Consider the following 113366-nt stretch of genomic DNA (forward strand, 5'->3'; position numbering starts at 1 on the left):
CGGGAGCACCAAGGACACCGCGGCCGGCGGCGGCGGGAAGGGCGACGGCAGCGGCAAGGTCGGGGTGATCCTGCCCCTGCTGACCTCGCCGTTCTGGCAGTCGTACAACGACTACGTGCCGAAGATGGCGAAGTCCGAGGGCGTGGACGCGCTGAAGACGGTCAACTCCAACAGCGATCCCTCGCAGCAGATCACCGACATCAACAACCAGCTGAACCAGGGCGTGAAGGGCCTGGTCGTGGCCCCGCTGGACAGTGCCGCGATCGCCGCCGGGCTGGACCAGGCCGAGCGCAAGGGCGTCCCCGTGGTCGCCGTCGACGTCGCCCCCGAGAAGGGCAAGGTGGCCATGGTCGTACGCGCGAACAACGTCGCCTACGGCGAGAAGGCCTGCGACTACCTGGGCAAGCAGATCACCTCGGGCAAGGTCGTGCAGATCATGGGCGACCTTGCGTCCGTCAACGGCCGGGAGCGCTCCGAGGCGTTCCGCACCTGCGTGAAGAAGAAGCACCCGAAACTGAAGGTCCTGGAGATCCCGGCGAAGTGGGAGTCCGACACCGCCGCCTCGAAGCTGGACACCCTCCTGAACGCCAACCCCGACATCAAGGGCATCTACCTCCAGGCGGGCGGTGTCTACCTCGCCCCGACCCTGCAGACGCTCAAGTCCAAGGGCATGCTCAGGACGACGGGTGCCAAGGGCCACATCACGATCGTCTCGAACGACGGCATCCCGCAGGAGTTCGACGCCATCCGCAAGGGCCAGATCGACGCCACCGTCTCGCAGCCCGCCGACTCGTACGCCAAGTACGGCATGTACTACATCAAGGCGGCGATGCGCGGGAAGACGTTCGAGCCCGGTCCCACCGACCACGACTCGGAGATCGTCAGGCTGCCCGGCGGAATCCTGGAGGACCAGCTGCCCGCGCCGCTGGTGACCAAGGACAACGTCGACGACGCCGAGCTGTGGGGCAACACGGTCGGATGAGCACACCACTTGTGGAGGCGCGGGGGATAGCCAAGCGGTACGGTCCCACCGTCGCGCTCCGGGACGGCCGGCTCACCGTCATGCCGGGGGAGTCGCACGCGCTCGTCGGACGCAACGGCGCCGGCAAGTCCACCCTGGTCGCCGTCCTCACCGGCCTCCAGGCGCCCGACGAGGGGACCGTCCGCTTCGACGGCGAGAGCGCGCCGCCGCTCGCCGACCGCGACGCCTGGCGCCGCAGAGTGGCGTGCGTCTACCAGAAACCCACCGTGGTACCGGAGTTGTCGGTCGCCGAGAACCTCTTCGTCAACCGGCAGCCGGTGGGCCGCGGCGGGTTCATCAGCTGGCGCAGGCTCAGAGCACAGGCGGCCGAGGTGCTGGAGACCTGGGACGTGCGTGTCGACCCGGACGCCCGGACCGCGGACCTCAAGGTCGAGGACCGCCAAATGGTCGAGATCGCGCGGGCGTTGAGCTTCGGCGCTCGGTTCATCGTCCTGGACGAGCCGACCGCGCAGCTCGACAACCGGGAGATCGACCGCCTCTTCACCCGCATGCGCGCGCTCCAGGACTCCGGCGTCACCTTCCTGTTCATCTCGCACCACCTCCAGGAGGTCTACGAGGTCTGCCAGACCGTGACCGTGCTGCGCGACGCCCGATGGATCACCACCGCACCGGTCGCCGAACTCCCGCGCCCGGCACTGGTGGAGGCGATGGCCGGGGAGTCCCTCGCCGTCGCCGAACGGGCCGCGGTCCGCACGGCCGCGGTGGACGAGGACGCGCCCGTCGTGCTCGACGCCCGGGGGCTCTCGTCCGAGGCGTACGCGGAGGTCGACCTGAGCGTCCGCCAGGGGGAGGTCGTCGGCCTCGCCGGGTCCAGCGGCAGCGGCAAGATCCAGCTCGCCGAGTCGTTCGCGGGACTGCACACGCCGACCGCCGGCACCGCCCGACTGGACGGCGAACCGCTGCCGTTCGGCGACGTGCGGGCGGCGCTGCGGGCCGGGGTCGGCTGCGTCCCCCGTGACCGGCACGAGCAGGGCCTCGTCCCCGCGATGAGCGTCGGCGACAACGCCACCATGACCGTCCCGGACCGTCTCGGCCGCCACGGCTTCATCGGCACCGACCGCAGACGCGGCCTCGCCGGCGAGCTGATCCGGCGCCTCGGCATCCACACCGAGGGCCCGGAACAGCCAGTCTCCGACCTCTCCGGCGGCAACGCGCAGAAGGTCGTCATGGCCCGCGCCCTCGCCTCCGACCCCCGGCTCCTCGTCCTGATCAACCCCACAGCGGGCGTCGACGTGAAGTCCAAGGAGTCCTTGCTCGCCCGCATGGACAGCGCCCGCGAGGACGGCACCGCCGTGCTCGTCGTCTCCGACGAACTCGACGACCTGCGCCGCTGCGACCGGGTGCTCGTCCTCTTCCACGGCCGCGTCGTCGCCGAGCACCCGGCCGGCTGGCGCGACCACGAGCTGATCGCCTCCATCGAAGGAGTGGACCATGGCTGACACGAAGGCCCCGTCGGCCTCGACCCCCGCCTCCGTCCGCGCGCCCGCGGGCCGCGCCGGGCAGTCCGTCCTGCTGCGCCGCGCCCGCGAACTCGCCCTCGTCCCCGCGCTGTTGCTGCTGCTCGTCCTCGGCGCCGTGCTCAACGACTCCTTCCTCACCGAGCGCAACCTGATCTCCGTCCTGGGCGCCTCCGCCGCCCTCGCCATGGTGGTGCTCGCCGAGTCTCTGGTCCTCATCACCGGCAAGTTCGACCTGTCCCTCGAATCCGTCGTCGGCATCGCGCCGGCGGTCGGGGCGCTCCTGGTCCTGCCCGCCGCCCAGTCCGGCTGGGGCGCGGAGCTCCCCGCCGCGCTGGCCCTGCTCGCGATCCTCGTCGTGGGCGCCGCCATCGGCGCCTTCAACGGCATCCTCGTCGTGAAGTTCAAACTCAACGCGTTCATCGTGACGCTGGCGATGCTGATCATCCTGCGCGGCCTGCTGGTCGGCGCCACCAAGGGCAAGACGCTGTTCGGGATGCCCGACGCGTTCTTCTCCCTGGCCACCACCACCTTCCTGCGCGTCCCGCTGTCCGTGTGGCTGGCCGCCGTCGCGTTCGGCGTCGCCGGGCTGGTCCTCAAGTACCACCGGGTCGGGCGCGCGCTGTACGCGATCGGGGGCAACGCGGACGCGGCCAGGGCGGCCGGCATCCGCGTCGAGCGCGTGATGCTCGGGGTGTTCGTCGTCGCGGGAGTCCTCGCCTCGGTCGGCGGGATCATGCAGACCGGTTACGTGGGGGCGATCAGCGCCAACCAGGGCAACAACATGATCTTCACCGTGTTCGCGGCGGCGGTCATCGGCGGCATCAGCCTCGACGGCGGCAAGGGCACCATGTTCGGCGCCCTCACCGGCGTCCTGCTCCTCGGTGTCGTGCAGAACCTGCTCACCCTCGCCCAGGTGCCGTCCTTCTGGATCCAGGCCATCTACGGCGGGATCATCCTCGTCGCCCTGATGATCGCCCGCCTGACGACGGGACGCGCCCAGGACTGACCCCCGGCCGACGCCCGCACGCCCCGAGTCCCGGACCGAAAGGCCTCCCGTGTCCCCAACCGCCGCCCGCGTCACCGCGGTCGACACCTACGACATCCGCTTCCCGACCTCGCGCGAACTCGACGGGTCCGACGCGATGAACCCCGACCCCGACTACTCGGCGGCGTACGTCGTGCTGCGCACCGACGCGGCCGACGGCCACGAGGGCCACGGCTTCACGTTCACCATCGGGCGGGGCAACGAGGTCCAGGTCGCCGCGATCGAGGCCCTGCGGGCACACGTGACCGGACGCCCCGTCGACGAACTGTGCGCCGACCCGGGTTCGCTGAGCCGGGACCTGGTCGGCGACAGCCAACTGCGCTGGCTCGGGCCCGAGAAGGGCGTGATGCACATGGCGATCGGCGCCGTCGTCAACGCCGTCTGGGACCTGGCCGCCAAGCGCGCGGGCAAGCCGCTGTGGCAGCTCCTCGCGGACGCCGAACCGCGGTGGCTGGTCGGGCAGATCGACTTCCGCTACCTCACGGACGCCCTCACCCCCGAGGAGGCGCTGGCGCTGCTGCGCCACGGCCGGGAGGGGGCAGCGGAACGCGCCGCGACCCTGCGGGAGAAGGGCTTCCCCGCCTACACCACCTCACCCGGCTGGCTCGGCTACAGCGACGAGAAACTGACCCGCCTGGCCGCCCAGGCCGTCGCTGACGGCTTCACCCAGATCAAGCTGAAGGTCGGCGCGGACCGCGCGGACGACGTACGCCGGCTGCGGGTGGCGCGCTCGGTGGTCGGTCCCGGCATCCGCGTCGCGATCGACGCCAACCAGCGCTGGAACGTCGACGAGGCGATCACCTGGGTCGACTCCCTCGCCGAGTTCGAGCCCTACTGGATCGAGGAACCGACCAGCCCCGACGACGTCCTCGGCCACGCCGCGGTCCGCAGGGCCGTCGCCCCGGTCAAGGTCGCCACCGGCGAACACGTGCAGAACCGCGTCGTCTTCAAGCAGCTGCTCCAGGCCGGCGCCGTCGACATCCTGCAGATCGACGCGGCCCGCGTCGGCGGCGTCAACGAGAACCTCGCCATCCTGCTGCTCGCGGCCAAGTACGGCGTACCCGTCTGCCCGCACGCCGGCGGGGTGGGGCTGTGCGAACTCGTCCAGCACCTGTCGATGTTCGACTACGTGTCCCTCGCCGGCACCACCGACGACCGGGTCATCGAGTACGTCGACCACCTGCACGACCACTTCGTCGACCCCGTGGTGATCCGCGGGGGTCACTACGCGGCGCCCACCGCACCCGGCTTCTCCGCCACCATGCGGCCCGAGTCCATCGCGGAGTACACCTTCCCCGGAGGTACCTTCTGGGCAGCCGACCTCGCACAGCAGTCACGCACCGACCCGAAGGAGAAAGCGGCATGACGGCCTCTCAGGAACGCGGGGACTTCACGGGTCTCAGGGCGCTCGTGACGGGCGGGGCCTCCGGCATCGGCCGGGCCGCGGCCGAACTCCTCGCCGCCCGCGGCGCCCGCGTCGCCGTGCTCGACCTCGAACCGGGCGGGGTGGCCGCCCCGCTGCTCGGGTACCGGGCCGACGTCTCCGACGACGCGTCCGTGCGGTCGGCGGTGGCCGCCGCGCTGACGGAGCTGGGCGGACTCGACGTGCTCGTCAACAACGCGGGCATCGGCGCCCAGGGCACGGTCGAGGACAACGACGACGAGCAGTGGCACCGGGTCCTGGACGTCAACGTCCTCGGCATCGTGCGCACGACCCGCGCCGCCCTGCCCGCCCTGCGGGAGTCCGCGCACGCGTCCGTCGTCAACACCTGCTCGGTCGCCGCCACGGCGGGCCTGCCCCAGCGCGCGCTGTACTCCGCCTCGAAGGGCGCCGTCCTCTCCCTCACGCTCGCCATGGCCGCCGACCACGTCCGCGAGGGCATCCGCGTCAACTGCGTCAACCCCGGCACCGTGGACACCCCCTGGGTGGGACGCCTGCTCGACGCGGCTCCCGACCCCGGCGCCGAGCGGGCCGCGCTGGAAGCCCGGCAGCCCACCGGACGCCTCGTGTCGGCGGCCGAGGTCGCGGGGGCCATCGCGTACCTGGCGAGCCCCCTGTCCGGCGCCACCACCGGCACCGCCCTGGCCGTGGACGGCGGCATGCAGGGGCTGCGACCGCGTCCGGCCGCCCGGTGAGCCCGCTCGGGCGCAGCGGCGTCGAGACCGGCCCCCTCGGCTTCGGCGCGGCGGGCATCGGCAACCTGTACACCCCCGTCGGCGAGGAAGAGGCACGACGGGCGGTGGACGCCGCCTGGGCGGCCGGCATCCGCTACTTCGACACGGCCCCGCACTACGGCCTCGGCCTCTCCGAGCGCCGCCTCGGTGCCGCCCTGCGCGACCGGCCCCGCGCCGACTACGTCCTCTCCACCAAGGTGGGCCGCCGCCTCGAGCCCACCGACGCGGGCGGCGACGACCTCGCCAACGGCTTCGCCGTGCCCGCCGGCCACCGCCGGGTCTGGGACTTCGGCGCCGACGGCGTGCGGCGCACCCTGGAGGCCGCGCTCACCCGGCTCGGCGTCGACCGCGTCGACATCGTCTACCTCCACGACCCGGACGACCACGCCGAGCAGGCGTTCCGCGAGGGCTACCCCGCGCTCGAGAAGCTGCGCGCGGAAGGCGTGGTGCGGGCCATCGGCGCGGGCATGAACCAGACCGCGATGCTCACCCGTTTCGTGCGCGAGACGGACGTCGACGTCGTGCTGTGCGCCGGCCGCTACACCCTGCTCGACCACGGGGCGCTGGCCGACCTGCTGCCCGCGGCCCGGGAACGCGGTACCTCCGTCGTCGTCGGCGGTGCCTTCAACTCGGGCCTGCTGGCGGACCCGCGACCGGGAGCGACGTACGACTACGCCGCGGCGCCGCACGAGCTGCTGGAGCGGGCCCTGCGCCTGAAGACCCTGGCCGAACGGCACGGCACCACGCTGCGCGCCGCCGCCCTCGCCTTCCCCGCGGCGCATCCGGCGGTCGCGAGCGTCCTCGTCGGCGCCCGCTCGGCCGCCGAAGTACGGGACTGCGCCGAGCAGTTCGCGACGCCGGTGCCGGCCGCCTTCTGGCAGGAGCTGCGCGAGCAGCGCCTGCTGCCCGAGGACGCCCCCGTCCCCGTACCGGGGGAGCAGCCGTCGTGAGGGTCGCCCTGCACACCAGGGTCCGCGCGGACGCCGTCGCCGCCTACGAGGCCGCCCACCGCGAGGTGCCCGAGGAGCTGACCGCCGCGATCCGGGCCGCCGGGGCCACGCGATGGACGATCTGGCGCAGCGGCACCGACCTGTTCCACGTCCTGGAGTGCGAGGACTACCGGCGGCTGCTCGCCGAGCTGGAGAGGCTGCCGGTGAACGTCGCCTGGCAGGCCCGCATGGCCGAACTGCTCGACGTCGTCCACGACTACTCCCGCGCGGGCGGCGACGCGGGCCTGCCCGTCGTGTGGGAGCTGCCGTGAGCGTCGACGCGCACCACCACCTGTGGGACCTCTCCGTCCGCGACCAGGACTGGATCACCGGTCCGGAACTGCTGCCGCTACGGCGGGACTTCACCCTCGGCGACCTCGAACCGCAGGCAGGCGCCGCGGGCGTGGAACGCACCGTGCTCGTCCAGACGGTGACCGTCCCCGAGGAGACTCCCGAACTCCTGCTCCTCGCCCGGGGCAGCGAGCTGATCGGGGGAGTGGTCGGATGGGCCGACCTGACCCGCCCGGACATTGCCGAGGAACTGGCACGGCTGGCGGAACTGCCCGGCGGCCGGTACCTGCGGGGCGTCCGGCACCAGGTCCAGGGGGAGCCGGACCCGGCCTGGCTGCTGCGGCCCGAGGTGCGGCGGGGACTGGCGGCCGTCGCGGCGGCGGGACTCGTGTACGACCTGGTCGTCCTGCCGCGGCAGCTCGCGGCCTGCGTCGGGGCGGCCGCCGCCCTGCCCGGGCTGACGTTCGTCCTGGACCACCTCGGCAAACCGCCCGTCGCCTCCGGCGAGCTGGAGCCCTGGGCCTCCGGCGTCCGGGCTCTCGCGGCCCTCCCCAACACCGTCTGCAAGCTCTCCGGCCTGGTCACCGAGGCGGATCCCGCCCACTGGAGTACCGGCGACCTGCGTCCGTACGCCGACACCGTCCTGGACGCCTTCGGCCCCGGCCGCCTGATGTTCGGCTCGGACTGGCCGGTGTGCACCCTCGCCGCGAGCTACGCCGAAGTGGTCGACTCCGCACGCGAGTTGACGCGGGAGCTGAGCGCCGGTGAACGCGCCGACGTCCTCACCCGCACCGCCACCCGCGTCTACCGCCTCTGAGAGCCCGCGTCCAGCCGCGTCGGCGGCAGGAACTCCCGCACGTATGTCCGGTGCCAGCACGCGCCCGTCTCGCGCAGTTCCCGCCAGGTCGTGTAGCGGTAGCGGAAGAGACGGGCCCGCACGAACCGCGGGGGGCTGTCCGAGGGGAACGGCGAACGGCGCAGGAGCCGCAGCGTGGCACGGTCGTTCTCCAGCAGCCGCTCCACCAGCACCCCGAACCACGGCCCGGCGTACGCGGGGGACAGGCCCACGAACCACATCATCCAGTCGAGCCGCAGATGGTACGGGGCGAACTGCCGTGGCCAGCGCCGTGGATCACCCGGCTTGCCGCGGAACTCGTACTCCCGCCAGTTACCGTCCTCCCGCGCCGTCTCGTCGGCGGTGCCCTCGACGACCACCTCGTAGCGGACGCGGCTGACGCTGCCGAACGCGCCGTAGGTGTTGACCAGATGAAGTGGGTCGAAGGAGCGGTTCATCACCTGGCGCCGGGACACGAGGTTGCGCGCCGGGCGGTAGCTCAGGGCCAGCAGCACCACGGCGACGGCCAGGACGACGACCTCGTACCAGAGCGGCGGCGCGGAGGTGTCCGGGGCCGACACGGGGAACTGCACTGCGGACAGCGCCAGCACGATCGTGATCCAGTTCAGCCAGGAGAAGTTGCCCGACAGGACCAGCCACAGCTGCGTGAGGATCATCAGCGCCGCGGCCGCCGTCGCGACCGGCTGCGGCGCGAACAGCAGTACCGGGACCACCAGTTGGGTGAAGTGGTTGGCGGCCACCTCGACGCGGTGCACGGGTCTGGGCAGGTGGTGGAAGAACCAGCTCAGCGGACCCGGCATCGGCTGCGTCTCGTGGTGGTGGTCCAGGCACGTCAGTTTGCGCCAGCACTCGTCGCCGCGCAGCTTGATCAGCCCCGCGCCGAACTCGACCCGGAACAGCACCCAGCGCAGCAGGAAGAGGACGACGACCGGCGGCGCCACCTCGTCGTTGCCCAGGAACACCGCGAGGAACCCGACCTCCAGGAGCAGGGACTCCCAGCCGAAGCCGTACCAGGTCTGGCCGACGTTCACGACCGACAGGTACAGGGCCCAGGGGACCAGCCACAGCAGCATGCCGCCCCACAGGGGCAGACGCGAGTCCAGCCCCGCGAGCAGCGCCGCCGACACCGCGCAGCCGGCCCAGCACCAGAGCGCGAAGAACCGGTCCGAGTAGTGGAGGTGGAACACGCTCGGCGCGCGGCGGAACGGCACCCGGGCGACGAAGCGGGGCACGGGCAGCATCCCGCGCTCCCCGAGAAGCGCCCGGAACTGGAGCGCCGCCGTCAGGAACGCCACCAGGTACACGCCGGCCAGCGAGCGCTGGAAGACCGCCCGGCTCAGCCAGTACCCGGATGCCGAGAACCACTCCACGACCGCCTCCTCGTTCCACCTCCAGTGTGACGCTGCGTTACCGCTGTCGGCACCCGCCACACTCACCCGGACGCCGCAACCGGTCCCGGCGGCGTCCCGGAGCCCGCGGGAGACCGCACGAAGGGCGCCCATAAGTCGAACAATCGGGTAAATCCTGGCAAGGTGGGCGCATGGTTGATCGGGGAGCGAGCGCCCTGTCACTCCCGGACGACTGGCCCGCCCACCCGGACCCGATCATGGCGCTCAACCGCATGGGTAGCTTCGACTGGGACCTGGACACCGCGCTGATGTACATGGACGCCCAGGCCCTCGCCGTGTTCGACATGAGCCCGCAGGAGTACGACGGCCACCCGCAGACCCTGGGCACACGCGTCCCGCCCGCCGACGCCCACGGCCTCGACACCATGGTCTCCCAGGCCCTCAAGGACGGCAGCGCCAACTACGGCGCCTACTTCCGCGTCCGGCACCGCGACGGCTCCCTGTGGTGGACGCACACCCAGGGCTACATCCACCGCGACGAGACCGGCCGCCCCCGCAGGATCCTCGGCATCGTCCGCGACGCCACCCACGAGCTGAGCGAGAGCGCCGCGCGGCGCGAGCAGGCCGCCGAGGACCGGGCCCGCCGGCAACAGACGAGCGTCGTGCAGATCACCACCGCGGCGCTCGCCCACGCCCGCACCGTCCAGGACGTGATCGACGTCCTGGAGAGCACCCACGGCATCACCCACCTGGGCGCCACCAGCCTCGTCATGGGACTCCTGGAAGCCGGCCGGGTCCGCCTGGTCGCCGCCGGCCCCGAGGACAGCTACGTGCCCGGCACCCGCGTCACCCGCCTCGACGAGCCCTACCCGATGAACGAGGTCGTACGGACCCTGGTCCCGCACTTCATCGAGTCGCCGCAGGAGTTCGCCGAGTCCTACCCCCTGCTGTGGCCGAACATCACCGACCTGAAGATCACCTCCGCCGCGTACCTGCCGCTCATCGTGCAGGCCAGGCCCATCGGCGCCATCGGACTGCTCTACAACGACCGGCGCGGCTTCTCGGCGGAGGAGCGCAACGTCCTCGTCGCCCTCGGCAGCAGCATCGCCCAGAGCCTCCAGCGGGCCATGTTCTTCGAGCAGGAGAAGGACCTCGCCCAGGGGCTCCAGCAGGCCATGCTGCCGCGCTCCATCCCCAGCGTGCCCGGCGCCGACCTCGCCGTCCGCTACCGCTCCGCCGCCCTCGGCCGGGACATCGGCGGCGACTGGTACGACCTCATCCCGCTGCCCGGCGGACGCGTCGGCGCCGTCATCGGCGACGTCCAGGGCCACGACACGCACGCCGCCGCCGTCATGGGCCAGCTGCGCATCGTGCTGCGCGCCTACGCGGCCGAGGGGCACACGCCCGCCACCGTGATGGCCCGCGCCTCGGTCTTCCTGCACGAACTCGACACCGACCGCTTCGCCACCTGCCTGTACGCGGAGGCCGACCTGTCCACCGGCGTCGTCCAGGTCGTCCGGGCCGGGCACATCGACCCGATGCTGCGCCACACCGACGGCACCTGCCGCCGCCTGCCCGTCGAGGGCGGCCTGCCGCTCGGCCTGTCCGCGGAGTTCGGAGGCCTCACCTACCCCGTCGACACCGTCGAACTCGATCCCGGCCAGACCCTGCTGCTCTACACCGACGGACTCGTCGAACAGCCCGGCATCGACCTCGACGAGGGCATGCGGACCCTGCGCGAGCTGGTCCGCTCCGGGCCGGACGACGTACGCGCGCTCGCCGACCGGCTCATCGACGTCGCCGAGGAGCGCGGCGGCGACGACGATGTGGCCCTCCTGCTGCTGCGCCGCCGCGGCCCCACCCGGCAGACCGGCGGACGGCTCCAGCAGCACGTCGCGCCGGGCGACCCGGAGGCCCTTCGCGAGGCCCGCCACATGATCCGCGCCGCGGTCCGCGCCTGGGGAGCGGACGACCGCGCCGACGAGATCGAACTGGTCGCCGACGAACTGATCACCAACGCCCTCATGCACACCGAGGGCGCCGCCGTCGTCACCCTCCGCGCGCTCACCGGCGGCGCCGACCGCAGGCTCCGGGTGGAGGTCGAGGACTCCTCCAGCGCGCTGCCGCGCCGCCGCGAGGCCGGGGAGTCCGGAGTCTCCGGCCGCGGCCTCCTGCTCGTCGATCTGCTCACCGACGGATGGGGCGTGGAGGCCCGAGGCGGCGGCAAGTGCCTGTGGTGCGAGTTCACCGTCCCCGAGCGGGACTGACGTGGCGCCGCCCGCGCCGGGTGGCACTCTGGACGTATGCCGGAACTGCCCGAGGTCGAAGCACTCAAGGACTTCCTCGCCGACCATCTCGTCGGCCGCGAGATCGTCCGTGTCCTGCCCGTCGCGATCAGCGTCCTGAAGACCTACGACCCTCCGCTCACCGCGCTGGAGGGCCGCGAGGTCACCGCGGTGCACCGGCACGGCAAGTTCCTGGACATCGACGCGGACGGCCTGCACCTCGTGACCCATCTGGCCCGGGCGGGCTGGCTGCACTGGCGCGACAGCCTGCCCGACGGTTCGCCCCGCCCCGGCAAGGGCCCGCTCGCCCTGCGGACGGCCCTGGAGACCGGGGAGGGCTTCGACCTGACCGAGGCCGGCACGCAGAAGCGCCTCGCCGTGTACGTCGTACGGGATCCGGCGGACATCCCCGGCGTGGCCCGGCTCGGCCCCGACCCGCTCGCCGCCGACTTCGACGAAGACCGGTTCGCCGGGCTCCTCGCGGGCGAGCGGCGGCAGCTCAAGGGCGCGCTGCGGGACCAGAGCCTCATCGCCGGCGTCGGCAACGCCTACAGCGACGAGATCCTCCACGCGGCCAGGATGTCGCCCTTCAAGCTGGCCGCCTCCCTCACGCCCGAGGAGACCCGGCGGCTGTACGAGGCACTGCGCGCCACGCTCACCGAGGCCGTCGAGCGCTCGCGCGGCGTGGCCGCGGGACGGCTCAAGGCGGAGAAGAAGAGCGGGCTGCGGGTGCACGGCCGCACCGGCGAGCCCTGCCCGGTGTGCGGCGACACCATCCGCGAGGTCTCCTTCAGTGACTCCTCGCTGCAGTACTGCCCCACCTGCCAGACCGGCGGGAAGCCGCTCGCGGACCGCCGGCTGTCCCGGCTGCTCAAGTAGGCGCCGGCCGGTCAGCGCGGCTTCAGCGTCACCAGGCGCTCGCCGTCCCGCGTGCGCACCTCGAACCGGCTGATCTCCCCGGGCCTGAACGCGGCGCCGCCGTGCATGGCGGCGGCGCCGGAGCCGTGCGCCGGAGCCGTCCAGCTCGTCACCGTCTGCTCGGAGCCGTCCTTGCCGACCACGACGAGCCGGCAGGCCCGCGGGCCCTCACCGTCCTTGACCTGCACGTCGAACTCGCTGCCCCAGACCCGGTCCGCCCAGGTGACCTGCGCCCACACCCCGGTGCCCGCGTCGGTCGCGGCGACCCGGTCGGCGGGGGAGTCGTGCGCCGTCACCACGGCGACGGCGGGTCCGCCCGCCGCGAGCACCACGACGGCGGCCACGGCGTACAGCAACCGCCTGCGTCCGGCCCGGTGGCGTGCGGCCACCTCGCCCAGCAGCCGGTCGAGGAAGCGCGGCCCGGGGGCCGCGAAGGGATGCACGGCACGGGGCGTCGCCCGGCGGTACAGCAGCAACTGCCGCGCGGCGGGGCCGAATTCGCTCACGTGCGCGGTGCAGCTCGGACACCCCATGAGGTGGTCCTCGAAGCGGAAGGCATCCGCTTCGTCCAGCACGCCGAGCGTGTAGGCGCCGACGTCGCGATGGCGTTCCAGGGACCTCATACCAAATCCTCGTGCCGGGGGGCTGGGTGGGGGTGGTGTTGCTGTTGCCCACCGGTACGCACCGGACCGCCGAATCACTCAAGGCCCCTGAGGAAACGGGAGAGATATTCGGAGCGGAGCGGCCCGCGGATTGGTCGGATTCGAAGAACTTTCCGTTCCTAGAAGAGATGGATCGCCAGATGCCCGAGTGGCAGCCCCAGTTGCCAGGCCGGGGTCCACACCTTGGGTCCGTCGTCCTCGCCGGGAACCGGGCCGTCGCCGGGGACCGCGTCCAGGTCGGGGGCGAGCAGCTCCGTCTCCTCCAGCCAGCGCCGGGCGGCCGCCGCCAGCTCCAGGTCGGGGGCCGGACCGCCCGCCTCGGCGGCCTCCTTCTCCATGCGCGCCATCCGCTCGCGGACCCAGTCCTGCCACGGCTGGTCGTACGCCGTGAGCGACAGCCAGTTCTCCAGCTGCGAGACGACGCGGATGCCGGAGAGCTCGCCGCCGGTGTCGGACAGGAAGATCGTCAGCGCCAGGGCGTCGCGCCCGGCGCGGAACTCGAAGGACGTCGGCGGCATCAGGTCGCCGGTTCTCAGCAGCTCGTCGGCGATGTACTCGGCGTACAACCAGGCCATCGGGACGGCGAGTTCGCCGCCGTCGGTGCCGCCCGTGCTCTCTTGACCTCTGTGCAGCATCCCTTCCTGCCCTCCTCCGGTTCGTGCGCGCAGCCCGACCCGGGTCCCAGTCCGGAAACACGGATGAGGACAGCTGATGGCCCAACCATGGTCCTCAGCAAGGCGCTTTACGAAGGCTTGACTGATCCTTCGGTTTCACCGCAGGTCGGCCGCGTATCCCGGGAGAACCCGGCGCAGGGCGCGCAGCGCGTAGTACGCGCGGGACTTCACGGTACCGGGCGGAATCCCGAGCGCCTCCGCGGCCTCCGCCACACTCGCCCCCCGGAAGTACACCTGCACCAGGACTTCACGGTGCTCGGGAGTGAGTGTCTTCACAGCCTCCCGCACGTCGAGCGTCGCCGCGGACCGTTCGGCGTGATCGGCGCACACCCGGGCGCTCTCCAGCACCTCGTCCCCGACCTCGGCCGGACGCGCCTGGCGGGCCCGCCGCGCGTCGATGGCGAGCCGTCGCCCCACGGTGAGCAGCCAGGGGCGCACGGAGGCGAAGTCGTCCGCACGCAGGGCCTCGGGGTGCTGCCAGGCGCGGACGAGCGTCTCCTGGAGCAGGTCCTCGGCGCGCTGCCGGTCGCCGTCGGAGAGCCGCAGCAGCAGCGCGAAGAGCGGTCGCCCGTGCTCGCGCTGCAACGCGGCCAGCTCGTGCTCCGCGGTCGTGCCGCGGGTGATGGTGGTGGTTCCGGCCGTCATGGCCTGTATGCCAGCGGGTGGCGCCCGGCGGGGACAGGGGCCGGGAGCGGATGTGCGGTGGGCGGTCGATGCCGTCGGTGAACGGTACGACGAACGGTCCGCCGGGGCGGCGAGAGGGCCTCGTGTCGCGCGGGGCCGGGTGCGCGCGGTCTCCAGGGGCCCGGGTTCCGGGCGCGCACGGTGGGGCGCCGGCGGGCTGACCGCGTGCGCCCGCGGGGGTCCTCCGTTCGGGGCACGGGCTGGGGTGGCGCGTTGACTTCGCATCGCCCGTGTATGTGCATGTGTGTCAATAAATATGATGATCCGATCACATCGGGGCTCGCTATGACCACACGTGCGCGACTGGCCGGAATCGGCCTCGGCGCGGTACTCGTCGCCGTCGCCGCCGGCTGTCAGGCCGCCGAGAAGCCGCCGGCACCGCATGCGGGACACCCGGCGGCGCCCGCGACGGCGCGCGGCTTCACCCTCGTCGCCTCCGGGGACGTCCTGCCGCACAGCTCGATCATCGAACGGGCACGGGCCGACGCGGGCGGCGGCGGCCACGACTTCGTACCCATGCTCGCGGGGGCCCGGCCCGTCGTCTCGCGCGCCGATCTGGCGATCTGCCACATGGAGACGGTGTACGGCGCCGACGGCGACTACAGCGGCTACCCCGCCTTCAAGTCCCCGCCCGAGGTGGCGAAGGGCCTCGCCGCCACCGGCTACGACGGCTGCTCCACCGCCTCCAACCACAGCCTCGACGACGGCGCCGCCGGCATCCACCGCACCCTCGACGCCCTCGACCGGGCCGGCGTACGCCACGCGGGATCCGCCCGGACGGCCGCCGAGGCGAGCGCCCCGACCGTCATGCGGGCCGGCGGCGCCGACGTCGCCCACCTCGCGTACACGTACGACACCAACGGCTACCCGCTCCCGGACGGGCGGCCCTGGGCCGTGAACCTCATGGACCGGGACCGGATCCTCGCGGACGCCCGCGCCGCACGGGCGGCCGGCGCCGACGTGGTCGTCGTGTCGGTGCACTGGGGGACCGAGTGGCAGGACGAGCCGGACGAGCGGCAGCTGACCCTGGCCCGGGAACTCACCGCCTCCCGGACCGGCTCCCGCCCCGACATCGACCTGATCCTCGGCACGCACGCCCACATCCCGCAGGCCTACGAGAAGGTCAACGGCACCTGGGTCGTCTACGGCATGGGCGACCAGATCGCCGGCCAGATGGTCGGCCACGACGGCCTCCCGGACCCGCGCGGCAACCAGAGCAGCATCGGACGGTTCACGTTCGCCCCACCCGCGCGTCCGGGCGACCGCTGGGAGGTGACGCGGGCCGAGTTCCTCCCGCAGTGGTTCGACGTCCGCTCCGGACGCGTGGTCCCGCTGCACACAGGCCGTCAGACCCCGGACACCGCCGCCGTACGCGACCGGATCCGGGGCGTCGTCCTGAGCCGGGGCGCGGCCCAGGACGGCCTCGTCATGGGGAAGTAGAGGAGCCAGGGGAGTCCGCGGAGGAGGCCCTCGCCGGCTACGGCACCACCGTCACCGGCCAGCGCCCCGCCTTCACCAGGCGGATCGCCACCGAGCCGACGATCCGGTGCCCGGCCTGCTCGGACGCGCCGACCACCACAGCGTCCGCCTTGAGTTCGTCGGCGGCCTTGACGAGGCCGTTGTAGGGGTCGCCGCGGAAGGTGTGGAACTCCCAGCGCACCGCGAATATGTCCTTGACCCGCTCGGTGGCCTCGCGGATCTGCGCGATCAGACCCTCCGCGATCTCGTCCGTCGTGTCGGCGACCGGGACCCCGAGCGCCGCGCCCGCCGCCATCACCGGCTGGACGTAGACGACCGCGAGCAGCGCGTGCTGCCGGCGCGCCAGGCCACCGGCGTACGCCGCCGCACGGAGCGAGGAGTCGGAGCCGTCCACGCCGACGACGATGACCTTGGGCCCGTCCGTGCCCCGCTCGAACTGATGCGAGTGCTGCTGATCCGTCACGGCGGTGAGGTTATCGGACGCCCGGTGCCCGGCGACCGGCCGCACCGTCCACGGAACACCGGCGGCCCCGCCGCCGTGGCGCCGGCGAATGGTCCCATCGGGTGTTTTCGGGGGTCCCCAGCCGTGTTGCTGGGCCGCGCCGACGGTCAAATGGGCGACTGATGAGTCATGAAAAAGGATCAGCTGCTCACGCGGCGCACGGCGCTGCTCGCCGGCGCCGCGGTGCTGGGCGCGGCCGGGGCGGCGGGCACGGCCCGCCTGCTCACCGCCGACCCGGGCGCGCACCCGGTGCCACGCCCCGCCCCGGTCTCGGGTCCTCAGGCGCGCCGCGCGCTGAAGCCCTCCGCGTACCGTCTCCAGCCCATCACCGGCTACGGCACGCCGCACCGCAGCCCGGCCAGGACCCTCGTCCGGCACGAGCCGTTCCTGCGCATGTCCGGGCGCGGCCGCAGCATGGTGCTCACCTTCGACGACGGCCCCGACCCGCGCTACACCCCCGACATCCTGCGCACCCTGCGCACCCACGACGTCCGCGCGATGTTCTTCGTCTGCGGCGAGATGGCCGCCTACAACAAGGACCTGCTGCGCGAGATGGCCGACGACGGACACATCGTCGGCAACCACACCTGGACGCATCCGCTGCTGACCCGGCTCTCCCGCTCCGCGATCCGCTCGGAGATGGAACGCACCTGCGAGGTCATCGACAAGGCGTACGGGGAGCCGCCCCTGTGGTTCCGGGCGCCCTACGGGGCCTGGAACCGGGCGGCCTTCCAGCTCGGTGCCGAACTGGGCATGGAGCCGCTGGCGTGGACGGTCGACACCCTCGACTGGACCACGCCGGGCACCCGCAGGATCGCCGACCGGGTGGAGCACGGCGCCGCACCCGGCGTCGTGGTGCTCTCGCACGACGCGGGCGGCGACCGTTCGCAGAGTGTGCAGGCGCTGCGCGAGTACCTTCCGGAGCTGCTGGACTCCGGCTACCACATCACCGTCCCGCGAAGGCAGTACACATAATGCGGTCCGCATAAAGTGGTGCATTAAAGCGGTGCACATGAAAAAGCGCCCGGGCGGACATTCCGCCCGGGATCGCCGAAGGGCCTCGCCCGCCCGCTCGGGGAACGCTCAGCGAACCTCGGTCAGGCGGGCGAAGACGACCACGTTCCCGTCATAGCCCTGCTGCTTGGAGAAACCGCCTCCGCAGGTGATGACACGCAGTTCCGGGCTTCCCTTGCTGCCGTACACGCGGTCGCCGGGGAAATTGCTCTTCTCGAAGACCTCGATTCCGTAGATCTCGAAGACGGCGGTCTTCCCGTCCTTGCGCTGGATCTCGACGCGGTTCCCCTTCTTCAGGGCGCCGAGCCCGTAGAAGACGGCCGGCCCCAGCCGGTTGTCGACATGGCCCACGACCACGGCCGTGCCCTTCTCGCCGGGCGAGACCGCGCCGGTGAACCAGCCGGCGAGATTCGGGTCCTCGGGGGGCGGCGCGTCGACCCAGCCCTCGGTGTCCAGGCCCACGGGCATGGCGGGGGCGTCGACCTGGATGCCGGGGATCCTGACGCGGTCGACCTCGGAGTACGGCAGCGGGTCCGGCGTGGCCTTGCGGAAGGTGCCGCCGTTCTGCGTGCGGGTGTCCGCGGCCGCCGCCGTCGCCGGCTGCGGCGGTCCGACGTCGAACTCCCCCGAACCGTTGCGGATGAGAGCGAGGCCGGTCAGCAGAACAAGCGCTATCACGCCCCACGGCGCGCGCTTCTTCTGCCGCTCCTCCTCCTCGGCGAGCTCGGACGAGTGCATTCGCAATCCCCTCTCGACGCAGCCGTCGCCGCGTCCGTCGCGCATATGAGAACGCTAAGCGCAGCGCGCTCGGCGGGCGACGGGAGAACGTGCGAACGGGTGGTGACGTACATCGGCGTGCGCCATCCGAGTTGCCATGCGCACAAAATTTCTGACGGTCCGTGACCTGCGGCAACATCGCCCTGCGTGGAATTCCTTCGGCGTGTCCTCTCACCAGGACGGACCATTCCCGAAATGCGGCCCTGAGCAGCGCATCTGAGGGTCTGTCTGGGAGGCGCTTTCTCGCCGATCGACCGGGGACGGTTCCCGGGGCGCCTTCCGCGGAGGAACACATGCGTACTACTCGTGCCCTGGCGGTCTCTGCCGTCGCGGCCGCGGTCGTGGGGCTCGCCGCCCCCGCGGCCACGGCGTGGGAAAGCCCCAGCAACATCGTCGCCATGCCGAGCGTCATCGCCCGGGGCGGGCAGCTGACCGTCACCGTGGACGGCTCGTCCTGCCAGATGCCCGGCAGCACCGTCTCCTCGCCGGTCTTCCCGACCACGCCGCTGCACCACGTCAGCGGCAGGACCTCCACGGCGACGGTCACCATCGACCGCAACGCCCGACCGGGTTCGTACGACATCACGGCCCGTTGCGGGGAGCACAAGACGCTCACCCGGCCGGCCGCCTTCACCGTCATCGGCGGTGTCCGCGGCGGTCTCGGCGGCAGCAGCTCCAGCGGGGCGACGCCCACCGACATGGCGATCGGCGGCGCGCTCGTGGCGACGGCCGCCCTGGCCGGCGGGGTGTTCTGGATGCGCCGCAGGACCGAGAACCGGATCTGACCGGCGGCCCCGCCGGAGCGCGCACGTGACGGCCGCTCGCCCCGGACCCTCCCGCAGGGGTCCGGGGCGAGCGGCTGTGCGGTGTGCCGTCAGGAGTCGCCGGTGGCCCCGCGGCGGCGGGACACGTACCACGCAGCGCCGACGGAACCGGTGATGAGCGCGGCCCCGAGCCCGATCTCGTGGAGGTCGAACCCGGCCACGCTGCCGCCGACGCCCGCCTTCACGCCCCGGTGCACGGGGGCCGGCGGGCGGGTCAGGTCGGCCGGACGCCCGGCGGTGATGCCGAGGTCGGTGTGACCGCTCACGCCGTCGCACGTGAACGTCACCTGGTACACCGCCCCCGGCTTGGCGTCCCAGTCCACGGTGGCCGTGGCCGTGGACTGCCGGCGCGGGATGGTGACGGTGTCGAAGACGCCCGAGGAGACGGTGGCGTTGCCCTTGCACCCTCCGTCCCGTCGCAGCAGCAGTGTCACCTGGCCGCCCGGGGCGACGGTCGAGGGCTGGACGCTGAAGCCGAAGGGCGTGATGTTGCCCTCCTCCTCGCCGACCGCCACCGCGGTCGGTGCGGTCAGGGTCAGGGCGGCCACGCCGAGCAGTGCGGCCGAAGCGACGCCTATCGCGCGCATGGTGATCCTCCGGGTCCCCGAGGAGCCTGCTGCGGACTTTTTCCGCCTGCGTCAGAAATGCACCTCGATGACCGAAACGCTAGAAAGGTGTGCGCGAGGGCGCGATCCGTGTCGCGCGAATGGGGCAACGGTGTGGGCCGCACAGGGGACGCCGTACGTGCGGAAGGGGGACGGACGCGGCGTGGCGTCCGTCCCCCGGTGGCGGCTCCTGAGTGCGGGTCCCTCACCCGTGGAGATGCGGGAACAGGGTCCGGAAGGGTTCCGCCGAGGCCGCGATGCCCCGGCTGTAGGGCGCGTCCAGGTCCCAGATCAGGAAGAGCAGGAACGCGATCAGGGCGGAGAAGAGTCCCGCGAGGATCAGCTCGCGCGTCGTACGTCTGATCTGCAGCGCGAAGATCATGCCCACGGTGACCACGGCGCCGGTGATCAGCCCGAACCACACCACGCCCGGCATGGTCGCCCCCGAGGACGAGCCGCGCCCGTTGCGGGCGTCGTCGGCGGCGGTGACCTGGTCGAGGAGGGGCTGGTAGGCCTGCGCCTCGAAGTCCGTGCGCGGTTCGTAGTCGGTGACGTCCTGGCGGATCCGCTCGAAGAGCCGGCCGGCCTCGGGGCTGAGCTTCTGCTCGTCCGCCATCGACTTCCACTCGGTTGTGACGACATGACCGACATAGGTGTTGACGTCGTCCCGGATGCGGTCGCGGACGTCCGGCGGATACACCCGCACCCGCTCCGAGATCTCGTGCAGGGCCTGCGCCTCCGCCTGTACGTGGTCCTGGGCGATGCCGCGGCCCTCCCAGACGCCGGCGATGGCCAGACCCAGGACGATGGCGTACACCACGCCGATCATCATCGTCATGTACTCGATCACGTCCGGCGTCTCGGACGGGTCCTCGTCCTCCCGGGCTCTGCGGTGCCGGACGAGGGTCACGACGAGGACGACCACGCACGCGGCCACCATCGCGAGGGTGAGAACAAGCCAATCCGACAAGAGTGTCTCCAGGGGTCAGCGAGGACGCAGCGCGGCGACGGCCAGCACGGCGGGCGCGGTGATGAGCAGGGTGAGCGAGACCAGCGGCGGACCGCCGCGCGGCGGGTGCTTGCGCGGCGAGGTGCGGTACTCCGGATAACTCACCGGGGACGGCGACGCCTTGGGTGGTGGGCTGGGCTTGCGGGAGCGCGTCGGTGACGGTCTCGGCGCGGGCGGCGGCTTCGGCGGCGGGGCCGCGAGGTGCGGCCTCGGGGCCGGAGCCGGCGGCGGTGGCGGCGCCGGCGGCTCGGGCCGGGGCGTGGGCCTGGGCGGCGGGGGAGGCGTGGGCTTCGGCGGTGTCGGTTTCGGAGGCGTCGGCTTGGGCGGCGGGGGCGGCGGGGGCTCCGGCGTGGGACTGGGGCAGGGGGGCGGGATCACCGGAGGCGGACCGCACCAGCCCGAGCCGGCGACCGCGACCGCGTCCACCGAGCCGTCCGGACCGATCGACGCGTACGCGCACGCGTCGGCGGACGCCTCCCCGGCCGGCGCGCCACTGAGGAACCAGGTCAGCGCGAGCAACGCCAATACCCGTACGGCGAGGGCGGATCGGGTCCGTTGGGGTGGATGCACGCCGAGATCATGGGTCTCCCGGGGGCCCGGCACGCCGGGGCGGCGGGGAATTGCCCCGAAGGAGGGACATCCGCGTTGACAGGGTTTGCCGGGCGACGCGCAAGATCTCCCGGACTGCGTACATCTGCGCGATCCGTGACGGGCGGAACGCGATCTCCGGGAAGAAATCTGTGAGCGGATTGAACACTTCACCCGCCCCCGCTCGTACCTAGGGCCATGAGCGGCGCACTAGGACGCTGCAACACCCAAGCGAACAGCGGGAGTTGACATGAAGACCTCCTGGCGGAGCGCCTCACTCGTAGCGGCAGCTGCGGCGGTACTGGCGCTCACGACGGCGTGCGGTCAGGAACAGGGCACCCAGTCGACGGGAAGCCAGAACGTGGGCGCCGCACCGGCCGCCGACGGTTACGGGTCCAGCTCCAGCGACGGCTACGGCGCCGATGCCAAGGACGAACAGGGCACGGCGGCCGAGGCGGAGACCGCGGGCCAGCTCTCCGTGACGGAGAACGTGAAGCTCGGGAAGGTCGTCACCGACAGCGCCGGCATGACCCTCTACCGCTTCGACAAGGACACCGCCGAGCCGCCCAAGTCCGCCTGTGACGGCGACTGCGCCAAGGCCTGGCCGCCCGTCCCCGCGGACGGTGCGACGGCCGCCACCGGCGTGGACAAGTCGCTGCTCGGCGAGGTCACCCGCACCGACGGGACCAAGCAGCTGACGATCGCCGGCTGGCCGATGTACCGCTACGCCAAGGACGCGAAGGCCGGCGACACCAACGGCCAGGGCGTGGGCGGCACGTGGTACGCGTCGGCCCCCGACGGCAAGAAGGCCTCCGCCGCCGACCTGCCGGGTCTGTCCGTCCGCAACGACCCGAAGCTCGGCGAGGTCGTCGTCGACAAGAACGGCATGACGGTCTACCGCTTCATGAAGGACAAGGCGTGGCCCGACTCCGTGTCGAACTGCAAGGGCGCCTGCCTGGAGAAGTGGCCCGCGGTCGCGCCGGTCGAGGCCAACGACACCAAGGGCGTCACGAAGAAGGGCCTGATGGCCTTCACTCGTCCGGACGGTGTCAAGCAGATGACGGTGGACTGCTGGCCCATCTACACCTTCTCCGGTGACAAGGCCCCCGGGGACACGAACGGTCAGGGCGTCGGCGGTACGTGGTACGCCGTGTCGCCCGACGGAAAGCCGGTCGGCGCGTCGAAGTGAGGATCACCTCCCCAGGGTTGATCGTCTCGCCCGCACAACGACGAAACGTGGAAGGGAGTTGACGACAAGGCACCGGGTGCCCGACGAAACGGAACAACGCGCGCGACCTCGGTCCGCCCCCTCCGCACCGCACGGAGGGGGCGGGCCGCTGCCGTGCGCGCGCCGCCGTCCGCCTGCGCGCGCCCGATTGGGCGGGAAAGTCCGCCCCTCCGCATGAGGGCACAATGCGGCACGTGCCGGAGGCAGTGACCGGTAACGGATGGTCAATTTCCGTTTTGGCTCGCCCCTTTGGCGGGCGATCAGTAGCCTCAGCTCGAACACCGGATCGCCTACGTGTCGTCTACGCCTGGAGAGATAGATGGAGCGTCCCGCCTGGGCCCCCCGGAGCATCGACATCTCGGTGCCGAGCGTGTCCCGCATCTACGACTACTACCTGGGCGGTTCGCACAACTTCGAGGTCGACCGGGAAGCGGCCCGCAGGGCGATGGAGTTCATGCCGGGGCTTCCGAAGATCATGCAGGCCAACCGCGCCTTCATGCGGCGGGCCGTCCGGTACGCCGTCGGCGAGGGGATCACGCAGTTCCTCGACATCGGCTCCGGCATTCCGACCTTCGGCAACGTCCACGAGGTCGCGCAGGCGGCCAGTCCCGGCGCGCACGTGATGTACGTGGACCACGATCCGGTGGCCGTCGCCCACAGCCAGGCGGTGCTCCAGGGCAACGAGCACGCGGACGTCCTCGCCGCCGATCTGCGCAAGCCCCGCGACATCCTGCAGAACCCCCAAGTCCAGCGCCTGATCGACCTGAACCGTCCGGTGGCGCTCCTGCTCGTTGCCATACTTCACTTCGTGGAGGACGCGGACGACCCGTACAGTGCGGTGGCCGAGCTGCGCGACGCCCTGGCGCCGGGCAGCCTGCTCGTGCTCACCCATGCCTCGTACGAGGGGATCCCGCTCCCGCCGGAGCGGGCCGAGGGCGCGGTCGACGTGTACAGGAAAGCCCGCAACCCGCTGATCATGCGCTCGCGCGAGGACATCGCGCGGTTCTTCGAGGGGTACGACATGGTGGAACCCGGACTGGTGCCGATGCCGGACTGGCGGCCCGACACGGGACCCGAGGAAGAGGATCCGTACTCCTATTCCGGTTTCGCCGGCGTGGGGCGCGCGGCGTGACCGCGGAACCGGACGGACCGGAGGACAGACTCCGCAGGTTCGCGACGATCTGGAGCCGGGCGGTCTTCCCGGTGACCTCCACGTCGCTGACCCGCCCCGAGTTCGAGGAGCAACTGCTGCCCCTCGCGCGCCGGTTGAGCGACGCGCTGCTGGCCAGGTCCTACGACGCGACCGAGGGCAGGGCGGTCGGCGCCGCCCTGGTCGGCGCGCACTGCACCGACCCGGAGGCGCTCAGCCGCTCCCTCGACTGCGTGGACGCCTACCTGGTCCTCTACTGCGGCGGCGACGGCAACCGCGAGGCCCTGCGGACCCGTTCGGCCCGGCTCCAGCACGCGATCGCGGCCGGATTCGCGCAGGCCCTGCGGGACCGGACGCTGGCCGAGCAGGAAGCCATCTCCCACGCCGCCCTGAACGCGCGCAGCGTGGTCGCCGAGGCCCTGCACGCGAGCGAGGCGCGCTTCCGTGCCGTGTTCGAGGGCGCGGCCATAGGAATCGGCATCGCCGACCTCGAGGGCAACATCCTCCAGGTCAACGGGGCGTTGCTGCGGATGTTCGGCGGTTCCGAGCAGACGGTGCGCGGCCGCCGGGTCAGCGACTGGACCCACCCCGACGACGCTCCCCAAGTCTGGCGCCTCTACGACGAGTTGGTCAGAGGCGAGCGTGAGCACTACCACGTCGAAAAGGCCTTCTACCGGCCCGACGGCACCGCCCTGTGGACGAACCTGACGGTCTCCCTGCTGCGCGACGCCGACGGCCGGCCCCAGTACCAGCTCGCGCTGATGGAGGACACCACCGAGCGGCGGCTGCTCAATCTCCGCCTGCGGTACGAGGCCACCCACGACGCACTCACCGGCCTGCCCAACCGGACCCTCTTCTTCGAGCGGCTGGAGAAGGCCCTGTCCGCCGGTGAGGGCCAGCGCTTCGGGCTGTGCTACCTCGACCTCGACGGCTTCAAGACCATCAACGACAGCCTCGGCCACGCGGCGGGCGACCGGCTGCTCGTCGAGGTCGCCGACCGCCTCCAGTCCTGCGCGACCGCTCCCGGCGAGATGGTCGCGCGGCTCGGCGGCGACGAGTTCGTGGCGCTGACCACCGGGCCGCACACCGAGCGCGAGGTCGACGAACTCGCCGGGCGCATCATGAACGCGCTGGTCACGCCGGTGAGCATCGACGGACGCGAGCTGACCGTGCGCGGCAGCATCGGCGTCGTCGAGGGACCCGCCGGGGAGCGCGGCCCCGCCGAGGTGCTGCGCAGCGCCGACATCACGATGTACCGGGCCAAGTCCGCGGGCGGCAACCGCTTCGAGCTCGCCGACCCCGAGGCCGACCTGCGCGCCATCACCCGGCACGGGCTGACCACCGCGCTGCCGGCGGCGCTGGACAGGAACGAGTTCTTCATCGAGTACCAGCCGCTGGTGCACCTCGGTGACGGCAGCGTCCGGGGCGCCGAGGCGCTGGTGCGCTGGCTGCACCCGCAGCACGGGGTCCTCGGTCCCGACCGGTTCATCCCGCTCGCCGAGCACACCGGGCTGATCGTGCCGCTCGGCCGCTGGGTCCTGGACCAGTCGGTCCGCCAGGCCCGGCAGTGGCAGGAGCGGCACGCCGACGCGGGACCGCTGCGGATCAACGTCAATCTCTCGCCCTGCCAGCTCACCCATCCCGGTCTCGTCTCCGACACCGTCGACATCCTGGAGCGCGCCGGCCTCGAACCGGACGCCCTGTGCCTGGAGGTGACCGAGTCCGCGCTGATCGGCGCCGACGACGATCTCCTCAAGCCGCTGCGCCGGCTGGCCGAGATGGGCGTCGACATCGCCCTCGACGACTTCGGCACCGGCTACTCCAACCTCGCCAACCTGCGCCGGCTGCCGGTGAGCGTCCTGAAGCTGGACCGCTCCTTCACCCAGGGCATGCAGCAGTTCCCGGCCGACCCGGTCGACCTCAAGATCGTCGAGGGGATCGTCTCCCTCGCCCACAGCCTCGACCTCGCGGTCACCGTGGAGGGCGTCGAGACGGGCGCCCAGGCCGAGCAGCTGCGGATACTGGGCTGCGACACCGCCCAGGGCTGGTACTACGCCCGCCCCGGCCCGCCGGAGCGGCTGCACGAGCTGGCGCTGGTGGACGCCACGGGCTGACGTACCACCCGCGCGAAAAGGGGCGCCCGCTCGGGCGCCCCTTCTCCACGTCGGGGCGGCTTCGGTGCCCCTTCTCCGCGCCGGCACGGGGCTCAGACGCCCCCTCCGTGCCCGGACGGGGCTCCGGCGCTCGCTCCGCGCCGGGGTGGGACTCGGGCGCCCCTCCTCGCCGGCGCCCCTCACCCTCGCTGGGGCGAGAGACAGGCGCCCCTTCTCAGCGCTGGCGCGGCTTGGGCGTCCCCTCCGCGACGGGCTCCGGTGGCCGTCTCCGGTGTGCTCCCGGTGCCGGATCTCGGGCCGTCTCCGCGTGGGGACCGGGCGCGGTCGCCGTTCAGCGTTCCAGCAGCATCCGCTGGAGTTCCCGCGCCGCCCGCGGCGGAGCCACGTCGCTGCGGTGAGCCAGGGCGATCGTCCGGTGCAGTCCCGGTCTGGCCAGCGGGGTCACCCGCAGTCCGCGCCCCGAGCGGGTGGCCACCATCCGCGGGACGACGGCCACCCCCAGGCCCGCCCGGACGAAGCCGAGCACCGCGTCCATCTCGCCGCCCTCGACGGCGAAGTCCGGCTCGAAGCCCTCGGCCCGGCAGGCGGCGACGGTCAGCTCGCGCAGGTCGTAGCCGTGCCGGAACATCACCAGACGCTCGCCCTCCAGGTCGGGGATCCGTACCGTGCGGCCCCGGCCCGGCGCCGGCGCGTCCGGCGACGACACCACCACCAGGTCCTCCCGCAGCACCTCGACGGTGGTCAGCGCGGGGGACGGCGTCGGCAGCGGCAGGACGACCAGCGCCAGGTCCAGGGCGCCGCGTGCCAGCTCCCGTACGAGATCGTGGGAGCCGCCCTCCTCGATCAACAGCCGGATGCCCGGATAGCGGTCGTGGAAGGCCCGCAGCACGTCCGGGAGCAGCCCGGTGCACAGGCTCGGGGTGGCCCCGAGACGGACCCGGCCGCTGCGCAGCTGGGCCAGCTCCTGCACCTCGTGCCGGGCGGTGTCCGCGTCGGCGAGGATGCGGCGCGCGAGCGGCAGCAGCGCCTCGCCGGCGTCGGTCAGCGTGATGTTGCCCCGCGCCCGCTGGAACAGGTCCGCCCCCAGCTCCCGCTCCAGCGCCTTGATCTGCTGGGACAGGGAGGGCTGGGCGACGTGGACCAGGTCGGCGGCGCGCGTGAAGTGCCGGGTCTCGGCGACCGCGACGAAGTACTGGAGCTGGTGGAACTGCACGAAGCCAACGATAGGCCATGCCTATGGAAACGAGCCGCACCATGTCTTGGACCGATCGGGGTTCCGGGGCCTAGCGTTCCGTGACATGGCTCTGGCAACGCGGACGGACCGACGACCGTCCATCGCACGCACGGTGTGGGACAGCTCCGTCGGGAAGAAGACGGTGATGGCCGTCAGCGGCCTGATCATGCTGCTCTACCTGGTCGTCCACATGATCGGCAACCTGAAGATCTTCTTCGGCGAAGGGGAGTTCGACCACTACGCGCACTGGCTGCGCACGGTCGGAGAGCCCTTCATGCACTACGAGTGGACGCTCTGGCTGGTCCGCGTCGTCCTGGTGGCCGCCGTCGTTGCCCACGCCACCGCCGCGTACCAGCTGAGCCGCCGCGACATCAAGGCCCGCCCCACCAAGTACGTCCACAAGAAGCCCCGGTCGAGCTACGCCACGCGCACCATGCGCTGGGGCGGGATCATCCTCGGCCTCTTCATCGTCTGGCACGTCCTCGACCTGACGACCGGCACCGTGCACTCCGGCGGTTTCCAGTCCGGGCACCCGTACCAGAACGTCATCGACACCTTCTCGACCTGGTACGGCGACGTCGTCTACATCGTCGCGATGCTCGCGCTCGGCCTGCACGTCCGGCACGGCTTCTGGAGCGCGGCGCAGACCCTGGGTGCCGGGAGCCGCACCCGCGACCGCGCCCTCAAGGCCACCGCGAACGCCCTCGCGCTGGTGCTGACGCTGGGCTTCGTCTCCGTACCCGTGGCCGTGATGACCGGAGTGGTGAGCTGACATGAACTCCTATGCCGAGTACACGACCGGTGAACCGGCCGTCGACACCAAGGCCCCGACGGGCCCGGTCGACCGGCGCTGGGACACCCGGCGCTTCGAGGCCCGACTGGTCAACCCCGCCAACCGCCGCAAGCACACCGTGATCGTCGTCGGCACGGGCCTGGCCGGCGGTTCGGCCGGCGCCACGCTCGCCGAACAGGGCTACCACGTCGTGCAGTTCTGCTACCAGGACTCGCCCCGCCGGGCGCACTCCATCGCCGCGCAGGGCGGCATCAACGCGGCGAAGAACTACCGCAACGACGGCGACTCCGTCCACCGGCTGTTCTACGACACCGTCAAGGGCGGCGACTTCAGGGCCCGCGAGTCCAACGTCCACCGGCTCGCCCAGATCTCCGTCGAGATCATCGACCAGTGCGTCGCGCAGGGCGTCCCCTTCGCCCGCGAGTACGGCGGCCTCCTCGACACCCGCTCCTTCGGCGGCGTCCAGGTCTCCCGCACCTTCTACGCCCGCGGCCAGACGGGCCAGCAGCTCCTGCTCGGCGCCTACCAGGCGCTGTCCCGGCAGATCGCCGCCGGCAACGTCGAGATGCACCCGCGCACCGAGATGCTCGACCTCATCGTGGTCGACGGGCGGGCCCGCGGCATCGTCGCCCGCGACCTGATCACCGGCCGGATCGACACGTACTACGCGGACGCCGTCGTCCTCGCCAGCGGCGGCTACGGCAACGTCTTCTACCTGTCGACGAACGCCATGAACTCCAACGCCACCGCGATCTGGCGGGCACACCGGCGCGGCGCCTGGTTCGCCAACCCCTGCTTCACCCAGATCCACCCCACCTGCATCCCGCGCACCGGCGAGCACCAGTCGAAGCTCACCCTGATGAGCGAGTCGCTGCGCAACGACGGACGCATCTGGGTCCCGAAGGCCAAGGGCGACACCCGCCCGCCGAACGAGATCCCCGAGGACGAGCGCGACTACTACCTGGAGCGCGTCTACCCCTCCTTCGGCAACCTCGTGCCCCGCGACATCGCCTCCCGCGCCGCGAAGAACGTCTGCGACGAGGGCCGCGGCGTCGGCCCCGGCGGACAGGGCGTCTACCTGGACTTCGCCGACGCCATCCGGCGCATGGGCCGCGCCAAGGTCGAGGAGAAGTACGGCAACCTCTTCGACATGTACGCCCGGATCACCGCCGAGGACCCGTACACGGTGCCGATGCGGATCTATCCCGCCGTGCACTACACGATGGGCGGACTGTGGGTCGACTACGACCTCCAGACCACGATCCCCGGCCTGTTCGCGATCGGCGAGGCCAACTTCTCCGACCACGGCGCGAACCGGCTCGGCGCCTCCGCCCTGATGCAGGGCCTCGCCGACGGCTACTTCGTGCTGCCGTCCACCATCAACGACTACCTCGCGCGCAACCCGCACCACGAGGACGTCACGGACGAACACCCCGTCGTCCAGGAGGTGCTGGCGGAGACGGAGGACCGGCTGCGGCTGCTCCTCGCCGTCGACGGCGACCGCACCCCGGACTCCTTCCACCGCGAAGTGGGCGAACTGATGTGGGAGTTCTGCGGCATGGCCCGCAGCGAGAGCGGACTGCGCAAGGCACTGGAACGCATTCCGCAGATCCGCGAGGAGTTCTGGCGGCGCATCAAGGTGCCCGGCACCGGCGAGGAGTTCAACCAGTCGCTGGAGAAGGCCAACCGCGTCGTCGACTACCTGGAACTCGCCGAGCTCATGTGCCTCGACGCACTGCACCGCTCCGAGTCCTGCGGCGGCCACTTCCGCGAGGAGTCCCAGACCCCCGACGGCGAGGCCGCCCGCAAGGACGACGAGTTCTCGTACGCCGCCGCCTGGGAGTTCACCGACACCGGCGAGGCACCCGTCCTGCACAAGGAAGACCTCGTCTTCGAGTACGTCCACCCCACCCAGCGGAGCTACGCATGAAGCTCACCCTGCGCGTCTGGCGCCAGCGCGCCGCCGACGCCGACGGAGCGATGTCCACGTACGAGGTGGACGGCATCTCGGCCGACATGTCCTTCCTGGAGATGCTCGACACCCTCAACGAGGAACTCATCCTCAAGGGCGAGGACCCCGTCGCCTTCGACCACGACTGCCGCGAGGGCATCTGCGGCGCCTGCTCGCTCGTCATCAACGGCGAGGCGCACGGCCCCGAACGCACCACGTCCTGCCAGCTGCACATGCGGTCCTTCCGGGACGGCGACACGATCGACGTCGAGCCGTGGCGCGCCTCCGCCTTCCCGGTCGTGAAGGACCTCGTGGTGGACCGGTCGGCGTTCGACCGGATCATCCAGTCCGGCGGCTACGTCACCGCCCCGACCGGCGCCGCGCCCGAGGCCCACGCGACCCCCGTGCCCAAGCCCGACGCCGACTTCGCCTTCGAGCACGCCGAGTGCATCGGCTGCGGCGCCTGCGTGGCCGCGTGCCCGAACGGCTCGGCGATGCTGTTCACCTCGGCGAAGGTCAACCACCTCAACGTGCTGCCGCAGGGCGCCCCCGAGCGGGAGACCCGCGTGCTCGACATGGTGGCGCGGATGGACGAGGAGGGCTTCGGCGGCTGCACCCTCGCCGGCGAGTGCGCCACCGCCTGCCCGAAGGGCATCCCGCTGGTCTCCATCACCGGCATGAACAAGGAGTGGCTGCGCGCGACCCGCAAGGCGGGCAGGCGGTAGCCCTCTCTTCACAGGACGTTCGCCGACAGGGTGCGGACGGGCGGGACCGGGAGTGGTGCTCATCCCCGGTCCCGTCTCGCACTCCCCGGGCCCGCAGTCCGCACGCGGCACGGGCGCCCCCGGGCATTCAGCATCCCCACATCCCGGCTCCTGGCACAGGTCACGCGCACGCCAACCGGCATCGGAAGAACAGGAGCGCGTAGACCGCACCGATCCGGTCTGCGCCGCTCCGCCGAACCGGCCCGTGACCAGGAGAGTGCCATGACCGGCGTTTCCACCCTCGCCAGCCCGCCGCAGCCGACGTCCCCCGCCCGTTACACCGTCACCCTGGCCCGCGACGAGGCCGACGTGCGGGCCGCGCAGCGGCTGCGCCACGAGGTCTTCGCGGGGGAGATGGGCGCCCTGCTCGCCTCCCCGCAGCCCGGCCTCGACATCGACCCCTTCGACGCCTACTGCGACCACCTGCTGGTGCGCGACACCCTCACGGACCAGGTCGTCGGCACCTACCGGCTGCTGCCCCCGGAGCGGGCGGCGATCGCCGGACGGCTCTACTCCGAGAGCGAGTTCGACCTCGGCCCGCTCGCCGCGATCCGCCCCGGCCTCGTCGAGGTCGGGCGCTCCTGCGTGCACCCCGACCACCGGGACGGCACGGTCATCGGACTCATCTGGGCGGGCATCGCCCGCTACATGGTGGAGGGCGGCCACGACTGGCTCGCCGGTTGCTGCTCCCTCCCGCTCGGCGACGGCGGCGCACTCGCCGCGAGCACCTGGGAGCGGGTGCGGACCAAGCACCTGGCCCCCGAGGAGTACCGCGTACGGCCGCTGCTGCCGTGGTCGCCGGACACCGCCGGGTCCGCCCGCACACCGGCGCCGGGGGTCGGGCGCCGCGACCTGCCCCCGCTGCTGCGCGGCTATCTGCGCCTCGGCGCCTGGGTCTGCGGGGAGCCCGCGCACGACCCGGACTTCGGCGTCGCCGACCTGTACGTGCTGCTGTCGATGCGCCGGGTGGACCCGCGCTACCTGCGGCACTTCCTCTCGCTCGTCCCCGCGTGATGCGGGCCCCCACGGCCGGCGCGGTGCGGCTTCCGCACCCGCGCGCGCCGCGTCCGCCGTCCCGGGTCCCGGCCGTCCGCCCGGCCGGGACCCCCGCGGCCGCGAGCGCCTGGCTGCCCAGCGCGCCCTGCTCCCCGCCGGCCTGCGTCCCGGACCCGGGCGGCGTGGCCGCGGCGCCGCTGGCCGCCCTCCGGCTGGCGGCGGTACTGGCGCTGACCCTCACGGGGATCGCGCTCGTCCCCGTCCTCGCCAGGACGCCGGCGGGCCCCCGGGACCGGCTGGTCCGACGCTTGTGCCGGCTCGTGGTCCGGGCCTCGGGCGTCCGCGTGCGCATCACCGGCACGGCCGCGCCGACCGGCGGTCTGCTGCTCGTCGCCAACCACATCTCCTGGCTGGACATACCGCTCCTCGCCGCCGTCCGCCCGGGCCGCATGCTGGCCAAGTCGGAGGTCGGGCGGTGGCCGGTGGCGGGCGGGCTCGCGGCGCGCGGCGGCACCCTGTTCATCGAGCGCGACCGGCTGCGGGCGCTGCCGCACACCGTCGCGCGGATCACCGAAGCCCTGCGCGCGGGCGCCGCGGTGGTGGCCTTCCCCGAGGGCAGCACCTGGTGCGGCCGGGCCCAGGGCCGCTTCCGGCGGGCCGTCTTCCAGGCCGCGCTCGACGCCGGTGTCGCCGTCCAGCCGGTGCGCGTCCGCTACCGGCTCGCCGGGGGAGCGGCCACCACGGCGCCCGCCTTCGTCGGCGACGACTCGCTGCTGGCCTCGCTGTGGCGCGTGGCGACGGCACGCGGGCTGGTGGCCGAGGTGGAGGTACGCGCCCCTCTCGCCCCGGGCACCCACACCGACCGGCGCGCCCTGGCCCAGGCGGCCCAGCGGGCGGTGGAGCCGGGCGGCGCGGTGCCGCCGGGGACGTCCGGATGGATCGCGTCGCCGAGGGCGGGAGTGCGGCGGCTGTCGTCCGGGGGCGCCCCAACGGGTTGGCGCTCGCCGGCGCACGGAGGGTGAGCCCCGGCTCGGTCGTCATGGCTGTTCGGCGGGCGGTGCTCAAGCGTCCGGGGTCCTCAGCGCGGGGTCAGGCTCCGTGTTGCTCTGCCACACCCCGCGAGCCGAGCACCGCGCCGAGCACCTAGGACGCCCCGGCCTCGTCCGGGGTGGTCGGTGGGCGTGGGTTCTCAGTCGGGCGGGGTCGCGGGCGGCGTACGTGTGAGGTGGGCGGCGAGGTGGCGGGCCGTGCTGCTCTCCCGTACGGCCGCCACCTCGGCCGGAGGTCCCGCCGCGACGATCCGTCCGCCCGCGTCGCCCCCGCCCGGTCCGAGGTCGATCACCCAGTCCGCTCCGGCGACCACCGCCATGTCGTGCTCGACGACCACGACGGTGTGGCCCGCGTCGACCAGCTCGTGCAGCCGGCGCGTCAGGACCTCGACGTCCGCCGGGTGCAGTCCGGTCGTCGGCTCGTCGAGAAGGTAGAGCGTGGAGCCGCGCCGCACCCGCTGCAACTCACTGGCCAGCTTGATGCGCTGCGCCTCACCGCCGGACAGCTCCGTCGCGGGCTGGCCGAGCCGCACATAGCCGAGCCCCACGTCGAGCAGGGCGGAGAGGCTGCGGGCGACGGCGGGAGTGTCCGCGAAGAACTCGGCGGCGCCCTCCACCGTCAGGTCGAGCACCTGGGCGATGTTCCGCCCGCGGTACGTCACTTCGAGCGTCTCGGGGTTGTAGCGGGCCCCGCCGCAGTCGGGGCACGGGGCGTACGTGCTCGGCAGGAAGAGCAGCTCGACGCTGACGAACCCCTCGCCCTGGCAGGTCTCGCAGCGTCCGCCCGCGACGTTGAAGGAGAAGCGCCCCACCCCGTACCGGCGCCGCTTCGCCTCGTCGGTCGCCGCGAACACCTTGCGCACGACGTCGAACAGACCGGTGTACGTCGCCAGGTTGGAGCGCGGCGTCCGCCCGATGGGCTTCTGGTCGACGCTCACGAGCCGCTCCACGCCCGGCAGTTCACCGGTCAGCTCACCGATCAGGGTGGACTTCCCGGACCCGGAGACGCCGGTGACCGCCGTGAAGACCCCGAGCGGGAACTCCGCGGTCACCCCGCGCAGGTTGTGCCGGCTGACGGGCCCGACCTTCACCTGCCCGCGCGTGCGGCGTACCTCCCGCGCCGGCTCAGGGGAGCGGTGGAAGAGGTGGCGGGCCGTCGCCGAATCCGCCACGTCGGCCAGCCCGGCGACCGGCCCGCTGTGCAGGACGCGTCCGCCGCGCTCGCCCGCGTGCGGGCCGACGTCGACCACCCAGTCCGCGCCGCGCACCACGTCGAGGTGGTGTTCCACCACGAACACCGAGTTGCCCGCCGCCTTCAGCCGCTCCAGCACCGTGAGCAGGGCCTCGGTGTCCGCCGGGTGCAGCCCCGCGGACGGCTCGTCCAGGACGTAGACGACACCGAAGAGCCCGGAGCGCAACTGGGTGGCCAGGCGCAGCCGTTGGAGCTCGCCGGCGGACAGGGTGGGGGTCGCGCGGTCCAGGCTGAGATAGCCGAGACCCAGTTCGACGACCGGTGCGATCCGCGCCCTCAGGTCGTCCGTCAGGACCCGCGCCGTCTCCCCCCGCGGCTCCAGCGACGCGGCCAGCTCGGTCAGCGGCAGCGCGGCCAGCTCGGCGATCGTCCGGCCGCCGAACGTCACCGCCAGCGCCTCGGGACGCAGCCGCCGGCCGCCGCAGACCGGACAGGGCGCGCTCTCCAGGAACCGCTCCGCCCGGGCCCGCAGCGTCGCGCTCCTGGAGTCCGCGAACGTCTTCATGACATAGCGCCGGGCGCTCATGTACGTGCCCTGGTACGGGCGTTGGATGCGGTCGGCGTCGCGCACCGGATGCACGGTCACGACCGGCTGCTCGTCCGTGAACAGGATCCACTCCCGCTCCTCGGAGGGCAGTTCGCGCCAGGGCCGGTCCACGTCGTGGCCCAGCGCGTCGAGGACGTCGCGGAGGTTCTTGCCCTGCCAGGCCCCCGGCCAGGCGGCGATCGCGCCCTCGCGGATCGACAGCGAGGGGTCGGGGACCAGCGACTCCTCGGTCGTCCGGTGCACGCGGCCGAGACCGTGGCACTCCGGGCAGGCCCCGGCGGCAGTGTTCGGCGAGAAGGCGTCCGAGTCCAGCCGCTGTGCGCCGGCGGGGTAGTCCCCGGCGCGGGAGAACAGCATCCGCAGCGAGTTCGAGAGGTTGGTGACCGTGCCGACCGAGGACCGCGAACCGGGCGTCGAGCGCCGCTGCTGGAGCGACACCGCGGGCGGCAGCCCGGTGATCTCCCCGACCTTCGGCGCCCCGATCTGGTGGATCAGCCGGCGCGCGTACGGGGCGACCGACTCGAAGTAGCGCCGCTGCGCCTCCGCGTAGATCGTGCCGAAGGCGAGCGAGGACTTGCCCGATCCGGAGACCCCGGTGAACACCACCAGCGCGTCCCGCGGGATGTCGACGTCGACGCCCTGGAGGTTGTGCTCGCGGGCACCGCGTACGCGGACGTACGGGTCGTGGGGGCTGTGCATGGGCCGGGCTCCCGGGGGCGGGGGACAAAACCCCACGATTCTACGGGGTGCGCGCGAGGTCACCTCGGTGGGTGGCCGTCAGTCCGGCGACCCGGGCGAGGCGCCGGTAGGAGTCCAGCAGCGCGGCGCGGTCGTACGTACTGGTGGTGACGAGCACCTCCTGGGCGCCGGTCTCCTCGACCAGCGTCCGCAGGGCGTCGGCCACTTGGTCCTCGGTGCCGGCGATGTGGCCGGTCAGCCCGGACTCGTAGAACTCCCGCTCCCGGGCGGACATGACGAGTGCCTCCACCCGTTCGGCGGGCGGCAGCGGCGGGAACGTGCCGTGGGTGCGCGAGTACGCCATCGACCAGGCCTCGGGGACGAGGACACGGCGTGCCGCCTCCTCGGTGGCCGCGACCGCCACCGTGCCGGACACCACCACGTACGGCTCCCGCGCCCACGGGGAGGGACGGAACGTCTCCCGGTAGCGGTCGACGCCGCGCCGCATCCGGTCGCGGTTCCTGAGGTCGCCGATGACCATGGGCAGTCCGGCCCGCGCCGCGACGTCGGCGCCCTCGCCGAGGGCCAGGACGAAGGGCGGCACCCGCAGCCCCTCCGCCGGCCGCGCGTGGACACCGGTCGGGGACGTGCCCCGGAACCAGCCGAGGAGTTCGTCGAGCTGGGCGGCGAAGTCCTCGGCGTCCTCCTTGTCCCGGCCCAGCGCCCGGCGCACACCGTCCGTGAAGCCCACGGAGCGCCCGAGCCCCATGTCGATCCGGCCCGGGAAGAGGGACTCCAGCACGCCGAACTGCTCGGCCACCACCAGCGGACGGTGGTTCGGCAGCATGACGCCGCCGGTGCCCACGCGGATGCGGCGGGTCGCCGCCGCGACCGCCGCGGCCAGCACCGTCGGCGCCGAACCGGCGATCCCGGGCACACCGTGATGCTCCGAGACCCAGACCCGGTGGTAGCCGAGCGTCTCCAGCTCCCGCGCCAGCGCCACGGTGTCCCGAAGCGCCTGCGCCCCGTCGTGCCCCTCCCGGGTGCGGGAACGGTCGAGTACGGAGAAACGTGTGGCTTCCACGCGGGATCCCTTCGCCCGAAGGCCGGTCCGCCGGTCCTGCCGGCGTCCTCGCCGGCCGGTTCCGTGCATTCGGCTGTGCCGCTGTCGATCTACCGGTACAACACCGCTGATGGCCCGCGACTTCCAGGACGGTGCGAACCCGGCTGAGCAGGTGCGCCCGAACCGGCGTACTGAAGGGGAGGGGCATCAGCCCACGCCCGTGCCACGCCGGAGGTACCTCACCCGTGACGACCATCAAGGAAGCCCCGCCGCGTGCCCGGCGGCAGGAGTCCGGCGATCCGCAGGGCTGGCAGTTCAGCTCGCCCCTCGTGCTCACCATGGTGCTGCTCGTGGTGGTCGCGTTCCAGGGGCCGGTCCGCCGGGCCCTGTCCGAGCCGGTGATGCAGAGCTGGACGACCGTGTTCGTCGCGGTGGTCGTGCAGGCGCTGCCCTTCCTCGTCCTCGGTGTCCTGCTGTCGGCGGCCATCGCCGTGTTCGTCCCGCCGTCGTTCTTCGCCCGGGCGCTGCCCGCGCGCCCCGCCCTCGCCGTCCCGGTGGCCGGGATGGCGGGAGCCGTCCTGCCCGGCTGCGAGTGCGCGTCCGTACCGGTGGCGGGCGCGCTCGTGCGCCGGGGGGTCACCCCCGCGGCCGCCCTGGCCTTCCTGCTGTCCGCGCCCGCGATCAACCCGATCGTCCTGACCGCGACCGCCGTCGCGTTCCCGCGCGAACCCCGGATGGTGCTGGCCCGCTTCGTGGCGAGTCTGCTGGTGGCCTGTCTGATGGGCTGGCTGTGGCAGCGGCTGGGGCGCGCCGACTGGCTGCGCCCGCCCGCCCATCCCTCGTTCGAGGGCCACGGCCGGGGAGCGGCGTTCTGGGGGTCCGTGCGGCACGACGTCATGCACGCCGGCGGGTTCCTCGTGGTGGGGGCGATGGCGGCGGCGACGCTCAAGGCCGTGGTGCCGGCGGACTGGCTGCGGACGGCGGCCGGCAACCCCGTGGTCGCGATCCTCGCCCTGGCGGTTCTCGCCGTGCTGCTGTCGATCTGCTCGGAGGCCGACGCGTTCGTGGTGGCGTCCCTGTCCCAGTTCTCGCTCACCGCCCGGCTGGCCTTCCTGGTCGTCGGGCCCATGATCGACCTGAAGCTGTTCGCCATGCAGACCGCCACCTTCGGGCGCGGCTTCGCCCTGCGGTTCGCCCCGGCGACCTTCACCCTCGCCGTCCTCGTGTCGGCCCTCGTCGGGACGGTGATCCTGTGAACCGGCAGGCACAGGCGGCCGTGCTCTTCCTGACCGGCGCGGCGGTGCTGCACGCCTCCTTCACCGATCTGTACCTCCGGTACGTCAAGGCGGGGCTGCGTCCGCTGCTGATCGCGGCCGGAGTCGTCCTGATCGCCACCGCCGTCGCCACCGTCCGCTACGAACTGCGGCGGCCCGCGCCGAAGACCGGGGAGGGAGGGGGAGCCGCGGACGGCGGCGGCGAAGGCCCCGGGGAGGCGGACGGGCACGGGCACGCCCACCGGGAGCCGCGCGTCGCCTGGCTGCTGGTCCTGCCGCTGCTCGCGCTCATCCTGGTCGCCCCGCCCGCGCTGGGCTCCTACAGCGCCATGCACGCCGGTACGGCGCTGCAGCAGCCCTTCGGCTATCCCGGACTGCCCGCCGGCGACCCCCTGCGCCTCAGCCTCGTCGACTACGCGGGACGCGCCGCCTACGACCACGGGCGCTCGCTCGACGGACGGCGGGTCGAGATCACCGGGTTCGTGGCGCTCGGCCGCGACGGCACGCCCTACCTCGTCCGCATGGCGCTCAACTGCTGCGCCGCCGACGCGCAGCCCGTCAAGGTCGGTCTGTCCGGACGGGTCCCGCCCGTCCTCCAGCCCGACACCTGGCTGGTCGTCGTCGGCACCTACACCGGCCGGCGGACGACGGACCCGGTCAACGGCGGCCGGATCCCGTTCATCGACGTCGACCGCGCCAGGCCCGTCCCGGCCCCGCGCGACCCGTACGACGAGAGCTGGAACAGCTGACGACCCGCTCGGACCGCCGTGCTCCTAAGGTGGTCGGCGTGACGAGGAACAGCCGGCCCCTGGCCGTATTCGATCTCGACGGCACACTCGCCGACACCGCGCACCGCCAGCGGTTCCTGGAGCGCAAGCCCCGGGACTGGGACGCGTTCTTCGCGGCGGCGCCGCACGACCCGCCGCTGGCGGAGGGCGTGGCGCTGGCGCGCGGCAGCGCCGAGGAGTGCGAGGTGCTCTACCTCACCGGCCGCCCCGAGCGCTGCCGCCGCGACACGCTCGCCTGGCTCGCCGCGCAGGGGCTGCCCGAGGGGACGCTGCGGATGCGCCGGGACGACGACCGCAGGCCCGCCCGCCGCACCAAGCTGGAGATCCTGCGACGGCTGGCCCGCGACCGCGAGATCCGCGTCTTCGTGGACGACGACGAACTCGTCTGCGCGGACGCCGAGCGGGCCGGCTTCACCGTCGTACGGGCCCGGTGGGCGGCTACGTCCGCCGCGCTGGAGGAGGCGCAGGAACGGGAGGGCCGGACCTGACCGGGGCGACTCCTCCCGCGGGGGACCGCGGTACCGGGGCGCCGCGCGTCAGTCGCCGTCCTCCAGACGGAAGCCGACCTTGAGACCGACCTGGTAGTGCTCGATCTGCCCGTTCTCGATCTGGCCCCTGACCTGCGTGACCTCGAACCAGTCGAGGTTGCGCAGGGTCTGCGAGGCCCGGGCGATCCCGTTGCGGACGGCCTGGTCGACGCCCTCCGTCGAGGTGCCGACGATCTCGGTGACCCGATAGGTGTGGTTGGACATGCAGGTAGCTCCTCTCCGCCGTGGCCCCTGTGCCACGCGTCACTCCACGGTGCCCCAGAGCGCGGCCGTGCGCGAGATGTCGGGCACCCCGTGGGCGAAGTCGCCCGCGCTCTCCGCGCGGTCCGGCTCGGTGTCGGCGGCCGGCCGGGGCGGCGCCAGGGACAGCCGGGAGACGATGCGGTAGCGGTCGCCCCGGTAGAGGGAGTGGACGTACTCGACGGGACGCTCGTCGGTGTCCGTGGTCAGACGCTCGATGAGGAGCGCCGGGGACAGGACGGGAACGCCGAGGATCTTCGCCTCGGCCTCGCTGACGACGGTCGGCTCGATCGACTGGGTCGCCTCGTGGACCGAGATCCCGTGGTGGTCCCGCAGATGCTCGTAGAGGTCGCCCGCCTCCAGCTCGGCGGCGGTGAGCGTGGGCACCAGTTCCGCCGGGATGTGCAGATGCTCGATGGCCATGGGCACGCCGTCGACCAGTCGCTGGCGCGCGACGTAGAGCAGCTCCGCGGCGGGCGAGGTGCGCAGTTTCCGGCCGACCCGGGCGCCGGCGCGGATCCTCGTCAGTTCCAGGATGCGGCTGGACCAGGTGCCCGCGGCGAGCGGTACGCGGGCCGGCCGGTGCCCGGCGACGATCTCCTGCGTGATCTTCTCCGGTGCCACGAACATGCCCCGGCCGTGCTCGCGCACCAGCAGCCCCGTGGCGACGAGTTCGTCCACAGCGGCGCGCAACGTGGGCCGTGAGACGCCGAGTTGGGAGCAGAGGGTGCGCTCGGAGGGGATCGCGGCTCCGGGGCCGCGCTCCTCGACCAGGCCGAGCAGGAAATCGCGTACCCGCTCCCGCTTCAGCATTCCGTCCATGCGCTCGACCCTCCGTTGCTGGGCACAGCTGGTCAGGCCGATCGTAACCAGTCGCTTGACCACTTGACGAGGAGGAGCCGTCAACTCCCTTTGCTGTGACGGGCCTTGACGCGTGCATTGGTCTATGCCACCTTCAACCACGCGTAAGTGGTCAGCTGACCAATTGGTAAGGCCGCGGCTTCCCGGAACTCCGAGAGGAGATTCATCCATGAACCGACAAGGCACCAGACTTCGCATCGCCGTCGGCGTCGCAGCGGCGGGACTGGCATTCGCCGGGCTGACCGCGCTGCCCGCGAACGCGGCCGGCGACGGACTGAGCGTCCAGTACCGCACCAGTGCGACCGGCGCGACCGCCGACCAGAGCGAACCCTGGCTCAAGGTGACCAACACCTCGGGCACGTCCGTGCCGCTCAGTGAGGTGCGGCTCCGGTACTACTTCAAGGCCGACAGCCCGAGCACGACCTACCGTTTCGCCTGCTCCTGGGCGGTGAAGGGCTGTTCCAACATCACCGGCACCTTCGGCACGCTCGCCTCGCCCACGGCGACCGCCGACCGCTACCTGGAGATCGGCTTCACCTCGGGCGCCGGCTCACTCGCCCCCGGCGCCGACACCGGGGACATGCAGCTCCGCTTCTACCGTGCCGACTGGCAGACGCTCAAGCAGAGCGACGACTACTCGTTCGGCGCCGCCCAGACCTCCTACGCCGGCTGGGGCAAGGTCACGGCGACCCGCGCCGGCGCGCTCGTCTGGGGGACCGCGCCCGCGGGCAACGAGCCCGGTCCCGGGCCCACCGACCCCACGGACCCGCCGCCGAACGGGGCCGCGCTCTTCGACGACTTCAACTACAGCGGCCACACCGACCCGAAGATCTCGGAGCACGGCTGGAACGTGCGCTCCAACTCCGGCGGCCCCGGCGTGCCCGGAGCCACCTGGGCCCCCGAGAACGTCACCTTCGTGAACGCGAACGGCAACTCCGTGATGAACCTGGAGACGTCGACCGCGGGCACCGGGGCGTCGACGAAGCAGACCGAAGTGCTCACCAAGGCGCTGAAGTTCAAGAACGGGACGTACGCGGCGCGCGTCAAGTTCTCCGACGCGCCCCGGTCCGGACCGGACGGCGACCGCCTCGTCCAGACGTTCTTCACCATCAACGACCTGACCGCCCCGATGGCCGACGACTACGCGGAGTACGACTTCGAGTACCTCCCCAACGGCGGCTGGGGCGAGCCGTCGAACATCCTGTACACGACGTCCTGGGAGACCTACCGGCCCGATCCCTGGGAGGCGGTCAACCAGCACAGTGAGGCACGGCAGAGCTACGCCGGCTGGCACGACCTGGTGGTGACCATCGACGGCAGCAGCATCACGTACTACGTCGACGGGCAGGTCTTCGGGACGCACGGGGCCGCCTACCTGCCCGAACGGCCCATGTCGATCAACTTCAACCAGTGGCTGATCGACCTGGCGGGCCAGACGAGCACCACCCCGCGCGCCTACGACGAGCAGGTGGACTACGTCCTGCACGTCAAGGACCAAGTCCTCACTCCGGCGCAGGTGGCGGCCAAGGTGGCCGCGTTCCGCAGTGCCGGGACGACCTTCCAGGACACCGTGCCGGGAAGCTGAACGGGCGGCGGCGCCGGTCCGAGGGGGGCCGGTGCCGCCACCTCGCGTGGCCGGTTCCGCCCTTGACGGTTCGATTGGTCCATACCAAAATCCAGCACACCCGTGCGAGCGCACCCGCTCGTCCCCCCATGTCGGGCTCCCTTCCCCTGTCCGCAAGACAGAACAGGACCCCTCGTGAGACGTCGAACCGCTGTCGCACTCCTCGCCTCCACCCTGGCCTCCGCGTCCCTGCTGACCGCCTGCGGCGCCCTGCCCGAGTCAGGCCCGGACCGGCGGACCGTCACGGTGTGGCTGATGAAGGACAGCGCCTCCAAGGACTTCATCGACCGGTTCACCGACGAGTTCGAGCGGACCCACGGCGACCTCGAGCTCGACGTCCGCATCCAGCAGTGGACCGGGATCGGCGACAAGGTGCAGGCCGCGCTGAAGGGGCCGGCCGACGACGCCCCCGACGTGATCGAGGTCGGCAACACCCAGGTCGCCCAGTACGTCGCGGGGGACGGGCTGCTCGACCTGACACTGGAGTCGATGCGCGACTGGGGCAGGGACGACTGGCTGCCCGGCCTCGCCGAACCGGGCAAGTACGTCTTCCGGCAGTACGGCATCCCGTGGTACGCGGCCAACCGTGTGGTGATCTACCGCAAGGACCTCTTCGCGCGGGCCGGGATCAAGAAGCCCCCGAGGACGCGCGAACAGTGGCTCGCGGACACGCGCAAGCTCGACTCCGGCGGCACCCAGGGCATCTACCTCGCCGGACAGGACTGGTACACCCTCGCCGGGTTCATCTGGGAGGAGGGCGGCGAGCTGGCGACCGAGTCCGACGGGACCTGGGAGGGAGCCCTGAACACGCCGGCCGCGCTGCGCGGGATGGACTTCTACCGGCGCCTCCAGTCTCTCGGTGAGGGCCCGGTCGACGCCGACGAGGAACACCCGCCGCAGGCAGGGGTGTTCGCCAAGGGGCAGGTCGCGCAGATCGTCGCGGTGCCCGGCCTCGCCCGGGCCGTCGTGCAGGCGAACCCCGAACTCGAGGACGAACTCGGGTACTTCCCGGTGCCGGGGAGGACGGCGGCCCGGCCCGGTGCCGTCTTCACCGGCGGCTCCGACCTGGTGGTGCCGAAGAACACCGACGACCGGCGCGGGGCGATCGCCGTCATCGCCGCGCTGGCCGGCGCCAAGTGGCAGAAGGAACTGGCCCGGACGATGGACTACGTGCCCAACAAGACCACGCTCGCCGGTGTGGTCGCGGACAAGGAGGGGGTCGCGGCCATGGCGGCGGGCGCCGCGCAGGGCCGGGCGACCCCCTCCTCGCCCGAGTGGGCGGCCGTGGAGGCGGACAACCCGATCAAGGACTACATGACCAAGGTCCTCACCGGCTCCGACCCCGCCGCCGAGGCCGCCCGCGCCTCACGCCGGATCACCGAGACGCTGGCGGTCGCCGAGGAGTGACGTGCGGGGGGTCCGTGCCTTCGCGGAGACACGGACCCCCGGCGAACCGCACCGCACGCGCGGCCCGTTCGGGCATCACGGGCGGCCCGCGCGCACCGGACACCCGTCGCGGCGCCCGGCACACGCCTGACCGGTACAGGCGTCACCGGCACACGCCTCACCAGCACACGCCTCACCAGCACACGCCTCACCGGCACACGCCTACCGGGCCACGCTCAGCGAGAGCGCGAAGCGTCCCTCCTCGTCCGTCCACCAGTGCGCCAACTCCAGGCCCGCGGCGGCGAGATCGTCACGTACCCGCTCCTTCCGGAACTTCGCGGAGATCTCGGTGCGCAGCTCCTCCCCGTCCTCGAAGTCGACGGCGAGTTCCAGCGCCGGGATCTTCACGGTCTGCGCCGTGCGCGAGCGCAGCCGCATCTCGATCCACTCGTTCGCGGCGTCCCAGAGCGCGACGTGCTCGAAGCCGTCGAGGTCGAAGTCCGCGCCGAGTTCGCGGTTGACGACGGACAGCACGTTCTTGTTGAACGCGGCCGTCACCCCCGCCGCGTCGTCGTACGCGGCGACCAGCACCGCCGGGCCCTTCACCAGGTCCGTGCCCAGCAGCAGGGTGTCGCCGGGTGCCAGCAGGGAGCGTACGGACGCCAGGAACGCCGCGCGCTCGTCCGGCAGCAGATTGCCGATCGTGCCGCCGAGGAACGCGACGAGCCGCGGGCCCGGGGTGTCCGGCAGGGTGAGACCCGCGGTGAAGTCGGCGATCAGCGCGTGCACGCCGAGGTCCGGGCGCTCGGCGGCCAGCGCCCGCCCGGCCAGGCTCAGGGCGCTCTCGCTCACGTCGACCGGCACGTACGTGTGCAGCCCCGGCAGGGCGTCGAGCAGGTGCCGGGTCTTCTCGCTGGAGCCCGAGCCCAGCTCGACGACGGTACGGGCGCCGGTCGCCGCGGCGATCTCGCCGGCCCGGGCGCTGAGGATCTCGCGCTCGGCCCTGGTCGGGTAGTACTCCGGCAGTTCGGTGATCTTCTCGAAGAGCTCGCTGCCGTGCGCGTCGTAGAACCACTTCGGCGGCAGCGTTTTGGGGGTGCGGGTGAGGCCGTGCAGGACGTCGGCGCGCAGCGCCGCCTCCGTGGCGTCCTCGGGCAGGGTGCGGGTGAGAAGGAACGGGCTCACGTGCGGGGCTCCTCGGGTGGGGCGGATGCCAGGTGTCCTTGCGGCGCGCTCTGTTCCAGCGGGTCCTTGAGGGGGGTGAGCAGGACGTCGGTGCGGCTCGCCGCGAGCAGCGTGCGGTCCGGCACCTCCTGCCAGTGCGGATCGTCGTCGTAGGGTTCGGAGGCCACGACGGTGCTGCGGCCCGGTTCGGCGAGGTACCACAGGGTGTCGCCCCAGGCGGTGGCGGTGATCGTCTCGCCGTTGGTGAGCAGCAGGTTGAGCCGCGATCCGGGGGCCGCCGCGGCGACCTCCAGGACCGTGTCGGAGAGCGCCTGGCTCTCGTCGTCGCCGCCCCGCAGCCGTTCGAGGACGAGCGCCCACACGAGCGCCGAGTCGCAGCGGGCCTCCATCGACAGCAGGGCGGCGGGCGGCAGCGTCGTCGCGAGCGGGGCCAGCGAGCCGGGCCACCCCGCGACGGCGCCGTTGTGGCTGAACAGCCAGCGGCCCGCGGCGAACGGGGCCGCCGCGGCCTCCCCGTCTGCGCCGCCCACCGTCGCGTCCCGGACCGCCGCGAGCAGCGCGCCCGAGCGCACCACCCGGGCCAGGTCCGCGAAGGACTGGTCGCCCCAGATGGGGCCGGGCCGGCGGTAGCGGGCGGGAACGGCGTCCCCGTGCGCGTACCAGCCGACGCCGAACCCGTCGGCGTTGACCGTGCCGTAGCGCTGTCGGCGGGGGGCCCACGACTGCCGGTACAGGGCGTGCGGCGGTGCCACGAGAAGGGCGCCGAGCGGCTCCTCGGGCCCCAGGTACGCCACATGACGGCACATCAGGCGGCTCCGTCGCGGGCGGTGCGGAACCCGGAGAAGATCTGCCGCCGGACCGGGTAGTCCCAGTTGCGGAAGGTGCCGCGGCAGGCCACCTGGTCCACGGCGAACGAGCCGCCGCGCAGCACCTTGTGCTCCGGCCCGAAGAACACCTCCGAGTACTCCTTGTACGGGAACGCGGTGAAGCCCGGGTACGCCGTGAAGTCGCTCGCGGTCCACTCCCACACGTCGCCGATCAACTGCCGTACGCCGAGCGGGGACTCGCCCGCCGGGTAGCTGCCGGCCGGCGCCGGGCGCAGGTGGCGCTGGCCCAGGTTGGCGTGGTCCGGGGTCGGGTCCTCGTCCCCCCACGGGTAGCGCCGGGAGCGGCCGGAGACCGGGTCGTGGCGGGCGGCCTTCTCCCACTCGGCCTCGGTGGGCAGCCGGCGCCCCGCCCAGCGGGCGTACGCGTCGGCCTCGTACCAGCTCACGTGCAGCACGGGCTCGTCGGGCGGTACGACCTCGGTGACGCCGAAGCGCCTGCGCAGCCACTGCCCGCCGTCGCGGCGCCAGTACAGCGGCGCCTCGATGGAGTGCGCGCGGATGTGGTCCCAGCCCTCGGCCGTCCACCAGCGGGCGTCACCGTAGCCGCCGTCCTCGATGAAGGCCTGGTAGGCGGCGTTGGTGACCGGCGTGGTGTCGATGTGGAACGCCGGTATGTCGCGCTCGTGCGCCGGGCGTTCGTTGTCGAGCGACCAGGGCTCGGCCGAGGTGCCCATGGTGAACGGGCCGCCCGGAACCAGGACTTCGGCGGGTCCCGTGAACGGCGGTCCGGCCACCGGGTCCGGCGCGGTGAGCGCGGCGGGCCCCCGGCGCAGCTGATGGGTGATCAGCATGGTCTCGTCGTGCTGCTGTTCGTGCTGCGCGATCATGCCGAAGGCGAAACCTGCCTCGGTCAGCCGCGTGCCCCGGAACGTGCTGCTCTCCAGCACGTCCAGCGCCCGCCCCCGCACGTCGGCGGCGTAGCGGCGGGCCTCCTCGGGGGGCAGCAGCGGGAGGGAGGGCCGCTCGGCGCGCGGGTGCTCGAAGGCGTCGTACAGGCCGTCGATCTCCGGGCGCATCGGCTCCCGTCCGGCGACGGCGCGCAGCAGCCACAGCTCTTCCTGGTTGCCGATGTGGGCGAGGTCCCACACCAGTGGCGACATCAACGGCGAGTGCTGCGCGGTGAGTTCGGGCTCCTCCACACAGGAGGTCAGGAGCGCGGTGCGGTCGCGGGCCGTCACCAGCGCCTCCAGGGCGCGCTCCCTGAGCGACTCCGGGTCCGTGAGGGATTCGGGGGCGGTCATGTGCGGATGTCCTTCCCGTGGAACTGGTCGAGCAGATCGTCGGCGGGACAGCGCCCCCGGGCCACGTAGCGGTCGGTGAACCGGGCCACCGCCTCCCGCACCGCGGGGGACGCGCCGATACGCGGCAGCGCCTCGGCGGCGGCCGCGAAACAGACGGCGGCGGCCTCCCGCAGCTCGGGGTCGCCGAGGCCGCCGCGCGCGGCCTCGGTCCACAGCGGATTGCACGGGGCGGCCTGCGAGCCCGCCCGTTCGGCCAGGGGTTTCACCGTCCGGTAGGCGGTCTCGGCGGCCTCCGCGTCGTCGAACAGGGCGGTGGTGACGGCGAGCGGCACCATCCACCCGTCGTCGCCCGGCTGGGCGTCGATCATGCGCAGTTCGAGATGCCCGCGCGGGCGCACCGGCGGGAACAGGGTGGTCAGGTGGTAGTCCAGGTCGGTCCGGTCCGGCGGGGAGCCGGACCGCGTCCAGGCCCGGAAGGTGAGCCCCTCGGGCGTGGACCAGGGGCCGTCCGGGTTCCGTACGCACATCACCGGCGCGTCCAGGACGTGCCGGGCCCAGGTGGCCCGCGGATCACCCGCGAGCGAGGGTGCGCCGGAGCGCCCGGGGTCCATCGCCGCCCACAGCGACTGGCGCGTGGAGCGCCAGCCGGTCGGCCGCCCGGCGGCCATCGGCGAGTTGGCGAACGCCGCCACCAGGACGGCGCCCAGCTGGTGCGCGAGCCACCAGCGCCGCCCGTGCCCGAGCGGCCCCGGCTCCTCGTACCCGGCGTCCAGGCACACCTGGACGGAGGCGGAGGAGCACATCATGGCGCGGCCCTCGGGACCCGTGCGGTCGAGGCAGCGCTCCATGGCGTCGTAGCGCGGTTCCCGAAGGAAGCGGCTCGGGGGTTTCCAGGGGTCCTGGCCGTATCCGCTGAGGCCGAGGCCTCTCTCGCGCAAGGCCCCGCGTACGGCGGCGAGGTCGGCGGACACGGTCTCGACGCACTCCATCAGGGAGGCGGCGGGAAGGGAGCTGAGCTCCAGCTGACCGCCCGGTTCGACGGTGAGCGCCGAACGCAGGGGCAGGGCCCGCACTGCGGTGTAAGCCGCTTCGAGTCGTGCGGGTGTTACGGGGAGCCGCGGTTCACGCAGCTCGTGGACGAGCCATTCCACTTCGACGCCGAGGAGTCGGGGCGGTCCGGTCTTGAAGCAGATGCCTCGGACCAGCGCCTCCACCTCGGCTTCGGTGACCAGGGAGCGGTGCTCCGTACAGTCACTCACCGAATCGGACATGTCGGGATCCTCCTGAGATTCCATCATGCCGCCGGTCCGGCTTCTGATGGGCCGGACCGGCATCGCTCGTACCACCCAAGACCACGAAAGCCGGTTCGCACAAGAGTGCAGATCGTCGCTTTCGGGGTCAGGGGAACAGTGTTCGAGCGCCCGGAAAACTCTGTTGCGTCGCATGACCAGCATCGCTCACGATGCGTTCATGAGCACGACGGGGGAGATCGCGCGGGACACGCTCGCGGCGCGTACGGGGGTCGCGCGGTGAGCGCACGGCTGCGCGGGATCGCGCATCAGACGGAGGAGATCGTCGCGGCGGGGCGGTACCGCGCGTCCGACGGACGCACGGTGCCGATCGCCGCGGCGGTCGACGCCGCCCGCGCCGGCACCCGCGTGTACGGGCCGGAACCCGTGCAGACGCCACGGGTCACCCCGGTCGAGACGGTGATCGAGGTGACCGGCGAGAGCAGCCTGGAGGCCGCGCGCCGCCTGCCGGGCCCCGTCGCCGTGCTGAACTTCGCCTCGGCCCGCAATCCCGGCGGCGGCTATCTGAACGGCGCGCAGGCCCAGGAGGAGGCCCTGTGCCGGGCGTCCGCGCTCTACACCTGCGTGCTGCACGCCCGCGCGTTCTACGACCACCACCGCACCCACCGCGACCCGTTCTACACGGACCGTGTCATCCACTCACCGGGCGTGCCCGTCTTCCGCGACGACCACGGGCGGCTGCTGGACGAGCCCTACACCGCGGGATTCCTGACCGCCGCGGCGCCCAACGCCGGAGTCGTGCTGCGGACGGCGCCCGAGCGGGCGGGCGAGCTGCCGCACGCCCTCGCCGTCCGGGCCGAGCGTGTCCTGGAGACGGCGGTGGCCGAGGGCTACCGGCGGCTCGTGCTGGGCGCCTGGGGCTGCGGCGTCTTCCAGAACGACCCCGGGCAGGTGGCGGGCGCCTTCCGGGCCCTGCTGACGGACGGCGGCCGCTTCACCGGGGCGTTCGACCACGTCGTCTTCGGGGTGCTCGACCGGACCCGGGGCGCGGTGACCCGGGCGGCGTTCGAGCAGGCGTTCGCCCTCGTCGGCGGCGTCCGCCGGCCCTGACCGCACCGCCCCCGCGGGCCCGCGCCGGCGCCGTACGGGACGCGGTCAGCGCCAGCCGTAGCGTTCCCGCAGCCGGTGCACCACCAGGTTGAACCGCATCCGGTCCAGTGCGCACGCCTCCCGGCGCATGCCGTCCTCGTGCAGCCGCAGGACGCGGTCCACCGCCAGCCACGAGTCGCGCCCGGTGCGGTCCCACGGCCCGCTGCCGATCGGCACCCAGTCGCGGTCGCCGTCGTGCCGTCTGCTCGACAGCTGCACGGCGAGGAACGTGCCCGCGGCCTCCCGGGCGACGACGAGCACCGGCCGGTCCTTGCCCCGCCCGTCGTTCTCCTCGTAGGGCACCCAGGTCCAGACGATCTCGCCCGGGTCGGGGTCGCCGTCGTGCGCGGGCGAGTACTCGGTCCGCACCGGGCCGACCTCGCGGGCGGCGGCCTCCGTGGTGGCCGACGGCCCGAAGCGGCCGGGGACTTCGTCGATGTTGGCAGTCACAGGGAGCACGTTAGAGGCCACCGGTCCCCGCCCGCCGCGCGGGTCCGCACGCGCCGCGGCCGTGGTCCCCCGAGAGGGCCCACGGCCGCGACGCCGCTCCGGGACCGGGCGCCCAGCGGCGGGATCAGCTCACTCGTCGTCCTTCTCCACCGGCACCTTCTGGGTGCGCGGCGGTGTGAAGCCGTTGAGGCCGGCGGCCCCGTCGGCCGCCGTCCCGTTCTGGTTCATCGAGGAGAGCAGCTGACGGGCCAGGCCCAGCCCAGTGCCGCCCATCGTGAGCGCCTTGGCGAACATGTCGGACATCCCGTCGGCGCCGTTGAGCAGCACCATGTGCTCGACGTTGTTGAACGCGCTCGCACCCGCCTGGACGATCTCGGGCCAGTTCTCCGCGAGCTGCTGGGCGACCACGGCCTCCTGGTTCTCGGCGAGGGCGGCCGCCCGCGCCTTGATGGCCTCCGCCTCCGCGAGACCCTGCGCGCGGGTCGCCTCGGCGGCCGCGAGTCCCTTGGCCTGGGCGGCGGCCGCCTCGGCCTCACCCGTGGCACGCGTCGCCGTCGCGGCGGCCGCACCCCGGGCCTTGGTCGCCTCCGCCTCGGCGCCCGCGGCCGTCTTCACCCGCGTCGCCTCCGCCGCGGCGGCGAGCTCCGTCTCCTTCGCCTTGGCCTGCGCCGCGGAGATCCGCACATCACGCTCGGCCTCGGCCAGCGTGCGCTTCTCGTACGCCTTCGCGTCGGCCGGCTTGCGGACGTCCGCCTGGAGCTGCTGCTCGCGCCGCTGCGCCTCCAGTTCGGCGACCCGGGTCTCCTGCACCACGACCTCCTGCCGCGACGCGGCGTCGGCGAGCGGTCCCGCCTGCCGGGACTTCGCCGCCGCCTTGTCGCGCTCGGCCTGGTAGCCGGCCTGGAGGATCTCGCTGTCCCGGGTGGCCTCCGACATCCGCGCCGCGGCCTGCTGCTCGGCCTCGGTGGCCAGCCGGTTGGCCTCGGCCTGGGCGATCCGCGCGTCCCGCTGGACGGCGGCCGCGTGCGGCATGGCCAGGTTCTTGATGTAGCCGGTCGGGTCCTCGATCTCGTGGATCTGCAGCGAGTCGACGATCAGCCCCAGCTTCTCCATCTCCGTGCCGCAGGCGGCCCGGGTCTGCCCGGTGAGCTTCTCCCGGTCGCGGATCATGTCCTCGACGGTCAACCCGCCGACGATGGACCGCAGATGACCGGCGAACACGTTGTGCACCCGCTCCGCCATCAGCTTCTGCTGGTCGAGGAAGCGGCGGCCCGCGTTGGCGATCGACACGAAGTCGTCGCCCACCTTGAAGATGACCACGCCCCGCACCTTGAGCGGAATGCCCTGGTGGGTCACGCAGTCCACGGACAACTCGGTCTCGTTCAGGTCCAGCGACAGCTTGCGCACCGCCTGCACGCCCGGCATGACCAGCGTGCCGCGCCCCGTCACGATGCGGAACCCCATGCCTTCTTCAAGGCCCTCGGTCCGGTGCTTCGAACCCGAGATGATCAGTGCTTCGTTGGGCTCCGCGACGCGCCACATGAGCTTGAAGACCACGAAGATGAAGATCAGTGCGAGGACAAACGCCCCCGCCACGACGCCGACGATCATCGGCATACGCCCCCTTTGAATGGTGCCCTGTCGGCACCGAACGAGGGGAGTGTGCCTCCGCGCGGGGCCCGGGTACACACGGTGGCGGATCCTTGTTGCAATCTTGACGCTTACGGCCCTCACCTGGGCCGCGGGCGGCTCAACTGTCGTACGCGGCCGACACGTAGACCGTCCTCGGCGGCAGGTACTCCACCACCATCACGACCGTGCCCCGCTCGATGCGCTCCTTCGGGGCGGCCGGGTACGCGAGGAAGTGCTCGGCCCCGCCCCGCACCCGGACGATCACCTCGCCGACGAGCCCGGGCCCGACCGTGCCGGTGACCCGCCCCATCAACCCGACCATCGACGCATCGTCCATGGCGACAGCGTACGGCCGGGAGCCGCTGGTCACGGTGCCGGCGCCGAACTCTCCTACGCGGCGCGGGACTCGGCGGCAGCGGCGGGCGGCGGCCAGTGCACGTGCCAGCGCCGGTCGTCCTCCAACTGCGCGGCCAGCGACACCAGGAGAGGCTCGCTGTGCGCCGGACCGAGGAGCTGCGCGCCGACCGGCAGTCCGTCGCCCACGAACCCGGCGGGGACGTTGACGCCGGGCCAGCCCAGCACGTTCCACGGCCAGGCGTAGGGACAGGCGGCGATCATGGCGCGGTCGGTGCCGAAACCGCTGAGGTCCAGCATGGCGCCGATCCGGGGCGGGGGAGCGGCGGTCGTCGGCGCGAGGAGGACGTCGTAGGAGTCGAAGAGGGCGCCGATCCGCCGGTGCAGCGCGGCCTCCGCCCGGCGCGCGACCCGCAGCGGCGTGCCGCCGAGCAGCCGGCCCAGCCGGGCGGCCTCCCGCGTGCGCCGGTCCAGGAGGTCGGGGAAGGGGGCCTCGCGCACCCACTCGGCGATGCCCGCCGTGGCACGCGGGACGAACGTGAGCCCTATCCGTCCGTAGCGCGGCTCGGCCTCCTCCACGACGTGGCCGAGCGCGGCGAGACGTTCAGCGAGCGCGACGACCGCCGTCCGTACGCGCGGATCGAGCCGGGCGGGCAGCGCCGTGAACGGCGGCCGCAGCGAGAGCGCGATCCGCAGCCGCCCCGGATCGCGGCCGACCGCCTCGGACACGCGTACCAGCGGCGGATGGTGCAGGTCGCCGCTGTGCTGACCGCTCGCCGCGTCCAGGAGCAGGGCCGCGTCGGCGACCGTACGCGCCAGCGTGCCGTTCACGGTGATCCCCTGGAACGACTCGGGGCGCGGCCAGGTCGAGATCCGCCCCCGCTGCGGCTTGATGCCGACGAGGTGCGTCCAGGCGGCCGGGATGCGGACCGAGCCCGCGCCGTCGGAGCCCAGCGCGGCCGGCACCAGACCGGCCGCGACCGCAGCCGCGGAACCGCCGGACGAACCGCCCGGGGTGTACTCGGTGTGCCAGGGATTGCGGGTGGCGCCGAAGGCCGGCCCCTCGGTGAAGGGCCACTGCCCCAGCTCGCAGGTGTTGGTCTTGCCGACGATCACGGCGCCGGCCGCGCGCAGCCGCCTTACCGCCTCACCGTCCCGCTCCCGGGGCGGGAACTCGCCCCGGCAGCCGAACGCCGTCGGCAGCCCCGCCACGTCCATGTCGTCCTTCACGGCCACCGGCACCCCCAGCAACGGGCGCCTGCCGCCCGCCGCAAGCTCCCGGTCGGCGGCGTCGGCCTCGGCCAGCGCCTCCTCGGCGCGCAGCCGCCGGAAGGCGTTCAGGGACGGCTGGGTCGCCTCGATCCGGGCCAGCGACCGCTCGACCGCCTCACGCGCGCTCAGCTCCCCGCCGGCGAGCGCGCGGGCGCACTCCGCCAGCCCCGGGGCACGGTCGTCGGCCATACGGGCACCTCCCGATGCGCGGCTTCTACCGAACGGTAACGTGCGGGCGCCCACAGCGGTACGGGACGCCGAACTTCCTTTCCGCGCGCGGGAGTTCCTGCCGACGGCCACCCCGGACCAGGGGGCGGGCACGGGAGGGTCCCCCGGCGCAAAGCGGCGCGCCGGGCTTCTGCAAGGATGCGGTCCGTCATGGTGCCCATACCGAACGACCCCGCCCCGACGTCGCCCGCACCACTCCCCGTGCCGACGAGCGCGGACGTGGCCCGCCTCGCCGGTGTGTCCCGCGCGACCGTCTCGTACGTCCTGAACAACACCAGCGCCGTCCGCATCAGCGAGCCCACCCGCCGCCGCGTCCACGAGGCGGCCAAGGAGCTCGGCTACGTCCCGCACGCCGCGGCCCGCAGCCTGCGCGCCGGACACAGCCGGATGGTGCTGATGCCCGCCCCGAACGTGCCGGTCGGCCCGCTCTACAGCCAGTTCCTCACCGAACTCCAGGGGGCGCTGGGCCGCCTCGACTACACCGTCGTGCAGTACGGCAGCGTCGGCCTGAACGGCGACGAGGCCGCCCGCGCCTGGGCGGAGCTGCGCCCCGTCGCCGTCCTGGTACCGGGCAGCGACCTCGGCAGCCAGGGCGTGGCCGTCCTCAAACGCTCCGGCGCGCGGGCCGTCGTCACCGTCGGCACCGAGCGCGTCGAGGGCGCGCACGCGCTGCTCATGGACCACGCAGAGGTCGGACGCCGCGCCGGCGAGCACCTCCTCGCCCGTGGGCGCCGCCGCATCGGAGTCGTCGTCCCCGAGGAGCCCGGCCTCGAGGTCTTCTCCCTGCCCCGGCTCGAAGGAGTACGCAGGTCCGCGCACGGCACGGACGCCGACGTCACCGAGCTGCCGCTGGCCTACGACGAGGAGTCGGCGGCCCGGCTGGCCGGGAACTGGCGTTCACTCGGCCTGGACGCGGTGTTCGCGTACAACGACGAGTACGCCATGCTGCTGATGCGGGCCCTCCAGGACGAGGGCATCATCGTCCCCGAGGAGACGGCCGTGATCGGTGCCGACGACCTGATGCTCGGCCGGCTGCTCCGCCCGCGGCTGAGCACCGTCCACATCGAGCTGCCGGCCGGACGTGACCTCGCGGAGCTGGTCGACCGGGCGGTGCGCGAACCGGCCGCCCCACCGGAGGCGCACGATGTGCTGGGAGCGAGGGTCGTGCACCGCGAATCGAGCTGAACACCGGGGAGGCGCGTCATGCGGACGACGGTCGGCATCATCGGAGGCGGACCCGCCGGGCTGCTCCTGGCCCGGCTGCTGCACCGGACGGGGATCGACTGCGTCGTCCTGGAACGCCGGACCCGCGCCCACGTGGAAGGGCGGCAGCGCGCCGGCATGCTGGAACAGGGCACCGTCGACGCGCTGCGCGAATGCGGCGCCGCCGAACGCCTCGACATCGAGGGCATGGTGCACCACGGCATCGAGCTGCGCTTCGACCGCGAACGGCACCACATCGACTTCCCGGTCCTCACCGGCGGGCGCACGGTCACCATCTACGCCCAGACCGAGGTCGTGAAGGACCTCGTCGCCCTCCAACTGGCCGAAGGGCCACCGCTGTTGTTCGAGGCGGAGGCCCTGGCGATCGAGCGGCCGGAGAGCGAGAACCCTCTCGTGCGCTTCGTGCACGAGGGCCGCGAGGAGTCCCTGCACTGCGACTGGGTGGTGGGCTGTGACGGGTTCCACGGCATCGCGCGGGGCACCTTCCCCGCCGCGCTGAGCCGCACCTACGAACACCGGTACCCGTACTCCTGGCTCGGCGTCCTGGCCGATGTGGCCCCGTCCTGCGAGGAGTTGATCTACGCCCGCGGGGAGGACGGCTTCGCGCTGCACAGCATGCGCTCGCCCCGCGTCTCCCGGCTCTACCTCCAGGTCCCCAACGGGACGGACCCGGGCGACTGGCCCGACGACCGCGTCTGGGACGAACTCGACGCCCGCTTCGCGATCGACGGCGACTGGACCCTGCGACGCGGCCCCATCACGGCCAAGTCCGTGACGGGCATGCGCAGTCACGTCCACGAACCGATGCGCCACGGGCGGCTGCTGCTCGCCGGTGACGCCGCCCACATCGTGCCGCCGACCGGGGCGAAGGGGCTCAACCTCGCCGTGTCCGACGTCCGGGTCATGGCCCGCGGGTTCACCCAGCTCCACCTCACCGGATCGAGCCAACTCCTCGACCGTTACGGCGAGTTGTGTCTCGAACGGGTATGGCAGGCGACCCGCTTCTCGTACGACATGACGCGGATGCTGCACACGCGGCCGGACCGGGACGCCTTCGAGGAACGCCTCCAGCTCGCCCGGCTGCGCCGCATCACCGCGTCCCGTCCGGCGGCAGCGGAACTGGCCGCCAACTACACGGGGCTGCCGATCCCGCTGTGAGCCCCGGACGGCTCCGGCCGGTGCCTACGCGTCGGCCTGTCCGGGCTGCTGCGGCTGCTGGGCCTGCTGCTCGGCGACGGCCTTGCGCACCTCGTCCATGTCCAGCTTCCTGGCCTGGCCGATGACGTCCTCCAGGGCTGCCTCCGGAAGCGCGCCGGGCTGCGCGAACACCGCGACCTGGTCGCGGACGATCATCAGCGTCGGGATCGACTGGATGCCGAAGGCCTGGGCGAGCTCGGGCTGCGCCTCGGTGTCCACCTTGGCGAACACCAGGTCCGGGTTGGCCTCCGCGGCCTTCTCGTAGACCGGGGCGAACTGCCGGCACGGCCCGCACCACTCGGCCCAGAAGTCGATCAGGACGAACTCGTTGTCCGTGACCGTCTGGTCGAAGTTCTCCTTGGTGAGCTCAACGGTGCTGCTCATGGCGTGTTTCCCTCTTCCTGGGTTTCGGGGCTCGGGGCAAGCCGCTGTCGACAACGCTGCCCCATGACGGCGTATTCCGCGCACGTACCCGTGCGGCCAGGGCGCACACCCCGTTGTGGTCACGGCACGCACCACCTACCAGACTGACCCCATGACGGAAACGGAAACCATCGAGTACGACGTCGTGGTGCTGGGTGCCGGGCCCGTGGGGGAGAACGTGGCGGACCGCACCCGTGCGGCCGGACTCTCCACCGCGGTCGTGGAGAGCGAACTGGTCGGCGGAGAGTGCTCGTACTGGGCGTGCATGCCCAGCAAGGCCCTGCTGCGTCCGGTCATCGCGCGCGCCGACGCCCGCCGCGTACCGGGACTGCGCCAGTCGGTGCAGGGCCCCCTCGACGCCGCCGCGGTCCTCGCCCACCGGGACTACTACACCTCGAACTGGAAGGACGACGGCCAGGTCGGCTGGCTGGAGGGCATCGGCGCCGACCTCCACCGGGGGCACGGGCGGCTCTCCGGGACCCGTGAGGTGACCGTCGAGGGGCCGGACGGCGGGCGGCGCGTGCTCAGGGCCCGGCACGCCGTCGCCGTGTGCACGGGGACCCGCGCGGCGCTTCCCGACCTGCCGGGACTCGACCGGGTCAGGCCCTGGACCAGCCGCGAGGCCACCAGCGCGCAGGCCGTGCCGGGACGGCTGATCGTGGTCGGCGGCGGTGTGGTCGCCGTCGAGATGGCCACGGCCTGGCAGGCCCTGGGCTCCCGCGTCACCCTCCTCGTCCGCGGCGAGGCCCTGCTGCCCCGCATGGAGCCCTTCGCCGGGGAAATGGTCGCCGAGTCCCTGCGGGAGGCCGGCGTGGACGTGCGCACCGGCACGTCGGTCACCGGGGTGACGCGCGAGGGCGCGACCGTGACGGCCGTGACCGGCGCCGGCGAGCGCGTCGAGGCCGACGAGATCCTGTTCGCCACCGGCCGGGCGCCGCGCACCGACGACCTGGGTCTGGAGACGGTCGGGCTGGAGCCCGGCTCCTGGCTGGCGGTCGACGACACCCTCCGGGTGACGGGCAGCACCTGGCTGTACGCGGTCGGCGACGTGAACCACCGCGCCCTGCTGACCCACCAGGGCAAGTACCAGGCCCGGATCGCGGGCGCCGCCATCGCCGCCCGCGCCTCCGGCGCCCCCCAGCTGGAGACGGACCCCTGGGGCGCCCACGCGGCGACCGCCGACCACGGGGCCGTCCCGCAGGTCGTCTTCACCGACCCGGAGGCCGCGGCCGTCGGCCTCTCCCTCGCCGAGGCGGAGCAGGCGGGCCTGCGCGTACGCGCCGTCGACGTCGACCTCTCCTCGGTCGCGGGCGCCGGCCTGTACGCCGACGGGTACCGCGGCCGGGCCCGCATGGTCGTCGACGTCACCCGCGAGACGGTCCTCGGCGTCACCCTCGTCGGCCCCGGCGTCGGCGAACTGATCCACTCGGCGACCGTCGCGGTCGCCGGCGAGGTGCCGGTCTCCCGGCTGTGGCACGCGGTGCCGTCGTACCCGACGGTGAGCGAGGTGTGGCTCCGCCTCCTGGAGGCCTACCGGGACGCGTGACCGACCGGCGGACGCCCGCACCGACGGGCGTCCGCGGGGTCCCCGGGGGTGCCACCTGAGCTTGGTGTGCAGCCGGGGTGCTGGTGAGCGCCGATGATCGGTGCGGCTCGGCGTGGGGTCCCGCGGCGGGGTTCCGGCGCGTGCGGCGGTGCGGGGTTTCTGACCTGAGGGTTCCCGGAGATCGGCCATGGCTCGGGGACCCTCACCACCATGCCGTGCCTCCGGCTGTTCACGTCGGCAGGTCGAAGCCGAGGGCCGTCGCGGCCTCTCGTGGCGTCGGCTGTGCCCAGCGCAGGGCCACCGCCTCGTTCGACGACAGCGAGCGCGGTTCCGCGCGGTCGAGGTAGAGCGTGCCGTCCAGGTGGTCCGTCTCGTGCTGCACGATGCGTGCGGGCCAGCCGGTGAGGACCTCGTCCACCGCGCGGCCGTGCTCGTCCCGCGCCGTCAGCCGCACCCGAACCGCCCGGGCCACCACCGCCTGCCAGCCCGGCACGCTGAGGCAGCCCTCGAAGAACGCGGCCCGCTCGGCGCCGACGGGCTCGTACGACGGGTTCACCAGGACCCGGAAGGGCAGCGGCACCCGGCCGCGCGCCAGCCGCACCTCCTCCGGCACCGGCGCCGGGTCCTCCACCACCGCGATCCGCAGTGGTACGCCGACCTGCGGGGCGGCGAGGCCCACGCCCGGAGCCGCGTGCATCGTCGCGCGCAGCGCCGCCACGAAGCGGTCCAGCAGTCCGGGGTCCAACTGGCCGTCGAAGGGCTCCGTGCCACGCCGCAGCACCGGGTCCCCGGCGGCGACGATCGGCAACGGACCCTCACGGGAGAGGAGTTCCTCCACCTGGTCGCTCAACGGGCGGGAGCTGCTGGGGACGTCTGCGGAAGCCATCCGGCCAGGATGCCAAGCCGACGGGTGTGACGCGAGGCGGCAGGCGGGCGGACGGGGCGAGTCAGGTGTCCGGGGCGTGCGGAGCAGTGGTGGGGCGGAGGGTACGGGGGAGTGGCTCCGGACGCGCGCTCTCGCCCTGTGGGGTGAGATCCGGGTGCGGGCCCGCGGCGGGAGTGCGCGGCGCGGCGGTCGTACCGACGTGCGGCGAGGAGGCCGGGCGCCAGGCGCCCGGCCTCCTCGTGTGACCGCTCGGTCAGGAGCCGGTGTGACTTCTCAGGACCCGCCGCGACCCCGCGGGGCCGCCCGGATCACAGGCGCTCGAAGTCGCCCGCGAGCGCCGAGGCGATCCTCAGGTGGGACTCCGCCTCCTCGTGCCGGCCCTGGCGTTCGAGCGTGCGGCCCAGCATCAGCCGGGCGTAGTGCTCGACCGGGTCGCGCTCGACGAGGACCCGCAACTCGGCCTCCGCGCGGCGCAGTTGGGCCGAGTGGTAGTACGAACGCGCCAGCAGCAGCCGGGGACCGACCTGCTCCGGCACCTCCTCGACCAGCCCGCCCAGCACCCGCGCGGCCGCCGCGAAGTCCTTGGCCTCGAAGAACATCCGCGCCCGCTCCCAGCGCTCCGCGGCCGTCCCGTGGTCGTAGTACGTCATGTCCACTGCTGACCTCCTTCGGGGGCGTCAACGGACCCTGTTGGTTGAATATTCCACTACTCTTGCCGGTGCGGGTCGCCGGTCACCGGCGCGCGTGCCCCGAAGGGGGGAGGGATGACGGACTCACGACGACGGGTCCCGGACGAGGCTAGGTTGGGCGCCATGAGCAATCTTGACCGCGAGGCGGTCCCCGCCCCGTGCGGCGGCCGCGGCTTCGTGGTGGCGGAACCGGTACGGGAACTCCTCAGCCCCCGCCGGGTCCGCCTCGGCGAGTCCACCGAAGTCCGCCGCCTGCTGCCCAACCTGGGCCGCCGCATGGTCGGCGCCTGGTGCTTCGTCGACCACTACGGCCCCGACGACATCGCCGACGAGCCCGGCATGCAGGTCCCGCCGCACCCGCACATCGGCCTGCAGACGGTCAGCTGGCTGCACGAGGGCGAGGTGCTGCACCGCGACTCCACCGGCAGCCTGCAGACCATCCGCCCACGCGAGCTGGGCCTGATGACCTCGGGCCGCGCCATCAGCCACTCCGAGGAGAGCCCCCGCTCGCACGCCCGCCTCCTGCACGGCGCGCAGCTCTGGGTGGCCCTCCCGGACGTGCACCGGCACACGGACCCGCACTTCGAGCACCACCCCGAACTGCCCACGGTCACCGCGCCCGGCCTCACCGCCACGCTCGTCCTCGGCGGCCTGGACGGCGCGACCTCGCCCGGGACGACGTACAGCCCGATCGTCGGCGCCGACCTGAGCCTGACCCGCGGTGCCGACCTGCGGCTCCCCCTCGAACCCGACTTCGAGTACGCCGTGCTCTCCATGTCCGGCGAGGCGCACGTCGACGGCGTACCGCTGCTCCCCGGCTCGATGCTCTACCTCGGCTGCGGACGCACCGAACTCCCGCTGCGCGCCGAGTCGGACGCGGGCCTGATGCTCCTCGGCGGCGAGCCCTTCGAGGAGGAGCTCATCATGTGGTGGAACTTCATCGGCCGTACGCAACAGGAGATCGAGCAGGCCCGCGAGGACTGGATGACCGGCTCCCGCTTCGGCGAGGTCAAGGGGTACGACGGCGACCCGCTGGCCGCGCCCGCGCTCCCACCGGTGGCCCTGAAGCCGCGAGGCAGGGTGCGCTGACCCGTACGGGCCGCTGACCCGTGCGGACCTCCCGAGCCGCAAGGGCTGCTGGCCCGTCCGGACTGCCCGGCCGTACTTGCTGCCGACCCGTCCGGACTGCCGGGCCGTACGGGCTGCTGACCTGTCCGGGGCGGACTCCCGGCGCCCACAGTCTCGGTGCGGTTTCCGTTGTTGTCATAGTCCCGGTGCGCGGATTTCGCACGCCTCTGGTGTTCGCGCGGTGGATATCGTTAGTGTGCCCACGGTGGGGGTGCGACCCGCGAGTCGGTCGCGCCTGCCGCCGTGCCGTGCCGTGTCGCGGGTTCGGTGCCGCCCGGCCGACCGGAGCCGGCGCTCCTCGCGTCGGCGTGCGGCGGCGCCGCCGACGCGCCCGTCGTGTCGCGCCGCCCGCGACATCCCGCCTGCGAAAGAGCCGATGTGACCGACCAGCAGCTTCCCGCCACGCTCCCCGAGACGGACCGTACGCGTCACCGGCGCCTGCGCGAGCAGGGAAGCGTGAACCGCGCTGACCTGGACGCCGTGCTCGCCGCGGGCTTCGTGTGCCACCTCGGGGTGGTCGTCGACGGGGTCCCGATGGTCGTGCCGACCGTCTACGGAAGCGACGGCAGCCACCTGTACCTGCACGGCTCGGTCGCCGGCCGGAGCATGGTCGCGTCACCGCGCGCTGCGATATGCGTGACCGTCACGCACGTCGACGGCCTCGTGCTCGCCCGCTCGGTGTTCGAGCACGGGGTGAACTACCGCAGCGCGATGATCTACGGTGTTCCGCGCCTCGTCACCGACCCGGACGAGAAGCTCGCGGGCCTGCGCCGGCTGACCGAGCACGCGGCACCCGGACAGTGGGACTACGCCCGGCGGCCCAACCGCAAGGAGCTGGCCGCCACCACGCTGCTCGCCCTCTCCCTGGAGGAGGCGTCGGTCAAGATCCGCACCGGGGGTCCCGAGGACGGTGACGGACCCGACGCGGCCCTGGGCCTCTGGGCGGGCGTCCTGCCGCTCACCGCGACCTGGGGAGAGCCCGAACCCGACCCCCACCTCCCCGGGGACATCGCACCGCCGCCGCACATCGCCGCCCGGGGCAACACACGCGCCGCTTAGGGAACCGGGGCGCTGGGCGGCACGCCTGTCGGCCAGGCGGTCCCGCCGCCTCCCGGCGTCGCCCTGGCGGCCTCACAGTTCCGCCGCCCGCCGCCCGCCGCCCGCCGCCCGCCGCCCGCCGCCCGCCGCCCGCCGTCCCGCCGCCCCGGTGTCGAGCGTGCCCGCCCCGCACCCCTGCCCCTGAGCCCCTGCCTCCTGCCCCCGGGCTGTCAGGCCCCATGGTCCTCAACCCCCTTGCGGTTGAGGGCCTTTCCCTTGTCACCGCCGCTCCCCGCCGTGCCGCTCGCGTACGCCCCTGCGCGGCGTCTCCCGGCGCTCGCACCCGTGCGAGTCACCCCGCGGGACAACTGCTCCCGTACGCACGCCTTCCCGGATGGACTAACTGAGCACGCGCCGACGGCGTCCCTGAGTCAACAGTGGACGCATGGCAGAAACCGGCGAGCGGCGGCGCAGTACGGCCTCCTCCACGACACGTGAATCCCGCGGACGCAAGGTGCGCGGTGCGCAGGACGCCGCGCACCGCGCCGCCGAGGCGCTGACCGAGCTCATCCGTCACCGTCTCGAAGGCGTGTCCGCGGTGTCCCGCGCGGAGGACGACGGCTGGATCGTCAACGTCGACGTGCTGGAGGTGGAGCGGATCCCCGACACCACCAGCCTGCTCGCCACCTACGAGGTCGAACTGGACCCGTCGGGCGAACTGCTGCAGTACCGACGGGTCGCCCGCTACCGGCGTGGCGCCCAAGACCAGTGACCGGCCATCCGGCCCCGCAATTCGGAAGGACCGCCGCATGACCACCTACAGCGACGAGGTCGTGTGCGCGCCGCGCGCCGGGACCCTCTACGACGTGCTGGAACTCATCCTCGACCGCGGCATGGTCATCGACGTCTTCGTCCGGGTCTCCCTGGTCGGCATCGAGATCCTCAAGATCGACGCCCGGATCGTCGTTGCCAGCGTCGACACCTACCTCCGGTTCGCCGAGGCGTGCAACCGCCTCGACCTGGAGCACGACGCGCGCAGCAAGACCGTGCCCGACCTGCTCGGCGGCCTCGGTGGCCCGGTCGCCGGCGCCGTCGGCAAGGCGGGTGCCAAGAAGACGGCGCGCTCCCTCACCGACCGCGTGAAGGGCGCCCTCAGCCCCGGTGACGAGGACGACGAGCACGACCTTTCCGACGACGACGACGACGCGGAGGAGCGCGAGCAGCGCCAGGAGCGCCCGCGCCGCCGCCCCGCGCCCGAGCGCCGCAAGAGCGGCGCCGGCCGTGACCGGGACGAGGAACGTCCCCGCTCCCGTTCGCGCCGTCGCACGGAAGAGGAGGGCTGACCGTGACCGCGACGACCTCCACGGCGCTCGACGCGCTGTACGTCTACGGCATCGCCCCCGCGCCGCTGCGGACACCCCGCACGCCGGGCGTGGGCGGTGCCCCGGTCGAGCTGCTGACCGAGTCCGGGCTGTGTGCCGCCGTGTCGGCGGCTCCCACTCAACTACGGGCGCGGCGCCGGGACCTGATGGCGCATCAATCGGTGCTCGACGAACTGGCGGCGCAGGCCCCCGTGATCCCCATGCAGTTCGCCGTCCTCACCCGTGACGCGGACGCGATCCGGGAGCAACTCCGCATCGGGCGCGACCACTTGTCGGCGCAGCTCGACGGCCTGAAAGGGCGCGTCGAGATGAACCTCAAGGGCGCGACCGTACCCGGCTACTTCGCGCGGCTCGTTCACCAGGACGAAGGGCTGCGCACCCTGGCACGGCGGACCCGGCGCAGGCCGGACTACGACGCCAACGTGCGTCTGGGCGAGGCGATCGCGCGCGCGGTACGCCAGGAGGCGCAGCGCGCGGCACGCGAAGTACTGGCGCGGCTGGCGCCGTTCGCCGAACGGACCGTCCAGGGCACGCTGGACAACACCCATGTGCTGAGCACGTCGTTCCTGGTACGCGCGGCCGACGAGAAGCGCTTCCGGGAGGCGGTCGCCGAGCAGGCGCACCGGTTCGGGGACCGGCTGGCGCTCAGCGTCACCGGTCCGCTGCCCTGCTACAGCTTCGTCGACACCGCGCCCGCCGTGGCCGGGGCGTGACTGACGTGGGGCTCGTGAGCGGCGTCCTGCTGCTTCCCCTGGCACCGGTGCGCGCCACCCTCTGGGTCGCCGACCACCTCCTGCAGGAGGCGGAGCGGCAGGCCCACGACCCACGTGCCGTGCAGGCACGTCTGGCCGCGCTCAATCGCGACCTGGACGAGGGCGTCATCGACGAGGCGGCCTTCGAGCAGGAGGAGGAGCGGCTCCTCGAACTCCTCGAACACCCGGTCCGCTACATGGGCTGCGGCGCACCCCCGACCATGTCCTCATCGCTTGGAAGGCACGCATGAACGACAGCTGCAAAGTGGCCGTGGCGGCCGCCGTCGCCGGTGGATACGTCCTGGGACGGACCAAGAAAGCCAAGGTGGCCTTCGCCATCGGCACCTATCTCGCGGGACGTCGCTTCAGTCTCTCGCCGGGCCAACTGCTCTCGCAGGGACTGTCGAAGCTCCAGGAGACCCCGCAGTTCCAGGATCTCAGCGAGCAGGTGCGCGGAGAGTTGCTGACCGTCGGACGCTCGGCGGTCTCGGCCGCCGCCAACCGCCGCCTGTCGACCTTCACCGACATGCTGCGCGACCGGACGGACGCACTCCTCGACTCCACCGGCAAGGGCCGGGACGACGAAGACGGTCAGGAGGACGACGAGTACGACGAATCCGACGAGTACGAGGACGGATACGAGGACTCGGGCAGGGACGAAGCTGCCGAGGACGAAGAGGACGAAGAAGAAGAGGAAGAGGACGAAGAGGACGAGGACGAAGAAGACGTAGAGGGCGAGGACGAGGGCGCCCGGACGCGCGAAGGAAGGGGCCGGGACGAGGGCGAGGAGCCCGACGAGGAGGAAGAGGGCCCCGACGAGGACGCGGAGCTGGAGGAAGAGGAAGAGGAAGAGGAAGAGGAAGAGGAAGAGGGTCCGGACGAGGACGTGGAGCCGGAAGCCGAGGAAGAGGAAGAGGAAGAGGAGGAAGACGAAGGCGCGGAGCCAGAAGAAGAGGAAGAGGAGGAAGAGGGCGCGGAGCCGGAAGAGGAGGAAACGCCCGGCCGGAAGCGTGGCTCGGAGCGGCCCCGGCCCGGACGTGAGGAGCGCAGGAGGTCGCGCACCGAGAAGCGGTCCGCGAGCCGCAAGGCGGCGCCTCCGCCCCCGCGCAAGAGGGCTGCCGGCAGGACCCCGGCCAAGGAGGCTCCTGCCAAGAAGGCCGCTGCACGCAAGACGTCGTCCGGACAGGCGGCCAAGAAGTCCTCCGGCTCGGCCCCGGCGAAGAAGACGGCGGGCAAGAAGGCGGCCAAGAAGGCTCCGGCCAAGAAGGCCGCCAAGAAGGCGCCCGCCAAGGAGGCCCCGGCCAAGAAGGCACCCGCCAAGCAGGCCGCGGCCAAGAAGGCACCGGCCAAAAAGGCCCCCGCAAAGAAGGCCGCGCCCGCGAAGAGCGCGGCGAAGAAGGCGCCCGCCAAGAAGGCGCCGGCCAAGAAGGCCGCGCCCGCGAAGAGCGCGGCCAAGAAGGCGCCCGCCAAGAAGGCGCCCGCCAAGAAGGCCGCCGCCAAGAAGACGGCACCGGCCAAGAAGGCGCCTGCCAAGAAGGCCGCCGCCAAGAAGACGGCGCCGGCGAAGAAGACCAGTGGGCGAGGCGCGGCGAAGAAGACCGCCCGCTCGTCCGGAAGCAACCAGTCGCGTCAGACGAGCAGATCCGCCGGCGGCGGCCGGGGTTCCGGCGCGCGGCGGGGGAGGTGAGCGGAGATGGCCAACACACAGGAGAAGACACCCGTCGACGAGCTGAAGGACGCCCTGACGGGCTTCGTCGGCGCGATGGGCGGCAAACTCGCGGACAAGGCCCAGGACAAGCTGGGTGATCTGACCAGCCACCTCTCGGACTCCGCGGAGGGCTCGGGCTCCGGCCTGCTGGGCGGGGTCGCCAAACGCGTCATGGGCGGCGACTCGCCGATGAAGGCCCTGATGATGGAGAAGGGCAAGAGCGTCAAGGACAACATTGTCGAGAAGTTCACCGGCAAGAAGGGCGGCAGCGGCTCGAAGAAGGGCAGCAGCATCAAGGCGACGAACATCGTGGAGACCGTCGATGTCGGCGTCCCGGTGCGCACCGCCTACGACCAGTGGACGCAGTTCGAGGACTTCAGCAGCTTCACGAAGGGCGTCCGCAGCGTCAGCAAGTCCGGCGACACGGAGTCGAACTGGAAGGCCAAGATCGGTCCTTCCAGCCGCGGCTGGAAGGCCACCGTCCAGGAACAGGTCCCCGACGACCGCATCGTCTGGACCTCCGACGGCGCCAAGGGCAGCACCCGCGGCGCGGTCACCTTCCACGAGCTGGGTCCCACCCTCACCCGGATCGTGCTGGTCATCGAGTACTACCCGGCCGGCTTCTTCGAGAAGACCGGCAACATCTGGCGCGCGGTGGGCCGGCGTGTGCGACTGGATCTCAAGCACTTCGCCCGCCACGTCACCCTGCACGGCGACGACGAGCTTGAGGGCTGGCGCGGCGAGATCCGCGAGAGCGAGGTCGTCAAGTCGCACGAGGACGCCATGGAGGAGGAAGAGCAGCGCCGGCAGGAGGAGGAAGGCGAGGAAGGCGAGGAGGGCGCCGAGGACGCCTACGAGGACGAGGAGGGCGCCGAGGACGAAGAAGGCGCCGAGGACGAGGAGGGTGCCGAGGACGCCTACGAGGAAGGCGCCGAGGACACCGAGGACACCGAGGACGACGAGGACGAGGAGTACGACGAGGACGAGGAGCCCTACGACGAGGAGGCCGAGGGCGCCGAAGACGCCGACGAGGCCGACGAGGACGAGGACGAGGGCGAAGAAGACGAAGAGGACGAAGAGGACGAAGAGGTCCCGCGTCGACGCCGTGCCCGCGCGCGCCGCTGATCATCTGGGAGCACTGTGACCGACGTCAGCAGCTGGAACACGGGCCCGGGTGTGCAGTCCACCGGGCCCGTGACCGGCAACCTCGCCGACCTTCTCGAACGCGTCCTCGACAAGGGCATCGTCATCGCGGGCGACATCAAGATCGACCTGCTCGACATCGAACTGCTCACCATTCGGCTGCGGTTGTTCATCGCCTCGGTGGACACCGCCAAGAAGGCGGGCATCGACTGGTGGGAGACCGACCCGGCCCTCTCCTCCCGGGCCTACCGCGACGCCCTCGCGGAGGAGAACGCGCGGCTGCGTGAGCGGCTGGACGCGCTGGAGGGCGGCGACGGCGACACGGAACCGGAAGAGGAGCGCACCCGATGAGCCGGCCTCCCCAGCCGCGACCCGCCTTCCCGCGACCGGTTCCGGAGACGGGACCGGGAACGGGCGCTTCGGAGAGCCGTGGACCCGAGCCCGGCCTCGCCGACGGGCCCACGAAGGAGCCCGCTGTCACCGGGCGGGCCCGGGTGGAGCCCGCCGCCACCCGCCCGACCCCACTCGCGGTCGCCGGGCAGCGCCCGCCCGAGGGGACCGTCACCTACGTCTTCGCCGTGACCCGCACGCCCTCGTCCGAGACCCTGCCGCCGGGGGCCGTCGGGCACGAGGGCGGCGGTCCGCTGCGCGTCCTGCGGGCCGGGGCCCTCGCCCTGATCGTGCAGGACGTGCCCGCCGAGGACTTCGGCGAGGCGGCCCTGACGGACCGGTTCAACGACCCCTACCAGCTCGAACGCTGCGCGAGGGCCCACCACCGCGGGGTGCACGCGGCCGCCGGGCTCGGTCCCGTGGTGCCGCTCCCGCTGGCGACGCTGTACCTCAGCGACCGCAACGCGACCGAGGCCGTCGCGGCGCGGGAGGCGGCGGTGCACGCCCTCCTCGACCGGCTGGAGGGCCGTACCGAGTGGGCGGTCAAGGTGCACCTGGCCGAGGGCGACGGCGACGGCCCGCGCGAGGACGCCCCCGCCGCGGCCGCCGCCACCGAGGACCCTCCTGCCGGCGGCCGGGCCTACCTGAGCCGGGCCAGCGCACGCCGGCGCGCGCACCGCGTCCTGCGCGAGGACGCCCTGGCCCGCGCCCACGAGGCCGACCTGGAGCTGCGCAGGCACGCCGTCGCCGCGACCAGGCACCGGCTCCAGAACGAGCAGCTGACCGGGAGGAGCGCCCCGCAGCTCCTGAACGCGGCCTACCTGCTCGACGACGGACAGCGCGCCGCCTTCGGCGAGACCCTGGAACGGCTGCGCGCCGACGAGCGGTACCGCGGGCTGGAGATCGACGAGTCGGGGCCCTGGATCCCGTACTCCTTCGCCCGGCTGGACGAGGCCCTTCAGGGGGCGGAAGGCACGGTGGACGCATGACCGCGCTGCCCGCGCGCGACGCCCTGCGCAGTCCGGTCCCCTGGGACGGCGCCGAACCGTACGCGCCGATCGGGGTACCGCTCGTCGACCTGCTGGACCGGGTGCTCGCGACCGGCGTCGTGGTCAGCGGCGACCTCGTGCTGGCGATCGCCGACGTGCCGCTGGTGCGGATCTCCCTGCACGCGCTGCTGTCGTCGGTCAACGAGAGGGTGCCCGCCCCCTGGTCCGACAGTGGGCCGCTGTGACGGCGCCCCCCAGGGCCGGATCCCTGGACCTCGACCCCGAACGGGTCGCGGGCGACCTGGCCGCCCTGGTGCTGACCGTGGTGGAACTCATCCGGCAGCTCATGGAGCGCCAGGCGATCCGCCGCTTCGAGGAGGGCACGCTCAGCGCCGAGCAGGAGGACCGCCTCGGCACCGCCCTCATGTTGCTCGACAGCCGGATGGACGACCTGTGCGCCCAGCACGGACTGGAGCGCGGCGACCTCAACCTCGATCTCGGCCCGCTGGGCCCCCTGCTGGCGGACCCCGGGGTCTGAAGCGCGGGTGCGACGGACAGGGCCGACCGGGCCCCGGTCCCACGGAAGGGACATGGTGGAGAAGTGATCGAGCTGGCCGCGCTGTTCGCCGTCCTGGGAGCCGCCAGCAACGCCGCGGGCACCGCATTCCAGCGCAAGGCGGCGTCCACCGTCGCGCGCGGCGGCGGCCTGCGGCTCATCCTCGAACTGGCCCGGCGCCCGGCCTGGGTGATCGGGATCGCCGGAGTGATCGGCGCCGCGCTGTTCCAGGCACTGGCCCTCGTGAACGGCCCGCTCGCCCTGGTGCAGCCCCTCTTCATCCTCGAACTTCCGTTCGCTCTGCTGATCGCCATCCCGCTGCTGCACCGGCGGCTGCCGGGCGCGGGCTGGTGGGCCGTCGCGGGCGTGGTGGCCGGGCTCGCCCTGCTCCTCGTCGCGGCCGATCCGAGCGGAGCGCGCTCCCACGCGAGCATGGCGCGGTGGATCCCCGCGCTGGTGGTGTGCCTCGGCGCGGTCGCCGTCGCGGTCGTGGTGGCCCGGCCGGGACGGCCGCCGCTGTTCCGGGCCGCCGTGCTCGGTTCGGCCTCGGCCGTCAGCAACGCCCTGACCGCGGCGCTGCTCAAGTCGGCGACCGGCACGCTGGCCGACGACGGCTTCGGCGCGTTCCTCGGCGAGTGGCAGACCTACGGATTCGCCCTGACCGGCGTCACCGCCATCCTGCTCCTGGAGAACGCGCTCCAGGCCGGCCCGCTCGCGGCCTCCCAGCCCGCGCTGACCATCGGGGACGCGGTGGTCAGCCTGGTCCTGGGCATCGCCCTGTTCGACGAGAGCGTGCGCACCGGCTGGTGGCTGCTGCCGGAGGCGATCGGGGCGGCGCTGATCCTGTGGGGCGTCCTGCGGCTGACCCGCGTGGTGCCGCACATCCGGGACGTGGCGGGGTGACCCGGCACCGCCGAGGCCGCCCGCCGGGACCGTCGCCGTGCCCCGTCCGGGTCCTCCCTCCGGGTGGCGCGAGGGGCGATTCCGGAATGTGATGGGCCGTTCGGCGTGTGAGCGGCGCCGGTGCGGATACTCGGTGCGCCATGGCGCGGATACCTGGAATTCATCACAAAGAGCGCGAGGCGCGTTCCGACGAGTCGCGGGATCAGGCCGCCGGAGCAAGGGACGAGCCCGACAGGACGACCTCCGCGGACACCGAGGGCGACGACCGGTACGGTCCCGACCCCAGCGTGGAGCGCAAGGCGCCGGACGGACCCACGAAGCTGCCTAAGCAGTCGTGGATGGCGGCCATGCGCGGCACCCTGCGCGAGTTCAAGGACGACGAGCTGACCGACCGCGCGGCCGCCCTCACCTACTACGGCGTGCTGTCGCTCTTCCCGGCGCTGCTGGTCCTGGTGTCCCTGCTGGGCGTCGCGGGCGAGTCGACCACCGACAAGGTGATGGACAACCTCAAGAAGCTCACCCCCGGCTCGGCGCGCGACATCATCACCAACGCCGTCGAACAGCTCCAGGGCAACGGCGGCACCGGATCGATCGTCGCCGTGGTGGGTCTGCTCCTGGCGGTCTGGTCGGCGTCCGGCTACGTCGCGGCCTTCATCCGCACCGCCAACGCCGTCTACGACATGCCCGAGGGCCGCCCGGTGTGGAAGATCCTGCCGGTGCGCGTCGGTGTGACCGTGGTCCTCATGGTCCTGGCCACGGTCAGCGCCCTGATCGTCGTCTTCACCGGCGGCCTCGCCCGGCAGGCGGGGACCGCGCTGGGCATCGGCGACACGGCGATGACCGTGTGGACGATCGCCAAGTGGCCCGTCCTCGTCATCCTGGTGACCGTCATGATCGCGATCCTGTACTGGGCCACCCCCAACGCCAAGGTCCGCGGCTTCCGCTGGATCACCCCTGGCAGCTTCCTGGCCCTGGTGATCTGGCTGATCGCCTCCGCCGGCTTCGCGTTCTACGTCGCCAACTTCGGCTCGTACAACAAGACGTACGGGACCATGGCCGGCGTGATCGTGTTCCTGGTCTGGCTCTGGATCAGCAACCTGGCCATTCTGCTGGGCCTGGAGTTCGACGCGGAGACGGCGCGGCAGCGCGCGGTGGCCGGTGGGCACCCGCCGGAGGAGGAGCCGTACGCCGAGCCGCGCGACACGAGCAAGTGGGACGAGCAGGACCGGCGCCGGATGGACGGCCCGTGAACCCGGGTACCGCCTGAACGACACCCCTGAACGCCGAGCGGCGCGAAGACGGCTGTGGGACCAGCCTCTCCGCGCCGCTCGGTTCTGCCGTGCCCGCCGCCGGGCCGTTCGGCACCGCGCCCGGACCGGACGCGGTGCCGGCGGTCAGGCGTCCGGGGTCCGATAGGGGCGGCCCAGTACGAGCATGCTGTGCGCCTCGACCGTCAGCCGGACCCCCGCCTTGAACTCGGTCTCGTCGGACTCCTCGCCCGCCGGGTCGGCCGTGTCGGCGACCGTCCGCCACATGTCCCCGAAGGACGCGGGCGGCAGCCGGAACGGCAGCGGCTCGTGCCAGGCGTTGAACAGCACGAGGAACGAGTCGTCGCTCAACCGCTCGCCCTCCGGGCCGCGTTCGCCGATGGCGTCGCCGCACAGGTAGACGCCCAGGGCATGGACGTCGCCGCGCTGCCAGTCCTCGTCGGTCATCACGCTCGCGTCGGGCCGCAGCCACACCACGTCCGCGCGCTCGGGCGGCGTGCCCTCGGCCGGGCCGCGCAGGAAGCGGCGCCGGCGCAGCACGGGATGCGCGCGCCGCAGCGCCACGATCTTCCGCGTGTAGGCCAGCAGGCCGCGGCGCTCCTCGTCCAGGTCCCAGTCCGCCCAGGAGACCTCGTTGTCCTGGCAGTAGGCGTTGTTGTTGCCCTGCTGGGTGCGGCCGAACTCGTCGCCGTGCGCGATCATCGGCACCCCCTGCGAGAGCAGCAGGGTGGTCAGCATGTTGCGCTGCTGGCGGGCCCGCAGCCGCAGCACGCCGGGATCGTCGGTGGAGCCCTCGGTCCCGCAGTGGAAGGAGCGGTTGTCGCTCTCGCCGTCGCGGCCGTCCTCGCCGTTGGCGTCGTTGCGCCGCTCGGTGTAGGAGACGAGGTCGCGCAGGGTGAAACCGTCGTGCGCCACCACGAAGTTGACGCTGGCGCGCGGCCGGCGGCGGTCGTGCTGGTACAGGTCGGACGAGCCGAGGAGACGGCCAGCCAGCTCGGCGACGGTGTGGTCGTCACCGCGCCAGAAGCCGCGCACCGTGTCGCGGTACCGGCCGTTCCACTCGCTCCACAGCGCCGGGAAGTTGCCGACCTGGTAGCCGCCGTCGCCGATGTCCCACGGCTCCGCGATGAGCTTGACGCGGCTGATCACCGGGTCCTGCTGGACCACGTCGAAGAACGCGGACAGCCGGTCCACCTCGTGGAACTGCCGCGCCAGGGTCGCCGCGAGGTCGAAGCGGAAGCCGTCGACGTGCATCTCGGTGACCCAGTACCGCAGCGAGTCCATGATCAGCTGGAGCACGTTGGGGTGGCGCATCAGCAGGCTGTTGCCGGTGCCGGTGGTGTCGAAGTAGTGGGCCGGGTCCTCGTCGACGAGCCGGTAGTACGACCGGTTGTCGATACCGCGGAACGACAGGGTCGGGCCGTTCTCGTTGCCCTCGGCGGTGTGGTTGTAGACGACGTCGAGGATCACCTCGATGCCCGCCCGGTGCAGGGCCTTGACCATCGACTTGAATTCGTCGACCTGGCCGCCCCTGCTGCCCGCCGAGGAGTACGCGTTGTGCGGGGCGAAGAACCCGATGGTGTTGTAACCCCAGTAGTTCGACAGGCCCTTGTCGGTGAGGAAGCCGTCCTGGGTGAACTGGTGCACGGGCATCAGTTCCACGGCCGTGATCCCGAGCTTCTGGAGATGGTCGACGACGGCCGGGTGCGCCAGGCCCGCGTAGGTGCCGCGGATCTCCTCGGGGACGTCGGGGTGGAGCTGAGTCAGGCCCTTGACGTGCGCCTCGTAGATCACCGACTGGTGGTACGGCCGGTCGGGTGAGCGGTCACCCTCCCAGTCGTACCGGTGGTCGGTGACGACGCCCAGCGGGACGTGGCCGAGGCTGTCGCGCTCGTCGGGCTGCCCGGGATCGTCCAGGCGGTGCCCCGTCAGGGAGGGGTCGCCGTCGATCTGCCCGTCCACGGCGGTCGCGTACGGGTCGAGGAGGAGCTTGGCCGGGTTGCAGCGGAGGCCCTCCGCGGGGTTCCAGGGACCGTGCACGCGGTAGCCGTAGCGCTGCCCGGGACGCACGTCCGGCAGATAGCCGTGCCAGACGCCTCCGTCGGCCTCCGGGAGCGTGACGCGCCGCTCCCTGCCGGCGTCGTCGATCAGGCAGAGTTCGACCTTCTCGGCGCACTCGGAGAACAGGGCGAAGTTCGTACCGGAGCCGTCGTAGGAGGCACCGAGCGGATAGGGACGTCCTGACCATGTCTGCATGAACCGCAGCCAACCACGGCGGAGTTAGGACCGCTCGCCGACCGCGGCGGCGCAGCTGTCAGGGCGCCGGACTCCAGCCGAGGGCCGGGCCCAGCCTGGTGGCGATGTCGGTGAGGATCTGTACGTAGTCCTCGTGCTCGAAGGTGAACGGCAGCGCGAACGCCACCTCGTCGATCTCCCGGAAGGCCGCGTGGTCGTGCAGCCGCTCGGCGATCTCCGCCGAGGAGCCGACCAGATCGGGCGCGAACATCAGGCGGGCGGGACCCTGCGGAGCGGTGGTCCGCGGCAGCCGCTGTGCCGCGAACCGCGTATACTTCTCGCGCTGCCCGTCCGTGGCGCTGTCGGTGGGGACGACGACGAGGCCCTGCGAGACGCGGGCGCGCTCGCCCTCGGGATGGTGGGCGCGGAAGGCCCGCACGTGGGAGAGCTGGATCTCGGCGAAGTCCTCGGATTCCTGGGATTCCTCGGCCTTCACGACGCTGCTCGTCAGCAGGTTCATCCCGTGCTCGCCCGCCCATCGCGCCGACCGCAGGCTGCCGCCGCCGTACCACATGCGCCGCCCCAGCCCGGGGGACTGCGGCTGCACCCGGTCGGAGAACACCTCGAAGCCCTCGGTGCCGCTGAAGCCGGTGGCGGGTTCCCCGCGGACGAAGTCCAGCAGCCGCCGCACCCGCTCGTGGCCGAAGTCCTCGGCGTCCGCGGTGTCCGGGTAGAGGGCGTCCTTGACGCGGTCGTAGTGCATCGGCGGGCCGACGCTCACACCGGGATTGAGGCGGCCCCCGGACAGCAGGTCCACCGTCGCCAGGTCCTCGGCCAGCCGCAGCGGGTTCTCCCAGCCGAGCGGGATGACCGCCGTGCCCAGCTCGATGCGGCGGGTGCGCTGGGAGGCCGCGGCGAGGACGGCGACGGGGGAGGAGATGCCGTACTGGAGGTGGCGGTGGCGCACCCACGCGCTGTCGAAGCCGAGCCGCTCGCCCAGCTCGATGATCTCCAGCGTCGACTCGTGGCCGCGGCGCGGGTCGGCCCCGTCGAACAGACCGATGGTCAGGAAGCCCAGCTTCCGCAACGGTCGCGAACTGATCGGCACAATCTCCTCCGACGTCCCCGGAACTCCGGTCGTACACCAGTACTGTTCCGATTGTCTCAGGTGATCGTCCCGCGGAGCGGCTGAATCCCGCGCGGCAGGGGAGACGGTAGGGCGGGCCGTGCTCCCGGCGGGCGGCCCGCCCGCGCGGCCGGCCGGATGACACGAGGAGACGCACACCATGGGGACCGCTGTGCACGTCCCGCAGACCCGGGACATGATCGGGGAGGAGCTCTCCGGCGACGAGGCGCTGACCGCGCTGCGCCGCTACGGCGGCCGCCGCCTGCTCATGGACGCGTTCTCCCGGTTCCGCTACGCCGACGGCTTCACGAGCGCGCGCTCCCTCGGCTTCCAGGTGGTCCTCGGCATGGTGCCGTTCACCATCGCCCTGGTCGGCGTGGCCACCACGGTGCACACCGAGAGCGTCGGGCGGGTCATCGAACTCACCCTCAGCCGGATCGTGCCGGGCGCCAGCACGGACCTGGTGAAGGACGCCCTGGACAAGACGCGGCGCAGCGCCGGTACGGGCGTCTGGAGCGCCGTCGCCATGTGGGTGGGCCTGGCCTTCGCGGTGCTCAACCTGGCCTCGGCGATGGGCCAGGTCGAGCGGGGCGCCAACCGTATCTACGGCATCGAGCGCGACCGGCCCTTCCTGCGCAAGTACGGCAGGTCGCTGCTGCTCGCGCTCGCCGCGGGCATGCCCATGGTCCTGGGATTCCTGGTCCTCGTCGCGGGCGAGGCCGTGGGCGACTCGGTGGTCGAGGCGCTCGGCTGGGGCGGGGACAGCCTCGACTGGTGGAGCGCGATCCAGGTGCCGGTGGGCATCGCGCTCGCCTGGGTGGCCTCGGCCGTGATCTTCCGCTGGGCACCGCGCCGGGACCAGCCGGGCTACACCTGGCTCGCGTTCGGCTCGGCCGTGCATCTCGTGCTGTGGGTCGCGGCCACCTGGCTGCTCGCCTTCTACGTCGCCGAGAGCGGTTCCTTCGGCGCCCTGTACGGACCTCTGACGGCCTTCGTCGCGCTCCTGCTGTGGGCCAACCTGACCGGGGTCGCCCTGTTCCTCGGCATCGCGTTCGCCGCCCAGCTCGAAGCGGCCCGCGCGGGGATCGCCGAGGCGGTGCGGCCGGACCCGGGACCGGGTCCCTGAGGAACGGGGCCGGGGCCGTCAGGGGCCCGGCCCCTCCGGGAAACGGTCCGGGCCGGACTCCGCGGAGTCCGGCCCGGTGCGTTCGCCCCGTCTCAGTGGTGGGACGAGGCGGGGACCTCCGTGCGGTGGTCGTAGTACGCCCACGCGCCCACGGCCACCAGGGCGGTGAGCCCGGTGGCCACCACGCGCAGCGCTCCGGACGTCGTGAACGCGACCAGCACCGTGACGCACGCGCCGCCCAGCATGATCACGCGGCTGACCACGCGCTGTGCCGGCCGCTGCGGCTCCTCACGGTCCTTCAGGTCGTGCAGCGCGTCACTGGCCGGGTGCCGTGAACCGCGCCGCACGCGGGCCCGGTACTGCAGCCCGTAACTGATCACGGCGTACAGCGCCAGAGCACCCAGCGCCCACAGCCAGCCCTCGGGATCGCCGCCGCTTCCTCGTGCCAGATTCATGCAACCTCTCCTCCCCGATGGCGTCCGTATGCCCCGGAACCCTCGCCCCAGGCACGCCGTCAGTCCCCGCCGTCCCCCGGCTGCGGGGTGAGGAGCAGGATCGTGACGTCGTCGCGGATCGTGGTGCCGAAGCGAACGAGGTCCGCCCAGACCAGGCCGACCAGGACCTCGGGCGCGGCGTCGGCGAAGGCGGTAAGCCGGTCCACCAGCGGATAGAAGGCACCGGCCGGGTCCCGGGTCTCGGTCACCCCGTCGGACACCAGCAGCAGCCGGTCACCGCGCTTCAGCGGTACCCGGCACTCGCGGGGCGGGGACAGGCCGAGGAGCCCGACCCCGAGCGGCGCCGCCGGCTCCACATCGATCTCGACGGCCTTACCGTCCCGCAGGAGGAGCGGCTGCGGGTGACCGCAGGACACGATCCGTACGGCGTCGGCGTCCTCGGAGAACTCCAGCACCGCGGCGGTCGCGAAGAGCTCGGAGTGCTCTGTCGAGGCCGAGTCCACGGACAGCCGGCGGTCGAGCCGGGCCGCCACCGACGTCAGGTCCCGCTGGTCGAGCACCGCCTCCCGGAACGCCCCGAGGAGCGCGGCGACCGTCCCGACCGCTGACAGGCCGTGCCCCTGCACGTCGCCCATGAGCGCCCGTACGCCGAACGGGCCGTCGCGGACGTCGAAGAAGTCGCCGCCCACCAGCGTCCCGTGCTGCGCCGCCCGGTACAGACCGGTGCAGCGCACGGGCCCGATGCGCTCGGCGAGCGGTGGCAGGACGGCGAGCTGGACCGCCTCCGCGACACTGCGCACCGTGACCAGCTGGGCGTCCCGCCGGCTGCGGACGAGGGACACGAAGACGCTCAGGGCCGCGATGAAGGCGATGGTCAACAGGTCCGTGTTGCCCGGATGGTTGATGTGCAGCGCCGGGACGTTCAGCAGGACGACCACGACGCAGCCGAACGCGGCGGTGGCCGCCGGTCCGTAGGAGAGCACGGCCAGCGACGGAATGGCGCCCAGCAGGAAGCCGATGTCCAGCGGCTTGCTGCTCACGAGCTCGGCGACGCCGACGCCCAGCAGCAGCACCACGGGAAGCGCCCGCACCCAGCGAGGGGGCGGTGCCGCGCCGCGCAGCCAGCCGCGGTCCCCGCCGTCCCCGCGCCGGGACATGGTCACACCCATGGCAGCCCTCCTCACCACCACGCTCCTCCGTCCGGGCCGCCGCCGCACTCGGGATGCCCGCCGGGAGCCGCTCCCCGGAAACGCCGAGGCCCGGTGAAGGCGACTTCACCGAGCGAACCGGGCAGCGAGGGGTTCCCCGCGTCCGGCGGCGGCCGGGACCACGGCGACTCCGGCCCCGCCGGGTATCCGGCGTCTGTCTCCCCGTCGTCCGCCGCCGCCCGACGCCCGAGGTGCCGCCGGGCTCGTCCCCTCCCGTCCGCCGACGGGGACGACGCCCGGCGTGCCACCACCCCTCATCCCGCCGTGACGCCCGACGCACCGTCACCTGGGCCGCCCCGTATCCGACGCCCCGTCAACTCTCGCCCCGGGCCGTACGGACGACGGTCCCGACCGGGACGCTCGCGGAGCACCCCACTTGCCGGGATTGCGATCATTGTCTGTTTAGCATGCACAAGTCCGCTGCCCTGTCGTTCGACGTACGGAAGTCATAGGGCCCCGCGCACGCCACCGTGAGAGGAGACCACATGACCCGAGCAGGCCGTCACACAGCGCTGCCGCAGCAAGCGCCCTCCGCCCATGACCCCGAACTGCGGTCCGCCGCCCGGCACTTCGGGCGCCGCCGCTTCCTCACCGTCACCGCCGCGGCCGCGGCCCTCGCCTTCTCCACCAACCTGCCGACCCCCGGTGCCGCCCGCGCCGCGGCGCTCGACGCGGCCAGGATCTCCGACAACCCGTTCACCCTGGGCGTCGCCTCCGGGGACCCGACCCCCAGTTCGGTGCTCCTGTGGACCCGGCTCGCGCCCTCACCGTACGAGCCGGGCGGCGGGCTGGCCCAGCAGTCGGTGCTCGTGCAGTGGGAGGTGGCGTCCGACGAGCGGTTCCGCACGGTCGTCCGCACCGGGATCGCCACCGCGTTCCCCGAGTACAACCACTCCCTGCACATCGACGTCGAGGGCCTCGCCGCCGACCGCGAGTACTTCTACCGGTTCAGGACGGGCGCGTACATCAGCGAGACCGGCCGCACCCGCACCGCGCCGGCGACCGCCGCCGCCACCGCGAAACTCACCTTCGCCGCCGTCTCCTGCCAGGCGTACCACGACGGCTACTTCACGGCCCACCGCCACCTCTCCAAGGACGACGTCGACATCGTCTTCCACCTCGGCGACTACCTCTACGAGTACGCCGTGAACTCGCAGGGCGGCGCCCGCGGCTACACCGACCGCAAGCTGCCCGACGTCTTCAACCGCGAGGCCAAGACGCTGGAGGACTACCGCCTGCGGTACGCCCTCTACAAGAGCGACCCGGACCTGCGGGCCTCCCACGCGGCGCATCCCTTCATCGTGACCTGGGACGACCACGAGACCGAGAACAACTACGCGGGTGCCGTCGACGAGAAGAACGATCCGCCGGAGGAGTTCCTGCTGCGCCGGGCCGCGGCCTACCGGGCCTACTGGGAGAACCAGCCGCTGCGCGCCGCCCAGCTGCCCAAGGGACCCGACGCCCAGCTCTACCGCCGCATCCAGTGGGGCTCCCTGGCCCAGTTCGACGTCCTCGACACCCGCCAGTACCGCTCGGACCAGGCGTACGGCGACGTGCAGCACGTCCCCGGCCCCGAGTCCGACGACCCCGGGCGCACCATCACGGGGGCGGCCCAGGAGGACTGGCTCATCAACGGCTGGCGCTCCTCGAACGCCCTGTGGAACGTGGTGCCGCAACAGGTCTGCTTCTCCCAGCGCAAGCTCGACCTGAACGATCCGGCGAAGGTGTCCATGGACGCCTGGGACGGCTACCGCGCCTCCCGCGACCGGGTGCTCGCCGGCGTCAAGTCGTCCGGGATCAAGAACCTGATGGTGCTCACGGGTGACGTCCACGTGGGCTACGCCTTCGACATCAAGGAGTCCTTCGACGACCCCGGCTCGAAGACCCTCGGCACGGAGCTCGTCGCCACGTCCGTGGCGAGCGGCAAGGACGGCGCCGACAGGCCGGGCAACTGGGAGACGTACACCAAGGCCAACCCGCATCTGAAGTTCTACAACGGGCGGCGCGGCTACGTGCGGGTCGAGCTGGGACAGGACGTGGCGCGGGCCGACTTCAAGACGGTGTCCGCGGTGACGACGCCGGGCGCGCCGGTCTCCACGGCCGCGTCCTTCGTGACGGAGGCGGGCGATCCGGGCCTCAAGCCCGCCTGAGAGACACCCCTGGCGGAGCGTCAGGCGCCCTGGCGGCGCCCTCGGCACTCCGCCGGGCGGGCCCCTTCCTGTCGGCCGATGCGCGGAACGGACGCGAACCAGACATCTTTTGATCGTTTTGCGGCAAAACCTACGGTTTCGAAGCCCTTTCGCTCCGAACCGGAGGAGACATCGATGGTCCACAGATACGCCGGCGCAGGCTGTGCCGCGCTCACCGTGCTCGGCACGCTCGCACTGACGGGGTCCGCGACCGCGGGCGGCGACCCCGCGCCGGCGGCCGCGCCCTCCGCCGCGCAGACGCTCGGCGCCGACAAGCCGTCGACGACGCTGCTGCGCGCCCTGCAGCGGGACCTCGGCCTGACCGGCAGTCAGGCCAAGGCCCGCCTGGTGAACGAGGCGGAGGCCGGCACCCGCGCCGGCCGGCTCCAGAACTCGCTGGGCACGCACTTCGCGGGAGCCTGGGTGAAGGGCCCGACCTCCGCCGACCTCACCGTCGCGACCACCGATACCGCCGACGTCGCGGCCATCAAGGCGGGCGGCGCCGAGGCCGTGGTCGTCAAGCGGGGACTCGCGGAACTCAACGCCCTGAAGGCGAAGCTGGACCGCGCCACCACCGGCGCCAAGGGCGTCGACACGCCGGTCCGGTACGTCGACGTACGTGCCAACCAGGTCGTCCTCCAGGCGACGAGCCAGGCCGCGGCGGACGCGGTCGTCAAGGCGGCCGGGGTGGAGCGCGGTCTCGTGGAGGTCAAGGTGTCCCCGGACCGGCCGCGCGCCCTGCACGACGTCAGGGGCGGTGACGCCTACTACATCGACGATCAGGCCCGGTGCTCCGTCGGCTTCTCCGTCACCAAGGGCGAGCAGCAGGGCTTCGCGAGCGCCGGCCACTGCGGCAAGCAGGGCGCCAAGACCACCGGCTTCAACAAGGTGGCGCAGGGGACCTTCCAGGCGTCCGTCTTCCCCAAGAACGACATGTCGTGGGTGGCCGTCACCAGCGACTGGACCGCGACCGCCACCGTCAAGGGCGAGGGCGACAAGAACGTCGAGATCGCGGGCTCCGTGCAGGCCCTGGTGGGCGGCGCCATCTGCCGTTCCGGTTCCACCAGCGGCTGGCACTGCGGCACGGTCGAGGAGCACGGCACCAGCGTCACCTACTCCCAGGGCACGGTCGAGAACGTGACCCGCACGACGGTGTGCGCCGAGCCGGGCGACTCCGGCGGCTCGTACCTCTCGGGAACCCAGGCCCAGGGCGTCACCTCGGGCGGCTCGGGGGACTGCAAGAGCGGTGGTACGACGTTCTACCAGCCGATCAACCCGCTGCTCAGCGAGTACGGCCTCACCCTCAAGACCAGCACCGGCCAGTCCGGCACGCCCACCGCGCAGGACGGCCAGCAGGGCGGCTGGTCGGCGGGCCGGATCTACGACACGGGGACCCGGGTGAAGTTCGACGGCGTCACCTACCAGTGCCTCCAGGGGCACCAGGCCCAGGGCGCCTGGCAGCCGGCGCTCACCCCCGCCCTGTGGCAGCGCCTCTGACGACGCGTCCGCGAGGATCCGCCGCCACCCTCTCGAACGCCGGACGGACCGGGCGACCCCGGCCCCTCCGGCGTTCGAGGGGCGTGGCCCACGGCGGCGGGAGGCGTCCCGGCGACCCGTGCGCCCGCTACGACTCGGCCAGCAGCGCGTACGCGGTGGGCACGAAGGCGTCGCGGGCGCGGAACCGGCGCGTGCACACGGCGGCCAGCGCGGTGCCGGTGCCCGGGTGGAAGCCGAGGAACGCCTGCTGCCCGAGCGTCGCCCCGCAGTGGAAGTACATCGGCCCGTGCTCGGCGGGGTGCTGGAACCACGCCACCGTGTGCGTGTGCCGGTGTCCGAACCCGCGCCGCAGCACCGGACGCCGGACCGCGTGCAGCGCGCCCGCCAGCGGTGACCGGGACGGGTCCAAGTGGGCCTCCAGGAACGTGAGGAGGTCGTGCGGGGCGGCCCGGACGGCGCCGGCCGCCTGGAACCCGCCGACGACCAGCGGCGGCGTGCGGGTCGTGCCGTCCTTGCGGTGCCCGGTGGCGTCGGTCCCCGGACCGGCGGGCCGCAGGGCGACCCCCGTCAGCCCCAGGGGACGCAGCACCCGGCCCGTCACCAGGTCCTCCCACGGTGTCGCGGTCGCCGCGGCCAGGGCGTGGCCGAGCACGGCGACGGCGAAGTTGGAGTAGTGCCAGCGGGTGCCCGGCCGGTGCCGTGGCCGGGCCCGCAGGAACGCGTCGACGACCCGCGCGGTGGGGTAGCCCGCGTAGGGGTTGGTGCGCCAGGTGGGCAAGGCCCTGAGGAAGAAGTCGGCGGGCAGCGCGGGCAGCCCGGAGGTGTGGGTGATCAGGTGGGCGAGCGTGACCGGGTCCCGGGACCTGCCGCGGCCCGGGTCCAGCAGGGCGGCGGCCGGTTCGCCGCCGGAGATGACCCCGGCGCGGGTCAGCTGGGCGAAGAGGAGCCCGGTGAACGTCTTGGAGGCCGACCCGATCTCGTACCGCAGCTCGGCGCGGGGGACCGGTGGCGGCGGTGCGGTGCCGCCGCAGCGCACGGTCCGGTGTCCGTGCCGGGACAGCGCGAAGACGACGTCGGGCGCGTCGACGGCGGCGACGGCGGCGTCGAGCCGCCGCCGGACCGCCTCCGCGTCCACGGGCGGTTCCGCCGGTCCCTCCGGCGCCGGTGGGGTGCCGGTGGCGCCGTGGGGTCCGCCCGGCCAGGGCGCGGGGCGGACGGTCATGCCGGCGCCGTCGCCAGGCGCGACAGCGCGCGGGACGTGGCCAGCACCGACGCGAAGGCGGCCACCAGGGTCGGGTGGTAGACGAGGTCGAACACCTCGTCGGGCTCACCCTCCGGCATGGCGCGTACGGCGGGCATCGCGCCGTCCGGCTGCTGGGCGGCGGCGAAGCCCTCCCAGGCCCGCTCGTCGAGCGTGGGGTGCGGCAGGCAGGCGTCGACGACCAGCAGTTCGCCGAGCAGGTCCCACCGCTGGAGGTCGAGCCAGTCGTCCAGCCACACGGGCAGCCAGAGGGCCAGGTAGTCGGCGATGCGGGGCGGCAGCGCCTCGGGCCGCTCGCCCCAGTCGGTGAGGTGGAAGACGGTGTGCGTGATGTCGTAGGCGATGTGCCCCTCGACGGTCCAGGGTTCGGGGGTGCGGCCCAGCCACGTCCTGCCGACGACGTCGTCCTCCGGCGGCCGGGGCGGGAGCCCGAAGCGGCGCTGGAACGCGGAGAGTCCGAGCCGGCGCACGGGCGGCATCTCGAAGGCGGCGGTGCTCAGGAGCCGGTGGTTGAGCAGGATGCCCTCCTCCAGCTCGGGCTGGCTGTACCCGAGTTCCTTGAACGGGAGGTACACCTCGAACGGGATGGGGGAGACGGGCTCGGTGCGCTGTCCGCGGACCAGCATCCGGCCGCCGTCGAGGGTGTTCCGCCAGGCGTGGTCGAGCAATTGCCGTGCCAGCTCGGCCTGCCGCGAGCCGGCCACGCCCTCCCGGAACAACACCTTGCAGATCAGGGCCAGTTCACCGACCGGCTTGAAGCGTTCGAGGAAGCCGACCTCGGGGTCGACGTCCGTCTCCAGTCGGAAGCCGTCGCGGTGGGCGTGCAGCCACTCGATGGCGCCGACCCCGACGGTGTGGACGAGACGGGTACTGGTCATCCCGGCGCTCCTTGTCCGTTCGGGTTCGGTCGTGCCGCCCGCGGGAGGGGGTGCTGTCCTGCCGCGGTGCCTCCGCTCCCGTCGCCGTCGATGCGGCCGAGGGTGAGGACGGCGGCGAAGGCGGCCATCAGCGTCGAGTGGTAGCACCCGGCGAAGCCCGTGACCGCCGCCCGCTCGCCCCGGACGGGGCCGACCTCGGGCACCGCGCCGTCGTCGTCCTGCGCCGCCGCGAGTCTCGTCCACGCGTCCTGGAGCACCGCCCGCTCGGGCAGCCGCGGCAGACTCGCCGCCACGGCCAGCAGTTCGCAGCTCAGATCCCACTGCCCGTCCTCCAGGCAGGTGTCGAGCCACGGCGGGAGCCAGTGCCGCAGATACGTCGCCACCGACGGGGGCAGACCCTGCGGGATCAGGCCCCAGTCGGTGAGGTGGAAGACCACGTGGGTGAGGGTGTATCCGGCGGCCCGCTCGAACGTCCAGGGCTCCGGGAGGCCGCCGAGCCAGGTGCGGCGCAGGGCCTCGGGGAAGCCGTCGTGCTCCGGAATGCCGCTGCGCCGCTCGGAGTTGAGAACGCTCAGCCTGCGGTTGGGCTCCTGCTCCGTCACCCGCCAGCCGCGGGTGCGGGCCACCGTCGCGGCGGCCTCCTCGTAGCCGCGGTGCCGCAGCCCGGCCGAGGCGAACGCCGCGTAGACCTCCAGCGGGTACGTCGCGAAGGGTTCGAGGTGCTGCAACTCGTGGAAGAGGGCGCCCTTGTCCGTCTGGTGCCAGGCGAAGTCGAGCAGGTCGGAGGCGGTCCGGTGCAGCGGGTCCGCGGGGTCGGTGGCCCGGCGCACGCACACGCACACCTGGGCGAGCTCACCGAGCGGTTTCCAGCTGGTGTTCACGTCCCCGTCCGGGGCGAGCGCGCCGTCGCCGAGCCGGAACCCCGCGCGGCTGGCGGAGATCCAGTCCAGCGCGGCCTCGGCGACCCCGCGGACGTCGTGCGCCGTCACACCGGTGCTCCGGCCCGCATCAGCTGCGCCGCCCGGACCTGGAGGGCCACGCGCGGATCGCCGGCCCCCATCCCGGCGACGAACTCCAGGCCGGTCTCCAGTCCAAGGGTGTCCGGCACCTCGTCGAGGAGGGCCAGCCAGCGTCCCGCCCCGGCCGCCTGGAGCCAGTCGCGGCGGCGGACCGCACGCACGAACCCGCGGGCGACGTCGACGGGGCGCCGCTGGGCCGCGCGGAGTACCGCACAGTCGCCCCCGGGCACCGCCAGCGGTGCCAGCACGGCGAGTTGACGGGTCAGAACCTGCCAGGAGGCGTCCTCCAGCCACGTCGCCCCGGGTTCGGCATGATCCTCCGGTACGCCGTCGAAGGACGCGTCGAGACGCGTCAGCGTCCGCCGCATCGCCCAGTGGCTCCACGCGGAGGTGGGGGAGGCGTCTGCCGGGGGCGGAAAGGCCCGTACGGCCAGGTCGAAGACCCGCAGGTCCTCAGGGTCGGCGGGCGCGCGACGCAGGACGACGGGCAGCAGCGCGTCGGCGCCGAGGACCCGTACGGCGGCCAGTGCGGGATCGCCGTTCGCCTCGGTCGTCTCGCGTGCCGCCACCTTGCCGGACAGTCGAAACGGGTCCCCGCCCCGAAGGGCGGAGACCACGTCCGAAGCAAGGTCCTGCACGGCGACCGACAATCGGGTCGGAGTGCCTGACTGCTCCATGGATTCCCCCGTCAGCCCTTCTTGGGCCGCGGCGTCGGAGGCGACAACAGGAGGTTGCCGGCTCCGGACGACAGGGCGAGCGCGGCGCACTCACGGCTGTCGCGGAATTGGCCGTCGGCCTCGACCGGGTCGAGCGCCGCCTCTACGTCGATGCCCTGGACTTCGGTGATGTCGTCGGTCAGAAACTCGGTGGAAGACATACCACCATCCCCTTTGCGAGAGATACGTAGTTCTCCATTTCCAGTTGAACGCCTCGGGCACGGATGCGCAAAAGGAACGGGGCCGGCCCAGTGGGGACAAGGGAATCCGGGATTCCGTCCGACCGGGAGACGGCGAATACCCGCGCGAAGGCGAGGAAGTGATTGAACGACCGAAAATTGAAAGCAGAACCGGTCTGCGGCGAAAGGGCGTTGGGGGCCTATGGTCCCGGCGCCCTCGATGCCGCTCAACGGGGCTCTGCCGTACGCCACTTGCCCCGCCGGGCCGAGGCCGCGCGGAGCAAGTGGGCGGGTGACGTACGGCCACCCCGTTCAGGGAAGGGGCTGTTCCGCCCAGATGACCTTGCCGGACGGGGTGTAGCGGGTGCCCCAGCGGTCGGAGAGCTGCGCGACCAGGAACAGGCCGCGTCCCCCCTCGTCGGTGCTCGCCGCGTAGCGCAGATGGGGCGAGGTGTTGCTGCTGTCGAAGACCTCGCAGATCAGGCTGCGGTCGCGCAGCACACGGACCCGGATCGGCGCGCCGCCGTACCGGATCGCGTTGGTGACCAGCTCACTGAGGATCAGCTCCGTGGTGAAGGCCATGTCGTCCAGGCCCCACTCCGCGAGCCGGCGGGTGACCGAGGCGCGGACCTCACCGACGGCCGCCGGATCGGGCGGCACCTGCCACTCGGCCACCCGGTCGGGCCCCAGCGCCCGGGTGCCGGCCACGATCAGGGCGATGTCGTCGCTCGGACGCGGCGGGAGCATGGCGTCCAGGACCGCCCGGCAGGTGTTGTCCGGCGAGGGGTCCGCCTGGGACAGGGCGGTGCTCAGCAGTTGCAGACCCGCGTCGATGTCCCGCTCCCGGTCCTCGACGAGCCCGTCCGTGTAGAGCACCAGCCGGCTGCCCTCGGCCAGTTCGAGTTCGGCCGTCTCGAACGGCAGGCCGCCGAGCCCGAGGGGCGGACCGGCGGGCACCTCGGGGAAGTCGACGCGGCCGTCGGGACCGACCACCGCCGGCGGCGGATGACCGGCCCGGGCGACGGAGCAGCGCCGGGACACCGGGTCGTAGATGGCGTACAGACAAGTGGCGCCGGTGATCGCCGCGTTGCTGTCCTCCGCGGCCTCGTCCTGGTCGATGCGGCCTACCAACTCGTCGAGGAGCGCGAGGAGTTCGTCGGGCGGCAGGTCCAGGGCGGAGAAGTTGTGGACCGCGGTGCGCAGCCGGCCCATCGTCGCCGCCGCGTGCAGTCCGTGGCCCACGACGTCCCCCACCACGAGCGCCACCCGGGCGCCGGACAGCGGCAGCACGTCGAACCAGTCCCCGCCCACGCCCGCCTGAGCCGGGAGGTAGCGGTAGGCGATCTCCAGGGCGCTCTGCTCGGGCAGGTTGCGCGGCAGCAGACTGCGCTGGAGCGTCACCGCCATGGTGTGCTCGCGGGTGTAGCGGCGGGCGTTGTCGATGGACACCGCCGCCCGGGCCACGAGTTCCTCGGCGAGGGCCAGCTCCTCCAGGTCGAACGGCTCCGGCTTCTCGGAGCGCCAGAAGTTGACCACGCCCATCACCAGCGGGCCCACGCGCACCGGCACGGTGATCAGCGAGTGGATCCCGTACTCCACCACCTGCGCCGAGCGTTCCAGGTCCTGGGCGAGCCACCCCGGCGCCTCCTCGAGGTCGGGCTCCAGCAGGGCCTGGCCGGTGCGCAGACTGCGGGCCTGCGGCGAGGTGTCGACGAAGACGATGCGCTCGCCCACCGGGTACAGGGGCGCGTCCTTGCGGATGCCGGACGACGCCGTGCGCCGCAACTCGCCGATGGTCTCGGGTTCCTCGCCGTCCAGCACCGCCTCGGCGAGATCGACGGTGGTGAAGTCCGCGAACCGGGGGACGGCCAGCTCCGCCAGCTCCTCGCAGGTGCGGACCACGTCCAGGCTGGAACCGATGCCCAGCCCGGCGTCGTACAGCAGCTTCAGCCGCTCGCGGGCCACGTCGGCGCGGCCGGACAGGGCACGCAGCTCGGTGGAGTCGCGGAGCGTGGCGACGCTGCCGGCCGGTCCGCCCCTGAGGTCTGTGGGACGCTGGTTGATCGCCAGGAGGCGGTCGCCGACCAGATGCACCTCGTCCGTCGCGACGCGCCCCGAAGCCAGCAGTTCCGCCGTGTCGGGGTCGAGACCGAGTTCCAGGACGTGCCGCCCCTCGGCGTCCTCGGGCAGCCCGAGCAGGCGGTGCGCCTCGTCGTTGGCCAGCAGCAGCCGTCCCTCGCCGCCGACGATGATCACGCCCTCGCGGACGGCGTGCAGCACCGCGTCGTGGTGTTCGTACATCCGGGTCATCTCGTACGGGCCGAGACCGTGCGTCTGCCGCAACAGCCGTCTGCTCACGAGCCCCGCGCCCGCCGTCGCCAGGATCAGGGCCGCCCCCGCGGCGGCCAGCAGGATCGGCAGCTGGCGGTCGGCCGCACCGCCGACGTTCGCGGTGGTGATCCCGGCCGACACCATGCCGGCGACCGAGCCGTCGGGCCGCTCGACGGGGACCACGGCCTGGACCAGGGGCCCGATCGTGCCGTTGACCTCCTCGGTGAAGGAGCGGCCGGCCAGCGCGGGCGCGAGGGTCCCGACGAACTTCTTCCCGATCCGGTCCGGTTTCGGGTGCGTGTAGCGGATCCCGTCCGTGTTCAGCACGACGATGAAGTCCACCTTGGACTTCTTGCGGGCCGCCTCGGCGCGCGGCTGGAGGATCGCCGTGGGGTCCGGGCTGCTGAGCGCGGCGAGGGTGCCCGGCGCGTTGGCGAACGTCTCGGCCACCGCCAGCGAACGGTTGCGGGCCTCCTGCGTGGTGTCGTGGCGCACCTGGAGCACCAGCGCCACCACCCCGGAGACGACCAGCATCAGCACGATCACCAGCTGGAACACGAACACCTGGCCGGCGACACTGCGCCCGCTCAGCGCCGACCGCAGACCGGCGGCGGGCCCGTGCCCGCCGCCCGGCGCGCTCCGCCTCTCGGACGGTCTGTGCGGCGCCTGCCGCGCTCGCTGCGCGTGCGCTCCGCGAGCGCGCTCACGCCCGGTGCGCGGAGCGTCGTGCCGGCGGGTCGACCGAGCCCGGGATCGACCCAATAGTCGGACCATGTGCCCATGTCTACACTGCCGGGCGCCAGGAGGCGAGAGGGCACACATGGGGACGGACGGCGACCCCACCGCCCCCTCACGACCCGTGTCGGGCCCGTTCGGCTCCCGTCACCGGCCGCGCCGGGCGTCTTCCGGCGCCCTCGTGTGCGCGGCCCCGCGAGCGGGCGGCGCGAGCCGTCGGCCAGCATCCGGTAACGATCGTGCCGCGCCCCTTGTGGCGGGTCTTGTCACTCATAGCATGCGATCATGTCTTTTCTCTCAAGTCGCCGCAGAAAGCCGCGCCTTGCCCCCGAGCTCGACGACGGGGACCTCGGCAGGCTGCTGAAGTCACTGCGCGCGACGACCAGGTCCGGCACCTTCGGCACGACGGACCTGTGCGTGGCCCAGCTCTCCCGCCTGTTCGAACAGGACCCGGGCGACTGGGACCGGCGTGCGCACCGGCTGTCCGTCCTCGCGGACTACCTGTCCGAATCGCATCTGCCGTCCGCCTGGGCGACGCGTGAACCGGGCAACGCGAGCGCGCTCGTCCTCGCCGCCTGGTCCGAACTCGTCCGAGGCCGCGGCACGGGAGGACTGGCCGACGCCTCGGCCGCCGCCAAGCAGTGCCTGCGGGCGGCGGACCTCGACCCTCAGGACCCCGCGCCGTGGGTCGTGCTGCTCGGCATCGCCCGCCTGGAGCGCTACGCGCAGTCGGACGTCTTCGGTGCCTGGAACGAGATCCTGGCGCGGGACCGCTGGCACCGGGAGGCGTACCTGAGCATGCTGGCCCACCTCTCTCCCGAGGAGGCGGGCTCGCGGGTCCAGGTGCTCGACTTCATCGACTCCGTACGCCCCCGGATGCCGGCCAACGCGCCCTGCGCCGCGGTGGAACTCACCGCCCAGGTGATGCAGTACAACGCCGCGCTGGCCCGCGGGGGAGTGGACGCCCTGGTGGCCCGCAACCACTGGACCAACCCGCAGGCCGTCGAGTCGCTGGAGCGGGCCCACCACACCTGGCCGCAGCCGTCGTTCTTCCACCACGCGAAGACGCTCGCCGACCTGAACCTCCTCGCCTACGCGCTGATGGCCGCCGACCGCAGGCAGCAGGCCGCCCCCGTCTTCGAGGCCATCGGCAACACGGTCACCGCCTGGCCCTGGAACAGCGGAGGCGACCCGCTGGCCGCCTTCGAGCACGCGCGGAACCGGGCGGGCCTCTGACGGCCCCGTGCTCACAGCGCGGCGGACCGGCGGGCGGCGGACCCGTCGGACGCCGCGACGGGCACCCCCAGTGGACGGGCCAGGCCGACCACTCCCTCGTCCAGCCGCTGAAGATGCCGCAGGACCCGGCCGGTGACCCGGTCGTGCCGGGGAGCCTCGCCAGGCCGGTCGCCCTCCAGCATGGACGCGAGGCTCGCGCCGGTCTCCACCGTGCCCGCGTCGGGCCGGTTCTCGACATGGGCGACGAGTACGTCGATGTTGTGCGCGATGCGCCGGCCCGCCCCCTTCAGCCGGGGATCGGCCGCGACGGTCTTGCTGTGGGGCAGCAGTTCCGCCGTCGCCGCCAGCGAACGCGCGTGGTACGCGCACGTCTCCAGGAGCGCCACCAGATAGCGGGCGGTCTGCCGGCGGGAGCGCAGCGGGGTGATGGGGTGCGTGAGCGGCTGCGTGGAGGCCCGCAGGTCCTCCAGGGCCGTGTCGAGGTCGCGGGCCTTGTCCAGCAGGTCCAGCGCGGGCCCGCCGCTCAACTGCTCCACCGCCGCGCCGGTGACGTCGCCGAGCCGGGCCAGCACCGTGGCGAGCTGCTCGTCCGTGCGGCGGTCGGTGTGCACCGGCAGGACCAGCGCGGCGGCGACCACCCCGCAGACGGCGCCGAGGGCGGTCTCCTCGATCCGCAGCACGAGCACCTCGGCGCTGTAGGTGTTCAGGAGCGTGTAGAGCAGCCCCAGCATCGCCGTGACGAAGAACGACATCAGGGCGTACGACAGCGGCGCCGTGAAGAACATCGCGAAGATGAACAACAAAACGAGGCCGAACGCGGTCCAGGTGTGGTTGCCGACCACGCCCGCCAGCAGCACTCCGGCGACGACGCCGAAGACGGTGCCCAGGAGCCGGCGGTAGCCCTTGACGAGGATCTCGCCGGTGGACGCCGTGTTGAGGAAGACGACCCAGCAGGTGAGCACCGCCCAGTACCAGCGCTGGCTGGACAGGAACTCGCCGCCCGCGATGGCCAGTGCCGAGCCGACCGCCACCTGGACGGCGGCGCGCGTGGTGGGGCGCCGCAGCCCGGTGCGGTCCTCGTCCTCGTCCCGGCCGCTCTCCTCGGCACCGGCGATCGCGATGTCCTCGGCGTCCAGCTCCTCGCGTGAGCGGGTGGTGGCCGGGGAGTCGTCGGACTCGTCCTGCGGGCCGTCGAAGGCCAGTCGCAGGCCGAGGACCGAGTGCGCCGCCTCGCCGATGCCGCGGAAGACGTCCTGGACGGCGGCGGGGGCGCGCGGCAGGTTCTCCTCGTCGCGGTAGGACAGCAGCCGGTTGCGCACGTGGGCGAGCGCGGTGCCGCCGATGCCGGAGGCGGGCCGGACGACCAGCAGGCGCAGGGCGTTCAGATCGCGCCGCAGGGTCGCCGTGATGTCGTCCTCGGCCCGCAACCGGTCACCCGGCGCCGGCACGGGCGCGTCGGGCAGATGCAGGGTGAGCGTGTCGGCGCGCTCGGCGCTGCGCGCGGTCAGCAGCAGGACGCCCAGCCGCTCGGCGGCGATCTCGGCCTCCGCGACCCGGCGCTGCACGTGGGAGGCGGCGGTGCTGTCGCTGGTCCCCTCCTCCAGCCGCCCCTGGATCATCATCGCCGTCTCGTGGAGGCGGGCGGTGTGCCGCCGCACCTCCTCCAGGGCCTTCTCCATCCGGTCGGGACCCGCGTCCAGCAGCTCGGTCTGCGCGGACACCAGCTGGGCCAGGCGCGCCCGGAAGGCCTCCCGCAGCCGCAGCAGGATGCGCTCGGGCGTCTCCGCCACCAGACCGAAGCGCACCGCCGCGCTGCACGCGAACGAGAGGACGAGGGTGGCGCACAGCCCGGGCAGCGTCTCCGCGTCGGCCTGGACGAACATGGAGATGAAGTAGACCTGGAACCCGATGAGCCCGAGCGCCGTCCCCCGGTCGCCGAAGCGGCGGCTGTAGACCGCGCCGAAGATCAGGGCGAGGAAGAAGAGGTCACCCGCGACGACGTGGGTGTTCAGAAGGGCGCCCAGCGACACCGCCGCGAGGGACACCGGCAGGCCGAGCGCGAGGGTGATCGCCTGTTCGCGCCGCTGCTTCTCCCGGATGGCGAAGGTGGCCACCATGGCCCCCATGGCGCCGCCCACCATGTGCGTCACGTCGGCGTCCATCAGGGCCAGCAGCGCGAGCGTGAGCGCGATGGCGCCCACGGTCCGCAGTCCGGCCATGAGCCGCAGCAGCCCCGGGTCGGACGCCGCGAAGCGGTCCCAGGTACCCGTCCAGGTCGGCCGTGTCGCTTTCCTCACCCTGCCGTACGTCCTCGCTCGCCGTCATGATCAGCAGTTCCAGCATGTCACGGCGCACCGCGTAGGCCGCTCCCCGGGGGCGGACCCCCAGCGTGCGGCGGCTCGTGGCCCCGCGGACGGATGCCCGGCGGCCGCGGGTACACGCCGGAAGGCGGACACGTCGGCTCGGTCTCGACGGCAGCGGGGGAGGGCCCGTGCGGCCGGGCCGGGCGTGATCCCGTACGGCACCCGGGCTCCCGTACGGCACCCGGGGCCTTCCCGGAGTTGCCGGTCCGGGTGTCAGCTCGCGGTGCGGTCGCCCTTGCGGTCGCGGCGCGTCAGCACGCGCTGGACCCGGGTCAGCCCGGTGGGGAGGTGCCCGCGCAGGGCGGCGCGCGCCGCGTTCGAACCCGGCGCCCCGTGCACACCGCCGCCGGGGTGCGCACCGGCCGAGGCCAGGTAGAGGCCCTTGACCGGGGTCTCGGGGCGTCCGGTGCCGGGCACGGGCCGGAAGACGAGCTGCTGGTGCATGGCCGTGGTGCCGCCGTTGATGGCACCGCCGTGCAGGTTGGCGTTCATGCTCTCCAGCGTGGGCGGTGCCAGGATGCGGCGGGCCCTGATCAGCCCCCGGAACCCGGGCGCGAACCGCTCGACCTGTGCCTCCACCCGGTCGGCCATGACCTCCTGCTCGCGCCGGTCCCAGCTGCCGGTCAGTCCACCGTCGCCCGCGTCACCGGTGATCCGGTGCGGGACGTGGGTGTACGCCCACGCCGACTCGGTGCCCTGCGGCGAGCGCGTGGCGTCCGACGTGGTCATCTGGCCGAAGATGGCGAACGGTCGGTCGGGGACCTGGTGCATGGCGATCTGCGCCGCGAACCTGGTCAACTCGTCCATGCCGTCCGCGAGATGGACCGTGCCCGCGGACGCCGCCCGTTCCGCGGTCCACGGCACCGGCCCGCTGAGCGCCCAGTCCACCTTGAAGGTGGCGAAGTCCCACTGGAAGCGGCGCAGATCGGCGAGCAGCTGCGCCGGCAGATGCGCCTCGTCGACGAGACCGCCGTACAGCGCCGGCACGGAGACGTCGGCCAGCACGGCCCGGCTCGCGGCGACCGCCTCCCCGCCCGCCGTGCGCACGCCGACGGCCCGGCCGCCCCGCACCACGACCTCGGTGACCCGTTCCCCGCAGCGCACCGCGCCGCCGCGCTTCTCCAGCCGGCGCACCAGGGCCTGGGTCAGCACGCCTGAGCCCCCGGTCGGCACCGGGAAGCCGTGCGTCTGGCCCAGCATGGACATCAGCCAGCCGAAACCGCCGCTGCCCGCCGCCTCGGGGGCGAGGTCGGCGTGGAGGGCGTTGCCGGCCAGCAGGAGCCTGCCGCCCTCGCCCTCGAACTCCTCCTCGCCCAGGCGCCGTACGGGCAGCACCAGGGACCGGGCCAGCCGCAGTCCGCCCGCCGCGCGCAGCCGCATGGCGAGCCGGGCCCCGGCGCGCACGGGCGGGAAGGGGGTGAACAGCGCGTCGAGGATGTCCGGCCGCAGCCGCTGCCAGATCCGGTGCAGCTCCCGCCATGCCTCGCCGTCCCCGGGACTGAACGCGCTCAGGGCGGCGGCGGTGTCCTCGACGTTGCGACCGAGGAGGGCGCAGCTGCCGTCGGTCAGGGGGTGCGCCAGCACGTACGGGGCGTGGCTCCAGCGCAGTCCCTCGCGGTCCAGGCGCAGGCCGGCGAGGACGGGGGAGGCGGCGGCCAGCGGATAGAAGGAGCTGAAGACGTCGCTGACGTAGTCGGGGTGCACCTCGCGGTCGTGCCGGACCGCGCCGCCCGGTGCGCTCTGTTCCTCCAGTACCTCCACGCTCCAGCCCGCGTCGGCGAGCAGGTTGGCCGCCACCAGGCCGTTGGGCCCGGCGCCGATCACCACCGCGTCCGGCATGTCTGCCTCCAGTTCACGAGGGCGGCCCCGGCCTCGCACGGGGGAGCACCGCCGGGGGTCCTACCGGCAGGCAGGTTCGGGGAGCGGGCGGCTCTCGCACAGGTCCGCCAGCCGGTTGAGCATCGCGCGGTGGCGCAGTTGGACGAGTACCTCGAAGGCCGCGTTGTGCAGCGTGCCGCCGGCGCCGCGCAGGGGGTGCTCGTCGACGATGAGCAGGGTGTCCTCGCCCCACTCCCGGACGTCCAGAGCGATCCTGGCCGTGCCCAACGGGCCGGAGTTGGCTTCCAGTTCGAGCTGCCTGGGCGGATCGCAGCGGCGCACGACGGTCTTGTTGCTCACCGTCCAGGGGCCGAGGCGCACCTCGAAGGTCAGGGAGGCACCCGTCTGCGGCCACTGGCCCTCGGCGGGCCAGGTGTCGGATGTGCCGACCACCCATTCGCTGTAGCGGTCCGGGTCGGCCAGTACGGACCACACCACATGGGGCGGCCTCTTGATGAGCTGATGCCGTACAGCCATGCAACCCTCCTGGGAGTGAACGCTCTTCGCGGCCGGCGCGGGCCGTCCGGGTCGGCTGCACCCAGGTTTCCATCTTTGAGGGACTTACGCCTTTTCTGGCGTGACGAGCGGCACGGGGTGCGGTGTCCGCGTCCGCCGGGCGCCCGCACCCGGCACGGGGGAGTCGGGGCGGCCCGGGCGGCGGCACGTACGAAGGCCATGGCGGCGCGGTGCGGTTAGCGTGGTGCGCATGGCTGATGCCGATATGCGTAGAAATGGTCCGCTGGCGGGCCGGGTCGTGGTGGTGACCGGGGCCTCGCGCGGCCTCGGAGCGGCCACGGCCCGCGTCCTCTCCGAGCGGGGAGCCGTCGTGGCCCTGCTGGGGCGCCAGCCCGAGGCGATCGCCGAGGTCGCGGCGGCGCTGCCCGGCCGGGCGGGGTGGTGGGAGGCCGACGTCACCGACGACGCGGCCATGGACCACGCGGCCGCCGGTATCCGTGAACAGCTCGGCGCGCCCTCCGCGGTCGTCGCCAACGCCGGAGTCGCCGAGGGAGGCCCGTTCGCCGAGTCGGATCCGGCGACCTGGCGGCGCGTGATCGACGTGAACCTGACCGGCAGCGCGATCACCGCGCGGGCGTTCCTCCCGGACCTCGTCGCCACGCGCGGCCACTACCTCCAGATCGCGTCGCTGGCCTCCTTCGGCGCCTCACCGATGATGAGCGCCTACTGCGCCTCGAAGGCCGGCGTCGAGTCCTTCGCGCACGCCCTTCAGGCCGAGGTGGCGCACCAGGGCGTCGCGGTCGGGATCGCCTACCTCAACTGGACCGACACGGACATGATCCGGGACGCGGACCAGCACGCCGTCCTGCGGGAGCTGCGGCGCCACATGCCGCCCCCGGCCCGGAGGGTCTATCCCGTGGAGCAGGTCGCGGAGCGCATGGTGGCGGCCGTCGAACGCCGCTCCCGTGCCGTGTACGTCCCGTCCTGGCTGCGGCTCGCCCAGGTCGGGCGGGCGGTCCTGCCGCCGGTGGTCACCCGGATCTCCCGCAGGGAGCTGCCCCGGCTGGCGGCCCGTTCTCGGTTCGAGGCGACGGGGCTGCTGGGAGCCGGGGCGCGCGACGACCCCGCCGAGGTGCACAGGAGCCGTACACCTCCGGCGGGGTGACGCGGTCCGTCCGGGAGGGGCGGGTCAGCGGGGTCCGGCCGCGCGGCTGGACCGGATCAGGGGGCCCGGTTGCGGGGTCGGCGGCACCGGGTCGGGTCCGGCCGGTCCCGGCGGCGCCGGCGGTACCGGGTCCGGCGGCGGAACGGGGACGGGACCGGGCGCGGGGCCGGGCTGCGGATCCGTCGGCCCTGGCGACGGGGTGGGGTTGGGCGGGGTCGGGTCGGTCGGCGGGATGCTCATCGGCCACCTTCTCTCTCGGCGGATGCGGATCACCTCTCGGGTTCCCCCCGCACCTCGATCATGCCTCCGGCGCCCGCTTCATACCGCAATGCGCCCATCTCCGGGGCGGCCGTGCCCGGCGGGAGGGCCGCCAAGCGGATCATCTCGGGCCCTCACCGGTATGACCCGCCGCGGTGCGGGGATCTGGAGATCCATGAACGATCCTCAGCACCGAGACGGACCCGACCGCGCGCACCGGCGGCCGGACGGGGTCGACGACATGACCGTGGAGGCGCTCGGCGCCCTGTCCAAGGCACTGGAGACGACGGAACGGGCCCGCGGGCACCTGTACGCGTTCCACCAGCTGACCGGCACGGCCGACCTGGAACTCGACCGGGCGGTGGAGCTGCTCCGCAAGTCCGGGCACGGCGGGTACGGCGACCGCGTGGAGCGGGAGATCCTGGGCCGCAACGTGATCCCCGGCCACTGGACGTTCCAGATCGTCGAGGCCTACAACGACACCTACTACGAGCCCTTCAAGCACCTGGAGCGACAGGCACGGGACGACCTGGTCGAGGGACGCGACCACCTGTACGAGGCGGAGATGAAGGAGGACCGCCGCACCGAGGGCCACCCCCACCACACGGCCCGCCCGGACGCGACGTGACCCGGCCGGCGTGAGCGGCGCCCCGCCAGGACGCGGGGCGCCCCGCCAGGACGCGGGGCGCCCCCGCCTAATTGACGACGCTCGACCAGTCCGGTGACTGTGCCGGGTCCAGGCTGCGCAGGCGTTCCAGGACCTCGGGTTTCTGCGCGTCCATCCAGTCGGCCAGCTCGCGGAAGGACACGCAGCGCACGTCCTTGCGCACGCACACGTTCTTGATGACCTCGTCGACGGCCTTCATGTAGATGCCGCCGTTCCAGTCCTCGAAGTGGTTGCCGATGAACAGTGGTGCCCGGCTGCCGTAGTACACGCGGTTGAAGCCGCCCAGGTACGCCTGGGCCGTCTCCTCGCGCCACTTGTCGTACTGTGCCGGGTCGCCGTCGGTCTCGCCCTCGGACTGGTTGTAGAGGAAGTTGAAGTCCATCGACAGGCCCTGGTACTTGCCGCCCTCGTACGGAAGCATCTGGAGGGGGAAGTCCCAGATGCCGTCCTTCTTCGCCGGCCATATCTGGAAGTCGCCGGCGGAGCTGGCGTCGTAGCGCCAGTCGAAGGTCTTGATGGCCTTGAGCAGGTTCTTCTGGCCTTCCAGGCAGGGCGCGCGGCCGCCGACGATCTCACGCTCCGCGTCGAAGGGCAGCGCCTTCAGGTCGTCGTAGCCGGTGTTGGTCTTCCACTTCTCGACGAACGAGTAGAACTGCCTGATCTCGCTCTTCCACTCCTCGACGCTCCAGTCGCCGCCGCCCTTGGCGCCGCAGAAGTGGCCGTTGAAGTGCGAACCGATCTCGTTGCCGTCCTCCCACGCCTTGCCCAGCTCCGTCAGCGTGGTGCGGATGTGCTCGTCGGTCGGGTAGCTGATCGCCGAGTCGCCCGGGTCGTGCATCGGTGGGTGGTACAGCGTCTTCTTGTCCTTCGGCAGCAGATAGATGCCGGTCAGGAAGAAGGTCATGTGGGCGTCGTACTCCTTGGCCATCTCGCGGTAGTGCGAGAACAGCTCGTCGTCGCCCTGGAGGGCGCCGTCCCAGGAGAAGACCACGAACTGGGGCGGCTTCTCCCCGGGTTTGAGCCTCGTGGCCTTGAACTCACCGCGCTGCGGCCCGGTGTACGAGGTGGAGCCGTCCCCGATCACCTTCGTCTTGCCGTCCCACTGGGGCTCCTTGCCCTTGCCCGCTCCGTCGCCGGGCGACTTGGCGGCCGACGACCCGGTGGGCGCGGGGTCGTCCCCCGTCCCCCACACGACCAGGGGAACGGTGACGCACGAGACGGCCAGGGCGATGGCGGCGGTCAGGATCCTGGGCCGGGCGGTCAGCCGGCCCAGGACGTCGGAGCTGCCGCTGCGGCGGCGCCTGCGGTGGGCGTTGGAGTTCATCGGTGGCGCATTCTGCGAGGAGGGAGAGCGGAGCGCAATGGTGCCGTCGCCGCTCGCTTCAGCTGAGCGGGCTCATGGACTTCGACCAGATGCCGTAGGGGACCGAGGTGGCGGGCGAACCGGCGAGGCCCTTCAGCGGGAGGGGTTCCAGGCTCTTGGACAGGTCCATGCGGTAGGTGACGACCGCCGTGGACACCGAGCGGTGCGTGCCGACGTACCAGGCAGCGGTGTCCTTCTGGCTGGTGCCCCCCTTGGCCGCGACCTTCGCCGAGTCGGGTGCCGCGCCCGGGTGCTGGGTGCGGAAGGACTCGGTGAGCGCGTCGGTGACCTGGTCGGCCACCTCGGTCCTGACCGCGCGGCGCGGTTTGGGTGTGCTCAGGGCGACGCCGCTGCCGTTGCGGGTGATGCGGCGCACCGAGTAGGGCTCGGTATGGGTCCCCTGGGCGGAGAAGGTGGCGTAGGCGCTGGCCATGCGGATGGCGCTCGGCGTGGAGCTGCCCAGGGACAGTTCGGGCACCTGGGGGCCCATGCTGGACGAGAGGAGGCCGGCCGCCTGGGCGGTCAGGCGCACCTTGTCCAGGCCCGTGTCCAGGCCGAGCTGCATGAACGGCGCGTTGACGGACGAGGCGAGCGCCTTGTGCAGGGGGATCTGCCCCCAGGACTTGCCGTCGTCGTTGTGGGCGGTGACCTTCTTGCCGCTGCGGTCCCAGTAGGGGCCCTCGGGCGTGGTCACGGGGACGTCGTCGTCACCGTTGTAGACGGAGTCGGGACCGACCGGGGTGGTGGCCGTCGTGCCCCGCTCCTTGCGGACCCCGTGCTCCAGGCCCGCCGCGTACACGAACGGGAGGAACGCCGAACCCGCCGGGACGGTCGTCGCGTTGGACTCGTTGAAGCCCTGCTTGCGGTGGTCGGGACCGCCGTAGACGGCGAGTATCCGGCCGTCGTCGGCGACGGACGCGGCTCCGTAGTGCGCGGTCCTCGCCTTGTCCGGGTCGTCCTTCCTGGCGTCCTTGCGGGCGCGGGTGACGGCCGCGGTGAGGGCGTTCTCCCGCTTCCGGTCGAAGGTCGTGTAGATCTGGTAGCCGCCGAGGTCGAACTCCTGGTCCGAGATGTGCGCGGACTTCTTGGCGTACTGGGTGGCCAGCTCCACCAGGTAGTCGCTCTGGTGGCCGGTGTCGTAGACCCGGGACTGCTTGAGCGGCTCGGGGAACTCGGTGTACTTGGCGCGCTGTTCCGCGGAGAGCTTGCCGATCTTGACCATGCGGTCGAGGATCCAGGTCCACCGCTCCACGGCCCGCGCGTGGTTGTTCGCGCTCAGGGAGGGGTCGAAGAGGCCGGCGCCCTTCAGCAGCGAGGCCAGGAACGCGGCCTCGCTGGGGTTGAGTTCGCTGACCTCCTTGCCGTAGTACGCCTGCGCGGCCCGCTGGATGCCGTAGGTGCCCCGGCCGAACCAGCTGGTGTTGAGGTAGCCCTCCAGGATCTGGTCCTTGCTCATCTTCTGGTCGAGCTTGATCGCCATCATGGCCTCGGTCAGCTTGCGGCTCACCGAGCGGTCCTGGGACAGGTAGACGTTCTTGACGTACTGCTGGGTGATCGTCGAGCCGCCCTGGGTGTCGCCCTCGCCGACCGTGCGCCACAGGGCGCGGGTGATGCCGCTGGCGGAGATGCCGGGGTCGGAGTAGAAGCTCTCGTTCTCCGCGGCCAGCACCGCCCAGCGCACCTGCTCGGGGATGTCCTTCAGCGGCATCTCCTGGCGCCGTACCCAGCCGGTACGGGCCATGGGGGTGCCGTCCTCCCAGAAGTAGACGTTGTCCTGCTGGGTGGCGTACGTGTTGAGGTTGTCCGGGATCTCCGTGGTGGCGTAGGCGACGCCCAGCAGGGAGGCGGTGGCGGCGAAGAGCGTCAGGACGGCGCCGAGCCACTGGCGCCAGGAGGGCATCCAGCGACGCCAGCCGGTACGGCCCGGCCGCGGGTACTTCGGGCGCAGGCGCCGGACGTAGGGCGCGGCGCCCTCGATGACGGGGGCCAGCCGTGCGGAGACGGCCGCCGTCACGGCAGCCCTGGCGGTGGGCGGGCCGGGTTTGCGCCGGGGGCCGCTGCGCGGCTCGACGGGCTTGGGCTTCGGCACGTCCGACACCCGGAGCGCCATGGTGGCCTCCGGGTCGGTGCGGACCCGCCGGACCGGGGCGGGCTCGGGCGGGGAGCTGTCGTCGGGGGAGAGGGGAGCCGGGTCGGCGTCCGGGGTCCGGCGGGGGGGCCGGGCGGCGAGCGCCTTGAGGTCGTCGGGCGTCCGGAGCGCCATGGTGGCTTCCGGGTCGTTGCGGGGCTCGCGCTCGGGGGCGGGCTCCAGGTCCTCGGGCACCCGGAGCGCCATGGTGGCCTCCGGGTCGGTGCGCGGGCGGTCACCGGCGTCGGGGGTGTCCCGGTGGCCGGGACGGTCCGAGGTTCCGGGGCGTGACGGTGGCGCCTTCTCGCCGTCGGGCGCGGGCGTGCGGCGGCCGGATTCCGGAGAGCCGGAGCGGCCGGGAGCGTCCTCGCGGCGGTGCGGGCCGCCGCCCTCCTCGGGCCTAGCCATGGAGGGTTTCCGGACGTGGCCCCCCGCCGGGGTGCACCTCATGTATTCGCTGCCATGACGTGGACATGCCTGCGTCTCCCTCCGCACTCAGTCTTGCTCGCGCGGGTAGATGCAGCTGCCGCGCACGCGGCTGCGAGCCCCCCTCCCCGACCTTTCGGTACATCGCGGCCCCCACAAATTATCAGTGGTCACAGTGATCGCTTCCGTCGGATACCAGACAGAAAGCGGACAGTTGTGTTCCGTTTCGGTCACGTGAAGGACGCGGTGCCCCGCCCCCGCGGTTCCCCGGGTCACCGCAGCGGGATGATCACTTCGTCCTCGACGGGCGGATCGAGCTCCTGAGCACGGTTTCCGGTGGCCGAAAAGCATCGCAGCCGGACCGAGTCCGGAGAGACGTCCAGCCGCAGGAAGCTCTTGAAGAACGGCGGGCTGTACGTCGCCGATCCCGGCGAGAACAGCTGCGTGTACGTCTTGCGCACGGGCAGGCGCAGCCACGCTCGGCGGCCGGGGCGGCGGCCCGCGCCCAGCAGCCCGGCGACCAGCCTGACGCGCCGCGTGACGCGCGCGGGCGCCGCCTGGGAGCGGGTCGGCGCGACGCCCAGACGCTCGGCGATCACGGCCGTCGCCTCGGCCTCGCCGAGCGTGAAGAAGCGGGGCATCCGCAGCCGCCGCCCGTAGAGCCTGCTGTAGAAGGCCAGGGAGTCGCCGCGCAGGGGATAGCAGCGGAAGTCGTCCTCGCCCACCCCGGCCACGGAGACCCGGGGGATGGTGTGGGTGGCGTGCATGAACGCGCCGCCGCCCCCGGCGACCACGTACTGGACGGTGCGGCCGTCCACCGCCACCGGATAGCGCTGGTAGTTGTGGATGTCACCGCCGATCGCGGCGACGTAGCGGTGAGCGGGATCACGGACGATGTCGTCGACCGTGCCGCCGCCCTCGATCGCGCAGGGGTGGTGCTCGCCGTCCACGTACAGGGGTGAGCCGGTGACGAGGATCTTCGGGACGTCCGCCCGCGACACCTCCCGCAGCCAGCGGCCCTGTTCGGCGTCGAGGGTCCCCAGCAGCCCCGTGTCGATGCCGACGATGCGCACCGGACCGGCGTCGATCGCCCAGTAGGGGCCCGGCTGCACGGCCTGTTGGGCGGGCGCGGACCGCAACTCCTGGGCTGCGGCCAGACGTTGCTCGTCCACGGGTCGGGGTCTGTGCCACAGCAGCGCACGCAGCCAGGCGCGTGTCAGCGGGCGGGGCGCGGGCTGCGGGGCGAGAGGCGGGGCGTCGCAGAAGACGCGCATGAAGCCCTGGAGGTCCTCGTACCAGTCGTGGTTGCCGGGTATCGCGTACACGGGTGCCTGGTAGTCCCGGTACGGACGGTGGAACTTCGTGCCGTACTCGTCGGCGCTGCCCACCGGATAGACCACGTCACTGGCGAGGACGGCGAAGCTGGTGTCCTGACCGACCTTCAGGAAGCCCGGGACCACGGCGTACTGGGCGTCGTCGCCCTCCCCGGTGTCCCCGATGACCATGAAGGAGAAGTGGTCGGGGTCGTCGCGCCGGATCACGCGGTCGGCGGGGGCGTCGGCGGCCGCGCGCTGCTCCGCCCAACGGGCGCGGGTACGGCCCGTGGGGTCCCCGAACCACGAGGCCAGTACGCCGTTGCGGGCCGGCCACAGCGTCCGCGGGTCGAGCCACGACAGCTTCTCGACCCGCTGCGGCATCAGCAACCGGTAGTCCCCGCGCTCCGAGTCGCCCCAGCCGGCGCCCGCGGCCGTGTCCCGTGAAGAGTCAGACATCGGGGAACCGTAACAACGCGCCCGGACGCGCCGACGACCAGCCCGTACCTTCGGCACGCACGCCCGGCGCCAGGGCGCCCCGCGGGCCGCGCACGCCCAACTCGCCGCGCCCCCGGCCCACTTCGCGGCGGATCCCCTCAACCAGCCTTGCCGCAAAGGTTTCAGGGAAAGGGATTCGCCTTCGATGTCATTTCTCGACGCTATTTCTCGGCGTCGAGAGGCACGGTTCTGTCGATGGAATTCCTTTCAACGAATCCGTCACCGCCCGGGCTCACCCGGTCGCCTTGCGTCAACGCCGTCCGGAATGCGTTTCGCGCATTCCAGGACCGGGAATTCGCGGGTTAGTGCTTCGGACAGGAGGCACGTCCGTGGGAGCTGGCCCGAACAGAATCCCGGGTGTGTCCGGTGCCGTCCGTATGTGCAGCTCCCCAGGTGACGTACACCTTTCGAAGGGAGTTGCGGCGCCATGAGTGTCACGGCACGCACGAAGCAGCACCCGCACGACGACGCCCCCGACACGGCCGCGGCGTTCGAACACCTCCACGCCCTGCCCGACGGCCCGGAGCGGCAGGCACTGCGGGACGAGCTGGTGAGAGCCTGGCTGCCGATGGCCGACCGCATCGCGGGCCGGTTCCGGGGCAGGGGGGAGTCCGTCGAGGACCTCTGCCAGGTCGCCGCCCTCGGTCTCGTCAAGGCGGTCGACCGCTACGACCCCGAGCGGGGCAACGCCTTCGAGAGCTATGCCATCCCGACCATCACCGGTGAGATCAAGCGCCACTTCCGCGACCACATGTGGCTGCTGCACGTGCCCCGCCGGGTCCAGGACCTGCGCAATCGCGTCCGTACGGCGGTGAAGGACCTGTCACAGACGGCACCCGGCCAGAACCCCTCCGTCGCCGAGATCGCGGCCGAGGCACAGTTGACCGAGGACGAGGTGCGCACGGGTCTTGAGGCCCTCGACAGCTTCACCGCCCTCTCGCTGGACGCCGAGCTGCCGGGCAGCGACGACGGCTACGCGCTGGGGGACGCGCTCGGCGCCCCGGACAGCGGATTCGACCTGGTCGTCGACCGCGAATCGGTGAAGCCCTGCCTCCGGGCGCTGCCGGAGCGCGAACAGACCATCCTCTACCTGCGGTTCTTCTGCGGCATGACGCAGAGCGGGATAGCGCGGCAGCTCGGCATCTCGCAGATGCACGTCTCCCGCCTGCTGAGCGGCTGCTACGACAAGCTGCGCGAGGAGGCGTTCACCGACGCGCCCTGAGCCGTGTCCCAGCCGGTCTCCCGCCCGGGTACGGGCCGAGCGGGAACCGTCACCCCGGGCCGGCCCAGGCCGGCCCGGCGGCGAAAGGCCCGAGTGCCTCTTCCCCGGTCCCGTCCTCCTCCCCACCGCCGCCGGCCGATCCGATTCCGTGCACGGAATTCCGCGGCGATTGATATCGGGGCGATTCTCGGGGCTGCGTTCCGTCCGGCGACGGAGTTCGGGACGGTGGCCGTGCGGAAACGCTGCCGAGCGTGCCCGGAAGCCGCCGTGACCGCCGCATGACGAACGCGGCGCGGGGTACTCCGGCGGCACCCGGGGTGCGAGGGCCCGGGCACCGACGGCACGTAGCGGTCCGGAGGTGAGGCGCACATGAGCCCGACCGACGACGACGCGCCCACGGCGCACGAGGGCGGCGCGGAGGCGTACGACGCGGGGCCCTTCCTGCCCGCGCCGGGCGGCATGCCCGCGCACCGGCGTGCCGCGGCGGACTGCCGGGGCCGCCCCCTCTTCGAGAACGCCACCGGGACCGTCTTCGGCGCGGGTGACACCTCGGCGCGGATCATGCTGGTCGGCGAGCAGCCCGGGGACCAGGAGGACAGTCAGGGGGAGCCCTTCGTCGGACCGGCCGGCCGGCTGCTGGACAAGGCGCTGGAGGAGGCGGGCATCGACCGGGACGACGCCTACGTCACCAACGCCGTGAAGCACTTCGAGTTCACCCCGGCCGCGGGCGGCAGACGCCGCATCCACAAGGCGCCCGACCTGCGCGAGATGACCGCCTGCCGGCCCTGGCTCCTCGCGGAACTGCGGCTGGTCCGGCCCGACGTGGTGGTCGCGCTCGGCGCCACCGCCGGGAAGGCGCTGCCCGGCAAGTCGTTCCGCGTGACGAAGGACCGCGGAGCGCTCCTCCCGCTGCCCGGCGAGGAGGCGGAACAGCACACGCGGCCCGGCGGGCGGGATGAGGGCGTGCGGTACGTGGTGGCGACCCTGCACCCGTCCGCCGTGCTGCGCTCCGACGACCGCGAGGCCGCCTGCGCGGGGCTCGTCGCCGATCTGAGGGTGGCCGCGCGGGCGCTGCACGAGGGCCGCTGAGCGTCACGGCGCCGCACCGGCCCGGAGGATGATCGGGCTTGAACGCCGATCTCCGGGTACCCGGCCGGTATGAGCGACACCGATCCGCGTCCGACCGGGCGCAAGAAGCCGACCCGGACCGCGACGGAAGAGGCCCTGGAAGAGGTGAAGGAGCTCGGGAGGCAGGAGGACACCGACACCACCGAGGGCGCGCCGGAAGGCACCGGCGACCCCGTCACCCCGAGCCGTCCCGCCAACCGGAAGACCGCCGAGGGGCACCCCTCCGACTGACCCCTCGCCGAAGGAGCACGTACACCGTGGATCACACCAGAGCGCCCGTGCTGGACGCGCTGCGGCGCTACCACGACCAGGGAGAGCTGTCCTTCACGCCGCCGGGGCACAAGCAGGGCCGCGGCGCCGATCCGCAGGCGCGTGCCGTCCTCGGCGAGGGCGTGTACCGCTCCGACCTGCTGGCGTCCGGCGGACTCGACGACCGGCTCATGAGGGGAAAGGTCCTCAAGAGCGCCGAGGCGCTGATGGCGGACGCGGTCCACGCCGAGCACACCTTCTTCACCACCTGCGGCAGCTCCCTCTCCGTGAAGGCGGCGATGCTCGCCGTCGCGGGGCCGGGCGAGAAGCTCCTCGTGGGCCGCGACGCCCACAAGTCGGTGATCTCCGGACTGATCCTCGCCGGTATCCACCCGGTCTGGGTCGACCCGCGGTGGGACGAGGAGCAGCGGCTGGCCCACGCACCGGACGCGGAGGCCTTCGAGGAGGCGCTCGCCCGGCATCCCGACGCCAGGGGAGCCCTGGTCACCAGTCCGACGCCGTACGGCGCCTGCGCCGACCTCGGCCGGATCGCGGACGTCCTGCACGCCCGCGGGCTGCCCCTGGTCGTGGACGAGGCGTGGGGCGCCCACCTGCCCTTTCATCCCGAGCTGCCGTCCTGGGCGATGGACGCCGGCGCCGACGTGTGCGTGACGAGCATCCACAAAATGGGCAGCGGCCTGGAACAGGGCTCGGTGTTCCACCTCCAGGGCGACCTGATCGAGGCGGAGTTCCTGCAGTCGCGGGCCGACCTGTTCGGCACGACAAGCCCATCCGTGCTCATCTACGCCGGGCTCGACGCCTGGCGCCGCCAGATGGTCCTCGACGGTGAGCGGCTGCTCGGTGAGGCATTGTCGCTGGCGTCCGACGTGCGCTCCGCCGTCGAGAAGATCCCCGGCCTGCGGGTGCTCGGCCACGACGACTTCGTGGGCAGCGGGCTGTCCGTCGACTTCGACCTGCTGCCCGTGGTCATCGACGTGACCGGCCTCGGCACGACGGGCTACCGGGCCGCCGACCGGCTGCGCGAGAAGCACGGGATCAACATGCACCTCGCCGACCATCGGCGCGTCAGCGCCCAGATCACGCACGGCGATTCGCCGGCCACCACCGAACCGCTGCTGGACGCCCTGCGCGACCTGGCCGACCATGCCGGTGAACTGGCCGTCGGCGTACCGGAGATGGTCGTACCCTCCGGGGCGCGGATGCGGCTGGAGCAGGCGGTGCGCCCCCGGGACGCGTACTTCGGCCTGGCCGAACCCGTGCCGCTGGACCGGGCCGTGGGCCGGGTCTCGGCGGAGATGATCACGCCGTACCCGCCCGGCATCCCGGCCGTCCTCCCGGGTGAACGGCTCACCGAGCCCGTACTCGACTACCTCCGCACCGGCCTGGAGGCGGGGATGAACCTGCCCGACGCCGCCGACCCCGAGCTGCGCACCATCCGCGTGAAGGTGGGCGGCGGACCGCCCGGCTGACCGGTGGCGCGCCCCGAAAACGCCGGCGCCGGGCGGGGACCACTCCCGCCCGGCGCCGGTCCCGCGTCAGGCGGCGAGTCCCACCGCGTCCACCGCCGGGACCCGCAGCATCCGCCGCGTCGTCGCCAGAGCCGTGCCCAGCGTCGCCGCCGCCGCGATCGCGACGACCACCAGCCAGATGCCCGGACCCCGGCCCGGCAGCACCGCGTCGGTGCGGACCACGGTGAACGGCACCGCCCCGGCGAGAGCGGCCGCCGTGCCGAAGAGGACCCCGGTCACGGTCAGGACGACGCCCTCGACGCCGACCGCGCCGAGCACCTGGCCCGGAGTGGCCCCGGCGAGGCGCTGCTGTCCGAACTCCCGGGCGCGGAACGACGTCGCCGCGTACAGCGAGTTGATCAGCGTGATGCAGCAGAAGAGCACGATGATGCCGACCACCACCAGGTTGAGCGTCTCCAGGTTCTTCGCGTCGACGGACTTCGGGATGCCGGACGCCTCGATGGCGTCGGTCTCGACCGCTTGCATGGAGAGCGTCGCCGCCGCCACACCGGTGAACATGATGAGCGGCATCAGGACGCCGGACAGCTGCTCGACCCGCCCGCGCAGCGCCCGAACGGCGAGATAACCGCTCGCCCCCGCCACCGGGATCCGGTCCAGGACCGCCGTGAGCAGCCGCGGCGAGTGCAGTGCGAACCCCACCGAGAGCAGGATCGCCCCGTACGCCGCCGGTGCCATCAGCGCGGCGTCGGAGGCGGAGAACGCGAAGGTGGAGCAGACGCCCGCCGCCCCGGCCGCGAGGGCGGCGTACGCCGAGAACGTCCGCACCCCGCCCCGCCGCCGTCCCCCGCGCGTCGCCCGCCGCACCGCGAGGAACGCCGCGCCCGCCGACGCGAGCACGGTGATCCAGAACCCCGACATCAGCGCCACCGGGCCGAAGGAGTAATCCACCGAGCGGGCCACCTGGCCGCTGTCCTGGAACACGTCGAACAGGGCCCGTCCGCCCAGCGTCGCGGGACCGATCGCCAGCAGGAAGCCCAGCAGCGCCACGGCCACCGCCTCACCCACGACCATCCGCGTGATCTGCGCGGGGGTCGCCCCCGAACACCGGAGCAGCTCCAGTTCGGCGCTCCGCATGCGGACGTTGACCGTCAGCGTCGAGGCGACCGAGAAGAACACCAGCAGGGTGCCGTAGCCGCCGACGACGCTCGCCGCGGTGGACAGCGAGGAGGCGCTCTCGGCGTCCACACCCGGCCGGCCCGCGGTGTCGTGCATCGAGTTGAACGTCATGACGACCACCGCGCCGAGGAACGCGGACAGCAGCGTCGCGGTGAAGCGCCCGGGGCGCCGCCGGACGGAACGCAGGGCCAGCGTGAACATCGCTCACACCCCCGCCGTCACGTCGTCGCCCAGGTGCGCCAGCCGCTCGGCGACCGTGTCGGCCCGCGGCGCGCGCAGCTCGCCCGCCACCCGGCCGTCGGCGAGGAAGACGACCGAGTCGGCGTACGACGCCGCCACCGGGTCGTGGGTCACCATGACCACGGTCCTGCCGTGCACCCGCACCGCGTCCTGGAGGAGCACCAGCACCTCGCGGGCACTGCGCAGGTCCAGAGCCCCGGTCGGCTCGTCCGCCAGCACCACGCTCGGCTCGGTCACCAGCGCCCGGGCGATCGCCACCCGCTGGCGCTGACCGCCGGACAGCTGGTCCGGCCGGTGCCCGAGCCGGTCGCCCAGCCCGACCGCGGCCAGGACCTCCCGCGCCCGCCGCCGGTCCACGCGCCGGCCCGCCAGCCGCAGCGGGAGCACGGTGTTCTGCGCGACGGTCAGGGTGTCCAGCAGGTTGTACTGCTGGAAGACGAAGCCGATCCGGCTGCGGCGGAACCGCGTCAGCGCCGCCTCACCGGTCCCGGTCATCTCGGCGCCGTCGACCATCACGATGCCGCTGTCGGGGCGCTCCAGGCCGGCCGCGCACTGCAGGAGCGTGGACTTGCCGGACCCCGACGGCCCCATCACCGCGGTGAAGGTGCCCCGCGCCAGACTGAGTGTCACCGCGTCGAGCGCGGTCACGGCGCTGTCGCCGCTGCCGTACGTCTTGGTGACCTTGACCAGGCGCAGCGCCTCGGCGGAGGGCGCCGAGTCGTGCGTAGGTCGCGCGGTCCGGTGGAACATCGTCATCACTCTCCGTCCGGCACCCCCTGTGCCTCGACGTCGACGCTACGGAGCGGCGGGCCGCGGCACACGGGGCGCAGAACCCGTATCGCGGGGTGTACCCAGCGCCACCCCGCCCGCCCGTACGGGCCACCACCCGCGAGGGGCCCGACGGCGCACCGCCCGGGCCCCTGGGCCGGGACACGTCACCGAGTCACCAGCACCACTTCCAGGGTGCGCGGGCCGTGCACGCCCTCCACCCGGTCCAGCTCGATGTCGCTGGTCGCGGACGGCCCGGAGATCCAGGTCAACGGACGTGCCGGATCGAGGCGTTCGAGCCCCTGCGGCACCGAGGAGACCACCTGGGCGGGCACCCGCACCACGCAGATGTGGTGGTCGGGCACGAGGGTGGCCCGACGGCGTCCCTGGTCGGGGCCGCCGTCCAGAACGATGGTGCCGGTCTCGGCGATCGCCACCGCGCACGCGGTGACGACACTGTCGACGCGGTCCAGCTCGTGCGCGGTGTTCCCGGCGAGGTCCGCCACGCGTGCCACGTCCGACGCCGCCAGCCAGCCGGTGTCCAGCCCGGACGGCACCAGCACCGACGTCGAGCCGTGCGCGGACAGCAGCCTCGCGATCAGGTCCGGGAGCCCGGCGGCGTCGGTACGGTGCACGAGCGCGCGGTAGTCGGCCAGGTTCTCGGCCAGCAGCTCCACCGTCCGCCCGACGTCACGCCGACCGTGCTCGCGCAGATAGGCCCGCTCGACGGCCCGCTCGTACGGGGTGTCGTCCGCGGGCACGTCCGCGAGGGCGCGCCGGACGCGGCCCAGGATCCGTTCCCTGCTGCTCACTTGCGACCGTCCTCTCCGCCGTGCGTGCGCTGCCACCAGTCGCGGAAGGGCTCCGCCGGCACCGGTGGCAGATCCCGCGTCTCGCTCCACGCCCGGCCCGGGCCCGGGAGCGTACGCGGATGGAAGCGCCGGCTGCGCGAGGCGAGCCGCTGGCCGGTGCGCAGCGCCCCCGGGTGCGCGAACGCCCAGCCGGCCGCGCGCATGGCGGCCCGCTCCGCCGCGTGTCCCTTCGCCGGACGCAGCACCACCTTGTTGCCCTCGCGGGTCACCGGGCCGCCCTGGACGACGCGTTCCCGCAGGTGCACCAGTACCTCGGGGATGTCGATCGCCACCGGGCACACGTCGTAGCACGCCCCGCACAGCGAGGAGGCGTACGGCAGCGACGCGTCGATCTCGCTGCCGGTGCCCCGCAGTTGGGGGCTGAGGATCGCGCCGATCGGGCCCGGGTAGACCGAGCCGTACGCGTGGCCTCCGGCCCGCTCGTACACCGGGCAGACGTTGAGACAGGCCGAGCAGCGGATGCAGCGCAGCGCCTGACGGCCGACCTCGTCGGCGAGCGTGTCGGTGCGCCCGTTGTCGAGCAGGACCAGGTGGAAGTCGCGGGGGCCGTCCTCCTCGGTGGTGCCGGTCCACGTGCTCGTGTACGGGTTCATGCGCTCGGCCGTGGAGGAGCGGGGCAGCGTCTGCAGGAACACCTCCAGGTCCCGCCAGGTCGGCACGACCTTCTCGATGCCGACGACCGAGATCAGCGTCTCGGGCAGGGTGAGGCACATCCGGCCGTTGCCCTCGGACTCCACGACCACCAGGGTGCCGGTCTCGGCGACCATGAAGTTGGCCCCGGAGATCCCGACCTTGGCCCGCAGGAACTTCTCGCGCAGGTGCAGACGGGCGGCCTCGGCGAGTTCGGCGGGCGTGTCGGTGAGGCCCTCGGGGGCGGGGCGGCCCCACTCGCTCATCTCACGGGCGAAGATCTCGCGGATCTCCCCGCGGTTGCGGTGGATGGCCGGGACCAGGATGTGCGAGGGGCGGTCCTTGCCCAACTGCACGATCAGCTCGGCCAGATCGGTCTCGTAGGCACGGATGCCCTCGGCCTCCAGCGCCTCGTTGAGCCCGATCTCCTGGGTGGCCATCGACTTGACCTTGACGACCTCGCTCTCGCCGGTCGCCTTCACCAGGTCCGCGACGATCCGGTTGGCCTCGTCGGCGTCGACGGCCCAGTGCACGGTGCCGCCGGCCGCCGTCACCGCCTCCTCCAACTGCACGAGGTAGCGGTCGAGATGGCGCAGGGTGTGGTCCTTGATCCGCTTTCCCGCCTCGCGCAGGGCCGCCCAGTCGTCGAGTTCGGCGACCGCGTGCGCGCGCTTGGCGCGGATCGTGTGCGTGGCGTGACGCAGATTGCCGCGCAGCGTGGGGTTGTTGACGGCCTCGTGCGCGGCCCGGGGGAAAGCCGGCATGCCGACGAAGGTCCCGCTCATGCCAGGGGCTCCTCTTCCGTGCTCGCCAGGATCTCCGCGATGTGCACCGGGCGCATGTCGGTGCGGAGCCGGGCCATCGTGCCGCCGACGTGCATCAGGCAGGAGTTGTCGGCCGCGCACAGCACCTCCGCGCCCGTCGACTCGGCGTTGCGCACCTTGTCGGCGCCCATCGCCGCCGAGACGTCGGCGTTCTTCACCGCGAAGGTCCCGCCGAAGCCGCAGCACTCCTCGGCCCCGGGCAGCTCCCGCAGTTCGAGCCCCTTGACCGCCTGGAGGAGCCGGCGCGGCCGCTCGCCCAGGCCGAGACCGCGCAGCCCGTGACAGGTCGGGTGGTAGGTCACCGTGTGCGGGTAGTACGCGCCGACGTCCGTCACCCCGAGGACATCCACGAGGAACTCGGTCAGCTCGTACGTCTTCGGCACGACCGGGGCGAGTGTGGCCGCGAGGGTGTCCCCGCGGCCCTCCGCCCGGGCCCGCTCGCCCATTCGCGGGTACAGCTCCCTGACCATCGCGCCGCACGACCCCGAGGGCGTCACGATCGCCTCGTACTCGGCGAAGACATCGGAGAAATGCCGGGCCATCGGCTCCGCCTCGTGCCGGTAGCCGGTGTTGTAGTGGGCCTGCCCGCAACAGGTCTGCGCCATCGGGAAGTCGACCTCGACGCCCAGTCTGGTCAGCAGTTTCACCACGGCGCGCCCGGTGTCCGGATAGAGCGTGTCGTTGACACAGGTCAGGAACAGGGCGACACGCATCGCGGCTCCTCGCGTTCGGTCATCGGATGGGTGCTGGGGTACCGCCCCACGCGCTCAGCGTAGTGGCGGACCGGGGGAGGGTGCGGAACGGGCGGATCCGCGCTCACCGGCCGGTGAGGCGGCTCTCCGCCTCGCGCCAGGCGGCCGGGTCGCCGCCGGGTTCGTACCGCACCAACGGCTGGGTGCGCACGAGGAGTTCACGCATGGCGGCGCGGTCGCCGACCAGGCCCTGGGCGCGGGCCTGGACGAGGACGTTGCCGAGGGCCGCCGCCTCGGCCGGACCCGCCACGACCGGCAGTCCGCAGGCGTCCGCGGTGAGCCGGCACAGCAGGGCGTTGCGGGTCCCGCCGCCGACGATGTGCACGACGTCGACGGGGTGGTCGGCGAGTTCCCGCGCCTCGGCGATCGCCCGGCGGTGGGCGAGTGCCAGGGAGTCGAGGATGCAGCGGGTGATCTCCGCCCGGGAGACCGGCACGGGCTGGCCCGACACCCGGCACGCCTGCGCGATCCGCTCCGGCATGCGGCCCGGCGCGAGGAACGCCGCGTCGCCCGCGTCGACGACCGAGCGCAGCGACGGCACCTCGGCCGCCTCGCGCAGCAGACCGGCGAGGTCAGGGTCGCCCCAGTCCCGTACGCACTCCTGGAGCAGCCACAGGCCCATGATGTTCCGCAGATAGCGGACCGTGCCGTCCAGGCCCAGCTCGTTCGTGAAGTTGGCCGCGCGGCTCGCCTCGGTGAGGACCGGTGCGTCCAGCTCCAGGCCCGCCAGCGACCAGGTACCGGTGCAGATGTACGCGAAGCGCTCGCCCACGGCGGGGACGGCGGCCACCGCGGACGCCGTGTCGTGCGAACCGACGGCGGTCACCGGGACCGGGCCGGTGAGCCCGGTCTCCTGAAGGATGTGCGGGCGCAGCGTGCCCGCCGGGTCACCGGGCCGGCGCAGCGGCGGGAACAGCTTCAGGTCGATGCCGAGCCGGTCCGCCACGTCGTACGACCAGTCGCGTGTGCGCGGGTCGATCAGCTGGGTCGTGGAGGCGTTGGTCAGCTCGGTGCCGGCCTCGCCCGTGAGCCAGTACGTGAGCAGGTCCGGGATAAGCAACAGCCGCTCTGCGCAGGCCAGTTGCGTGGAGGAACGGGCCGCCGTGAGCTGGTACAGCGTGTTGAAGGGCGCGTACTGGAGCCCCGTCGCCGCGTACAGCTCGGCGGGGGGCACGGTGGCCCACACCTGCTCCGCGACGCCCTCCGTGCGGGCGTCGCGATAGTGCACCGGGTTGCCGAGCAGCGCCCCGTCGGCGTCGAGCAGCCCGTAGTCCACGGCCCAGCTGTCGATGCCCACGGAGTCGACCTGCCCCGCGGCCCGCAGCCCGTCGAGGACACCCGCGTACAGGCCGAGGATGTCCCAGCGCAGCCCTTCCGGCACCCGGACGGGGCGGTTGGGGAAGCGGTGCGCCTCGGTGAGCTCCAGCGACCCGGGTCCCACGCGGCCGACCATGACGCGCCCGCTGGACGCGCCGAGGTCGACCGCGGCGTACGTGCGCACAGCGGTCACCGCAGGAACGCGGCGGCGACGCCGGCGTCGACCGGGACGTGCAGGCCGGTGGTGTGCGTCAGGTCGCCGCCCGTCAGGGCGAACACCGCGTTCGCGACGTGCTCCGGCAGCACCTCCCGCTTGAGGATGGTCCGCTGGGCGTAGAACTCGCCGAGCTTCTCCTCCTCGATGCCGTACGTGGCCGCGCGCTGCGCGCCCCAGCCGCCCGCGAAGATCCCGGACCCGCGCACGACACCGTCCGGGTTGACGCCGTTGACCCGGATGCCGTGCTCGCCCAACTCAGCCGCCAGCAGGCGCACTTGATGAGCCTGGTCGGCCTTGGTGGCGGAGTAGGCGATGTTGTTCGGACCGGCGAAGACCGCGTTCTTGGACGCGATGTAGACGATGTCGCCGCCCAGCCCCTGCGGGACCATCACCCGGGCCGCCTCCCGCGAGACCAGGAAAGAGCCGCGGGCCATGATGTCGTGCTGGAGGTCCCAGTCGCGGGCCGTGGTCTCCAGGAGGGGCTTGGAGATCGAGATGCCCGCGTTGTTGACGACGAGGTCGACCCCGCCGAAGGCGAGCACGGCCGTCCTGAAGGCGTCGCCGATCTGCTCCTCGGAGGTCACGTCGACGGCCACGGCGACCGCCTTGTCCGGTCCGCCCAGCTGCTCGGCGACCTGTGCGGCGCCCTCCGCGTTCAGGTCGGCGACCACCACGCAGGCGCCCTCGGCGACCAGCCGCTCGGCGATCGCCCTGCCGATCCCGCTGCCGGCGCCCGTCACCAGCGCCACGCGCGTGGCCAGCGGCTTCGGCTTCGGCATCCGCTGGAGCTTGGCCTCCTCCAGCGCCCAGTACTCGATGCGGAACTTCTCCGACTCCTCGATCGGCGCGTACGTGGAGACCGCCTCGGCCCCGCGCATCACGTTGATCGCGTTGACGTAGAACTCGCCCGCCACCCGCGCGGTCTGCTTGTCCTTGCCGAAGCTGAACATGCCGACGCCGGGGACCAGCACGATCGCCGGGTCCGCGCCGCGCATCGCGGGGGAGCCGGCGTCGGCGTGCCGGGCGTAGTAGGCCGCGTACTCCTCGCGGTACTCGGCGTGCAGTTCCCGCAGGCGGGCGACGGCCTCGTCCAGGGGCGCCGACGGCGGCAGGTCCAGGACGAGCGGCCGGACCTTCGTGCGCAGGAAGTGGTCCGGGCAGGACGTGCCGAGGGCGGCGAGCCGCGGGTGCTCGGTGCTCGCCAGGAAGTCCAGGACGACATCGGAGTCGGTGAAGTGGCCGACCTGCGGGCGGTCCTGGGAGGCGGCGGCGCGTACGTACGGCGCGAGAGCGGCCGCCCGCTCCCGGCGCTCGGCTTCGGGCAGCGCCTCGTACCCGGGCAGGACCGGTCCGAACGGCTCGGCCTTCCCGCGCTCGGTGAGGAACGCCTCCGCGGTGCGGATGATGTGCAGCGAGTTGCGCTCGCACTCCTCCGCGGTGGCACCCCACGCCGTGATGCCGTGACCGCCGAGGACACAGCCGACGGCCTGCGGGTTGGCCTCCTTGACGGCCGCGATGTCCAGGCCGAGCTGGAACCCGGGGCGGCGCCAGGGCACCCACACCACGCTGTCGCCGAAGCACTCGGCGGTGAGCTTCTCGCCGTCCGCCGCACAGGCCAGCGCGATGCCCGAGTCGGGGTGCAGGTGGTCGACGTGCGCCGCGTCCACGAGCCCGTGCATCGCCGTGTCGATCGATGGGGCCGCGCCCCCCTTGCCGTGCAGGCAGTAGTCGAACGCGGCGACCATCTCGTCCTCGCGCTCCACCCCCGGGTACACGTCCGTCAGCGCCCGCAGCCGGTCGAGGCGCAGCACCGCGAGCCCGGACTCGGTGAGGGTGCCGAGGTCGCCGCCCGACCCCTTGACCCACATCAGCTCGACGTCGCCACCGGTCACCGGGTCGGTCTCGCTGCCCTTGGCGGACGTGTTGCCGCCGGCGTAGTTCGTGTTGCGCGGATCGGCGCCGAGCCGACGCGAGCGAGCCAGCAGAGCGGCGGCTTCGGGATGGGGTGCCATGTTCCGTTCCTTAAGGGAGAGGGTGAACGAGTACTCGTGACGTACGGAAGCCGAGCGGCGGGAGCATCGATGTGTCTCACCGCGGGGCGGCCGGGCGGCGCGTCCCGGACCGGCCCTCGTCAGGG

General features: G+C 72.8%; 102 protein-coding genes (1 of these 102 cut by a window edge). 54 read left to right on the plus strand and 48 right to left on the minus strand.

The window, feature by feature from the left end:
* The 8 genes in view from ACZ4VA_RS31095 to ACZ4VA_RS31130 are tightly spaced (at most 49 nt apart) and all read left to right on the plus strand, a layout consistent with a single transcriptional unit that may run on beyond the window.
* Positions 1 to 982, plus strand: partial view of a sugar ABC transporter substrate-binding protein gene (locus tag ACZ4VA_RS31095; protein ID WP_452920632.1) — the 3' portion only. It extends 95 nt beyond the left edge of the window; only the last 982 of its 1077 coding nucleotides appear in the window; its start codon lies off the left edge, out of view; its stop codon occupies positions 980 to 982.
* Positions 979 to 2481, plus strand: coding sequence for a sugar ABC transporter ATP-binding protein (locus ACZ4VA_RS31100; protein ID WP_468083339.1), 1503 nt, complete (start codon positions 979 to 981; stop codon positions 2479 to 2481). Before ACZ4VA_RS31095 ends, ACZ4VA_RS31100 begins: the two co-directional genes overlap by 4 nt.
* Positions 2474 to 3508, plus strand: a complete 1035-nt coding sequence (locus ACZ4VA_RS31105) for an ABC transporter permease (RefSeq protein ID WP_389391328.1) — start codon at positions 2474 to 2476, stop codon at positions 3506 to 3508. The genes ACZ4VA_RS31100 and ACZ4VA_RS31105 overlap by 8 nt, the downstream gene beginning before the upstream one ends.
* Before the next feature lie 49 nt (positions 3509 to 3557).
* A complete protein-coding gene (locus ACZ4VA_RS31110; RefSeq protein ID WP_355787030.1) occupies positions 3558 to 4913 on the plus strand; it encodes an L-fuconate dehydratase in 1356 nt (451 codons plus the stop codon).
* On the plus strand, positions 4910 to 5683 hold the full coding sequence (locus ACZ4VA_RS31115; protein ID WP_355787024.1) for an SDR family NAD(P)-dependent oxidoreductase: 774 nt from the start codon (positions 4910 to 4912) through the stop codon (positions 5681 to 5683). Before ACZ4VA_RS31110 ends, ACZ4VA_RS31115 begins: the two co-directional genes overlap by 4 nt.
* On the plus strand, positions 5680 to 6672 hold the full coding sequence (locus ACZ4VA_RS31120) for an aldo/keto reductase (protein ID WP_355787021.1): 993 nt from the start codon (positions 5680 to 5682) through the stop codon (positions 6670 to 6672). The genes ACZ4VA_RS31115 and ACZ4VA_RS31120 overlap by 4 nt, the downstream gene beginning before the upstream one ends.
* Positions 6669 to 6983 (plus strand): L-rhamnose mutarotase, encoded by a 315-nt coding sequence (locus ACZ4VA_RS31125; protein ID WP_356165268.1) that lies wholly within the window; start codon positions 6669 to 6671, stop codon positions 6981 to 6983. Before ACZ4VA_RS31120 ends, ACZ4VA_RS31125 begins: the two co-directional genes overlap by 4 nt.
* On the plus strand, positions 6980 to 7819 hold the full coding sequence (locus ACZ4VA_RS31130; RefSeq protein ID WP_468083343.1) for an amidohydrolase family protein: 840 nt from the start codon (positions 6980 to 6982) through the stop codon (positions 7817 to 7819). Before ACZ4VA_RS31125 ends, ACZ4VA_RS31130 begins: the two co-directional genes overlap by 4 nt.
* On the opposite strand, the gene ACZ4VA_RS31135 is transcribed toward ACZ4VA_RS31130, so the two are convergent.
* Positions 7807 to 9228, minus strand: a complete 1422-nt coding sequence (locus ACZ4VA_RS31135; RefSeq protein WP_356165274.1) for a lipase maturation factor family protein — start codon at positions 9226 to 9228, stop codon at positions 7807 to 7809. The genes ACZ4VA_RS31130 and ACZ4VA_RS31135 overlap by 13 nt on opposite strands.
* Before the next feature lie 170 nt (positions 9229 to 9398).
* On the opposite strand from ACZ4VA_RS31135, the gene ACZ4VA_RS31140 reads away from it, so the two are divergent.
* Together ACZ4VA_RS31140 and ACZ4VA_RS31145 are read left to right on the plus strand one after the other, a co-directional pair.
* A complete protein-coding gene (locus tag ACZ4VA_RS31140) occupies positions 9399 to 11474 on the plus strand; it encodes a SpoIIE family protein phosphatase (protein WP_355785931.1) in 2076 nt (691 codons plus the stop codon).
* A gap of 36 nt (positions 11475 to 11510) precedes the next feature.
* Positions 11511 to 12371 carry an Fpg/Nei family DNA glycosylase gene (locus tag ACZ4VA_RS31145; protein ID WP_468083345.1) on the plus strand — a complete coding sequence of 287 codons (861 nt, stop codon included), beginning with the start codon at positions 11511 to 11513 and terminating at the stop codon, positions 12369 to 12371.
* Between the two features lie 11 nt (positions 12372 to 12382).
* On the opposite strand, the gene ACZ4VA_RS31150 is transcribed toward ACZ4VA_RS31145, so the two are convergent.
* The 3 genes from ACZ4VA_RS31150 to ACZ4VA_RS31160 form a co-directional block, all read right to left on the minus strand.
* Positions 12383 to 13033: a zf-HC2 domain-containing protein gene (locus ACZ4VA_RS31150; RefSeq protein WP_355785925.1), complete on the minus strand. Its 651-nt coding sequence runs from the start codon at positions 13031 to 13033 to the stop codon at positions 12383 to 12385.
* A 158-nt stretch (positions 13034 to 13191) separates the two neighbouring features.
* A complete protein-coding gene (locus ACZ4VA_RS31155; protein ID WP_468083347.1) occupies positions 13192 to 13707 on the minus strand; it encodes a hypothetical protein in 516 nt (171 codons plus the stop codon).
* Between the two features lie 135 nt (positions 13708 to 13842).
* Positions 13843 to 14391 carry a sigma-70 family RNA polymerase sigma factor gene (locus ACZ4VA_RS31160; RefSeq protein ID WP_355785920.1) on the minus strand — a complete coding sequence of 183 codons (549 nt, stop codon included), beginning with the start codon at positions 14389 to 14391 and terminating at the stop codon, positions 13843 to 13845.
* A gap of 324 nt (positions 14392 to 14715) precedes the next feature.
* Here ACZ4VA_RS31160 and ACZ4VA_RS31165 point away from each other — a divergent pair, with 324 nt between their 5' ends.
* Positions 14716 to 15870 carry a CapA family protein gene (locus ACZ4VA_RS31165; protein ID WP_468083350.1) on the plus strand — a complete coding sequence of 385 codons (1155 nt, stop codon included), beginning with the start codon at positions 14716 to 14718 and terminating at the stop codon, positions 15868 to 15870.
* 37 nt (positions 15871 to 15907) lie between these two features.
* Here the strand turns inward: ACZ4VA_RS31165 and ACZ4VA_RS31170 are convergent, their stop codons facing one another.
* Entirely contained in the window at positions 15908 to 16372 is a 465-nt protein-coding gene (locus tag ACZ4VA_RS31170) for a universal stress protein (RefSeq protein WP_356165283.1), read from the minus strand.
* Between the two features lie 168 nt (positions 16373 to 16540).
* Between ACZ4VA_RS31170 and ACZ4VA_RS31175 the strand changes: the two genes are divergently transcribed.
* A complete protein-coding gene (locus ACZ4VA_RS31175; protein WP_356165286.1) occupies positions 16541 to 17386 on the plus strand; it encodes a polysaccharide deacetylase family protein in 846 nt (281 codons plus the stop codon).
* 108 nt (positions 17387 to 17494) lie between these two features.
* On the opposite strand, the gene ACZ4VA_RS31180 is transcribed toward ACZ4VA_RS31175, so the two are convergent.
* Positions 17495 to 18163 carry a class F sortase gene (locus ACZ4VA_RS31180; RefSeq protein WP_355794225.1) on the minus strand — a complete coding sequence of 223 codons (669 nt, stop codon included), beginning with the start codon at positions 18161 to 18163 and terminating at the stop codon, positions 17495 to 17497.
* A gap of 332 nt (positions 18164 to 18495) precedes the next feature.
* On the opposite strand from ACZ4VA_RS31180, the gene ACZ4VA_RS31185 reads away from it, so the two are divergent.
* Positions 18496 to 18987 (plus strand): hypothetical protein, encoded by a 492-nt coding sequence (locus ACZ4VA_RS31185; protein WP_356165291.1) that lies wholly within the window; start codon positions 18496 to 18498, stop codon positions 18985 to 18987.
* Positions 18988 to 19076: 89 nt separating this feature from the next.
* Here the strand turns inward: ACZ4VA_RS31185 and ACZ4VA_RS31190 are convergent, their stop codons facing one another.
* The 3 genes from ACZ4VA_RS31190 to ACZ4VA_RS31200 form a co-directional block, all read right to left on the minus strand.
* Positions 19077 to 19613: a hypothetical protein gene (locus tag ACZ4VA_RS31190; protein WP_356165294.1), complete on the minus strand. Its 537-nt coding sequence runs from the start codon at positions 19611 to 19613 to the stop codon at positions 19077 to 19079.
* Between the two features lie 223 nt (positions 19614 to 19836).
* A complete protein-coding gene (locus ACZ4VA_RS31195) occupies positions 19837 to 20601 on the minus strand; it encodes a bestrophin-like domain (RefSeq protein WP_355794042.1) in 765 nt (254 codons plus the stop codon).
* A 15-nt stretch (positions 20602 to 20616) separates the two neighbouring features.
* Positions 20617 to 20745 (minus strand): hypothetical protein, encoded by a 129-nt coding sequence (locus ACZ4VA_RS31200; RefSeq protein WP_355794043.1) that lies wholly within the window; start codon positions 20743 to 20745, stop codon positions 20617 to 20619.
* 733 nt (positions 20746 to 21478) lie between these two features.
* Here ACZ4VA_RS31200 and ACZ4VA_RS31205 point away from each other — a divergent pair.
* From ACZ4VA_RS31205 to ACZ4VA_RS31215, 3 genes are all read left to right on the plus strand, one after another.
* Positions 21479 to 22417, plus strand: coding sequence for an SCO0930 family lipoprotein (locus tag ACZ4VA_RS31205; RefSeq protein WP_355795806.1), 939 nt, complete (start codon positions 21479 to 21481; stop codon positions 22415 to 22417).
* A 358-nt stretch (positions 22418 to 22775) separates the two neighbouring features.
* Positions 22776 to 23588, plus strand: a complete 813-nt coding sequence (locus tag ACZ4VA_RS31210) for an SAM-dependent methyltransferase (RefSeq protein WP_356165299.1) — start codon at positions 22776 to 22778, stop codon at positions 23586 to 23588.
* Positions 23585 to 25720: a putative bifunctional diguanylate cyclase/phosphodiesterase gene (locus ACZ4VA_RS31215; RefSeq protein ID WP_356165302.1), complete on the plus strand. Its 2136-nt coding sequence runs from the start codon at positions 23585 to 23587 to the stop codon at positions 25718 to 25720. Before ACZ4VA_RS31210 ends, ACZ4VA_RS31215 begins: the two co-directional genes overlap by 4 nt.
* Before the next feature lie 331 nt (positions 25721 to 26051).
* Here the strand turns inward: ACZ4VA_RS31215 and ACZ4VA_RS31220 are convergent, their stop codons facing one another.
* Positions 26052 to 26933 carry a LysR family transcriptional regulator gene (locus ACZ4VA_RS31220; RefSeq protein WP_356165305.1) on the minus strand — a complete coding sequence of 294 codons (882 nt, stop codon included), beginning with the start codon at positions 26931 to 26933 and terminating at the stop codon, positions 26052 to 26054.
* A 121-nt stretch (positions 26934 to 27054) separates the two neighbouring features.
* Between ACZ4VA_RS31220 and ACZ4VA_RS31225 the strand changes: the two genes are divergently transcribed.
* The 5 genes from ACZ4VA_RS31225 to ACZ4VA_RS31245 all read left to right on the plus strand — a co-directional run bounded on the left by ACZ4VA_RS31225 (position 27055) and on the right by ACZ4VA_RS31245 (position 32480).
* A complete protein-coding gene (locus ACZ4VA_RS31225) occupies positions 27055 to 27726 on the plus strand; it encodes a succinate dehydrogenase (protein WP_355789975.1) in 672 nt (223 codons plus the stop codon).
* Position 27727: 1 nt separating this feature from the next.
* Positions 27728 to 29677: a fumarate reductase/succinate dehydrogenase flavoprotein subunit gene (locus ACZ4VA_RS31230; RefSeq protein ID WP_389391320.1), complete on the plus strand. Its 1950-nt coding sequence runs from the start codon at positions 27728 to 27730 to the stop codon at positions 29675 to 29677.
* Positions 29674 to 30423, plus strand: coding sequence for a succinate dehydrogenase/fumarate reductase iron-sulfur subunit (locus ACZ4VA_RS31235; protein ID WP_355789970.1), 750 nt, complete (start codon positions 29674 to 29676; stop codon positions 30421 to 30423). Before ACZ4VA_RS31230 ends, ACZ4VA_RS31235 begins: the two co-directional genes overlap by 4 nt.
* Positions 30424 to 30684: 261 nt before the next feature.
* Positions 30685 to 31476, plus strand: coding sequence for a GNAT family N-acetyltransferase (locus ACZ4VA_RS31240; RefSeq protein ID WP_355789973.1), 792 nt, complete (start codon positions 30685 to 30687; stop codon positions 31474 to 31476).
* Positions 31473 to 32480, plus strand: coding sequence for a lysophospholipid acyltransferase family protein (locus ACZ4VA_RS31245; protein ID WP_468083357.1), 1008 nt, complete (start codon positions 31473 to 31475; stop codon positions 32478 to 32480). The genes ACZ4VA_RS31240 and ACZ4VA_RS31245 overlap by 4 nt, the downstream gene beginning before the upstream one ends.
* 167 nt (positions 32481 to 32647) lie before the next feature.
* Here ACZ4VA_RS31245 and ACZ4VA_RS31250 read toward each other — a convergent pair whose 3' ends face one another.
* On the minus strand, positions 32648 to 35005 hold the full coding sequence (locus ACZ4VA_RS31250; RefSeq protein ID WP_468083359.1) for an ATP-binding cassette domain-containing protein: 2358 nt from the start codon (positions 35003 to 35005) through the stop codon (positions 32648 to 32650).
* Between the two features lie 40 nt (positions 35006 to 35045).
* Positions 35046 to 36068, minus strand: a complete 1023-nt coding sequence (locus ACZ4VA_RS31255; protein WP_356241618.1) for an LLM class flavin-dependent oxidoreductase — start codon at positions 36066 to 36068, stop codon at positions 35046 to 35048.
* A gap of 224 nt (positions 36069 to 36292) precedes the next feature.
* Between ACZ4VA_RS31255 and ACZ4VA_RS31260 the strand changes: the two genes are divergently transcribed.
* From ACZ4VA_RS31260 to ACZ4VA_RS31270, 3 genes are read left to right on the plus strand one after another with little or no spacing between them, the layout of a single operon-like run.
* Positions 36293 to 37303: a permease gene (locus ACZ4VA_RS31260; RefSeq protein WP_356241616.1), complete on the plus strand. Its 1011-nt coding sequence runs from the start codon at positions 36293 to 36295 to the stop codon at positions 37301 to 37303.
* A complete protein-coding gene (locus ACZ4VA_RS31265) occupies positions 37300 to 38070 on the plus strand; it encodes a TIGR03943 family putative permease subunit (RefSeq protein ID WP_356241614.1) in 771 nt (256 codons plus the stop codon). Before ACZ4VA_RS31260 ends, ACZ4VA_RS31265 begins: the two co-directional genes overlap by 4 nt.
* Positions 38071 to 38108: 38 nt before the next feature.
* Positions 38109 to 38597: a phosphatase domain-containing protein gene (locus tag ACZ4VA_RS31270; protein ID WP_355794173.1), complete on the plus strand. Its 489-nt coding sequence runs from the start codon at positions 38109 to 38111 to the stop codon at positions 38595 to 38597.
* 48 nt (positions 38598 to 38645) lie between these two features.
* On the opposite strand, the gene ACZ4VA_RS31275 is transcribed toward ACZ4VA_RS31270, so the two are convergent.
* Positions 38646 to 38861 (minus strand): dodecin, encoded by a 216-nt coding sequence (locus ACZ4VA_RS31275; protein ID WP_121407380.1) that lies wholly within the window; start codon positions 38859 to 38861, stop codon positions 38646 to 38648.
* A gap of 39 nt (positions 38862 to 38900) precedes the next feature.
* Complete coding sequence (locus ACZ4VA_RS31280) at positions 38901 to 39710, minus strand: GntR family transcriptional regulator (protein WP_355794175.1); 810 nt, start codon at positions 39708 to 39710, stop codon at positions 38901 to 38903.
* A gap of 217 nt (positions 39711 to 39927) precedes the next feature.
* On the opposite strand from ACZ4VA_RS31280, the gene ACZ4VA_RS31285 reads away from it, so the two are divergent.
* Both ACZ4VA_RS31285 and ACZ4VA_RS31290 read left to right on the plus strand, forming a co-directional pair.
* Positions 39928 to 41343 carry a cellulose binding domain-containing protein gene (locus ACZ4VA_RS31285; protein ID WP_468083363.1) on the plus strand — a complete coding sequence of 472 codons (1416 nt, stop codon included), beginning with the start codon at positions 39928 to 39930 and terminating at the stop codon, positions 41341 to 41343.
* 174 nt (positions 41344 to 41517) lie between these two features.
* Positions 41518 to 42789 carry an extracellular solute-binding protein gene (locus ACZ4VA_RS31290; RefSeq protein WP_356241609.1) on the plus strand — a complete coding sequence of 424 codons (1272 nt, stop codon included), beginning with the start codon at positions 41518 to 41520 and terminating at the stop codon, positions 42787 to 42789.
* Positions 42790 to 42990: 201 nt separating this feature from the next.
* Here ACZ4VA_RS31290 and egtD read toward each other — a convergent pair whose 3' ends face one another.
* From egtD to egtA, 4 genes are read right to left on the minus strand one after another with little or no spacing between them, the layout of a single operon-like run.
* Positions 42991 to 43953 (minus strand): L-histidine N(alpha)-methyltransferase, encoded by a 963-nt coding sequence (egtD, locus tag ACZ4VA_RS31295; protein ID WP_468083365.1) that lies wholly within the window; start codon positions 43951 to 43953, stop codon positions 42991 to 42993.
* Complete coding sequence (gene egtC, locus ACZ4VA_RS31300) at positions 43950 to 44759, minus strand: ergothioneine biosynthesis protein EgtC (protein WP_356165333.1); 810 nt, start codon at positions 44757 to 44759, stop codon at positions 43950 to 43952. The genes egtD and egtC overlap by 4 nt, the downstream gene beginning before the upstream one ends.
* Positions 44759 to 46081: an ergothioneine biosynthesis protein EgtB gene (gene egtB, locus ACZ4VA_RS31305; RefSeq protein ID WP_356165336.1), complete on the minus strand. Its 1323-nt coding sequence runs from the start codon at positions 46079 to 46081 to the stop codon at positions 44759 to 44761. Before egtB ends, egtC begins: the two co-directional genes overlap by 1 nt.
* Positions 46078 to 47352: an ergothioneine biosynthesis glutamate--cysteine ligase EgtA gene (egtA, locus tag ACZ4VA_RS31310; RefSeq protein WP_356241603.1), complete on the minus strand. Its 1275-nt coding sequence runs from the start codon at positions 47350 to 47352 to the stop codon at positions 46078 to 46080. The genes egtB and egtA overlap by 4 nt, the downstream gene beginning before the upstream one ends.
* Positions 47353 to 47610: 258 nt before the next feature.
* Here egtA and ACZ4VA_RS31315 point away from each other — a divergent pair, with 258 nt between their 5' ends.
* Positions 47611 to 48441, plus strand: coding sequence for a TIGR02452 family protein (locus tag ACZ4VA_RS31315; RefSeq protein WP_356165341.1), 831 nt, complete (start codon positions 47611 to 47613; stop codon positions 48439 to 48441).
* A gap of 45 nt (positions 48442 to 48486) precedes the next feature.
* Here ACZ4VA_RS31315 and ACZ4VA_RS31320 read toward each other — a convergent pair whose 3' ends face one another.
* From ACZ4VA_RS31320 to ACZ4VA_RS31335, 4 genes are all read right to left on the minus strand, one after another.
* Positions 48487 to 48930, minus strand: coding sequence for a type II toxin-antitoxin system PemK/MazF family toxin (locus tag ACZ4VA_RS31320; RefSeq protein WP_468083369.1), 444 nt, complete (start codon positions 48928 to 48930; stop codon positions 48487 to 48489).
* 129 nt (positions 48931 to 49059) lie between these two features.
* The gene (locus tag ACZ4VA_RS31325) at positions 49060 to 50547 is read right to left on the minus strand and encodes an SPFH domain-containing protein (protein ID WP_388905878.1); all 1488 of its coding nucleotides are present in this window, start codon (positions 50545 to 50547) and stop codon (positions 49060 to 49062) included.
* A 133-nt stretch (positions 50548 to 50680) separates the two neighbouring features.
* Entirely contained in the window at positions 50681 to 50899 is a 219-nt protein-coding gene (locus ACZ4VA_RS31330; protein ID WP_355792620.1) for a hypothetical protein, read from the minus strand.
* Positions 50900 to 50952: 53 nt separating this feature from the next.
* Positions 50953 to 52377: an amidase gene (locus ACZ4VA_RS31335; protein WP_356165349.1), complete on the minus strand. Its 1425-nt coding sequence runs from the start codon at positions 52375 to 52377 to the stop codon at positions 50953 to 50955.
* 189 nt (positions 52378 to 52566) lie between these two features.
* Here ACZ4VA_RS31335 and ACZ4VA_RS31340 point away from each other — a divergent pair, with 189 nt between their 5' ends.
* Entirely contained in the window at positions 52567 to 53601 is a 1035-nt protein-coding gene (locus tag ACZ4VA_RS31340) for a LacI family DNA-binding transcriptional regulator (protein ID WP_468083372.1), read from the plus strand.
* A gap of 18 nt (positions 53602 to 53619) precedes the next feature.
* Positions 53620 to 54798 carry a 4-hydroxybenzoate 3-monooxygenase gene (locus ACZ4VA_RS31345; RefSeq protein WP_355788407.1) on the plus strand — a complete coding sequence of 393 codons (1179 nt, stop codon included), beginning with the start codon at positions 53620 to 53622 and terminating at the stop codon, positions 54796 to 54798.
* Positions 54799 to 54822: 24 nt separating this feature from the next.
* Here ACZ4VA_RS31345 and trxA read toward each other — a convergent pair whose 3' ends face one another.
* Positions 54823 to 55221: a thioredoxin gene (trxA, locus tag ACZ4VA_RS31350; protein ID WP_356165353.1), complete on the minus strand. Its 399-nt coding sequence runs from the start codon at positions 55219 to 55221 to the stop codon at positions 54823 to 54825.
* A 151-nt stretch (positions 55222 to 55372) separates the two neighbouring features.
* On the opposite strand from trxA, the gene ACZ4VA_RS31355 reads away from it, so the two are divergent.
* Positions 55373 to 56806: a dihydrolipoyl dehydrogenase family protein gene (locus tag ACZ4VA_RS31355; protein ID WP_468083375.1), complete on the plus strand. Its 1434-nt coding sequence runs from the start codon at positions 55373 to 55375 to the stop codon at positions 56804 to 56806.
* A gap of 229 nt (positions 56807 to 57035) precedes the next feature.
* Here the strand turns inward: ACZ4VA_RS31355 and ACZ4VA_RS31360 are convergent, their stop codons facing one another.
* Complete coding sequence (locus ACZ4VA_RS31360) at positions 57036 to 57692, minus strand: peptide deformylase (RefSeq protein WP_355794336.1); 657 nt, start codon at positions 57690 to 57692, stop codon at positions 57036 to 57038.
* Between the two features lie 308 nt (positions 57693 to 58000).
* A complete protein-coding gene (locus ACZ4VA_RS31365; RefSeq protein ID WP_355793974.1) occupies positions 58001 to 58348 on the minus strand; it encodes a tetratricopeptide repeat protein in 348 nt (115 codons plus the stop codon).
* 156 nt (positions 58349 to 58504) lie between these two features.
* On the opposite strand from ACZ4VA_RS31365, the gene ACZ4VA_RS31370 reads away from it, so the two are divergent.
* From ACZ4VA_RS31370 to ACZ4VA_RS31435, 14 genes are all read left to right on the plus strand, one after another.
* The gene (locus ACZ4VA_RS31370) at positions 58505 to 59470 is read left to right on the plus strand and encodes a pirin family protein (RefSeq protein WP_468083378.1); all 966 of its coding nucleotides are present in this window, start codon (positions 58505 to 58507) and stop codon (positions 59468 to 59470) included.
* Positions 59471 to 59887: 417 nt separating this feature from the next.
* A complete protein-coding gene (locus tag ACZ4VA_RS31375; protein WP_468083380.1) occupies positions 59888 to 60568 on the plus strand; it encodes a pyridoxamine 5'-phosphate oxidase family protein in 681 nt (226 codons plus the stop codon).
* Between the two features lie 424 nt (positions 60569 to 60992).
* Complete coding sequence (locus tag ACZ4VA_RS31380) at positions 60993 to 61319, plus strand: gas vesicle protein GvpO (RefSeq protein WP_355788416.1); 327 nt, start codon at positions 60993 to 60995, stop codon at positions 61317 to 61319.
* 37 nt (positions 61320 to 61356) lie between these two features.
* Positions 61357 to 61890 (plus strand): gas vesicle protein GvpJ, encoded by a 534-nt coding sequence (gvpJ, locus tag ACZ4VA_RS31385; RefSeq protein ID WP_468083382.1) that lies wholly within the window; start codon positions 61357 to 61359, stop codon positions 61888 to 61890.
* A gap of 2 nt (positions 61891 to 61892) precedes the next feature.
* Positions 61893 to 62642, plus strand: coding sequence for a GvpL/GvpF family gas vesicle protein (locus ACZ4VA_RS31390; RefSeq protein ID WP_468083384.1), 750 nt, complete (start codon positions 61893 to 61895; stop codon positions 62640 to 62642).
* 5 nt (positions 62643 to 62647) lie between these two features.
* Positions 62648 to 62932, plus strand: a complete 285-nt coding sequence (locus ACZ4VA_RS31395; protein WP_355788437.1) for a gas vesicle protein GvpG — start codon at positions 62648 to 62650, stop codon at positions 62930 to 62932.
* On the plus strand, positions 62929 to 64368 hold the full coding sequence (locus ACZ4VA_RS31400) for a histone protein (RefSeq protein ID WP_468083385.1): 1440 nt from the start codon (positions 62929 to 62931) through the stop codon (positions 64366 to 64368). Before ACZ4VA_RS31395 ends, ACZ4VA_RS31400 begins: the two co-directional genes overlap by 4 nt.
* A 6-nt stretch (positions 64369 to 64374) precedes the next feature.
* Positions 64375 to 65514, plus strand: a complete 1140-nt coding sequence (locus ACZ4VA_RS31405; protein WP_355788428.1) for an SRPBCC family protein — start codon at positions 64375 to 64377, stop codon at positions 65512 to 65514.
* A 15-nt stretch (positions 65515 to 65529) separates the two neighbouring features.
* Positions 65530 to 65883 (plus strand): gas vesicle protein, encoded by a 354-nt coding sequence (locus ACZ4VA_RS31410; RefSeq protein ID WP_355788431.1) that lies wholly within the window; start codon positions 65530 to 65532, stop codon positions 65881 to 65883.
* Positions 65880 to 66911 carry a GvpL/GvpF family gas vesicle protein gene (locus ACZ4VA_RS31415; RefSeq protein ID WP_468083388.1) on the plus strand — a complete coding sequence of 344 codons (1032 nt, stop codon included), beginning with the start codon at positions 65880 to 65882 and terminating at the stop codon, positions 66909 to 66911. The genes ACZ4VA_RS31410 and ACZ4VA_RS31415 overlap by 4 nt, the downstream gene beginning before the upstream one ends.
* A complete protein-coding gene (locus ACZ4VA_RS31420) occupies positions 66908 to 67156 on the plus strand; it encodes a gas vesicle protein (protein WP_356165388.1) in 249 nt (82 codons plus the stop codon). The genes ACZ4VA_RS31415 and ACZ4VA_RS31420 overlap by 4 nt, the downstream gene beginning before the upstream one ends.
* A complete protein-coding gene (locus ACZ4VA_RS31425) occupies positions 67153 to 67449 on the plus strand; it encodes a gas vesicle protein K (protein ID WP_355794204.1) in 297 nt (98 codons plus the stop codon). Before ACZ4VA_RS31420 ends, ACZ4VA_RS31425 begins: the two co-directional genes overlap by 4 nt.
* A 63-nt stretch (positions 67450 to 67512) precedes the next feature.
* Complete coding sequence (locus ACZ4VA_RS31430; RefSeq protein ID WP_356165391.1) at positions 67513 to 68370, plus strand: DMT family transporter; 858 nt, start codon at positions 67513 to 67515, stop codon at positions 68368 to 68370.
* A 140-nt stretch (positions 68371 to 68510) separates the two neighbouring features.
* Positions 68511 to 69620 (plus strand): YihY/virulence factor BrkB family protein, encoded by a 1110-nt coding sequence (locus tag ACZ4VA_RS31435; RefSeq protein WP_356165393.1) that lies wholly within the window; start codon positions 68511 to 68513, stop codon positions 69618 to 69620.
* Between the two features lie 144 nt (positions 69621 to 69764).
* Here ACZ4VA_RS31435 and glgX read toward each other — a convergent pair whose 3' ends face one another.
* Positions 69765 to 71894 carry a glycogen debranching protein GlgX gene (glgX, locus tag ACZ4VA_RS31440; protein WP_468083392.1) on the minus strand — a complete coding sequence of 710 codons (2130 nt, stop codon included), beginning with the start codon at positions 71892 to 71894 and terminating at the stop codon, positions 69765 to 69767.
* A gap of 58 nt (positions 71895 to 71952) precedes the next feature.
* Entirely contained in the window at positions 71953 to 72981 is a 1029-nt protein-coding gene (locus ACZ4VA_RS31445; protein WP_356165399.1) for an LLM class flavin-dependent oxidoreductase, read from the minus strand.
* A gap of 178 nt (positions 72982 to 73159) precedes the next feature.
* Between ACZ4VA_RS31445 and ACZ4VA_RS31450 the strand changes: the two genes are divergently transcribed.
* A complete protein-coding gene (locus tag ACZ4VA_RS31450; protein ID WP_356165402.1) occupies positions 73160 to 74125 on the plus strand; it encodes a YihY/virulence factor BrkB family protein in 966 nt (321 codons plus the stop codon).
* A 92-nt stretch (positions 74126 to 74217) separates the two neighbouring features.
* On the opposite strand, the gene ACZ4VA_RS31455 is transcribed toward ACZ4VA_RS31450, so the two are convergent.
* Positions 74218 to 74580: a hypothetical protein gene (locus tag ACZ4VA_RS31455; protein WP_356165404.1), complete on the minus strand. Its 363-nt coding sequence runs from the start codon at positions 74578 to 74580 to the stop codon at positions 74218 to 74220.
* Positions 74581 to 74639: 59 nt separating this feature from the next.
* The gene (locus tag ACZ4VA_RS31460; protein ID WP_468083395.1) at positions 74640 to 75749 is read right to left on the minus strand and encodes a PP2C family protein-serine/threonine phosphatase; all 1110 of its coding nucleotides are present in this window, start codon (positions 75747 to 75749) and stop codon (positions 74640 to 74642) included.
* Positions 75750 to 76273: 524 nt separating this feature from the next.
* Between ACZ4VA_RS31460 and ACZ4VA_RS31465 the strand changes: the two genes are divergently transcribed.
* Complete coding sequence (locus ACZ4VA_RS31465; protein WP_468083397.1) at positions 76274 to 77938, plus strand: alkaline phosphatase D family protein; 1665 nt, start codon at positions 76274 to 76276, stop codon at positions 77936 to 77938.
* Between the two features lie 174 nt (positions 77939 to 78112).
* Entirely contained in the window at positions 78113 to 79474 is a 1362-nt protein-coding gene (locus ACZ4VA_RS31470; RefSeq protein WP_468083399.1) for an alpha-lytic protease prodomain-containing protein, read from the plus strand.
* A 127-nt stretch (positions 79475 to 79601) separates the two neighbouring features.
* Here the strand turns inward: ACZ4VA_RS31470 and ACZ4VA_RS31475 are convergent, their stop codons facing one another.
* The 6 genes from ACZ4VA_RS31475 to ACZ4VA_RS31500 all read right to left on the minus strand — a co-directional run bounded on the left by ACZ4VA_RS31475 (position 79602) and on the right by ACZ4VA_RS31500 (position 86632).
* Complete coding sequence (locus ACZ4VA_RS31475) at positions 79602 to 80696, minus strand: serine hydrolase domain-containing protein (RefSeq protein ID WP_468083401.1); 1095 nt, start codon at positions 80694 to 80696, stop codon at positions 79602 to 79604.
* Positions 80693 to 81613, minus strand: coding sequence for a DUF6895 family protein (locus ACZ4VA_RS31480; RefSeq protein ID WP_355792746.1), 921 nt, complete (start codon positions 81611 to 81613; stop codon positions 80693 to 80695). The genes ACZ4VA_RS31475 and ACZ4VA_RS31480 overlap by 4 nt, the downstream gene beginning before the upstream one ends.
* Positions 81610 to 82602: a DUF6895 family protein gene (locus ACZ4VA_RS31485; protein ID WP_355792749.1), complete on the minus strand. Its 993-nt coding sequence runs from the start codon at positions 82600 to 82602 to the stop codon at positions 81610 to 81612. Before ACZ4VA_RS31485 ends, ACZ4VA_RS31480 begins: the two co-directional genes overlap by 4 nt.
* Complete coding sequence (locus tag ACZ4VA_RS31490; RefSeq protein ID WP_355792752.1) at positions 82599 to 83309, minus strand: hypothetical protein; 711 nt, start codon at positions 83307 to 83309, stop codon at positions 82599 to 82601. Before ACZ4VA_RS31490 ends, ACZ4VA_RS31485 begins: the two co-directional genes overlap by 4 nt.
* A gap of 11 nt (positions 83310 to 83320) precedes the next feature.
* Positions 83321 to 83509: a hypothetical protein gene (locus ACZ4VA_RS31495; RefSeq protein WP_355792755.1), complete on the minus strand. Its 189-nt coding sequence runs from the start codon at positions 83507 to 83509 to the stop codon at positions 83321 to 83323.
* A gap of 330 nt (positions 83510 to 83839) precedes the next feature.
* On the minus strand, positions 83840 to 86632 hold the full coding sequence (locus tag ACZ4VA_RS31500) for a SpoIIE family protein phosphatase (protein ID WP_356165419.1): 2793 nt from the start codon (positions 86630 to 86632) through the stop codon (positions 83840 to 83842).
* A 246-nt stretch (positions 86633 to 86878) separates the two neighbouring features.
* Between ACZ4VA_RS31500 and ACZ4VA_RS31505 the strand changes: the two genes are divergently transcribed.
* On the plus strand, positions 86879 to 87829 hold the full coding sequence (locus ACZ4VA_RS31505) for a hypothetical protein (protein ID WP_355790280.1): 951 nt from the start codon (positions 86879 to 86881) through the stop codon (positions 87827 to 87829).
* An 11-nt stretch (positions 87830 to 87840) separates the two neighbouring features.
* On the opposite strand, the gene ACZ4VA_RS31510 is transcribed toward ACZ4VA_RS31505, so the two are convergent.
* The 3 genes from ACZ4VA_RS31510 to ACZ4VA_RS31520 form a co-directional block, all read right to left on the minus strand.
* The gene (locus tag ACZ4VA_RS31510; protein ID WP_388905849.1) at positions 87841 to 90126 is read right to left on the minus strand and encodes an FUSC family protein; all 2286 of its coding nucleotides are present in this window, start codon (positions 90124 to 90126) and stop codon (positions 87841 to 87843) included.
* Between the two features lie 279 nt (positions 90127 to 90405).
* Complete coding sequence (locus ACZ4VA_RS31515) at positions 90406 to 92031, minus strand: phytoene desaturase family protein (RefSeq protein ID WP_356165423.1); 1626 nt, start codon at positions 92029 to 92031, stop codon at positions 90406 to 90408.
* A 60-nt stretch (positions 92032 to 92091) separates the two neighbouring features.
* On the minus strand, positions 92092 to 92547 hold the full coding sequence (locus tag ACZ4VA_RS31520; RefSeq protein ID WP_452920720.1) for an SRPBCC family protein: 456 nt from the start codon (positions 92545 to 92547) through the stop codon (positions 92092 to 92094).
* A gap of 229 nt (positions 92548 to 92776) precedes the next feature.
* Between ACZ4VA_RS31520 and ACZ4VA_RS31525 the strand changes: the two genes are divergently transcribed.
* A complete protein-coding gene (locus tag ACZ4VA_RS31525; RefSeq protein ID WP_356165428.1) occupies positions 92777 to 93691 on the plus strand; it encodes an SDR family oxidoreductase in 915 nt (304 codons plus the stop codon).
* 433 nt (positions 93692 to 94124) lie between these two features.
* The gene (locus ACZ4VA_RS31530; RefSeq protein WP_355791839.1) at positions 94125 to 94577 is read left to right on the plus strand and encodes a hypothetical protein; all 453 of its coding nucleotides are present in this window, start codon (positions 94125 to 94127) and stop codon (positions 94575 to 94577) included.
* 67 nt (positions 94578 to 94644) lie between these two features.
* Here the strand turns inward: ACZ4VA_RS31530 and ACZ4VA_RS31535 are convergent, their stop codons facing one another.
* The 3 genes from ACZ4VA_RS31535 to ACZ4VA_RS31545 all read right to left on the minus strand — a co-directional run bounded on the left by ACZ4VA_RS31535 (position 94645) and on the right by ACZ4VA_RS31545 (position 100305).
* Positions 94645 to 95940: a polysaccharide deacetylase family protein gene (locus tag ACZ4VA_RS31535; protein WP_355791833.1), complete on the minus strand. Its 1296-nt coding sequence runs from the start codon at positions 95938 to 95940 to the stop codon at positions 94645 to 94647.
* Between the two features lie 58 nt (positions 95941 to 95998).
* Positions 95999 to 98089: a transglycosylase domain-containing protein gene (locus ACZ4VA_RS31540; RefSeq protein WP_356165503.1), complete on the minus strand. Its 2091-nt coding sequence runs from the start codon at positions 98087 to 98089 to the stop codon at positions 95999 to 96001.
* A gap of 716 nt (positions 98090 to 98805) precedes the next feature.
* Entirely contained in the window at positions 98806 to 100305 is a 1500-nt protein-coding gene (locus ACZ4VA_RS31545; RefSeq protein ID WP_388905844.1) for a metallophosphoesterase family protein, read from the minus strand.
* 466 nt (positions 100306 to 100771) lie between these two features.
* Between ACZ4VA_RS31545 and ACZ4VA_RS31550 the strand changes: the two genes are divergently transcribed.
* The 4 genes from ACZ4VA_RS31550 to ACZ4VA_RS31565 all read left to right on the plus strand — a co-directional run bounded on the left by ACZ4VA_RS31550 (position 100772) and on the right by ACZ4VA_RS31565 (position 104433).
* Positions 100772 to 101566, plus strand: a complete 795-nt coding sequence (locus ACZ4VA_RS31550; protein WP_356165434.1) for an RNA polymerase sigma factor SigF — start codon at positions 100772 to 100774, stop codon at positions 101564 to 101566.
* 369 nt (positions 101567 to 101935) lie between these two features.
* Complete coding sequence (locus tag ACZ4VA_RS31555) at positions 101936 to 102655, plus strand: UdgX family uracil-DNA binding protein (RefSeq protein ID WP_452920726.1); 720 nt, start codon at positions 101936 to 101938, stop codon at positions 102653 to 102655.
* Between the two features lie 69 nt (positions 102656 to 102724).
* Positions 102725 to 102925, plus strand: a complete 201-nt coding sequence (locus ACZ4VA_RS31560; protein WP_356165439.1) for a hypothetical protein — start codon at positions 102725 to 102727, stop codon at positions 102923 to 102925.
* Between the two features lie 26 nt (positions 102926 to 102951).
* Complete coding sequence (locus ACZ4VA_RS31565) at positions 102952 to 104433, plus strand: aminotransferase class I/II-fold pyridoxal phosphate-dependent enzyme (protein ID WP_468083409.1); 1482 nt, start codon at positions 102952 to 102954, stop codon at positions 104431 to 104433.
* Positions 104434 to 104499: 66 nt separating this feature from the next.
* On the opposite strand, the gene ACZ4VA_RS31570 is transcribed toward ACZ4VA_RS31565, so the two are convergent.
* From ACZ4VA_RS31570 to ACZ4VA_RS31600, 7 genes are all read right to left on the minus strand, one after another.
* The gene (locus ACZ4VA_RS31570; protein ID WP_468083410.1) at positions 104500 to 105810 is read right to left on the minus strand and encodes an FtsX-like permease family protein; all 1311 of its coding nucleotides are present in this window, start codon (positions 105808 to 105810) and stop codon (positions 104500 to 104502) included.
* A 3-nt stretch (positions 105811 to 105813) separates the two neighbouring features.
* A complete protein-coding gene (locus tag ACZ4VA_RS31575; RefSeq protein WP_356241544.1) occupies positions 105814 to 106605 on the minus strand; it encodes an ABC transporter ATP-binding protein in 792 nt (263 codons plus the stop codon).
* 179 nt (positions 106606 to 106784) lie between these two features.
* Entirely contained in the window at positions 106785 to 107429 is a 645-nt protein-coding gene (locus ACZ4VA_RS31580) for a LutC/YkgG family protein (RefSeq protein ID WP_356165450.1), read from the minus strand.
* Positions 107426 to 108904 carry a LutB/LldF family L-lactate oxidation iron-sulfur protein gene (locus ACZ4VA_RS31585; RefSeq protein WP_356165453.1) on the minus strand — a complete coding sequence of 493 codons (1479 nt, stop codon included), beginning with the start codon at positions 108902 to 108904 and terminating at the stop codon, positions 107426 to 107428. The genes ACZ4VA_RS31580 and ACZ4VA_RS31585 overlap by 4 nt, the downstream gene beginning before the upstream one ends.
* Entirely contained in the window at positions 108901 to 109656 is a 756-nt protein-coding gene (locus tag ACZ4VA_RS31590; RefSeq protein WP_356165456.1) for a (Fe-S)-binding protein, read from the minus strand. The genes ACZ4VA_RS31585 and ACZ4VA_RS31590 overlap by 4 nt, the downstream gene beginning before the upstream one ends.
* A 103-nt stretch (positions 109657 to 109759) precedes the next feature.
* Entirely contained in the window at positions 109760 to 111196 is a 1437-nt protein-coding gene (locus tag ACZ4VA_RS31595; RefSeq protein ID WP_468083501.1) for a rhamnulokinase, read from the minus strand.
* 5 nt (positions 111197 to 111201) lie between these two features.
* Positions 111202 to 113241, minus strand: coding sequence for a bifunctional aldolase/short-chain dehydrogenase (locus ACZ4VA_RS31600; protein WP_468083414.1), 2040 nt, complete (start codon positions 113239 to 113241; stop codon positions 111202 to 111204).
* Positions 113242 to 113366 lie beyond the last annotated feature (125 nt).

This window comes from Streptomyces sp. NPDC028308, assembly GCF_055565855.1.

What these genes read in the sequence shown, in the direction of transcription:
- ACZ4VA_RS31210 (WP_356165299.1), top strand. Translation starts at nt 22,776, where the DNA reads ATGGAGCGTCCCGCCTGGGCCCCCCGGAGCATCGACATCTCGGTGCCG.
- ACZ4VA_RS31490 (WP_355792752.1), bottom strand. Translation starts at nt 83,309, where the DNA reads ATGGAGCAGTCAGGCACTCCGACCCGATTGTCGGTCGCCGTGCAGGAC.
- ACZ4VA_RS31535 (WP_355791833.1), bottom strand. Translation starts at nt 95,940, where the DNA reads ATGAACTCCAACGCCCACCGCAGGCGCCGCCGCAGCGGCAGCTCCGAC.
- ACZ4VA_RS31465 (WP_468083397.1), top strand. Translation starts at nt 76,274, where the DNA reads ATGACCCGAGCAGGCCGTCACACAGCGCTGCCGCAGCAAGCGCCCTCC.
- ACZ4VA_RS31480 (WP_355792746.1), bottom strand. Translation starts at nt 81,613, where the DNA reads ATGACCAGTACCCGTCTCGTCCACACCGTCGGGGTCGGCGCCATCGAG.
- ACZ4VA_RS31545 (WP_388905844.1), bottom strand. Translation starts at nt 100,305, where the DNA reads ATGTCTGACTCTTCACGGGACACGGCCGCGGGCGCCGGCTGGGGCGAC.
- ACZ4VA_RS31560 (WP_356165439.1), top strand. Translation starts at nt 102,725, where the DNA reads ATGAGCGACACCGATCCGCGTCCGACCGGGCGCAAGAAGCCGACCCGG.
- ACZ4VA_RS31275 (WP_121407380.1), bottom strand. Translation starts at nt 38,861, where the DNA reads ATGTCCAACCACACCTATCGGGTCACCGAGATCGTCGGCACCTCGACG.
- glgX (WP_468083392.1), bottom strand. Translation starts at nt 71,894, where the DNA reads ATGCAGACATGGTCAGGACGTCCCTATCCGCTCGGTGCCTCCTACGAC.
- ACZ4VA_RS31285 (WP_468083363.1), top strand. Translation starts at nt 39,928, where the DNA reads ATGAACCGACAAGGCACCAGACTTCGCATCGCCGTCGGCGTCGCAGCG.
- ACZ4VA_RS31415 (WP_468083388.1), top strand. Translation starts at nt 65,880, where the DNA reads ATGAGCCGGCCTCCCCAGCCGCGACCCGCCTTCCCGCGACCGGTTCCG.
- ACZ4VA_RS31230 (WP_389391320.1), top strand. Translation starts at nt 27,728, where the DNA reads ATGAACTCCTATGCCGAGTACACGACCGGTGAACCGGCCGTCGACACC.
- ACZ4VA_RS31115 (WP_355787024.1), top strand. Translation starts at nt 4,910, where the DNA reads ATGACGGCCTCTCAGGAACGCGGGGACTTCACGGGTCTCAGGGCGCTC.
- ACZ4VA_RS31145 (WP_468083345.1), top strand. Translation starts at nt 11,511, where the DNA reads ATGCCGGAACTGCCCGAGGTCGAAGCACTCAAGGACTTCCTCGCCGAC.
- ACZ4VA_RS31515 (WP_356165423.1), bottom strand. Translation starts at nt 92,031, where the DNA reads ATGCCGGACGCGGTGGTGATCGGCGCCGGGCCCAACGGCCTGGTGGCG.
- egtC (WP_356165333.1), bottom strand. Translation starts at nt 44,759, where the DNA reads ATGTGCCGTCATGTGGCGTACCTGGGGCCCGAGGAGCCGCTCGGCGCC.
- ACZ4VA_RS31575 (WP_356241544.1), bottom strand. Translation starts at nt 106,605, where the DNA reads ATGACGATGTTCCACCGGACCGCGCGACCTACGCACGACTCGGCGCCC.
- ACZ4VA_RS31160 (WP_355785920.1), bottom strand. Translation starts at nt 14,391, where the DNA reads ATGACGGCCGGAACCACCACCATCACCCGCGGCACGACCGCGGAGCAC.
- ACZ4VA_RS31165 (WP_468083350.1), top strand. Translation starts at nt 14,716, where the DNA reads ATGACCACACGTGCGCGACTGGCCGGAATCGGCCTCGGCGCGGTACTC.
- ACZ4VA_RS31450 (WP_356165402.1), top strand. Translation starts at nt 73,160, where the DNA reads ATGGGGACCGCTGTGCACGTCCCGCAGACCCGGGACATGATCGGGGAG.
- ACZ4VA_RS31325 (WP_388905878.1), bottom strand. Translation starts at nt 50,547, where the DNA reads ATGCCGATGATCGTCGGCGTCGTGGCGGGGGCGTTTGTCCTCGCACTG.
- ACZ4VA_RS31475 (WP_468083401.1), bottom strand. Translation starts at nt 80,696, where the DNA reads ATGACCGTCCGCCCCGCGCCCTGGCCGGGCGGACCCCACGGCGCCACC.
- ACZ4VA_RS31240 (WP_355789973.1), top strand. Translation starts at nt 30,685, where the DNA reads ATGACCGGCGTTTCCACCCTCGCCAGCCCGCCGCAGCCGACGTCCCCC.
- ACZ4VA_RS31530 (WP_355791839.1), top strand. Translation starts at nt 94,125, where the DNA reads ATGAACGATCCTCAGCACCGAGACGGACCCGACCGCGCGCACCGGCGG.
- ACZ4VA_RS31455 (WP_356165404.1), bottom strand. Translation starts at nt 74,580, where the DNA reads ATGAATCTGGCACGAGGAAGCGGCGGCGATCCCGAGGGCTGGCTGTGG.
- ACZ4VA_RS31420 (WP_356165388.1), top strand. Translation starts at nt 66,908, where the DNA reads ATGACCGCGCTGCCCGCGCGCGACGCCCTGCGCAGTCCGGTCCCCTGG.
- ACZ4VA_RS31175 (WP_356165286.1), top strand. Translation starts at nt 16,541, where the DNA reads ATGAAAAAGGATCAGCTGCTCACGCGGCGCACGGCGCTGCTCGCCGGC.
- ACZ4VA_RS31400 (WP_468083385.1), top strand. Translation starts at nt 62,929, where the DNA reads ATGAACGACAGCTGCAAAGTGGCCGTGGCGGCCGCCGTCGCCGGTGGA.
- ACZ4VA_RS31280 (WP_355794175.1), bottom strand. Translation starts at nt 39,710, where the DNA reads ATGCTGAAGCGGGAGCGGGTACGCGATTTCCTGCTCGGCCTGGTCGAG.
- ACZ4VA_RS31540 (WP_356165503.1), bottom strand. Translation starts at nt 98,089, where the DNA reads ATGGCGCTCCGGGTGTCGGACGTGCCGAAGCCCAAGCCCGTCGAGCCG.
- ACZ4VA_RS31590 (WP_356165456.1), bottom strand. Translation starts at nt 109,656, where the DNA reads ATGCGTGTCGCCCTGTTCCTGACCTGTGTCAACGACACGCTCTATCCG.
- ACZ4VA_RS31185 (WP_356165291.1), top strand. Translation starts at nt 18,496, where the DNA reads ATGCGTACTACTCGTGCCCTGGCGGTCTCTGCCGTCGCGGCCGCGGTC.
- ACZ4VA_RS31355 (WP_468083375.1), top strand. Translation starts at nt 55,373, where the DNA reads ATGACGGAAACGGAAACCATCGAGTACGACGTCGTGGTGCTGGGTGCC.
- ACZ4VA_RS31380 (WP_355788416.1), top strand. Translation starts at nt 60,993, where the DNA reads ATGGCAGAAACCGGCGAGCGGCGGCGCAGTACGGCCTCCTCCACGACA.
- gvpJ (WP_468083382.1), top strand. Translation starts at nt 61,357, where the DNA reads ATGACCACCTACAGCGACGAGGTCGTGTGCGCGCCGCGCGCCGGGACC.
- ACZ4VA_RS31370 (WP_468083378.1), top strand. Translation starts at nt 58,505, where the DNA reads ATGAGCAATCTTGACCGCGAGGCGGTCCCCGCCCCGTGCGGCGGCCGC.
- ACZ4VA_RS31585 (WP_356165453.1), bottom strand. Translation starts at nt 108,904, where the DNA reads ATGAGCGGGACCTTCGTCGGCATGCCGGCTTTCCCCCGGGCCGCGCAC.
- ACZ4VA_RS31190 (WP_356165294.1), bottom strand. Translation starts at nt 19,613, where the DNA reads ATGCGCGCGATAGGCGTCGCTTCGGCCGCACTGCTCGGCGTGGCCGCC.
- ACZ4VA_RS31205 (WP_355795806.1), top strand. Translation starts at nt 21,479, where the DNA reads ATGAAGACCTCCTGGCGGAGCGCCTCACTCGTAGCGGCAGCTGCGGCG.
- ACZ4VA_RS31435 (WP_356165393.1), top strand. Translation starts at nt 68,511, where the DNA reads ATGGCGCGGATACCTGGAATTCATCACAAAGAGCGCGAGGCGCGTTCC.
- ACZ4VA_RS31340 (WP_468083372.1), top strand. Translation starts at nt 52,567, where the DNA reads ATGGTGCCCATACCGAACGACCCCGCCCCGACGTCGCCCGCACCACTC.
- ACZ4VA_RS31600 (WP_468083414.1), bottom strand. Translation starts at nt 113,241, where the DNA reads ATGGCACCCCATCCCGAAGCCGCCGCTCTGCTGGCTCGCTCGCGTCGG.
- ACZ4VA_RS31105 (WP_389391328.1), top strand. Translation starts at nt 2,474, where the DNA reads ATGGCTGACACGAAGGCCCCGTCGGCCTCGACCCCCGCCTCCGTCCGC.
- ACZ4VA_RS31460 (WP_468083395.1), bottom strand. Translation starts at nt 75,749, where the DNA reads ATGGGTGTGACCATGTCCCGGCGCGGGGACGGCGGGGACCGCGGCTGG.
- ACZ4VA_RS31150 (WP_355785925.1), bottom strand. Translation starts at nt 13,033, where the DNA reads ATGAGGTCCCTGGAACGCCATCGCGACGTCGGCGCCTACACGCTCGGC.
- trxA (WP_356165353.1), bottom strand. Translation starts at nt 55,221, where the DNA reads ATGAGCAGCACCGTTGAGCTCACCAAGGAGAACTTCGACCAGACGGTC.
- ACZ4VA_RS31180 (WP_355794225.1), bottom strand. Translation starts at nt 18,163, where the DNA reads ATGCACTCGTCCGAGCTCGCCGAGGAGGAGGAGCGGCAGAAGAAGCGC.
- ACZ4VA_RS31520 (WP_452920720.1), bottom strand. Translation starts at nt 92,547, where the DNA reads ATGGCTGTACGGCATCAGCTCATCAAGAGGCCGCCCCATGTGGTGTGG.
- ACZ4VA_RS31155 (WP_468083347.1), bottom strand. Translation starts at nt 13,707, where the DNA reads ATGCTGCACAGAGGTCAAGAGAGCACGGGCGGCACCGACGGCGGCGAA.
- ACZ4VA_RS31360 (WP_355794336.1), bottom strand. Translation starts at nt 57,692, where the DNA reads ATGGCTTCCGCAGACGTCCCCAGCAGCTCCCGCCCGTTGAGCGACCAG.
- ACZ4VA_RS31525 (WP_356165428.1), top strand. Translation starts at nt 92,777, where the DNA reads ATGGCTGATGCCGATATGCGTAGAAATGGTCCGCTGGCGGGCCGGGTC.
- ACZ4VA_RS31470 (WP_468083399.1), top strand. Translation starts at nt 78,113, where the DNA reads ATGGTCCACAGATACGCCGGCGCAGGCTGTGCCGCGCTCACCGTGCTC.
- ACZ4VA_RS31330 (WP_355792620.1), bottom strand. Translation starts at nt 50,899, where the DNA reads ATGGACGATGCGTCGATGGTCGGGTTGATGGGGCGGGTCACCGGCACG.
- ACZ4VA_RS31235 (WP_355789970.1), top strand. Translation starts at nt 29,674, where the DNA reads ATGAAGCTCACCCTGCGCGTCTGGCGCCAGCGCGCCGCCGACGCCGAC.
- ACZ4VA_RS31335 (WP_356165349.1), bottom strand. Translation starts at nt 52,377, where the DNA reads ATGGCCGACGACCGTGCCCCGGGGCTGGCGGAGTGCGCCCGCGCGCTC.
- ACZ4VA_RS31505 (WP_355790280.1), top strand. Translation starts at nt 86,879, where the DNA reads ATGTCTTTTCTCTCAAGTCGCCGCAGAAAGCCGCGCCTTGCCCCCGAG.
- ACZ4VA_RS31570 (WP_468083410.1), bottom strand. Translation starts at nt 105,810, where the DNA reads ATGTTCACGCTGGCCCTGCGTTCCGTCCGGCGGCGCCCCGGGCGCTTC.
- egtA (WP_356241603.1), bottom strand. Translation starts at nt 47,352, where the DNA reads ATGTCCGATTCGGTGAGTGACTGTACGGAGCACCGCTCCCTGGTCACC.
- ACZ4VA_RS31100 (WP_468083339.1), top strand. Translation starts at nt 979, where the DNA reads ATGAGCACACCACTTGTGGAGGCGCGGGGGATAGCCAAGCGGTACGGT.
- ACZ4VA_RS31495 (WP_355792755.1), bottom strand. Translation starts at nt 83,509, where the DNA reads ATGTCTTCCACCGAGTTTCTGACCGACGACATCACCGAAGTCCAGGGC.
- ACZ4VA_RS31345 (WP_355788407.1), top strand. Translation starts at nt 53,620, where the DNA reads ATGCGGACGACGGTCGGCATCATCGGAGGCGGACCCGCCGGGCTGCTC.
- ACZ4VA_RS31550 (WP_356165434.1), top strand. Translation starts at nt 100,772, where the DNA reads ATGAGTGTCACGGCACGCACGAAGCAGCACCCGCACGACGACGCCCCC.
- ACZ4VA_RS31500 (WP_356165419.1), bottom strand. Translation starts at nt 86,632, where the DNA reads ATGGTCCGACTATTGGGTCGATCCCGGGCTCGGTCGACCCGCCGGCAC.
- egtB (WP_356165336.1), bottom strand. Translation starts at nt 46,081, where the DNA reads ATGACCGCCCCCGAATCCCTCACGGACCCGGAGTCGCTCAGGGAGCGC.
- ACZ4VA_RS31555 (WP_452920726.1), top strand. Translation starts at nt 101,936, where the DNA reads ATGAGCCCGACCGACGACGACGCGCCCACGGCGCACGAGGGCGGCGCG.
- ACZ4VA_RS31140 (WP_355785931.1), top strand. Translation starts at nt 9,399, where the DNA reads ATGGTTGATCGGGGAGCGAGCGCCCTGTCACTCCCGGACGACTGGCCC.
- ACZ4VA_RS31250 (WP_468083359.1), bottom strand. Translation starts at nt 35,005, where the DNA reads ATGCACAGCCCCCACGACCCGTACGTCCGCGTACGCGGTGCCCGCGAG.
- ACZ4VA_RS31405 (WP_355788428.1), top strand. Translation starts at nt 64,375, where the DNA reads ATGGCCAACACACAGGAGAAGACACCCGTCGACGAGCTGAAGGACGCC.